This is a genomic window from Blastopirellula sp. SH421 (genome assembly GCF_057808535.1).
The window spans coordinates 3,055,114-3,164,948 of sequence record NZ_CM173712.1 but is presented as its reverse complement, the minus strand read 5'-3'; the positions used below and the strand labels follow the sequence as shown (position 1 = coordinate 3,164,948).

The 109,835-nt window shown below is 55.9% G+C and carries 133 protein-coding genes, 2 tRNA genes and 1 pseudogene (2 of these 136 only partly in view); 78 read left to right on the top strand and 58 right to left on the bottom strand.

Annotated features, from left to right (window positions below; translation table 11 throughout):
• Positions 1-717, bottom strand: partial view of an alpha/beta fold hydrolase gene (locus SH421x_RS13275; RefSeq protein WP_488856210.1) — the 5' portion only. The gene continues 81 nt to the left of window position 1, outside the view; 717 of the gene's 798 nt are visible here — the first part of the coding sequence; the start codon lies at positions 715-717; its stop codon lies beyond the left edge, outside the window.
• A 41-nt stretch (positions 718-758) separates the two neighbouring features.
• Positions 759-2,141, bottom strand: a complete 1,383-nt coding sequence (locus tag SH421x_RS13270; RefSeq protein WP_488856209.1) for an MFS transporter — start codon at positions 2,139-2,141, stop codon at positions 759-761.
• 248 nt (positions 2,142-2,389) lie between these two features.
• Here SH421x_RS13270 and SH421x_RS13265 point away from each other — a divergent pair, with 248 nt between their 5' ends.
• From SH421x_RS13265 to SH421x_RS13235, 7 genes are all read left to right on the top strand, one after another.
• The gene (locus SH421x_RS13265; RefSeq protein WP_488856207.1) at positions 2,390-2,941 is read left to right on the top strand and encodes a DUF2760 domain-containing protein; all 552 of its coding nucleotides are present in this window, start codon (positions 2,390-2,392) and stop codon (positions 2,939-2,941) included.
• Positions 2,942-2,984: 43 nt separating this feature from the next.
• The gene (locus SH421x_RS13260; RefSeq protein ID WP_488856205.1) at positions 2,985-4,763 is read left to right on the top strand and encodes an Hsp70 family protein; all 1,779 of its coding nucleotides are present in this window, start codon (positions 2,985-2,987) and stop codon (positions 4,761-4,763) included.
• A 12-nt stretch (positions 4,764-4,775) separates the two neighbouring features.
• Positions 4,776-7,619, top strand: coding sequence for a hsp70 family protein (locus tag SH421x_RS13255; protein WP_488856203.1), 2,844 nt, complete (start codon positions 4,776-4,778; stop codon positions 7,617-7,619).
• 251 nt (positions 7,620-7,870) lie between these two features.
• Positions 7,871-10,993, top strand: coding sequence for a response regulator (locus tag SH421x_RS13250; RefSeq protein ID WP_488856202.1), 3,123 nt, complete (start codon positions 7,871-7,873; stop codon positions 10,991-10,993).
• A complete protein-coding gene (locus SH421x_RS13245) occupies positions 10,990-11,817 on the top strand; it encodes a CheR family methyltransferase (RefSeq protein ID WP_488856201.1) in 828 nt (275 codons plus the stop codon). Before SH421x_RS13250 ends, SH421x_RS13245 begins: the two co-directional genes overlap by 4 nt.
• A complete protein-coding gene (locus SH421x_RS13240; protein ID WP_488856199.1) occupies positions 11,814-12,398 on the top strand; it encodes a chemotaxis protein CheB in 585 nt (194 codons plus the stop codon). Before SH421x_RS13245 ends, SH421x_RS13240 begins: the two co-directional genes overlap by 4 nt.
• Positions 12,391-13,620 carry a hybrid sensor histidine kinase/response regulator gene (locus SH421x_RS13235; RefSeq protein ID WP_488856198.1) on the top strand — a complete coding sequence of 410 codons (1,230 nt, stop codon included), beginning with the start codon at positions 12,391-12,393 and terminating at the stop codon, positions 13,618-13,620. The genes SH421x_RS13240 and SH421x_RS13235 overlap by 8 nt, the downstream gene beginning before the upstream one ends.
• Before the next feature lie 4 nt (positions 13,621-13,624).
• Here SH421x_RS13235 and SH421x_RS13230 read toward each other — a convergent pair whose 3' ends face one another.
• Positions 13,625-14,488: a phytanoyl-CoA dioxygenase family protein gene (locus tag SH421x_RS13230; protein WP_488856196.1), complete on the bottom strand. Its 864-nt coding sequence runs from the start codon at positions 14,486-14,488 to the stop codon at positions 13,625-13,627.
• Positions 14,489-14,679: 191 nt separating this feature from the next.
• On the opposite strand from SH421x_RS13230, the gene SH421x_RS13225 reads away from it, so the two are divergent.
• Together SH421x_RS13225 and SH421x_RS13220 are read left to right on the top strand one after the other, a co-directional pair.
• Positions 14,680-15,579, top strand: coding sequence for an alpha/beta hydrolase (locus SH421x_RS13225; protein WP_488856194.1), 900 nt, complete (start codon positions 14,680-14,682; stop codon positions 15,577-15,579).
• A 257-nt stretch (positions 15,580-15,836) separates the two neighbouring features.
• On the top strand, positions 15,837-16,673 hold the full coding sequence (locus SH421x_RS13220) for a CBS domain-containing protein (protein WP_488856192.1): 837 nt from the start codon (positions 15,837-15,839) through the stop codon (positions 16,671-16,673).
• 14 nt (positions 16,674-16,687) lie between these two features.
• Here SH421x_RS13220 and SH421x_RS13215 read toward each other — a convergent pair whose 3' ends face one another.
• Positions 16,688-17,977, bottom strand: a complete 1,290-nt coding sequence (locus SH421x_RS13215) for a hypothetical protein (protein ID WP_488856191.1) — start codon at positions 17,975-17,977, stop codon at positions 16,688-16,690.
• Between the two features lie 927 nt (positions 17,978-18,904).
• Here SH421x_RS13215 and SH421x_RS13210 point away from each other — a divergent pair.
• Positions 18,905-25,192, top strand: coding sequence for a cadherin-like domain-containing protein (locus SH421x_RS13210; RefSeq protein ID WP_488856189.1), 6,288 nt, complete (start codon positions 18,905-18,907; stop codon positions 25,190-25,192).
• Between the two features lie 335 nt (positions 25,193-25,527).
• Here the strand turns inward: SH421x_RS13210 and SH421x_RS13205 are convergent, their stop codons facing one another.
• Both SH421x_RS13205 and SH421x_RS13200 read right to left on the bottom strand, forming a co-directional pair.
• Positions 25,528-26,289 (bottom strand): nucleotidyltransferase domain-containing protein, encoded by a 762-nt coding sequence (locus SH421x_RS13205; protein ID WP_488856188.1) that lies wholly within the window; start codon positions 26,287-26,289, stop codon positions 25,528-25,530.
• The gene (locus tag SH421x_RS13200; protein ID WP_488856186.1) at positions 26,286-27,233 is read right to left on the bottom strand and encodes a nucleotidyltransferase domain-containing protein; all 948 of its coding nucleotides are present in this window, start codon (positions 27,231-27,233) and stop codon (positions 26,286-26,288) included. The genes SH421x_RS13205 and SH421x_RS13200 overlap by 4 nt, the downstream gene beginning before the upstream one ends.
• 267 nt (positions 27,234-27,500) lie before the next feature.
• Between SH421x_RS13200 and SH421x_RS13195 the strand changes: the two genes are divergently transcribed.
• Positions 27,501-28,172: a hypothetical protein gene (locus SH421x_RS13195; protein WP_488856184.1), complete on the top strand. Its 672-nt coding sequence runs from the start codon at positions 27,501-27,503 to the stop codon at positions 28,170-28,172.
• A gap of 156 nt (positions 28,173-28,328) precedes the next feature.
• Here the strand turns inward: SH421x_RS13195 and SH421x_RS13190 are convergent, their stop codons facing one another.
• Positions 28,329-29,057: a carbonic anhydrase family protein gene (locus SH421x_RS13190; RefSeq protein ID WP_488856183.1), complete on the bottom strand. Its 729-nt coding sequence runs from the start codon at positions 29,055-29,057 to the stop codon at positions 28,329-28,331.
• Between the two features lie 146 nt (positions 29,058-29,203).
• Positions 29,204-29,380: a hypothetical protein gene (locus tag SH421x_RS13185; protein ID WP_488856182.1), complete on the bottom strand. Its 177-nt coding sequence runs from the start codon at positions 29,378-29,380 to the stop codon at positions 29,204-29,206.
• 397 nt (positions 29,381-29,777) lie between these two features.
• Between SH421x_RS13185 and SH421x_RS13180 the strand changes: the two genes are divergently transcribed.
• From SH421x_RS13180 to SH421x_RS13165, 4 genes and pseudogenes are all read left to right on the top strand, one after another.
• Positions 29,778-30,398, top strand: coding sequence for a hypothetical protein (locus SH421x_RS13180; RefSeq protein WP_488856180.1), 621 nt, complete (start codon positions 29,778-29,780; stop codon positions 30,396-30,398).
• 132 nt (positions 30,399-30,530) lie between these two features.
• A pseudogene (locus tag SH421x_RS13175) lies at positions 30,531-30,776 on the top strand (IS66 family transposase); the annotation flags it as partial.
• A gap of 556 nt (positions 30,777-31,332) precedes the next feature.
• Complete coding sequence (locus SH421x_RS13170) at positions 31,333-31,620, top strand: hypothetical protein (protein ID WP_488856178.1); 288 nt, start codon at positions 31,333-31,335, stop codon at positions 31,618-31,620.
• Between the two features lie 483 nt (positions 31,621-32,103).
• Positions 32,104-32,778 carry a hypothetical protein gene (locus SH421x_RS13165; RefSeq protein ID WP_488856177.1) on the top strand — a complete coding sequence of 225 codons (675 nt, stop codon included), beginning with the start codon at positions 32,104-32,106 and terminating at the stop codon, positions 32,776-32,778.
• Positions 32,779-33,055: 277 nt separating this feature from the next.
• Here the strand turns inward: SH421x_RS13165 and SH421x_RS13160 are convergent, their stop codons facing one another.
• Entirely contained in the window at positions 33,056-33,697 is a 642-nt protein-coding gene (locus SH421x_RS13160) for a DUF2726 domain-containing protein (protein WP_488856176.1), read from the bottom strand.
• Positions 33,698-34,402: 705 nt separating this feature from the next.
• Here SH421x_RS13160 and SH421x_RS13155 point away from each other — a divergent pair.
• The 3 genes from SH421x_RS13155 (at position 34,403) to SH421x_RS13145 (ending at position 38,393) form a co-directional block, all read left to right on the top strand.
• Complete coding sequence (locus tag SH421x_RS13155) at positions 34,403-35,707, top strand: IS1182 family transposase (RefSeq protein WP_488856174.1); 1,305 nt, start codon at positions 34,403-34,405, stop codon at positions 35,705-35,707.
• A 910-nt stretch (positions 35,708-36,617) separates the two neighbouring features.
• Positions 36,618-37,493 carry a tyrosine-type recombinase/integrase gene (locus SH421x_RS13150; protein WP_488856172.1) on the top strand — a complete coding sequence of 292 codons (876 nt, stop codon included), beginning with the start codon at positions 36,618-36,620 and terminating at the stop codon, positions 37,491-37,493.
• A 432-nt stretch (positions 37,494-37,925) separates the two neighbouring features.
• Complete coding sequence (locus SH421x_RS13145; protein ID WP_488856171.1) at positions 37,926-38,393, top strand: hypothetical protein; 468 nt, start codon at positions 37,926-37,928, stop codon at positions 38,391-38,393.
• 174 nt (positions 38,394-38,567) lie between these two features.
• On the opposite strand, the gene SH421x_RS13140 is transcribed toward SH421x_RS13145, so the two are convergent.
• The 3 genes from SH421x_RS13140 to SH421x_RS13130 form a co-directional block, all read right to left on the bottom strand.
• Positions 38,568-39,227, bottom strand: coding sequence for a hypothetical protein (locus SH421x_RS13140; protein WP_488856169.1), 660 nt, complete (start codon positions 39,225-39,227; stop codon positions 38,568-38,570).
• Between the two features lie 10 nt (positions 39,228-39,237).
• Entirely contained in the window at positions 39,238-42,378 is a 3,141-nt protein-coding gene (locus SH421x_RS13135; RefSeq protein ID WP_488856167.1) for an HsdM family class I SAM-dependent methyltransferase, read from the bottom strand.
• Between the two features lie 356 nt (positions 42,379-42,734).
• On the bottom strand, positions 42,735-43,493 hold the full coding sequence (locus SH421x_RS13130; protein ID WP_488856165.1) for a DNA-methyltransferase: 759 nt from the start codon (positions 43,491-43,493) through the stop codon (positions 42,735-42,737).
• 170 nt (positions 43,494-43,663) lie between these two features.
• On the opposite strand from SH421x_RS13130, the gene SH421x_RS13125 reads away from it, so the two are divergent.
• A complete protein-coding gene (locus SH421x_RS13125) occupies positions 43,664-44,413 on the top strand; it encodes an Abi-alpha family protein (protein ID WP_488856163.1) in 750 nt (249 codons plus the stop codon).
• Positions 44,414-44,423: 10 nt separating this feature from the next.
• On the opposite strand, the gene SH421x_RS13120 is transcribed toward SH421x_RS13125, so the two are convergent.
• The 24 genes from SH421x_RS13120 to SH421x_RS13005 form a co-directional block, all read right to left on the bottom strand.
• Positions 44,424-44,783 (bottom strand): hypothetical protein, encoded by a 360-nt coding sequence (locus SH421x_RS13120; RefSeq protein WP_488856161.1) that lies wholly within the window; start codon positions 44,781-44,783, stop codon positions 44,424-44,426.
• Entirely contained in the window at positions 44,758-45,108 is a 351-nt protein-coding gene (locus SH421x_RS13115; protein ID WP_488856160.1) for a hypothetical protein, read from the bottom strand. The genes SH421x_RS13120 and SH421x_RS13115 overlap by 26 nt, the downstream gene beginning before the upstream one ends.
• Positions 45,109-45,112: 4 nt before the next feature.
• Complete coding sequence (locus SH421x_RS13110) at positions 45,113-47,320, bottom strand: hypothetical protein (protein WP_488856159.1); 2,208 nt, start codon at positions 47,318-47,320, stop codon at positions 45,113-45,115.
• Entirely contained in the window at positions 47,320-47,829 is a 510-nt protein-coding gene (locus SH421x_RS13105) for a hypothetical protein (RefSeq protein ID WP_488856158.1), read from the bottom strand. The genes SH421x_RS13110 and SH421x_RS13105 overlap by 1 nt, the downstream gene beginning before the upstream one ends.
• Complete coding sequence (locus SH421x_RS13100) at positions 47,829-48,746, bottom strand: hypothetical protein (protein ID WP_488856157.1); 918 nt, start codon at positions 48,744-48,746, stop codon at positions 47,829-47,831. The genes SH421x_RS13105 and SH421x_RS13100 overlap by 1 nt, the downstream gene beginning before the upstream one ends.
• A gap of 16 nt (positions 48,747-48,762) precedes the next feature.
• Complete coding sequence (locus SH421x_RS13095) at positions 48,763-49,464, bottom strand: hypothetical protein (RefSeq protein WP_488856156.1); 702 nt, start codon at positions 49,462-49,464, stop codon at positions 48,763-48,765.
• A gap of 202 nt (positions 49,465-49,666) precedes the next feature.
• Positions 49,667-50,314 carry a hypothetical protein gene (locus SH421x_RS13090; RefSeq protein WP_488856154.1) on the bottom strand — a complete coding sequence of 216 codons (648 nt, stop codon included), beginning with the start codon at positions 50,312-50,314 and terminating at the stop codon, positions 49,667-49,669.
• 8 nt (positions 50,315-50,322) lie between these two features.
• A complete protein-coding gene (locus SH421x_RS13085) occupies positions 50,323-51,612 on the bottom strand; it encodes a hypothetical protein (protein ID WP_488856152.1) in 1,290 nt (429 codons plus the stop codon).
• Position 51,613: 1 nt separating this feature from the next.
• Complete coding sequence (locus SH421x_RS13080) at positions 51,614-52,474, bottom strand: hypothetical protein (protein WP_488856150.1); 861 nt, start codon at positions 52,472-52,474, stop codon at positions 51,614-51,616.
• A 20-nt stretch (positions 52,475-52,494) separates the two neighbouring features.
• The gene (locus SH421x_RS13075) at positions 52,495-54,534 is read right to left on the bottom strand and encodes a phage tail tape measure protein (protein ID WP_488856149.1); all 2,040 of its coding nucleotides are present in this window, start codon (positions 54,532-54,534) and stop codon (positions 52,495-52,497) included.
• Positions 54,534-55,079 (bottom strand): hypothetical protein, encoded by a 546-nt coding sequence (locus SH421x_RS13070; protein WP_488856148.1) that lies wholly within the window; start codon positions 55,077-55,079, stop codon positions 54,534-54,536. Before SH421x_RS13070 ends, SH421x_RS13075 begins: the two co-directional genes overlap by 1 nt.
• Before the next feature lie 2 nt (positions 55,080-55,081).
• Positions 55,082-55,291: a hypothetical protein gene (locus tag SH421x_RS13065; protein WP_488856147.1), complete on the bottom strand. Its 210-nt coding sequence runs from the start codon at positions 55,289-55,291 to the stop codon at positions 55,082-55,084.
• A gap of 53 nt (positions 55,292-55,344) precedes the next feature.
• On the bottom strand, positions 55,345-55,851 hold the full coding sequence (locus tag SH421x_RS13060; RefSeq protein WP_488856145.1) for a hypothetical protein: 507 nt from the start codon (positions 55,849-55,851) through the stop codon (positions 55,345-55,347).
• Between the two features lie 39 nt (positions 55,852-55,890).
• A complete protein-coding gene (locus SH421x_RS13055; RefSeq protein ID WP_488856144.1) occupies positions 55,891-56,064 on the bottom strand; it encodes a hypothetical protein in 174 nt (57 codons plus the stop codon).
• Positions 56,065-56,132: 68 nt separating this feature from the next.
• Positions 56,133-56,606, bottom strand: a complete 474-nt coding sequence (locus SH421x_RS13050; RefSeq protein ID WP_488856143.1) for a hypothetical protein — start codon at positions 56,604-56,606, stop codon at positions 56,133-56,135.
• Between the two features lie 18 nt (positions 56,607-56,624).
• Entirely contained in the window at positions 56,625-57,092 is a 468-nt protein-coding gene (locus tag SH421x_RS13045; RefSeq protein WP_488856142.1) for a hypothetical protein, read from the bottom strand.
• Entirely contained in the window at positions 57,092-57,484 is a 393-nt protein-coding gene (locus SH421x_RS13040) for a hypothetical protein (RefSeq protein ID WP_488856141.1), read from the bottom strand. The genes SH421x_RS13045 and SH421x_RS13040 overlap by 1 nt, the downstream gene beginning before the upstream one ends.
• Before the next feature lie 101 nt (positions 57,485-57,585).
• The gene (locus tag SH421x_RS13035) at positions 57,586-57,948 is read right to left on the bottom strand and encodes a capsid cement protein (RefSeq protein ID WP_488856140.1); all 363 of its coding nucleotides are present in this window, start codon (positions 57,946-57,948) and stop codon (positions 57,586-57,588) included.
• Positions 57,949-58,053: 105 nt separating this feature from the next.
• Positions 58,054-60,390, bottom strand: a complete 2,337-nt coding sequence (locus tag SH421x_RS13030) for a phage major capsid protein (RefSeq protein ID WP_488856138.1) — start codon at positions 60,388-60,390, stop codon at positions 58,054-58,056.
• Positions 60,383-61,885, bottom strand: coding sequence for a phage portal protein (locus tag SH421x_RS13025; protein ID WP_488856136.1), 1,503 nt, complete (start codon positions 61,883-61,885; stop codon positions 60,383-60,385). Before SH421x_RS13025 ends, SH421x_RS13030 begins: the two co-directional genes overlap by 8 nt.
• Positions 61,886-61,908: 23 nt before the next feature.
• Positions 61,909-62,112, bottom strand: coding sequence for a hypothetical protein (locus SH421x_RS13020; protein ID WP_488856135.1), 204 nt, complete (start codon positions 62,110-62,112; stop codon positions 61,909-61,911).
• A gap of 1,292 nt (positions 62,113-63,404) precedes the next feature.
• Positions 63,405-65,696, bottom strand: coding sequence for a terminase gpA endonuclease subunit (locus SH421x_RS13015; RefSeq protein ID WP_488856134.1), 2,292 nt, complete (start codon positions 65,694-65,696; stop codon positions 63,405-63,407).
• 81 nt (positions 65,697-65,777) lie between these two features.
• A complete protein-coding gene (locus SH421x_RS13010) occupies positions 65,778-66,425 on the bottom strand; it encodes a hypothetical protein (protein WP_488856133.1) in 648 nt (215 codons plus the stop codon).
• A gap of 13 nt (positions 66,426-66,438) precedes the next feature.
• The gene (locus SH421x_RS13005) at positions 66,439-66,594 is read right to left on the bottom strand and encodes a hypothetical protein (protein ID WP_488856132.1); all 156 of its coding nucleotides are present in this window, start codon (positions 66,592-66,594) and stop codon (positions 66,439-66,441) included.
• A gap of 360 nt (positions 66,595-66,954) precedes the next feature.
• Between SH421x_RS13005 and SH421x_RS13000 the strand changes: the two genes are divergently transcribed.
• Entirely contained in the window at positions 66,955-67,176 is a 222-nt protein-coding gene (locus tag SH421x_RS13000; protein WP_488856130.1) for a hypothetical protein, read from the top strand.
• A gap of 23 nt (positions 67,177-67,199) precedes the next feature.
• Here the strand turns inward: SH421x_RS13000 and SH421x_RS12995 are convergent, their stop codons facing one another.
• From SH421x_RS12995 to SH421x_RS12930, 14 genes are all read right to left on the bottom strand, one after another.
• A complete protein-coding gene (locus SH421x_RS12995; protein WP_488856129.1) occupies positions 67,200-68,348 on the bottom strand; it encodes a hypothetical protein in 1,149 nt (382 codons plus the stop codon).
• Positions 68,345-69,931 carry a hypothetical protein gene (locus tag SH421x_RS12990; protein WP_488856128.1) on the bottom strand — a complete coding sequence of 529 codons (1,587 nt, stop codon included), beginning with the start codon at positions 69,929-69,931 and terminating at the stop codon, positions 68,345-68,347. The genes SH421x_RS12995 and SH421x_RS12990 overlap by 4 nt, the downstream gene beginning before the upstream one ends.
• Entirely contained in the window at positions 69,931-70,998 is a 1,068-nt protein-coding gene (locus SH421x_RS12985) for a S8 family peptidase (protein ID WP_488856127.1), read from the bottom strand. Before SH421x_RS12985 ends, SH421x_RS12990 begins: the two co-directional genes overlap by 1 nt.
• Positions 70,995-71,192, bottom strand: coding sequence for a hypothetical protein (locus SH421x_RS12980; RefSeq protein ID WP_488856126.1), 198 nt, complete (start codon positions 71,190-71,192; stop codon positions 70,995-70,997). The genes SH421x_RS12985 and SH421x_RS12980 overlap by 4 nt, the downstream gene beginning before the upstream one ends.
• A gap of 58 nt (positions 71,193-71,250) precedes the next feature.
• Positions 71,251-71,607 (bottom strand): hypothetical protein, encoded by a 357-nt coding sequence (locus SH421x_RS12975; RefSeq protein ID WP_488856125.1) that lies wholly within the window; start codon positions 71,605-71,607, stop codon positions 71,251-71,253.
• A gap of 50 nt (positions 71,608-71,657) precedes the next feature.
• Positions 71,658-72,155 (bottom strand): hypothetical protein, encoded by a 498-nt coding sequence (locus tag SH421x_RS12970; protein WP_488856124.1) that lies wholly within the window; start codon positions 72,153-72,155, stop codon positions 71,658-71,660.
• Positions 72,156-72,371: 216 nt separating this feature from the next.
• Positions 72,372-72,641, bottom strand: coding sequence for a hypothetical protein (locus SH421x_RS12965; protein WP_488856123.1), 270 nt, complete (start codon positions 72,639-72,641; stop codon positions 72,372-72,374).
• A gap of 147 nt (positions 72,642-72,788) precedes the next feature.
• Positions 72,789-73,136 (bottom strand): hypothetical protein, encoded by a 348-nt coding sequence (locus SH421x_RS12960; protein WP_488856122.1) that lies wholly within the window; start codon positions 73,134-73,136, stop codon positions 72,789-72,791.
• Positions 73,137-73,199: 63 nt separating this feature from the next.
• On the bottom strand, positions 73,200-73,667 hold the full coding sequence (locus tag SH421x_RS12955) for a helix-turn-helix domain-containing protein (RefSeq protein WP_488856120.1): 468 nt from the start codon (positions 73,665-73,667) through the stop codon (positions 73,200-73,202).
• 8 nt (positions 73,668-73,675) lie between these two features.
• Complete coding sequence (locus SH421x_RS12950; protein WP_488856119.1) at positions 73,676-73,951, bottom strand: hypothetical protein; 276 nt, start codon at positions 73,949-73,951, stop codon at positions 73,676-73,678.
• Positions 73,926-74,162, bottom strand: coding sequence for a hypothetical protein (locus SH421x_RS12945; protein ID WP_488856118.1), 237 nt, complete (start codon positions 74,160-74,162; stop codon positions 73,926-73,928). The genes SH421x_RS12950 and SH421x_RS12945 overlap by 26 nt, the downstream gene beginning before the upstream one ends.
• 2 nt (positions 74,163-74,164) lie before the next feature.
• Positions 74,165-74,764: a hypothetical protein gene (locus SH421x_RS12940; protein ID WP_488856117.1), complete on the bottom strand. Its 600-nt coding sequence runs from the start codon at positions 74,762-74,764 to the stop codon at positions 74,165-74,167.
• Between the two features lie 188 nt (positions 74,765-74,952).
• Positions 74,953-76,101: a hypothetical protein gene (locus SH421x_RS12935; protein WP_488856116.1), complete on the bottom strand. Its 1,149-nt coding sequence runs from the start codon at positions 76,099-76,101 to the stop codon at positions 74,953-74,955.
• A gap of 53 nt (positions 76,102-76,154) precedes the next feature.
• Entirely contained in the window at positions 76,155-76,547 is a 393-nt protein-coding gene (locus SH421x_RS12930) for a carbon storage regulator (protein WP_488856115.1), read from the bottom strand.
• Between the two features lie 233 nt (positions 76,548-76,780).
• Here SH421x_RS12930 and SH421x_RS12925 point away from each other — a divergent pair, with 233 nt between their 5' ends.
• Positions 76,781-76,969 carry a hypothetical protein gene (locus SH421x_RS12925; RefSeq protein WP_488856114.1) on the top strand — a complete coding sequence of 63 codons (189 nt, stop codon included), beginning with the start codon at positions 76,781-76,783 and terminating at the stop codon, positions 76,967-76,969.
• An 83-nt stretch (positions 76,970-77,052) separates the two neighbouring features.
• Here SH421x_RS12925 and SH421x_RS12920 read toward each other — a convergent pair whose 3' ends face one another.
• Positions 77,053-77,490, bottom strand: coding sequence for a hypothetical protein (locus SH421x_RS12920; RefSeq protein WP_488856112.1), 438 nt, complete (start codon positions 77,488-77,490; stop codon positions 77,053-77,055).
• Positions 77,491-77,551: 61 nt separating this feature from the next.
• Positions 77,552-77,983 carry a hypothetical protein gene (locus SH421x_RS12915; protein WP_488856110.1) on the bottom strand — a complete coding sequence of 144 codons (432 nt, stop codon included), beginning with the start codon at positions 77,981-77,983 and terminating at the stop codon, positions 77,552-77,554.
• A gap of 10 nt (positions 77,984-77,993) precedes the next feature.
• Between SH421x_RS12915 and SH421x_RS12910 the strand changes: the two genes are divergently transcribed.
• On the top strand, positions 77,994-78,167 hold the full coding sequence (locus tag SH421x_RS12910; RefSeq protein WP_488856108.1) for a hypothetical protein: 174 nt from the start codon (positions 77,994-77,996) through the stop codon (positions 78,165-78,167).
• Here SH421x_RS12910 and SH421x_RS12905 read toward each other — a convergent pair.
• The 6 genes from SH421x_RS12905 to SH421x_RS12880 all read right to left on the bottom strand — a co-directional run bounded on the left by SH421x_RS12905 (position 78,164) and on the right by SH421x_RS12880 (position 81,240).
• The gene (locus SH421x_RS12905; protein ID WP_488856107.1) at positions 78,164-79,126 is read right to left on the bottom strand and encodes a tyrosine-type recombinase/integrase; all 963 of its coding nucleotides are present in this window, start codon (positions 79,124-79,126) and stop codon (positions 78,164-78,166) included. The two genes, SH421x_RS12910 and SH421x_RS12905, sit on opposite strands and share 4 nt — an antisense overlap.
• Positions 79,127-79,186: 60 nt before the next feature.
• Positions 79,187-79,354, bottom strand: coding sequence for a hypothetical protein (locus tag SH421x_RS12900; protein WP_488856105.1), 168 nt, complete (start codon positions 79,352-79,354; stop codon positions 79,187-79,189).
• Positions 79,355-79,379: 25 nt separating this feature from the next.
• Positions 79,380-79,442 (bottom strand) — tRNA-Ser (locus tag SH421x_RS12895).
• 103 nt (positions 79,443-79,545) lie between these two features.
• Positions 79,546-79,983, bottom strand: a complete 438-nt coding sequence (locus SH421x_RS12890) for a tellurite resistance TerB family protein (RefSeq protein ID WP_488856103.1) — start codon at positions 79,981-79,983, stop codon at positions 79,546-79,548.
• Between the two features lie 392 nt (positions 79,984-80,375).
• A complete protein-coding gene (locus SH421x_RS12885) occupies positions 80,376-80,582 on the bottom strand; it encodes a helix-turn-helix domain-containing protein (RefSeq protein WP_488856102.1) in 207 nt (68 codons plus the stop codon).
• 367 nt (positions 80,583-80,949) lie between these two features.
• Entirely contained in the window at positions 80,950-81,240 is a 291-nt protein-coding gene (locus SH421x_RS12880; RefSeq protein WP_488856101.1) for a hypothetical protein, read from the bottom strand.
• A gap of 186 nt (positions 81,241-81,426) precedes the next feature.
• On the opposite strand from SH421x_RS12880, the gene SH421x_RS12875 reads away from it, so the two are divergent.
• The 56 genes from SH421x_RS12875 to SH421x_RS12600 all read left to right on the top strand — a co-directional run.
• Positions 81,427-81,759: a hypothetical protein gene (locus SH421x_RS12875; RefSeq protein ID WP_488856100.1), complete on the top strand. Its 333-nt coding sequence runs from the start codon at positions 81,427-81,429 to the stop codon at positions 81,757-81,759.
• A gap of 33 nt (positions 81,760-81,792) precedes the next feature.
• The gene (locus SH421x_RS12870) at positions 81,793-82,584 is read left to right on the top strand and encodes a hypothetical protein (RefSeq protein ID WP_488856098.1); all 792 of its coding nucleotides are present in this window, start codon (positions 81,793-81,795) and stop codon (positions 82,582-82,584) included.
• An 8-nt stretch (positions 82,585-82,592) separates the two neighbouring features.
• Complete coding sequence (locus tag SH421x_RS12865) at positions 82,593-82,748, top strand: hypothetical protein (RefSeq protein ID WP_488856096.1); 156 nt, start codon at positions 82,593-82,595, stop codon at positions 82,746-82,748.
• A gap of 277 nt (positions 82,749-83,025) precedes the next feature.
• On the top strand, positions 83,026-83,211 hold the full coding sequence (locus SH421x_RS12860; protein WP_488856095.1) for a carbon storage regulator: 186 nt from the start codon (positions 83,026-83,028) through the stop codon (positions 83,209-83,211).
• Positions 83,212-83,247: 36 nt separating this feature from the next.
• On the top strand, positions 83,248-83,406 hold the full coding sequence (locus tag SH421x_RS12855) for a hypothetical protein (RefSeq protein ID WP_488856094.1): 159 nt from the start codon (positions 83,248-83,250) through the stop codon (positions 83,404-83,406).
• 96 nt (positions 83,407-83,502) lie between these two features.
• Complete coding sequence (locus SH421x_RS12850) at positions 83,503-84,138, top strand: HNH endonuclease (protein ID WP_488856092.1); 636 nt, start codon at positions 83,503-83,505, stop codon at positions 84,136-84,138.
• 1 nt (position 84,139) lies between these two features.
• Positions 84,140-84,775, top strand: a complete 636-nt coding sequence (locus tag SH421x_RS12845; RefSeq protein WP_488856090.1) for a hypothetical protein — start codon at positions 84,140-84,142, stop codon at positions 84,773-84,775.
• 23 nt (positions 84,776-84,798) lie between these two features.
• Positions 84,799-85,116, top strand: coding sequence for a hypothetical protein (locus SH421x_RS12840; protein WP_488856088.1), 318 nt, complete (start codon positions 84,799-84,801; stop codon positions 85,114-85,116).
• 53 nt (positions 85,117-85,169) lie between these two features.
• Positions 85,170-85,240: transfer RNA gene (locus SH421x_RS12835), tRNA-Phe, on the top strand.
• A 113-nt stretch (positions 85,241-85,353) separates the two neighbouring features.
• Positions 85,354-85,677, top strand: a complete 324-nt coding sequence (locus SH421x_RS12830; protein ID WP_488856086.1) for a hypothetical protein — start codon at positions 85,354-85,356, stop codon at positions 85,675-85,677.
• An 11-nt stretch (positions 85,678-85,688) separates the two neighbouring features.
• Positions 85,689-85,964, top strand: coding sequence for a hypothetical protein (locus SH421x_RS12825; protein ID WP_488856085.1), 276 nt, complete (start codon positions 85,689-85,691; stop codon positions 85,962-85,964).
• A complete protein-coding gene (locus SH421x_RS12820) occupies positions 85,961-86,230 on the top strand; it encodes a hypothetical protein (protein ID WP_488856084.1) in 270 nt (89 codons plus the stop codon). Before SH421x_RS12825 ends, SH421x_RS12820 begins: the two co-directional genes overlap by 4 nt.
• 64 nt (positions 86,231-86,294) lie before the next feature.
• A complete protein-coding gene (locus tag SH421x_RS12815; RefSeq protein WP_488856082.1) occupies positions 86,295-86,453 on the top strand; it encodes a hypothetical protein in 159 nt (52 codons plus the stop codon).
• Positions 86,453-87,322 carry a PD-(D/E)XK nuclease-like domain-containing protein gene (locus SH421x_RS12810; RefSeq protein WP_488856081.1) on the top strand — a complete coding sequence of 290 codons (870 nt, stop codon included), beginning with the start codon at positions 86,453-86,455 and terminating at the stop codon, positions 87,320-87,322. The genes SH421x_RS12815 and SH421x_RS12810 overlap by 1 nt, the downstream gene beginning before the upstream one ends.
• Positions 87,319-87,699, top strand: coding sequence for a hypothetical protein (locus SH421x_RS12805; protein WP_488856079.1), 381 nt, complete (start codon positions 87,319-87,321; stop codon positions 87,697-87,699). The genes SH421x_RS12810 and SH421x_RS12805 overlap by 4 nt, the downstream gene beginning before the upstream one ends.
• Before the next feature lie 112 nt (positions 87,700-87,811).
• A complete protein-coding gene (locus tag SH421x_RS12800) occupies positions 87,812-88,411 on the top strand; it encodes a hypothetical protein (RefSeq protein WP_488856078.1) in 600 nt (199 codons plus the stop codon).
• A 90-nt stretch (positions 88,412-88,501) separates the two neighbouring features.
• Positions 88,502-88,681: a hypothetical protein gene (locus SH421x_RS12795; RefSeq protein ID WP_488856076.1), complete on the top strand. Its 180-nt coding sequence runs from the start codon at positions 88,502-88,504 to the stop codon at positions 88,679-88,681.
• Positions 88,674-88,973: a hypothetical protein gene (locus tag SH421x_RS12790; RefSeq protein ID WP_488856075.1), complete on the top strand. Its 300-nt coding sequence runs from the start codon at positions 88,674-88,676 to the stop codon at positions 88,971-88,973. The genes SH421x_RS12795 and SH421x_RS12790 overlap by 8 nt, the downstream gene beginning before the upstream one ends.
• Positions 88,974-89,198 (top strand): hypothetical protein, encoded by a 225-nt coding sequence (locus tag SH421x_RS12785; protein WP_488856073.1) that lies wholly within the window; start codon positions 88,974-88,976, stop codon positions 89,196-89,198.
• On the top strand, positions 89,199-89,453 hold the full coding sequence (locus tag SH421x_RS12780) for a hypothetical protein (protein WP_488856071.1): 255 nt from the start codon (positions 89,199-89,201) through the stop codon (positions 89,451-89,453).
• A complete protein-coding gene (locus SH421x_RS12775) occupies positions 89,450-89,740 on the top strand; it encodes an HNH endonuclease (protein ID WP_488856070.1) in 291 nt (96 codons plus the stop codon). Before SH421x_RS12780 ends, SH421x_RS12775 begins: the two co-directional genes overlap by 4 nt.
• Entirely contained in the window at positions 89,731-89,904 is a 174-nt protein-coding gene (locus tag SH421x_RS12770; protein ID WP_488856069.1) for a hypothetical protein, read from the top strand. Before SH421x_RS12775 ends, SH421x_RS12770 begins: the two co-directional genes overlap by 10 nt.
• Positions 89,905-89,983: 79 nt before the next feature.
• Positions 89,984-90,205 carry a hypothetical protein gene (locus tag SH421x_RS12765; RefSeq protein WP_488856068.1) on the top strand — a complete coding sequence of 74 codons (222 nt, stop codon included), beginning with the start codon at positions 89,984-89,986 and terminating at the stop codon, positions 90,203-90,205.
• Positions 90,206-90,244: 39 nt separating this feature from the next.
• On the top strand, positions 90,245-91,084 hold the full coding sequence (locus tag SH421x_RS12760) for a DNA adenine methylase (protein WP_488856066.1): 840 nt from the start codon (positions 90,245-90,247) through the stop codon (positions 91,082-91,084).
• Complete coding sequence (locus SH421x_RS12755) at positions 91,081-91,254, top strand: hypothetical protein (RefSeq protein WP_488856065.1); 174 nt, start codon at positions 91,081-91,083, stop codon at positions 91,252-91,254. The genes SH421x_RS12760 and SH421x_RS12755 overlap by 4 nt, the downstream gene beginning before the upstream one ends.
• A 27-nt stretch (positions 91,255-91,281) precedes the next feature.
• On the top strand, positions 91,282-91,977 hold the full coding sequence (locus tag SH421x_RS12750) for a hypothetical protein (protein WP_488856063.1): 696 nt from the start codon (positions 91,282-91,284) through the stop codon (positions 91,975-91,977).
• Positions 91,974-93,059, top strand: coding sequence for a hypothetical protein (locus SH421x_RS12745; protein WP_488856062.1), 1,086 nt, complete (start codon positions 91,974-91,976; stop codon positions 93,057-93,059). The genes SH421x_RS12750 and SH421x_RS12745 overlap by 4 nt, the downstream gene beginning before the upstream one ends.
• Positions 93,056-93,331, top strand: a complete 276-nt coding sequence (locus SH421x_RS12740; RefSeq protein ID WP_488856061.1) for a hypothetical protein — start codon at positions 93,056-93,058, stop codon at positions 93,329-93,331. The genes SH421x_RS12745 and SH421x_RS12740 overlap by 4 nt, the downstream gene beginning before the upstream one ends.
• Positions 93,328-93,534 (top strand): DUF551 domain-containing protein, encoded by a 207-nt coding sequence (locus SH421x_RS12735; RefSeq protein WP_488856060.1) that lies wholly within the window; start codon positions 93,328-93,330, stop codon positions 93,532-93,534. The genes SH421x_RS12740 and SH421x_RS12735 overlap by 4 nt, the downstream gene beginning before the upstream one ends.
• 297 nt (positions 93,535-93,831) lie before the next feature.
• Positions 93,832-94,404, top strand: a complete 573-nt coding sequence (locus SH421x_RS12730) for a PDDEXK family nuclease (RefSeq protein WP_488856059.1) — start codon at positions 93,832-93,834, stop codon at positions 94,402-94,404.
• Positions 94,401-94,628: a hypothetical protein gene (locus tag SH421x_RS12725; RefSeq protein ID WP_488856058.1), complete on the top strand. Its 228-nt coding sequence runs from the start codon at positions 94,401-94,403 to the stop codon at positions 94,626-94,628. Before SH421x_RS12730 ends, SH421x_RS12725 begins: the two co-directional genes overlap by 4 nt.
• A 23-nt stretch (positions 94,629-94,651) precedes the next feature.
• Positions 94,652-95,479 carry a hypothetical protein gene (locus SH421x_RS12720; RefSeq protein WP_488856057.1) on the top strand — a complete coding sequence of 276 codons (828 nt, stop codon included), beginning with the start codon at positions 94,652-94,654 and terminating at the stop codon, positions 95,477-95,479.
• Positions 95,460-96,884 (top strand): replicative DNA helicase, encoded by a 1,425-nt coding sequence (locus SH421x_RS12715; RefSeq protein WP_488856055.1) that lies wholly within the window; start codon positions 95,460-95,462, stop codon positions 96,882-96,884. Before SH421x_RS12720 ends, SH421x_RS12715 begins: the two co-directional genes overlap by 20 nt.
• Positions 96,884-97,141 (top strand): hypothetical protein, encoded by a 258-nt coding sequence (locus SH421x_RS12710; RefSeq protein ID WP_488856053.1) that lies wholly within the window; start codon positions 96,884-96,886, stop codon positions 97,139-97,141. Before SH421x_RS12715 ends, SH421x_RS12710 begins: the two co-directional genes overlap by 1 nt.
• Before the next feature lie 91 nt (positions 97,142-97,232).
• Positions 97,233-97,559 (top strand): hypothetical protein, encoded by a 327-nt coding sequence (locus tag SH421x_RS12705; RefSeq protein WP_488856051.1) that lies wholly within the window; start codon positions 97,233-97,235, stop codon positions 97,557-97,559.
• Positions 97,556-98,056 carry a RuvC family protein gene (locus tag SH421x_RS12700; protein ID WP_488856049.1) on the top strand — a complete coding sequence of 167 codons (501 nt, stop codon included), beginning with the start codon at positions 97,556-97,558 and terminating at the stop codon, positions 98,054-98,056. Before SH421x_RS12705 ends, SH421x_RS12700 begins: the two co-directional genes overlap by 4 nt.
• 297 nt (positions 98,057-98,353) lie before the next feature.
• Positions 98,354-98,662 (top strand): hypothetical protein, encoded by a 309-nt coding sequence (locus tag SH421x_RS12695; protein WP_488856047.1) that lies wholly within the window; start codon positions 98,354-98,356, stop codon positions 98,660-98,662.
• Positions 98,663-99,152: 490 nt separating this feature from the next.
• Positions 99,153-99,536, top strand: a complete 384-nt coding sequence (locus tag SH421x_RS12690) for a hypothetical protein (RefSeq protein ID WP_488856046.1) — start codon at positions 99,153-99,155, stop codon at positions 99,534-99,536.
• Between the two features lie 4 nt (positions 99,537-99,540).
• Complete coding sequence (locus SH421x_RS12685) at positions 99,541-99,816, top strand: hypothetical protein (RefSeq protein ID WP_488856045.1); 276 nt, start codon at positions 99,541-99,543, stop codon at positions 99,814-99,816.
• On the top strand, positions 99,809-100,222 hold the full coding sequence (locus tag SH421x_RS12680; protein WP_488856043.1) for a hypothetical protein: 414 nt from the start codon (positions 99,809-99,811) through the stop codon (positions 100,220-100,222). The genes SH421x_RS12685 and SH421x_RS12680 overlap by 8 nt, the downstream gene beginning before the upstream one ends.
• 200 nt (positions 100,223-100,422) lie before the next feature.
• Positions 100,423-101,019, top strand: coding sequence for a hypothetical protein (locus SH421x_RS12675; protein WP_488856042.1), 597 nt, complete (start codon positions 100,423-100,425; stop codon positions 101,017-101,019).
• A 10-nt stretch (positions 101,020-101,029) separates the two neighbouring features.
• The gene (locus SH421x_RS12670; protein WP_488856041.1) at positions 101,030-101,578 is read left to right on the top strand and encodes a thioredoxin family protein; all 549 of its coding nucleotides are present in this window, start codon (positions 101,030-101,032) and stop codon (positions 101,576-101,578) included.
• The gene (locus SH421x_RS12665) at positions 101,578-101,886 is read left to right on the top strand and encodes a hypothetical protein (protein WP_488856040.1); all 309 of its coding nucleotides are present in this window, start codon (positions 101,578-101,580) and stop codon (positions 101,884-101,886) included. The genes SH421x_RS12670 and SH421x_RS12665 overlap by 1 nt, the downstream gene beginning before the upstream one ends.
• A complete protein-coding gene (locus tag SH421x_RS12660; RefSeq protein WP_488856039.1) occupies positions 101,883-102,242 on the top strand; it encodes a hypothetical protein in 360 nt (119 codons plus the stop codon). Before SH421x_RS12665 ends, SH421x_RS12660 begins: the two co-directional genes overlap by 4 nt.
• Positions 102,243-102,443 carry a hypothetical protein gene (locus SH421x_RS12655; protein ID WP_488856038.1) on the top strand — a complete coding sequence of 67 codons (201 nt, stop codon included), beginning with the start codon at positions 102,243-102,245 and terminating at the stop codon, positions 102,441-102,443. It abuts the gene before it with no gap.
• Between the two features lie 338 nt (positions 102,444-102,781).
• Positions 102,782-103,003 (top strand): hypothetical protein, encoded by a 222-nt coding sequence (locus SH421x_RS12650; RefSeq protein ID WP_488856036.1) that lies wholly within the window; start codon positions 102,782-102,784, stop codon positions 103,001-103,003.
• Positions 103,000-103,371: a hypothetical protein gene (locus SH421x_RS12645; protein WP_488856035.1), complete on the top strand. Its 372-nt coding sequence runs from the start codon at positions 103,000-103,002 to the stop codon at positions 103,369-103,371. Before SH421x_RS12650 ends, SH421x_RS12645 begins: the two co-directional genes overlap by 4 nt.
• Positions 103,353-103,790, top strand: a complete 438-nt coding sequence (locus SH421x_RS12640) for a hypothetical protein (protein WP_488856033.1) — start codon at positions 103,353-103,355, stop codon at positions 103,788-103,790. Before SH421x_RS12645 ends, SH421x_RS12640 begins: the two co-directional genes overlap by 19 nt.
• Complete coding sequence (locus SH421x_RS12635; protein WP_488856032.1) at positions 103,790-106,567, top strand: hypothetical protein; 2,778 nt, start codon at positions 103,790-103,792, stop codon at positions 106,565-106,567. The genes SH421x_RS12640 and SH421x_RS12635 overlap by 1 nt, the downstream gene beginning before the upstream one ends.
• 7 nt (positions 106,568-106,574) lie before the next feature.
• On the top strand, positions 106,575-106,826 hold the full coding sequence (locus SH421x_RS12630; RefSeq protein ID WP_488856031.1) for a hypothetical protein: 252 nt from the start codon (positions 106,575-106,577) through the stop codon (positions 106,824-106,826).
• 3 nt (positions 106,827-106,829) lie between these two features.
• Entirely contained in the window at positions 106,830-107,156 is a 327-nt protein-coding gene (locus tag SH421x_RS12625; RefSeq protein WP_488856029.1) for a hypothetical protein, read from the top strand.
• The gene (locus SH421x_RS12620) at positions 107,153-107,536 is read left to right on the top strand and encodes a hypothetical protein (protein WP_488856028.1); all 384 of its coding nucleotides are present in this window, start codon (positions 107,153-107,155) and stop codon (positions 107,534-107,536) included. Before SH421x_RS12625 ends, SH421x_RS12620 begins: the two co-directional genes overlap by 4 nt.
• The gene (locus SH421x_RS12615) at positions 107,533-107,718 is read left to right on the top strand and encodes a hypothetical protein (protein ID WP_488856027.1); all 186 of its coding nucleotides are present in this window, start codon (positions 107,533-107,535) and stop codon (positions 107,716-107,718) included. The genes SH421x_RS12620 and SH421x_RS12615 overlap by 4 nt, the downstream gene beginning before the upstream one ends.
• Positions 107,708-108,040, top strand: coding sequence for an HNH endonuclease (locus SH421x_RS12610; protein ID WP_488856026.1), 333 nt, complete (start codon positions 107,708-107,710; stop codon positions 108,038-108,040). Before SH421x_RS12615 ends, SH421x_RS12610 begins: the two co-directional genes overlap by 11 nt.
• A 135-nt stretch (positions 108,041-108,175) precedes the next feature.
• Positions 108,176-108,607, top strand: a complete 432-nt coding sequence (locus tag SH421x_RS12605) for a hypothetical protein (protein ID WP_488856025.1) — start codon at positions 108,176-108,178, stop codon at positions 108,605-108,607.
• Positions 108,600-109,835 carry the 5' portion of a terminase large subunit gene (locus SH421x_RS12600; protein ID WP_488856024.1) on the top strand. Its footprint extends 435 nt past the window's final position, so the window shows 1,236 of its 1,671 coding nt (coding positions 1-1,236); the start codon lies at positions 108,600-108,602; the stop codon falls past the right edge of the window. Before SH421x_RS12605 ends, SH421x_RS12600 begins: the two co-directional genes overlap by 8 nt.

Below are 109,835 nucleotides of genomic sequence, written 5' to 3'. Positions count from 1 at the left end.
AACTTCGATGCAAGTCGCATGTGGAGCGTCGCGTAATAGGCGATCGGCGTCACCACGAGCGGCGGCGTCTTCTTCGCCGATGATGACCTGCAGGGGAGTCTTGATCGAGGCGACTTCTTCTGGAGTCACGCCAAGCTGGGAATAACCTTTGGCGACGCCGGCCAAGGCCAACGGATCGTTGCCGTCCATCATATTGGCGTTCATCGCACTCAATTGTCGCTCGCTGGGCGGTTTGCGGTTGGACCACAACACTTTCATCAAGGGATGCAGTTGGCCGCTGGTTTCCAGCGACTCGCGCAAATCATCCCACAACTGGCGGCCATCTTCTGCGCGACCCGCGCCAGCGGCTAACAGCAGTGTCGAGCGAACGCGTTGCGGAAACTCGATTGTGGTCTTCAGCGATAACCGGCCTCCCATTGAATAGCCAACCAGATGGACAGACTCCAACTTCAAATGGTCCAGCAGACGAATAATGTCAACGTACATCTGCTGGCCGTAGACGTCGCCATGCGGCTTGTCGCTTTTGCCATGACCGCGAACATCGAGTGCAATAACGCGGAAGAATTCGCTGAGCCGGTCGAAGAGCCGAACGTCGACCCAACCTCGTTCGATATTGCGAGTGAAGCCATGCAAGAGCAAGATCGGCTCGCCGTATCCTTGTTCTAGATAACGCAGCTGTAAGCCGTCGCTATCAAAATATTTATCTACGGCATTCATGCATCGTCATCCTTGGCCAACAGCAGCAAACAAATAGGAGATCAGAATTCAGGCTGCGGATAACTGACCCGCGGAGGCGTACAAAACAGGCACGCGATCGCGAGCAACGCAAAGCAGGCCGTAAATAACCACAGCACCTCTTCGTAACCGCCAAACCAAGCGACCCCACGATTCAGCAAATAGGGGCCGGCCGCGCTGCCTGCAACGATCATCGTCATCGAGCTTCCCTTGATCTTACCGAGATGAGCTCTGCCAAAATACCGGGCCCAAGCCGAGCTCGCACCCGAGACGGCGACTCCTTGTGCGGCGCCAAAGACCAAACCAAAGAGGGCGCACCCATAGACCGAGTTGATGTGACTATAACAAATGACCGAGAGCGCCAGCGCTGCGGCCCCGGTCGACATCAACCAGTGCAGACGAACATGGTCGGCCAGCCAACCTCCAATAAATTGACAAATCGCCATGGTCAACGCAGTGCACAGAAAAATCAGCGGCGCCTGATCGGCTGTCAGTCCGCGGCTTTGCAAAAAGCTGACCATCACAAAGGTCAGCGCCGTCGCAATCATCGCCCATGATGACATCAATGTTACCAAGATCCAATAAGACCGGGTCAGCAGCGCCTCTCCCAAAGTGAACTGCGGCAACAGCAAATCGGCCGAAATTTCTTCGGCTTCGAGTTCCAGACTGGGATCGATCGGTCGGCGTCTTACGCCGTCGGGCAGTTGACCGATCTCCTCAGGACGATTCCGGAAAAAGAGAAACAACAGTGGGAACATCGCTCCCCAGACTCCCAAGCCCAGTAGCGTATAGGTAAAGCGCCAACCGACGTTGTCAATCAGCACTTGCGAAATCAGCGGAAACAACGCTAGTGCGAGCGGCATCGACAAATTGCGAATACCAACCGCGAAACCAAGTCGTTGGCGAAACCACATGTCGACCGAGTTGGTTGCGAGCAACGTCAGCGCCCCTTGGCCGAACATTCGAATCAACAGAAACCCCAGAAACAGCGTCCAGATACCGCTGATCTGCGACATAAAAACGCAGGCGCCGCCAAAGATCAGCACCACACCGGCCATCGAGCGGCGTAAACCGATTCGATCGGCAACGCCGCCGATCAGCGACATCGGCAGCGATGCGATGATCGTGCCCCACATGTAGGCGAACGAGACGTCGAGACTAGTCAGTTGCAAATCTGTCGTGAAGTGCGTGTTGAACAGTGACACGCCGTAGGTCTGACCAGGGCTAGTGCAAAATTGAGCAACCATCGAGATCGGCAGGATCATCCAGCCGTAGAAGAACGGAACCGCTCGCACAACCCAATCCGGCTTGCCTGCAAGCAGCACAGGCTGCGAGGTTGATTTGGGGGGCTTCGGGAGACCTTCTTCCTGCGGAAGCTTCGACTCCAACGATGCGACGGCGGTCATTGCGCTCTCAGTAAAAGGTTTGCCAATAAAGTTCCTATCCTAACGGTCCTCGCCAGCGCCAGAAACGTCACTTTGGCTGCGGGTTGGCGTGATTTGGGCCGGCTGTGCATCGTGTTTCCCTAATCGCTGCTTTACGTTGCGGCGATTCCCCTTCGTCGGCCGGTAATTGCGGGCAACGGCGACTCTCGATAGGTTGGACAGTCTGCCGTCGCCGTTTTATCCCGCATTAGATGGAGATCCGAACTTCCATGGGTCGCTTGGGCACTGCAATATCGTTGTTCTTTAAGATCTTGTTTAACCGCGAAACAGCGGAGAAGGCACAAGCGGTGCTGTTGCTATCGGCCGCGAGCGAAACTCCTACTGCTGCAACAAAGTCCGAGCCCCCCAAGCCGGCAGCACCTCCACAGGCTGCCGCTTCGCGCGGTGTCGACGCACTGATTCTGTTGGCGGCGTTGCAGCGAGAAGCGCGTTTCCTCGATCTGTTTCAGGAAGACCTCAGTAGTTTTGCAGACGCCCAAATCGGCGCCGCGGTTCGCGATGTTCACCGCGATACCAAAGCGACGCTTGACCGAATTTTTGGCATCGAGCGCCTGCGAGACGAAGAAGAGGGCGCCAGCATCTCCGTGCCGGCCGACTTCAATCCGCTCGAATTACGTCTGGTCGGTTCGGTCGGCGCGACTCCTCCTGACACCGCTCGCCTGGTGCATGCAGGCTGGCGAGCAACCAAATGCGAATTGCCCAAGTGGAACGGCCAGGCGGAAGCGGCCAAGATTCTTGCCCCGGCTGAAGCCGAGGTTTAGTCTTTCCCAGACGGCGATCACACTCTCAAAAAGGATTTGCAAGATGCCTGCTAGCTATGTCGTGGGGATTGATCTCGGCACGACCAATAGCGTCGTCGCTTACGCTCCGCTCGAAACCGAGCAAGCCGCAGTCGAACTGCTAGAACTGCCGCAACTGATCGCCCCCAACACGGTCGACAACCGCCTTTCACTGCCGTCGTTCGTATATCTGGGAGGCGAAGCCGAACAGTCGCAGCAAGCGCTCGACTTGCCGTGGGCGAGTGATCGAGACTATGCGGTGGGCGAAATCGCGCGCAAGCAATCGGCCGATGCGCCCGACCGCACGGTCGGCGGCGCCAAAAGCTGGCTCTCGAATCACAAGGTCGATCGCCAACAAGACATCTTGCCCTGGAATGCGCCCCAAGGACTGCCACAGATTTCGCCGGTCGAAGCAACGCGCCGCTACCTGGCGCATCTGGCCGCGGCTTGGAATGCTAAATTTCCTGACGCGCCGCTCGCCGAGCAAACAGTCGTGTTGACGGTGCCAGCGTCGTTTGACGCCAGCGCTCGCGAGCTAACGCGAGAAGCGGCCCTTGCCGCTGGCCTGCCAGAAACGCTGGTCTTGCTCGAAGAGCCGCAGGCCGCCGTCTATGCATGGCTAAACCATTGGGGCGACAAATGGCGCAAGCAGTTGAAGGTCAATGATCGATTGTTGGTCTGCGATGTCGGCGGCGGCACCACCGATCTGACGCTGGTCGAAGTCGACGAAGAAGGGGGCGAGCTCTCCTTACGCCGCGTCGCGGTTGGCAATCACTTGCTAGTCGGAGGCGACAACATGGATCTGGCGCTGGCGTTTGACGTCTCGACCCTGTTTGCTGAAAAAGGGGTCAACCTCGATCCCTGGCAGTCCATTTCTCTGTGGCATTCGTGCCGCGCCGCCAAAGAAACGCTGCTGCAAGATGAAAACGCCGCCGCCCAACCGATCTCGGTCTTGGGACGCGGCAGCAAGCTGATCGGCGGTACGGTGACAGTCGACGTGCCGCGTGATCGCGCGTTGAGTTTGCTGCTGGATGGTTTCTTCCCCAAGTGCGGGGCCGATGCGCATCCCGAGCGCGGACTAGCCTCTGGTTTTCAAGAGCTGGGGCTGCCCTACGAATCCGATCCAGCGATCACGCGCCATCTGGCGGCGTTTTTACAGGCACATCGCGACCAGGCCGAGAAGCCGGTCACGCATGTTCTTTTTAACGGCGGCGTTTTCAAAAGCGACGCGTTTCAAGATCGCTTGATGGAAGTTTTGGCCGATTGGAACAGCCAAGCGCCGCAGCGATTAGCAGGCCCGCATGATCTTGACTACGCCGTCGCCCGCGGCGCTGCGTTTTATGGCTGGTCAAAAAAGCAGGGAGGCATTCGTATCCGCGGCGGCACGGCTCGCGCTTATTATATCGGCGTCGAACGGGCCGGCCTGGCGATCCCGGGCGCACCGCGTCCGCTAAATCTAGTCAACGTGGTTCCGATCGGAATGGAAGAAGGGACATCGATTCATGTTCCCTCGCAAGAGGTCGGGCTGATCGTGGGCGAGACCGCCAAGTTCCGCTTTTTCTCGTCGCCTATTCGCAAAGAGGATCAACCAGGGCAGTCCCTCAGCCGCTGGGATGAAGAGGAAATCTCTGAGACCGATCCACTAGAAACGTTGCTGCCCAAAGATGACGCGATTCAAGAAACTTCGGTCCCTGTCACCTTTGAATCGAAGATCACCGAGTTGGGTCAGTTAGAACTGTGGTGCGTAAGTCCTCGGACCGGCGGACGCTGGAAGTTAGAGTTCAACGTTCGCGAAGATGACTAGGCGGTTGACGTCATGGTGAAACAATCGTTGAAACAGCAGACAGCGGCGACGAACACCGACGAAGATGCGCCGAGTCGCTACGTCGTAGGAATCGATCTCGGTACGACCAACTCGGCGGTCGCGTTTGTCGATACCGAAGCGGAGCCGGGACGACTGCAATCGTTTTCGATTCCGCAGATTGTCGCGCCGCAGCAAGTCGAATCTCGTTCGACGCTTCCTTCGTTCCATTACGAAGCGGCGGCCTCCGAATTTCCTCCCGACGCGCTCCAGCTACCTTGGAGCCAGCAGCACGCTAATTATTGCGTCGGAATGTTTGCCCGCGATCATGGCATCACGGTTCCCTCGCGTGTGATCAACTCGGCCAAAAGCTGGCTCTCGCATACCGGCGTAGATCGTACTGCGGCGTTGCTTCCTTGGCACGGCGCCAGTGATTTAGAAAAACTGTCGCCGCTAACTGTCAGCGCGCGCTTGCTCGCTCACATTCGCGCCGCGTGGGATGACGCCTATCCGCAACATCCGCTCGCGGCGCAAGATATCGTACTGACGTTGCCCGCTTCGTTTGACGAGATTGCCCGCGAGTTAACCATCGCCGCCGCCGCGGCGGCCGGGCTCAAGCGGGTTGTTTTGATCGAAGAGCCGCAAGCTGCGTTTTACGCTTGGCTTGACAAGCACAAAGCAAACTGGGAGTCGCTGGTTTCGCCGGGACAAACCATCTTGGTCTGCGATATCGGCGGCGGCACCTCTGACTTTACCTTGATCCGCGTGCGGCAGGGAGAAGATGACAAAGTTCAGTTCCATCGCGTCGCGGTTGGCGAACATTTGATCCTTGGGGGAGACAATCTCGACCTCACCCTCGCAACCTATCTTGAACAACAACTCACCAACGGCGGCAAGCTCTCGCCCAGTGATTGGTCAACGCTGGTCAGGCGCTGTCGTGTCGCCAAAGAAGAGATGCTGACCGACAATGCGCCCAACGAAATAACGATCAACTTGCCCAGCGGCGGCTCGAAGCTGATCGGCGGCGGTCGACAAGTGACGCTCACCAAGCGAGAGGTCGAGCAAGTCTTGGTCGACGGTTTTTTGCCGAGCGGTTTGCTGGAAACGCCGTTAGAAAAACGAAGCTCGGGGTTTCAAGAGTTCGGACTACCCTTTGCCAACGATCCGGCGATCACGCGTCATCTGGCCGCGTTTCTCCGCAATCATCAGCATGTGGTGGAAGCGGAAACAGAAGGGGCTGCGGTGACGGCGGTTCGCCCTGACATTGTGTTGTTTAACGGTGGATTTTTTGAATCGGCTCGTCTGCGGCAGAAACTTATCGACGAAATCACCGCCTGGTTTCGTCCGACCGATCCGCAATTTGCACTACAGATTCTTGATAATGATCGGCTCGATCTGGCGGTTGCCCGCGGCGCGGCTTATTACGGTTTGGTGCGGCGCGGCGAAGGAGTTCGTATCGCCGCTAATTTGGCCCGCACGTATTACATCGGCGTGGGCCAAGACGAACAAGGCCACCCGCAGGCTCTGTGCATTTTGCCGGCGACCACCCAGCCCGGCGAAGAAATCGACCTGCAAGCTCGGACGTTTCGCTTACGCATTTCGGAACCGGTCGAGTTCCCGCTGTTTGTTTCTAGCATCCGCCTGATCGACAACGCAGGCGAGATCGTCAGCGTCGATCTCGAGCAGATTCGCGCGCTTCCGCCGATCCGCACCGTGCTGCGGGCCAAACGTCGCAGTGAAGCGACCGAGGTTGCAGTGAAGCTGCATGCTCGACTCACGGAGATTGGCACGATCGAACTGTGGTGCGACGAGTTGGAGAGTGAGCGACGTTGGCGACTTCAATTTGACGTGCGCAGCGCCACGCAAACCGATGTTGCAGCGCATATCTCGGATCGCGAAGCGGAAGGAGTGTTGGACGAAGCTGCTTGGACGGCGCTGCAATCCCAATTGGCGGCGACCTTTGGCGAGCATGCGACCCACAAGCCGCAGCGACTGTTGACAGAGCTAGAGTCGGCCAGTGAGATGTCTCGCGACGCGTGGCCAGCTTCGCTACTGCGGCGAATTTGGGGCGAGTTGCTTGATCTAGAAGCTGGTCGTCGCCGCAGCAGCAGTCATGAAATCCGCTGGCTCAATCTCGCCGGCTTTGCCCTCCGTCCCGGTTATGGCCTGGCGCTGGATGACTGGCGCGTCTCAGAAACCTGGAAGGCGCTGCAAGGCAAAGTGGCGCATCACGACGCCAATTGTCGCGTTCAATCATGGATTCTCTGGCGACGGATCGCCGGCGGACTCAATCGCGGACAACAAATCGCAGTCGCCGAGCCGCTGATTCAAGCGCTCCGCGCCTTGCATCGGCGGATCATGACAGGGCAGGGGACCGCCACTTTCACGCCGCCAGAATCGCTGGAAGCCTGGCGTTTGCTGGGGAGCCTAGAACTGCTCGACGTTTCAGCCAAACTAGAAATCGGCGGCTGGATCCTTGACCTGCTGGGCAAGCCCAAGATGGCTGCCGCCCGTTCAGCAATGTCGTGGGCGCTGGGGCGACTCGGAAGTCGCACGCCGGTCTATGGACCGCTGAACTGCGTGATCTCGCCCGACATCGCGACGCGTTGGCTGGATGCGATCTATCGCGACCGGAATCGTGATCCGATGGATCTGCTGGCGGTGCTGCAAATCGCGCGACTGACCAACGATCGCTATCGCGACTTGGCGACGGCTGATCGAACAGCCGCGGCTGATTGGTTAGCAGCAGAGCTTGCTCCCAGCCATTTTGTGCGAATCGTCCGTGTAGGGGGGAACCTTGATAACGAAGAACGAGATCAAGTATTTGGCGAGTCGCTTCCCATTGGACTGAACCTTTAATCCAAAAATTCAGATTATCCTGTCGCAGAACAAGTGAAAAACGGCCTTTGTCGGATAGGGCAAAGGGTCCGAATTCGTTACAACCAAGCATAGTAATAGAGCAGCTCACCCGAAGAGCTTCTGAGCAGTCAATCACGATCGCAGTGGATGCGATCCGCCTGAGTGACGAAATGTATTCGTTCATTCATCCAACGCCAGACACGGCGGATGCTCTCCCTAAATCCACTCCCCTCCTCACAGGGATCCATCCCTTGCAAAATTCTCGGACTCTCGCATTACACACCGCGATTGCCGTTTCAATGGCAGGCGTACTGCTGGCTGACCTTTACACAGCGCTCGGCGTAGCGGTTTGGGTGATGTACCTCATCCCGATTGCGCTGACCTTGTTGACTTGGCGCCCTCAGATTCCGCTGGTGGTCGCTGGGGTAGCGACGGTCCTGATGTTCGCTACCTTCTTCACCGATGACGCTGGCTTCGACCGCAACATCGCCCAGATCAATCGTGGTTGCGGAATTTTTACGATCTGGGTCATGGCCATCGTTGCTGCTTTCTTTGTAAAGAACAAGCTGGAGATCGAATTCGAGCGCTGGCTGCAAAAGGGGCAAACAACTCTAAGCAAAGCGATGATCGGCGATCCGACCTTGGAGAACCTAGGGGATCGGGTGCTCAAAATGCTGTCCGAATACCTGGGCGCCCAAGTCGGAATTTTCTTTACGCGCGATGGCAAAGAGTTTCGCCGCATCGCCAGCTATGGGGTCCCCAGCGACGCCAACACGTACAACGAATTTACGCTCGATGATGGCCTGTTAGGTCGTGCGGTCAAAGACAATCGAATCTTCGTCCTGAACGAGACGCCGGACGGCTATCTAACCATGGGAAGTGCGCTGGGAGAGGGAAAGCCGCGCCATCTGGTGATTTGCCCGATGGCGGCCGAGAATATCACGTATTGCGTGTTAGAAATCGGCGCTTTGCTCCCGCTTGGAGAGCGCGCACGCATATTGCTAGAGCGGGTCTCTGAATCGGTCGCCATCGCGGTCCGCTCAGCCAATTACCGTGCCCATTTACAAACGCTGCTAGAAGAAACCCAGCGTCAATCCGAAGAGCTGCAAGCCCAAAGTGAAGAGCTGCGCGTCGCCAACGAAGAGTTGGAAGAGCAGGGGAACGCGCTCAAAGAAACCGCAACGCGTTTAGAACTGCAACAAGCCGAGCTGGAGCAGACCAATACGCAATTGGAAGAACAAACGCAGTTGCTAGCAGGGCAACGCGATGATTTGGGGAGAACCAAGCTTTCGCTGCAACAGCAAGCGGCCGACTTAGAACGAGCCAGCCGTTACAAATCCGACTTCCTCGCCAATATGTCGCACGAGCTGCGCACGCCATTAAATTCGTCGCTGATCCTGGCAAAACTACTCGCCGATAATCCCCATGGCAATCTGACCGATGAGCAGGTCAAGTTCGCGAAAACGATCCAAGCAGCCGGCAATGACTTGCTTACGCTGATCAGCGACATCTTGGATTTGTCTAAGATCGAAGCTGGCCAGATGGAGCTGCGTCTCGAAGAATCGCGCGTGCAGAAGATCATTGAGGAAGTCACGCGTACGATGCACCCGCTCGCCCAGCAAAAAAATCTGCAGTTTGTGACAGAGATCGCCGCGGATTGCCCCAAAGTGATCTCTACCGATCGTCAGCGATTGGAGCAGGTGCTCAAAAATCTGCTATCCAACGCCATCAAATTTACAGAGCAGGGAGAGGTGAAGCTTTCGGTCACAGCACTTCCTCATCAGCGTCTTGCGCTCGCGGTATCCGATACCGGGATCGGTATTTCGACCGAGCAACAACAGATGGTCTTTGAGGCGTTTCGGCAGGCCGATAGTTCTTCGCATCGCAAACATGGCGGAACTGGACTTGGCCTCTCGATCTCCAAAGAATTTGCGCGGCTGCTCGGGGGCGAACTGCAACTAACTAGTGAAACCGGCAAAGGCAGCACGTTTACCGTAATCATTCCTGCGGTTTACGACCCCGCGACGGTATCACCACAAGCGGCGAGTCCTGCTGCCGGAGAATCTGCACCGACGCCGCTTCCCGCATCGCAGCAATCCGCCCAGCCCGCCACAAGACCGCCTGTTGCGCCTCGCATTGTTGCAGACGATCGCGAGGATCTGACCGGCCAGGATCGGGTGATTTTGGTGGTGGAAGACGACGCCAATTTTGCGCGGATCCTGTATGGTCTGGCGCACGACACCGACTTTCAATGCGTGATCGCCAACACGGCGGAAGAAGCCTACGCTGCGGCTCTAGAGTACAAGCCTAGCGCCGTGATCCTCGACATTGGGTTGCCTGATCATTCGGGGCTGTCGGTGCTGGATCGATTGAAAAATGATCCTCGGGTACGGCACATTCCGGTCCATGTCATCTCAGGCAGCGACTACACCGATTCGGCGATCTCTTTGGGCGCCGTCGGCTTTATGTTGAAGCCGGTCAAACGCGAAGAGATCATTGAGGTCTTACAAGGGCTAGAGCAACGACTCTCCCAGCGAATGCGCCGCGTCTTGGTGGTCGAAGACGATCAGGTTCAGCTCGATAGCCTGCACGCGCTGCTGGGATCAAGCGAAGTCGAGACCGTCGGCGTCCAGAGCGCTGCCGAGTGCCTGGACAAGCTGAAGAGCGAGACGTTTGACTGCATGGTGCTCGACCTGACATTGCCCGACGCTTCCGGCTACTCGTTGCTAGAAACGCTGAGTCAGGAAGAAGCGTATTCCTTTCCTCCAGTGATTGTCTACACCGGCCGGGACTTGTCGATCGAGCAAGAGCAACGGCTGCGAAAATATTCAAAGTCAATCATCATCAAAGGCGCCAAATCTCCCGAGCGACTACTGGACGAGGTGACCTTGTTTTTGCATCAGGTCGTTTCAGAACTACCGCAAGAACAACAGCGGATGATCGAAAAAGCGCGTCGCCGTGACGCAGCGCTGGAGAATCGCCATATCCTGATTGTGGAAGATGACGTCCGGAACGTGTTCGCATTGACCAGCATCTTGGAGCCGTGCGGCGTCCACTTGCAAGTTGCGCGTAACGGTTTAGAAGCGGTCGCGGCGATTGACGCTTCGCTCGCCGATCCCACCCTGAAGATCGACCTGGTTCTGATGGATGTAATGATGCCCGAAATGGACGGCATCTCAGCGACCCAAGAAATTCGCAAACGGCCCAAGTGCCAGCGATTGCCGATTATCATGCTGACCGCCAAAGCGATGAAAGACGACCAACAGTCTTGTCTGGCAGCTGGAGCCAACGACTATTTGGCCAAGCCGCTGGATGTCGAGAAGCTACTCTCGTTGATACGCGTTTGGATGCCGCGACAGGGAGCCGCCCAATGAGCGGCAAGGTCGAAGATATCGAATTAAAATTGCTGTTGCAGGCAATTTACGAACACTACCACTATGACTTTCGGGGTTACTCGATGGCGTCGATCAAACGGCGTCTGGGGCAAGCGAAGGCGCGATTTCAGGTCGACACGTTTTCGCAACTTCAAGGGCGGGTCTTGTACGAAGCCGATCTCTTCGCCGAGCTACTGTCGTACCTGACCGTTCAAGTCAGTGAGCTGTTTCGAGATCCTCACTACTTTCGAGTCTTGCGCGAAGAGGTCTTTCCTCATTTGCGGACCTATCCGTCGCTGAAGATCTGGGTTGCTGGTTGCAGTGATGGTGAAGAAGTCTATTCGCTGGCGATTATGCTGCGTGAAGAAGGTCTCGACGATCGGACCATGATCTACGGAACTGACGTCAACCCCAAGGCGCTGCAAAAAGCAGAGGCCGGGGTCTATGACCTAGAGCGACTGCCGCTATTTACCAAAAACCATCAGGCTTCCGGCGGCAAGTCTTCTCTCTCGGACTATTATACGGCCGCCTATGGAGCGGCCAAGTTTGATAAGAGCCTTCGTAAAAATATTGTGTTCTCGGATCATAGCCTGGTCTCGGACGCTGTCTTCGCTGAGGTTCACCTGGTTTCGTGCCGCAACGTGCTGATCTATTTTGATCGCGAGTTGCAAAACCGCGCGATCGGCTTGATGCAAGACTCGCTGATCCGCCGCGGATTTTTGGGTTTAGGGGCCAAAGAAACGCTGCGATTTACGAGTCACGTGGATGCGTTTGACGAATTCTCGCGCCAAGCCAGAATCTATCAAAAGCGGAGTGAACCATGATAAACTCCTCGGTCGAAGCGATTGTAATTGGCGCATCAAGCGGTGCAGTCGAAGCAATCAGCGCCATCTTGACGCGACTTCCCCAAGATTTTCCGCTGCCGATTTTTGTGGTGGTCCATGTGCCGGCCGATCGCGCCAGTGCGCTAGTCGACGTATTTCAGGCCAAATGTCCCCTCCAAATACGAGAAGCGGAAGACAAAGAGCCCATTGAGCCCTCCTGCGTTTACCTGGCTCCGCCCGACTATCATTTGATGATTGAAACCGACAAACAAAGGGTCTCACTTTCCAGCGAAGAGCCTGTCCATTATTCTCGACCAGCGATCGACGTGCTATTTGAAACGGCGGCCGACGCATACGGTCCGGCCCTTGTAGGAATTGTCCTGACCGGAGCCAATAATGATGGCTCTGCTGGACTACGCTGCATCTCGGATTGTGGCGGCGTCGCGATTGTGCAATCCCCGCAGGAGGCGACGTCTCCTTACATGCCCACTTCAGCCAAGTCCGCCTGCCCGGATGCGAGTACGATGAAGCTCGACGAAATTGCCGACTACCTTATCATTCAAGGGAGGTCCAATGATTGAGACTCCCAACTCGCCGGTTTATTGCTTGATAGTTGACGATCGAGAAGAAAACCTGATCGCGCTAGACGCTGTGTTGCGCTGCGAAGGCTTAGAAGTGATCAAAGCCCGTTCCGGTCCTCAAGCGCTAGAAGCGTTGCTGGAGTACGAGATGGCGTTGGCGCTGATTGATGTGCAAATGCCGGTCATGGACGGGTTCGAGCTGGCTGAATTCATGCGCGGCACCGAACGCACTAAACGGGTCCCGATTATCTTTCTGACTGCCGGGACCGAGGATTATCAGCGTCGTTTTCGCGGCTACGAAGCGGGCGCCGTCGACTTTCTGCACAAGCCGATTGAGTCCGATATCCTCAAAAGTAAAGCCGAAGTTTTTTTTGAGTTGTTTCGCCAACGCCAAGAAGTCGCGCGGCAACGAGACGAACTGAAAACGTTGCTGGACGAAAACTCGCGTCTGCTGCAACAAAGTCGCGAACAATCTGAATCGCTGCAAAACTCAGACCGCCGCAAGAATGAATTTCTCGCAACGCTGGCCCACGAACTTCGAAATCCGCTCGCGCCCATTCTGAGCGCCGTCGAGGTGGTTCGACTAGGCGAACTGAGCAAAGCTGAAGAAATCGAAGTCTATGACATCGTAAAACGACAAGTACAGCACATGGTTCGCTTGATCGACGATCTGTTAGACATCAGTCGCATCTCGCGCGACAAGATCCAACTGCGACGCGCGGTCTTTCTGCTTGGCGATGTCGTGAAGAACGCCGTCGAAACCAGCGCCCCTTTGATTGCTGACGCACGCCACAAACTTTCGGTCCAACAACCGGCGACTCCGATCGAGATTGACGGAGACGCGGTTCGAATTTCGCAGATCATCGCCAACCTGCTTAACAACGCCGCCAAATATACGCCCGACGGAGGTCAAATCTGTCTCTCGGTCGCCTTAGAAGATCCCTTGGTCGCGATCAGCGTCAAAGACAACGGCATCGGCATCCCGCCTGAATTACTCTCTGACATCTTTGGCATGTTTAACCAGATCGACAAGCATCTAGAACTCTCCAAAGGGGGACTCGGCATCGGGCTCACTCTGGTCAAACGTTTGGTAGAGATGCATGATGGCGAAATCGAAGTCAAAAGTGCAGGAGAAAACCAAGGCAGCGAGTTCATCGTCCGACTGCCGCTGGCAAAAATCCCGGCTGGTCACGCCCAACCATCCGGCGAGAGTTCGACGTAGCGATTTACTTGGCTGACAACAGCGGGAAAAATCGTCCCTGCATCTTTTCTCCCTGAGCGATCGGGGGAATGCCGTGCAGCAAGACCTCGTTACTATCGCTGCAAACGCCATCACGGAAAGCATTGATCACCGTTGCTCGCCGAGGGCGATCCGTGTGATTCGCGAACGATCCGTGCACGGTCAGCGGATGATGGAACGTCGCTTCTCCCTTCTTCAGTTCCGCCGCCACCGGATGCTGAAACTGCTCCCATTGCTCGTCGTTCAGCACATCGCGAATTGCATTCATATCGCCGGCCAATCCGGTGATCGGCAGCAAATCCCATTTGTGGCTTCCCGGCACGTACTGCACGCAGCCGTTGTCACGATCGGCGTCGTCCAGGCCGATCCAGCAGGTCAGATGCGCCATTGGCTTGGTGCGCGTCCAATACGAGTAATCTTGATGCCAGGCGACTACTCCGCCATGATTGGCCGGCTTGCAAAACAGCTGGTCATGCCAAAAGCGGACTTTGCCGTCAAGCAACTGTTCGGCCGCCGCAACAAAAGCCGGCGACCAGAGCACATCATGAAACCCAGCACCCACGCGCCAAGCGCCCAGCGCATGAAACAGCACCGTGTCTGGAGTGGCCGATTCGTTGGTGTGGTACTCATACCACAAGTCACGCCCGTCATGCTCCGATTGAAAGAACGTTTCCAGTTCTTCCCGCAGCATGTCGACCTGTTCATCCTCCAAAATCTTGACGCCGGTCAGATAACCATGCTCATGAAAAAAAGCGACTTGCTCTGCTGACAGCCGGAAGTCGCCGCTGCTGAATTTGCTGGTAAACGCGGGGGAGATCGGAGCATGCTGGTGCGAAAGATCGGCGGCCATGGGCAAAATCCAAGGGGGCGAGAAGGTTTAGGGTGAGTCACTCGTTTTCACCTTTGGACAGTCAAAAATCAAGTCCGTAAGCTCCCCCCAGATTGATTCCTTCGCCGGTCAGGTTACCCTAAGAACTTGGTCAGCCCTGGATTTTCAGCCCCCATCGACCGCCTGCCGTCCCTTCAACGCGAGCTTACCCCATGTCAAAAATCGTCTCGACTTGCTTCCTTGTCGGCATTCTCCCCTTGATCGCGCTTAGCGCCGAACCCAAGCGTGAATTACTTTGGCCAGCCGGAGCGCCCGACGCCAAAGGGGACGCCGACAATGACAAACCAACCATCACCCTCTATCTGGCCGAAGGCGCCAACAAGACCGACTGCGGCGTCGTGGTCCTGCCAGGAGGCGGCTACGGACATCTCGCCACGGGGCACGAAGGGGTCGAAATCGCCAAGTGGTACAACTCGTTTGGCGTTTCGGCGTTTGTAGTCGAGTATCGCCATCGCGGTCGTGGTTACTCGCATCCGGCGCCAATTCAGGATGCCCAGCGAGCCCTACGAACCGTCCGAGCCCAAGCCGCCAAATTTGGGGTTTCGCCCCACAAAATCGGCGTGATGGGCTTCTCGGCCGGTGGCCATTTGGCTTCGACGGCGGCAACCCACTTTGACGCCGGTGACGCCCAAGCGGCCGATCCGATCGATCGCGTCTCGTGCCGTCCTGACTTCGCGATCTTGTGCTATCCGGTGATTGCTTTTGACCAACCGTTTACCCACTATGGATCGCAGAAGAATTTGCTGGGCGAGAACCCTGACAAGGACCTTGTGAAGAGCCTCTCGAACGAAACGCAAGTGACGTCAGAAACTCCTCCCACCTTTTTATTCCACACCAGCGAAGACACCGGCGTGCCGCCGCAAAACAGCATCGTCTTCTACGAAGCGTTGCAAAAAGCGAAGGTCCCAGCCGAAATGCACATTTTCGCCAAAGGTCGCCACGGCGTTGGACTGGCCGCTAGTATCCCCGGCACCTCAGCGTGGCCAAAACTGTGCGAAGCTTGGCTCGACGGGCTAGGCATGCTCTCCACCAAACCGACAGCCGGCAAGTAAGTTACGACTGATCTTGGAGGGGGCGATTGCTTGCCGATCGCCCCCCCCTCGTTTTGACTAGTACGGCACTCTACAGCGACAGCGGTTCGGCTGGATCTCACCACCGACATAACCGTACTCTTCGCGCCAATGCTTTAAAATGGCGTTTGAAATCTGCCGTTTTCTGCTGACAAGCTTCCCATTAGCAAGCGCCGCGAACTAGATTTCACGCACCCGCCAATTTTAACTTCCTTGCGCTGGACGGCAGTAGAAATCGCATGGCGACCGCCAAGCTCATTCTTGACCAATCGCTAAGCTCCATCGTGACTTACAATCCGATGAGCGCTTCGCTGGATACCACGCTAGAAGAGCTGCTTGAGCAGGTTTACATGGTAGGGTTCCACCATTGGCCGGTCATCGATGACGATCGACATGTGGTCGGAATCGTCTCGGACGAAGATGTCGTTCGCACCGCAGCAATGTTTCAAGCGGCCAACATGTCCAATCGCTTCCGCGATGAAAGTGGGCCAATTTGCATTACAGAGTTCATGTCGCACAAGGTCTACTCGATCTCGTACGACACCACCGTTGCGACGGCGCTGCGGATGCTGCTTGACAAAGGAGTCAACTCCTTGCCGGTGACCGAAGATGAGCGTCTATCGGCCATGGTAACTTCGACCGACTTTCTGCGCGAATTTTCGTACTCGGACGACGGCGTATGCAACGCCGAGGTGAAGACCTATCTCGACCTTACGCCGGTGCTGGTCCCGTTCAACTCCAGCATTGAAGAAGTCAAGATGATCTGCGAAGCGGAAGGTGCGATTTACGCCGTCGTCATGAACGGCGATTTCCCGCTCGGCGTTATTTCACGCCGCGATATCCGTCGCGCCAAAAGTCGCGATCTGGCTCGCGTCATGTATTTGTCCGAAGACCCGAAGTCGATCCGAGCAACCGACATTATTCGCGAATCGCACTCGATTCTGCCTACCGACACCATGCATAGCGCCGCTCAGACAATGCTCAACATGCAGTTGCAAGCGCTGGTCGTCGTAAATCGCAACAACGATCTAGTTGGCGTGATTTCGCAAGAACACATCTTGCATGCGATGCTGTAGGCGATTGTTAAACCTCACGGCTTGGTGGTCAATAATTTGTGTCGCTCTAGTTCAAGCGGAAAATCGGCGTAGGTTCGCAAGCTGCTCGCTTTGGCGCTAATCACGCGGACGCGCGGAGTGTTTCCCTTGGCGGGACGATTGACTCGCTTCTCTTCCAGATCGGTTCGCTTTTCACGCCGGGCAAGGTTCGCTTTCAGATCTTGCATCTCTTTGATGTCTGACTCAAAGCGGCGGGTCGTTTCGGCGCGACTTGCGCGAACCGCGTCACGACGCTGCGTCAAGCGATTTCCTTCTCCAAGAATCACTTGATTATCGCGCTGATATTGCCCCAGCAAGATCTCGGCTCGCGCGATTTCGCGCAGCAAGCTGTCTCTCCGCCGCGGGTCTTTCGTTTGGTCGTAATCTGCTTGTAAGCGAAACAGATTATCGTTCAGACTAAGCATCTCGCGGCGCACCACCGAAAGCTGCACCTCAAGCCGTGAGATCGCATCGCTCAGCGGCGCTTCCATCCGATTAAACGCTTCTAATTCTTTGGTTAGCTCGCTGCGGAGCATGTCCATCCGCTCTTGAGCTTCGGCTTGGTCAATCTCCAGGCGCAGACGCAGATCAGAGAGCTCTTGCTTCTCTTGTTCCTTCGCCATCTTTTGATCTTCCACCGCCTGATCGCGAGCCTGATCCCCTTGGTTGGTCAAAGAATCAAACTCATTCGTCACTTCGTCATAGTTGGTTTTAAAGTCCGTCGCCCGAGCTCCGACCATCAACCGGTCAATCTTTTGTCGAACCAGCTTGCGGACTCCTTGCGAAACCTCTCCTTCGGCAGGTCCATCCAAGTAGGCGAACACGCGTCCCAAAAAACAAGCAGTAGCGCGCGTCTCGACTTCGCTTGCGTCATCCGCTTCGTCGGGTCGAATCGTGTCCGACATTTGATCGACCTTCAGCAGGCCCGACTCCGATTTTTTTTGCAGCACATAAAGCCAAATCAACCCCCTCCAGGCCACTTGATTGTCTTCATGATTGGTCGTTAGACTTTCAAACAGCGTAGTCGCTTCTTCGTACTTGTGATGCTTGATTAGCACTAGACCAAACGCCATATCCAGCGCCTCTTGATCTTCGACCGAACCGATAAACGCCGCGCGAGCTTTACGCGCCTTCTCTAACGAATCAGGCCCAATCGACCAACCTTCCTCCAAAATATCGGCGACACCGGTCGACGCGGCGGTTGCGTGATCAGGCAACGCAACCGTCGAAAGCAAAACGGCAATCACGCTTGTGAGGGCGATCTGAGGCGAAATTCGAGCGAGCACTGGCGCCGCTCCTTGTGCAAAGTAACTCTGGACATAGGAAACAATCATGGTAGAGAAACAATCAGAAACAGGCAACAAATTGCCATGAATCTTCGCTTGGATAGGCTCGCCCGACCGCTGGTGGCGCTCGGCGGCGCTTTCTTTGATAAGCGGACACATAGGCAAGATCCAATGCATTCTGATCTCTACGACCGCTGAAAATAAGAGTCTTCGAAGACTTCCAATCGTTGCGGCTGCTCGCTAGCAATGGATCCTTCAATCTTTCTGTTCCGCCGCCGAACCTCTGCCCGTGATGAGGCGTATCGTACAGCAATCCTCACCACACTTCGCCATGCGAACCTTGTGTAAACGCAATGCGAACGCCGTGCGAACTCCAGCAGCCGCTCTCCCCAGGAACACCCACCCAAGGAGCGGACCCAACAACGGCGACACATATTTGCATGTCATACAGATGTCATATTATGAAAAAAATCGGAACACGGGGCATTGCAAACCTCATGTCGGACAGATTAACTTAATGCTCGTCGCAAGTAGTCGATCCCAGGACGACAGGGCAAGCGACGATTAGATTGCCAGCGCCAGCTTACTTGACCCAAAGCCCAGCCGATCGCAATGGATGCACAAAGATCGTTCTGACGCTTTTATCGCCGCGCCGAACTGACGAGAGTAGAAGGAGCTCCCCCCGTTAATTTCAGTTCAAAGCGCACCCTCGCGAATGATTGCAACGCGTGCGTTTCTTTGCCGACGAATGATTTGCTTTGAGCGTGGATGATCCGTCTGAAGCATTTCTATTCTCTGCCCATTCGCCATTGCTTCCCAGCTTGAACTTCGCATGTTGCGAAGTCGCGATCGGGAGGACTCTCTGCGCGAAGGGCATCTTATACCAACTTTCTTTTGCCATATCTATTTGAAGGATTCGATATGACGATGAAGAATCAATCTCGCATGCGACGTAATGCTTTTAGTATGGGATCCGAACGCCTGGAAGAGCGCCGCGTGATGGATGCGTCGGCTCCCAACTTTGATCTTTCGGGCGTCGAAGCCGAAACTGCCTACGTGGGCGATCAATATTCGCTCGATCTCATGGCCGCCGGCGGCACGATCACCGAGGGACAGTTCAGCTTTGTCCTAGATCCGGATCCCGACCAAACCCCTGCTGGAGCCACAATTTCGCCCGAAGGCGTCATCCATTGGACTCCGTCGATGGATCAGGTCGGCTCGCACACGTTTCGCATCATTGCGATGAACAACGATTCGCCGCAAAGAGGTGATTTTGAGTCGATCACTATCGAAGTTTCGCTCGGCGAGCCCACGGTCGATCTCAACGGCGAAGATGCCGATGGCGGCGACTTCGCCACGACGCACCAATTTGGCCAAGGCCCGGTCAGCGTCGCCGATAGTGATATGACGGTCTCCGATCCCAACAACGGAAACCTGATGTCGGCCACGGTCAGCATCACCAATCTCGCAGATGGCGCCGCCGAATCACTGCTGGTCAACACCGACGGGACAAGTATTACCGCCGCCTATGCCGATGGCGTGCTGCAGTTGTCAGGCGAAGCCTCAGCGGCTGAGTACCAACAGGTGCTGCGAACCGTTCGCTACAGTAACACCAGCGCCACGGCCGATGTCACGCCGCGTTTGATTGAGTTTACCGTCAATGATGGCGCATCCGATAGCGCGGTCGCAACCAGTACCGTCAACGTCAATCTTCCCCCCAACCTGGCCCCGATCGCTGATCAGCAGTTGGACGCCGGAAGCGAGTTGATGTTCGAGATCTCGGCCACCGATCCCAATTCGGCGGACGAACTCTCGTTCATGATCGATCCCGAATCCCCCAGCTTCGTTTCGCTGGTCCAAGAGGTTGGATCGCGAACTGCCCAGTTGCTGCTAACGCCGGGGGTGACCGTTCCACCAGGACTGTTTGAGATTTCGATCCTCGTCTTCGACAATGCAGGCCTGGCCGATGTCGAAAGCTTCTTTGTCGAAGTCTTGGCCAACGAAGCGCCGGTCTCCCTCGACGACGCCTACGAAACCCCAGAAGATACCGCCCTCACCATCGCCGCCCCCGGCGTGCTGGACAATGATACCGATCCCGATGGCGATGCGATCAACGTATCAGAGGTCAACGGTGAAGCAGCCAATGTCGGTACGCAGATCACGCTCGACTCGGGCGCGTTGCTCACGCTGAACGCCGATGGCAGCTTTGATTATGATCCCAACGGCGTATTCGCCGCGCTGGCCGAAGGCGAAACGGCTGAAGATAGCTTCACCTACACCGCCGCCGACAGCAGCGGGCTGGTTAGCACTTCGACCGTCGTGATCACCATTGCCGGCGTGAACAATGCCCCGGTCAGCAGTGACGATACCTATGAAACGACCGAAGATACGGCACTCACCATCGCCGCCCCCGGCGTGCTGGACAATGATACCGACGCCGATGGCGACAGCCTGACCGTTGTGGACATCAACGGCGAAGCAGCCAACGTCGGTACGCAGATCACGCTCGACTCGGGCGCCCTGCTCACGCTGAACGCCGACGGCAGCTTTGATTATGATCCCAACGGCGTATTCGCCGCGCTGGCCGAAGGCGAAACCGCTGAAGAAACCTTCACCTACACCGCAGCCGACAGCAGCGGGCTGGTTAGCACTTCGACCGTCGTGATCACCATTGCCGGCGTGAACAACGCTCCGGTCAGTAGTGATGACGCCTACGAAACGACCGAAGATACGGCACTCACCATCGCCGCCCCCGGCGTACTCGACAATGACACCGACGCCGATGGCGACAGCCTGACCGTTGTGGACATCAACGGCGAAGCAGCCAACGTCGGTACGCAGATCACGCTCGACTCGGGCGCCCTGCTCACGCTGAACGCCGACGGCAGCTTTGATTATGATCCCAACGGCGTATTCGCCGCGCTGGCCGAAGGCGAAACCGCTGAAGAAACCTTCACCTACACCGCAGCCGACAGCAGCGGGCTGGTTAGCACTTCGACCGTCGTGATCACCATTGCCGGCGTGAACAACGCTCCGGTCAGTAGTGATGACGCCTACGAAACGACCGAAGATACGGCCCTCAACATCGCCGCCCCCGGCGTGCTGGACAATGATACCGACGCCGATGGCGATAGCCTGACCGTCGTGGACATCAACGGCGAAGCAGCTAACGTCGGTACGCAGATCACGCTCGACTCGGGCGCTTTGCTCACGATGAACGCCGATGGCAGCTTTGATTATGATCCCAATGGCGTATTCGCATCACTGGCCGAAGGCGAAACCGCTGAAGAAAGCTTCACCTACACCGCAGCCGATGGCAGTGGGCTGGTAAGCACTTCGACCGTCGTGATCACCATCACCGGCGTGAACAATGCCCCGGTCAGCAGTGATGACGCCTACGAAACGGCGGAGGACACGGCCCTCAACATCGCCGCGCCAGGCGTGCTCGACAATGACACCGACGCCGATGGCGACAGCCTGACGGTCGTTGACATCAACGGCGAAGCAGCCAACGTCGGTACGCAGATCACGCTTGACTCGGGCGCCCTGCTCACGATGAACGCCGATGGCAGCTTTGATTATGACCCGAATGGCGTATTCGCATCACTGGCCGAAGGCGAAACGGCGGAAGAAAGCTTCACCTACACCGCAGCCGATGGCAGTGGGCTGGTAAGCACTTCGACCGTCGTGATCACCATTGCCGGCGTGAACAACGCTCCGGTCAGCAGTGATGATAACTATGAAACGGCGGAGGACGAGGTTCTCACCATCACCGCCCCCGGCGTGTTGGAGAATGATACCGACGCTGATGGTGATAGCTTGACGGTCGTTCAGGTCAACGGCGAGACGGTCAATGTAGGGACTCCGATTATGCTCGGGTCTGGCGCGTTACTGACCCTCAATGCCGATGGCAGCTTTGCCTACGATCCCAACGGCGTATTCGATTCGATGTCCGATGGACAAGTCTCGATGGAAAGCTTCATGTACACTGCCGCCGACAGCAGTGGTCTCACGAGCTCTTCCCGAGTCCTGATCATTATCAACGGCGTCAACAGCACCCCGTTCAGCAGCGATGACGCCTACGAAACAGCGGAGGACACGGCCCTCAACATCGCAGCACCAGGCGTGCTCGATAATGATACCGACGCTGATGGCGATGTGTTAAACGTGCTTGATGTGAACGGCGAGCCGGCCAACATCGGTACGCAGATCACGCTCGCTTCCGGCGCGTTGCTCACGATGAACGCCGATGGCAGCTTTGATTATGACCCGAATGGCGCCTTCAATGCGTTGGTTGATGGTGAAACGGCGGAAGATAGCTTCACTTATACCGCTGCCGATGGCACCGGGCTGGTAAGCACTTCGACCGTGGTCATCACCATCACCGGCGTCAACAATGCTCCGGTCAGCAGTGATGACGCCTATGAAACGGCTGAAGATCTGCTGTTGAACGTGGGATTGCCAGGCGTGCTGGACAATGACACCGACGCCGATGGCGATAGCCTGACGGTCGTGGACATCAACGGCGAAGCAGCCAACGTCGGTACGCAGATCACGCTCGACTCGGGCGCGTTGCTCACGATGAACGCCGACGGCAGCTTTGATTATGATCCCAACGGCGCTTTCGCCGCGCTGGCCGAAGGAGAGACTGCCGAAGAAAGCTTCACCTACACCGCTGCCGATGGCACCGGGCTGGTAAGCACTTCGACCGTGGTCATCACCATCACCGGCGTCAACAATGCTCCGGTCAGCAGTGACGACGCCTATGAAACGGCTGAAGATCTGCTGTTGAACGTGGGATTGCCAGGCGTGCTCGACAATGACACCGACGCTGATGGCGATAGCCTGACCGTCGTTGACATCAACGGCGAAGCAGCCAACGTGGGTACGCAGATCACGCTCGACTCGGGCGCCCTGCTCACGATGAACGCCGACGGCAGCTTTGATTATGATCCCAACGGCGCTTTCGCCGCGCTGGCCGAAGGCGAAACCGCGGAAGAAAGCTTCACCTACACCGCAGCCGATGGCAGCGGGCTGGTTAGCACTTCGACCGTCGTGATCACCATCACCGGCGTGAACAATGCCCCGGTCAGTAGTGACGACGCTTACGAAACGGCGGAGGACACGGCCCTCAACATCGCCGCGCCAGGCGTGCTGGACAATGACACCGACGCCGATGGCGATAGCCTGACCATCGTTGACATCAACGGCGAAGCGGCCAACGTGGGTACGCAGATCACGCTCGACTCGGGCGCTTTGCTCACGCTGAACGCCGACGGCAGCTTTGATTATGATCCCAACGGCGTATACGCATCACTGGCCGAAGGCGAAACCGCGGAAGAAAGCTTCACCTACACCGCCGCCGATGGCAGTGGGCTGGTAAGCACTTCGACGGTGGTGATCACCATCACCGGCGTGAACAATGCCCCGGTCAGTAGTGATGACGCTTACGAAACGGCGGAGGACACGGCCCTCAACATCGCCGCCCCCGGCGTGCTGGACAATGACACCGACGCTGATGGCGACAGCCTGACGGTCGTTGACATCAACGGCGAAGCGGCCAACGTGGGTACGCAGATCACGCTCGACTCGGGCGCTTTGCTCACGCTGAACGCCGACGGCAGCTTTGATTATGATCCCAACGGCGTATTCGCATCACTGGCCGAAGGCGAAACGGCCGAAGAAACCTTCACCTACACCGCCGCCGACAGCAGCGGGCTGGTTAGCACTTCGACCGTCGTGATCACCATCACCGGCGTGAACAATGCCCCGGTCAGCAGTGATGACGCTTACGAAACGGCGGAGGACACGGCCCTCAACATCGCCGCGCCAGGCGTGCTGGACAATGACACCGACGCTGATGGCGATAGCCTGACCGTCGTCGATGTTAACGGCGAAGCAGCCAACGTCGGTACGCAGATCACGCTCGACTCGGGCGCTTTGCTCACGCTGAACGCCGACGGCAGCTTTGATTATGATCCCAACGGCGTGTTCAATGCGTTGGTTGATGGTGAAACGGCGGAAGATAGCTTCACTTATACCGCTGCCGATGGCACCGGTTTGATGAGCACTTCGACCGTCGTCATCACCATTCAAGGGGTGACCAATCTGATCGTCGAAAATGATGAGTATGTCACCGACGAGGACACGTCGCTCTCGATCTCGGCGCCTGGCTTGCTGGGCAACGATACTGACGCCGCGACGATTGTTTCAATCAATGGTGAAGCGGTCAACGTAGGCTCGCAGATCACCTTGGACTCCGGCGCGCTGCTGACGGTCAACGCCGATGGCAGTTTCGACTATGACCCCAACGGATCGTTTGAAACGCTCTCGGACGGTGAGTCGACCATCGAGTCCTTTACCTATACCGCCGATAACGGAAGCGGTACAACGGCCGATGGAACAGTGACAATCGTCATCAACGGTGTAAACGACGCACCGGTGGCCAGCGATGACAGCTTCTCGACCGATGAAGCGACCGCTTTGTCGATCGTACCGGTTGGCGTGATGTTTAATGATGTCGATACCGAAGGGTCCGCGCTGGCGATCACCGCCGTCAACGACTCTCCGGCCGACGTTGGCACGCCGATCACCTTGGCCTCCGGAGCCTTCTTGACGCTCAATGCCGATGGAAGTTTTGCCTACGATCCTAACGGCGTGTTCGACAGTCTAGCCAACGGCGAGACCGCGACCGACAGCTTTACCTACACGGTAAGCGACGGCGATGGTGGGTCAGATACCGCAACCGTAACGCTGACCATCAATGGTCTGGATACGGATAACGGAACCAATCTGCCTCCATTGAATCAGGTCCCAGGCACGCAGTCGATTACTTCGGGACAATCTCTGTCCTTTGGGCCAGAGACTGGCAACGCGATTTCGGTCAGCGACCCTGACGCTAACGGCGCCTTTGTGCAAGTGACGATTTCGGTTCAATATGGCACGCTGCAATTGGCTTCGCTCAATGCCCAGCGGATCATGTTGGTCGGTTCGTTCGAGCAGATTTCCAATCTGCTCAACAGCCTGGTCTATACGGCCGGCGACACCTTTGTCGGCACCGACACGTTCACGATCAACTCCAATGATCGAGGAGCAACCGGAACCGGCAGCCCGCGTACCGATATCGACACGTTTGACATCGTCGTCTCCCCCTCTGAATCGCTCGAAGAATTCTTCGCCGACTCTGAAATGCTAGACGACATGCTGTTCAGCTAATCGCGAAGCAGCAGTAAAAAGTAATCGAAGAGGAGCAAGTCGCCGGGACTTGCTCCTCTTTTTTTGTTCTTCCTCTTTTGAAGTTGAGCTCTATGGCACTGCTTGAAGAATGCAACACGGGCTCTACAGAAAGTGAGACAGAAAACACGGGAAGCAAGCAGCGCTGGGATAGAAAAAAATCCGACAAGGTAAAATTTTGATCTAATTGAAAACAGATCGCTCAACGCTCTTGGATCTTTGCTTTCTTCCCGTGTGGTCCGCGATTTATCCGTGGCATCCGCGTTCCATTCTTTACGAACCACCAAATAGCAAAGCCTCAAAACAGGCGCCTCGCGCTACGACGCAAGCTCATTCAACCGCACGCGCACCAACAAATCATTCAACCCCGCCGCCGCCGTCGCTTGTTCCGGCAATCGGCTCTCTTGGTGTGCTTGTTCCAACTCCGCTGTCAGCCGCTCGTACTCGCTTTGATAAAGCGTCAAGTCCGATTGCTCCAACGTTCCCTTCTCGGGCCCTTCTACCTTACGAGCAATCAGCTCTGGCAGATACGGCAACCGAAACTCTTCGTTCAACCTCCCCAAGTTCGCTTCGATCCGCCCGGTGCGCATCAAATAGATGCCGGTTAGCAAAACGCGATAAACGTACAGCAGCGGTTTGACCCGCGGGCAATCTTCTTTTTGAAACAGCTTCCACTGCGTCGCGGCGAAGCCAAGATAGTGATGCGCATGATGTCGCGTGATGCAGGCCGGCGCCAGCGAGATCAACTCTGCATGCTCTGGTGACGATTGCACCACCAGCGGCGACAGCAATTGCTCCAGCACATAGCCGTTTTTCTTTAGCATCAGCAGGAAAAACTTTTTGGCGTCGTGCGTCACCAAATCGATTTCCAGGCCATCATCCATGCCCGACTTTTCGACCGTTTCCTCCACGTCCCGCAATCCCACCACTGCGGCCAGCGGCAACCGATGTACGCCGCGCAGGTCGAAGTCAGAATCAGGCGAAGGGAATCCATACAAATGCGCGCCGCTGATCGTCGCAAACAGCAGCGGGTACGGATGCTTGGCGACTTGGTTGTATAAACGTGGATCAATGTTCATGGCAATTCTGGGGCCAGCGCGGCGCGGCGTGCTTGAATCAAAAAGTCGTTTGCTTGTTCATAGTTCGGTCGTTCTGGCAATTGAGTCGCTTGCAGCGCCGCGTCAAACTCGGCGTGCAGTTGACGGCGCCATTGTTCGGTCTCGGCCCACGCGACTTCTCCCCGCTTAATCGCCAGCAGGCGATCGCGATGCGGACCCACATCAACCGGCACTTCCTCTTCTCGTAACACGCGAATCCCGCTAATCAACAGGCGCATCAAGTGCATCACATGCTTCCACTTCACCTGACCTTGGGTTCGCAAGTCGGTCTGCATCTTCTTAAACTGCGACATCGCGTAGCCGTTGTAGGTCTGATAAACCAGCCGCGACAAAAAGATCGACCGCATCGCCAACAGCTGTTGCGCCAACGGAGTCGCCTTCTCCACCAACGGAGAATAGAGACACTCCAACACGTTGGGGTTCGCTTTCAGCGCCAGCACAATAAACTTTTGCAGCTCCCAATAGGCTTCTTGCGACTGGTCAAGCTCCAACTGCTCAGGCACGCCATACAGCGACCACTGCAAATCGGCCGGCGGCAGATAAATGCCGCGGCGGTCAATGTCCGAATTGTCATCCGCCAGCCCATACGCCTGAGATCCGACGATGCACTGCAAGATCACCCGCTGCAGCAATTCACCCGGATCCACCCCGCGCCGATCGCCGATCAGCCCCTCTTTGTGCTTGGCCAACAGGGCCAACTCGCTGGGCAATAGCGATTCTTCATACCCATCCAAAAAGCGAATCCGATAACTCCCCTGCAGATCGGCCGGCGCTTTCACGACCACTCCCACCGCGCCGCGCGGATGCAGCGTTCGCTGATGAGGCCCCACAATCTCACGTAGCGCCACCACTTGCGTGCCCGGCGAGAAAATCAAGTTGGGATGATAATGAACAGGGTCAGACACAACGATTGTTCCAAGCAAAAGAAATCAGGCGCCAATAGAAACCAGAACGCCAAACAATTTGAGCAAGACCCCAATCAACGGCCAAACGTTCGCATCGGCGGGCCTCGGCGCTCTGATTCGTCTCTGCAAACCATCCACAGCACGCAAACCTACCAATTTTCACCACCTGCGTCATCGACCGAGCTGCTGCTCGATATATTGAAAGGCGTCACCCCTTTGCCCCAGTCGGCCGCCCGCCGATAACGGTTCGCCCTGCAGGAACCCCCGATGAATCTCCCGTTCGCATCACCGCATGAAGCCGCCAAGCAGTTGAAGCAGCAGCATTTCACGCGGCTGCATGTGCTGCCTTACAATCGCTTTCGCGTCACCGACTCGACCCATTGGTGGCTCTCCCCCACCAGCGCCAAAGCCGGCTTCAAGCATGGCAAGCTGATGCTCACCCAGACAGACTGCCTGGTCCAGTCTGGCGAACTCTTCTGCGGGTGGAATGTCGAAAAAGGGTTGCTCCACCCCGGCAGTTGGCAGGCCAGCAACATCATGGACCGCAGCTGGTTTTGGCACACCTTTTTGACCTTCTCCGGCAGCGAACTAGAGAACGCAATCGACGAAGCCAGCGAAGCGACCCAGCAAAACCTGCAGCTGTACGTCGCCGCCGCGATCCCCGGCCAATCACCCGCCACGGTCGTGCTCAACGTCAACGGAACGCGTCTCACGCCTGCCGCTTACCAACCCGGCGACGGGATCCTGATCGAAGTCGCCCGCAGCAGCACGCTAGATGACTTCTTGACCGCACTTCGCAAACTCGATGGGCCCGCAACCGCTTGGCACTGGATCGACGTCGTCATCGGCCAAGCCTTCACGCTTAACAAAACAGGCGCCGACGAAACTCACCGCTGCGCCAAAATGCTAAGAGCCTTCATGCCGTGGGTACGCGCCTAACAGGGAAGTAACCTAGTGCGGTTGGAGAAAACCGGAGTTTGCTCCAACCGTTCTTGAAGACGGTGAAGCGTACAGCCTCCCAGCAGATCGGTCAGAAACAATCGCATCGCAAGCCGTTACTTCTTCCCACCCCTGCAGCTAGGCATCGCCCCACGCTCAAAAGCTTCGCCAAACTTCTCGCCCGTTGATCGGCTGAATCGCTCGTGGCGACTCGTTGCAATGCCTCTTTAAAAACTCCACGTCTTCAGGCTTCACTTCTACCAGCTGCGGAAACACGATCCAGCATTTTCCTTCTTGATTGGGATCATCCGGCGGCGTTACCCCTTTGGACGGCGTCGTCAGCGAACCGTCATACCGATAATACCGGGCACAGTCCGGCGGCAAAAACTCATGCACGTTCATCGGAACGTCCTCCTCTGCAGCGCCGTCCTGCTGCTTCTCCATTCTCTTCTGAATCGCTTTGTTCAGCCGAATGATCGACAGCGGCGTTTTGGCCTCTTCGTTCTCTTGAAAGAAGACGGCGACCAGCAGGTGAGTCGCATCGTCCGTGGGATGGTCAAACGGGTTCACGAAATGAATTTCAAACGGAAACGCTTCTCCCTCCAACTGATGCTCGCTTCCGCCCAACTGCCGCTCGCCCAGGGCCGAATGAATGTGAATCCGCTGCAACGTCGCACTCCTTCCATTCAGCGACGACGCTGGAGGCTCATTAAAATAGAAATTGTGCTCATCCTCGCCATCCGATTTTCGCCCCAGATGCCCGTATATTTCCCCAGTCGGATAGTCAAGCTTCAGATAATCGGGCGGAAATCCCCTCGGCATCGTGTCAGCATACTTAATATTGATCGGAGACTGCTGCGGCAACGACAAAGCATCTTTCGACATAGCAAGATTTCTCCGTAACTTTGTAGAAGCAAGACTGGCCACCAGCCCTCAGCATATCGGCAACCATAGCAGCGGGGCAACTATTTCCCCCGGTCAGTCGCCATGCTCAGACCCCCGCCCCCAGCCGGCCAAGCCGTATCCAAGCCTCACTCCATTCCCAAAATCGCCGCCAGCAAAACAGCAATCGACGCCACGACACAAACAACCAAATAGATCCAACCAATCACCCGCCACCGCGGCGCCGTCCGCAGCTTCAGCCATATCCAGACCGCCCAGGTCAAGCAGACCAGCAGAAAGACGCTGACGCACACGAGATCAGACAAGCGGGCTCCTCTTTCAGGTTTTCAGTTCAAAGCGCGGACGCGATGGGAGCAGCTAATGGTGAGATGCTCTTACGACGTCTTCGTCGAAAGAGCATGTCTTTGATTGGTATCGTCTTATTGTTGGATTGGGCCCGGTTTGAAGACATGCTCTTCTCGCGAAGACGCGGTAAGAACATGGCACCTGTGCTCGATTCGAAATCGTCGGCTGGGGCAGGAAATACGCCAAGGCAGCGGACAGGTTATCCGTTGATTCGACGCAATGGTGGGGTCGTCGTGGGTGAAAAGGGTGGTGCGGCCTATCCAGCAGGCACTTCGATCCCACCGACCAAAGTGCAAATTATACGACCAAACGACTTACCAGAATGCCCCTAGTGGCATGGGATCAAAGATGAGTAACATGTTGCCATTATTGTTGTTTGACGCAGTTGGAGCCGAATTGAAACTCTTCGGCTTCAAGGCGATGAAGAGCAAAAAACGCTTTGTCCGACGTGTGGGAAAACGAATAGAAGTATTTGGCCTTCCAGTTGTCCATTACTCACCCACGTATTACGTTCGTCCGTGGGCGGGGATTCGATTTGACGAAGTGGAGGAGATCTTTCATCAGACTTCAGGATTCGAGCGTGCATTCCAATCAGACACGCATACCGTTGGCATTGATTTTTGGCGTATTTTTGGGACAGACGGATATGACATCCCGCTGCAAGGAGATGCCGACGTGACGGCGGTGTCCTCGCGATTGCTCACGATCTTCCAAGAGAGATCCCTGCCATATTATGAGCAGTTCCACGATTTGCCTTCCGTTGATGCTGCCCTTAACGACCAACCGAACGAGCCATCTGTTCATGGTGGTATGCCGTCGAATCGTTGCTCAAAGGGGATTATCGTCGCCAAGCTGACTGGCCGCACAAATTACGATGAATTAGTGTCCATTTACCGTGCGAAATTGAAATTGGACAACAACGGCTATTACCTGCCAGCATTTGAACTACTGTTAGACGGGCTGGAAGGAATATCGTAACCCTCCGGCCAACCACATCTTCCCACCCATGATAGCCTGGATTTCATCACAGGCGATTCATGGTTCAGCGGGAGAATTAACATGGCGAAAGGGCCGCGGTGGGATGTTTTGAAGGAGCGGCGGTGGCGGGAGCGGAGAAATTGGTTCGAGGCGCGAAAAACCGATCCAGTGCGGGCTCATCATGCGCTGGCGCTGATTCAAAAGTTCTACCGCGTCGACCGCGATTGTCGCCGTGCGAGCGATGAGGAACGACATTCTGCGCACGAGAAAAAATTGCTGCCGATCCTGCAAGAATTCAAAACGTGGCTAGACGCCGGGCTCAAGAAGCTGTTGCCGAAAAGCCCGATCAGGCAAGTTGCGACCTATACCTTCAATCAATCAATGGGCCGCCCTAAATCGATAATGCGAATCGGGCGTTTGGTGCCATGCTCTTACGACGTCTTCGTCGAAAGAGCATGTCTTTGATTGGTATCGTCTAATTGTTGGATTGGGCCCGGTTTGAAGACATGCTCTTCTCGCGAAGACGCGGTAAGAACATGGCACCTGTGCACCTGTGCCTTGAATCAATCGCACGTTGCCGCCGCTGTAAACCGTTCGCATTTCGAAATCCTTCTCGCTGTAGAGTACTGGTGCGAAGGGAATCGTCGCTCGATTAAAGACGGAATGCGAGTCGTCGCCGCTTGCTTTGTAAGAATCGATCTAGATCTGGAATTACCTTGTCGCCAAGCGCGACTATACGACTACTTATCGGTAAAAATTGCTAAGCAGATAGAACTGCTTCGTTAACGCTTGACATGACAATTCATTACGCTCAAATAGGGAACACAAGGCCACCCCGTATTGACCATTGCTCGATCTCAAGAGGCCGAACAATTGGCGCACCGAGTCTACGGTCAGTTAATATGGCCATCCCTATAAGAAAGAAACCATCACTATGGCAGTCAAGAAAGTTCGAGTTGCAAACGGTACGGACGACGTAGATGTTCTTCGTGCCTATATCACTCACTTTGCGTCCGGTGTTCAGCTGCAGGTTGATGTCCCCAAAGGAAATTTTGCCCAAAACAACCACATGCAGACTGGAGATCGCGGTGTGGTGATTTACGAAGACTTCAATGAGAAAATAATCCTTGTGGACAAATTCGAGCTAGAGAACGACAACATTCGGGTCGATGTCAGAGGCGATGCCACCAACGGATATACCGTCTCGTACGCAATATTCTAATTCAGGACCGCGCCGGTGTGGGACTGACCTTCAGCCAGTGTCTTCGCTGGAAGCAGCAAACAAATCTGGTCCTATCTTGTTGAGCAATTTTGATTGACTCAAAAGTAAGAGCACTGGCTCTGGCCAGTGCCACACCATTCGTCACACTACAGCTCATCTCACACCACCACGTCACAAACTTCTCGACAGCTCGGATAGTTCCCACAGCCCCAAAAAAACCTTTCCCGCCTTCGCCTAGGTGCCTTGAGTCAATCGCACGTTGCCGCCGCTATAAACCGTTCGCATAATCGAAATCCTTCGCTTTGATGAGCACTGGCGCGAAGGAAAACGTCTCTCGATTGACGTGCGAACGCAAGTCACTGCCGATCAATTTGCGTGAATCGTTCTAGCTCTGGAACTATTCAAGCAACCTTGGTGCATCTACCATGTTCTTCAGTGTTTCTTTCACCGGATCGGTAACCCTTGTATAAGCATGAAACTCAGATGAGCAAGGCATTTGACGCATGGGCGATGGTTACTGATAGCGACAAAGAATTGATCGATGCAATCTTAGAAGGCCTTAAAGCGCCTCTTCACGATCTCGCGTCACGGCTCTTTTTAGAGTCGGATCGAGGCTGCCTAATCTTGGCACAAACAACCATGGACTTAATTTTGGCACATATGCTCGGCATGGTATTTGACTCGCAGTGTGACCCCCCGATGACAAAGAAAGAGCGAAATGAGATTTTCAGTGGTGTGCATGCCCCGCTTCAAGGCTTCTCGTCTCGTGTAAAAGTCGCCAGAGGACTTGGAGTAATATCAAAAGAAGAAGCTGCAATTTTATCGAAGTTTAATAAAATGCGAGTTACTGCTGCGCACAGCTCCGAAGTGATCAAAATCCTAGAAGAGGAGTTAAATCTGCTCCTGCAGACAGCTGGAAATGGAATAGTGTTCCGCGTCGCATTTGTTTTAGGCTTGGCGAAAGGGGCTGTCGAAGTGGCGAGAAATCACCGAGGCAATGAGGGAGTACAGGATCTACTTCGGGACTGGAAACTCCCGACCGGGTGTTTTGATTCTCAAGAGAGAATGTTTTTTGTTGGATCGGCAGTGGCATTCGTCGGCCTCCTTGAAATTCGCAAGTCGATCATGCAAAACCGGTTGATCACTTCGGAGTCCTAAGCTTTAAGCTTACCTAATTATCCAATGATCGAAATCTCAATTTCGGCATCTAGATCCTGCGCTTCGTTCGTCTCGAACGGAATCGAAATCAGATACTTGCCCACGCTCGATTTGCCACCAACGAAGGCGGTGTAGCACCGGCCTTCAGCCAGTGTCTTCACTGGAAGCAACAAACGGATCTGGCCCTATCTTGGTGTGCAATTTTGCTTGACTCAAAAGAAAGAGCACTGGCTCTGGCCAGTGCCACACCATTCGTCACTTCACAGCGCATCTCACCTCACCTCACGTCACAAACTTCCCGGCACTTCGGATAGTTCACACAGCCCCAAAACACCTTTCCCGCGTTCGCTCCGCGGGTTGCTTTGCGCTCGATCATAGGGATGTTGCACTTGGGGCAGATTGGTGTTCTGGCAGGCGGTTGCGGTGGCTGCTTGGCGACTGCTCCGCCGCTTACTAACTGCCGAAGCTCTGTCGGCGAATAGCCTCGGCTGGCGGGGATGCGTAGGAGTCGTAGGCCGGCGGCTGTGCAGGCGGCGTCGACCAATTGGTCTCGCTGTTGTCGATCGGCGCGGCGGTGGCTGCGGTCGTCCAGCTCGACGGCGCATTGGGGGCGCATCGTCGCTGGATCGCACAGGACGAAGTCGACATGCTTGCGGTCGATCTTGTTGCGATAGGCGACGCTCCCCTGACCAGGCACAAACAACAGATCGGCCAGATTGACCTTGGCCAGGATCGTAACGTCGCCGCCGACCGCTTGCCGCAGGACGTGATAGAACGACAGTTCGGCCGGCGAGAGAAAATCATCGCGCACGCGATACGGCAACGGATGGCCTGCATCGACCGGCTCGGCCATCGCGGCGAGATCGATTCCGAACAGCCGCAGAATCATCGTCAGGCAACCAACGGGACGTTCGCTCATGGGGCAATTCGCGGTGACCTGCGTCGCGTAAAAAGTTGGCTGCTGAAATTCGCTGCGGTGGCCGTGCCGTGCTGGCTCACCGGGTCCCCGGCCAAGGTAGCCGCTGCAAACCACAATTGCGAGGGGATTCTTTCAAGGAGGACCAAATCCCAGCAGCAGCGTCGTCCGGCAGCCGACGTGCCGCGGGTCCAGCACTTGAGGCCAGAAAGAGCATCGCGATGGATGCTGCCAGGGTTGCTCCCCCAAGTCCCCGGATCAATTGACATCGTTCTCTGGAGATCCGGGCGGCGGGGCTTTTATTTCGCCTTGAATAAGTACCAGTCTTTGCTTACAATATGCTCACACTTAACTGCGAAGTTCAAGCCAGAAAGCAGAGATCGCGGCGAGGGATTAATCATCGGGGGGTTTGGTAGGTTCAACGTGCACGCTGAAAATGGACGGGGGCGACATTTCGCCTGGGTCGCAGCCATATCACCCAAATTAACATCTAGACAACAGGAGGGAATTTCGACGAAATAGGAGCGCGGCCCAGTCCACCCGACCGCTTAGAAAAAAACACGATGGTCCAGTCCACCCGACCGCTTAGAAAAAAACACGATGGTCCAGTCCACTCAGCCGCTTGGAAAAAAACACAGTGGTCCAGTGAGGCTGTGATTTTTTCCAACCCGGCTTGGCGACACAAAATCGCGGCGCTAAAACGGGGGGATGGATAATTCAAACTCACAACCAGACGTTTCTCGGGTGCGCGTGAAGCGGCCGGAGCGGTTTCAAGTTCAGTTTCGGGATGCTTCGTTGGATCAGATGATTCCGCGGGATCATCGCGTCCGGGCGGTTTGGGCGTATGTCGATTCGCTCGATCTGACGCCGTTGTATCAGAAGATTCGCGTCGTCGAAGGATCGGCCGGACGCGATGCCGTTGATCCAAAAATCTTGATGGCGTTGTGGATGTTCGCCATTATTGAAGGGATCAGCAGCGCTCGACATGTGGCTCGACTGTGTACGCGCGACTTGGCTTACTTGTGGATTTGCGGCGATGTCGGCGTCAATTATCACCTGCTGGCAGACTTTCGTACGATGCATGGCGAGTTCCTCGATGAATTGCTGACTGACACGATTGCGACGCTGCTGCACCAGAATATTGTCACGCTGGAAACGGTTGCTCAAGACGGCATGCGAGTGCGGGCCAGCGCCGGCACCAGCTCGTTCTTTCGTCAGCAGACGCTGGAAAAATGCCGTGAGGAAGCGGCGGCGCAAGTGCAAAAGCTGCGTGACGAAAGCGACGACAATTCGGATAACGGCGTTAGCGACGCTCGCCGCAAGGCGGCGCAAGAGCGGGCGGCGCGCGAACTTTTGGACCGGGTGAACAAAGCCTTGGAAGAATTGCCGGAACTGCAGAAACAAAAAGATCAGCAGAATAAAAAGAAGCGCAAAGAGGCGCGCTGCAGTACGACCGACCCGGAAGCACGCAACATGAAGATGGCCGGGGGCGGATTTCGTCCGGCCTATAACGTGCAATTCGCGACCGATGCCGAGACGCGTCTGATCGTTGGCGTGGACGTTAGCAACAACGGCAGCGATGGTCATCAGATGCAGCCGATGCATGAAAACCTCTGCGAGCGTTATGACAAAACTCCCCAGCATTACATCGTTGACGGCGGGTTCGCGACCCGGGGAGGAATCACGGCGGTCGAGCAAGCCGGCAGTCAAGTGACGGCTCCGATGACTTATGTCGAGCAGATCGAAAAGCGAGGGGGCGACCCGTACGCACGCCGCAAAGAGGACAACAACGAAATGGCCGCGTTCCGCAAACGAATGAAAACGGAAGAGGCCCAGGCCCGGCTAAAACAACGCCCCTCGATCGCTGAATTCCCCAACGCCGAATGCCGCAACCGGGGCCTGCAGCAGTTTCGAGTTCGCGGCCGAGAAAAAGTCCAAGCGGCGACGCTATGGTACGTCATCACCTACAACTTCATGAGGATGCTGAGTCTGGGAATCCTAAAACCGGCCTAAAAAGGAGCACCAAGCAGAGCGGAACCAAGCGACCCGCCCCCGAACGGACCGCCGCGATCCACTCCAGAAAATAGCGACCGAAAATCGAGCGACCAACCAGCCGCTAAAAAACGAAAAACGCCCGCGCGGCGAAAGGCGATGGTGACGGCGTTGGATAAACTCACAATCTCAGTCCACCCGACCGGTTAGAAAAAAACAGAGTGGCCCAGTCCGCTCGGCCGCTTGGGGAAAATAACGGTGCGGTCCGGGACGAGGGTTCAAGAGGTAATCGTTTTGCTACAAACGACTTCTGACGTTTAGTGACCAAGTTTATGGCAGCGCAAGGCCGTTGCTCGTGGCGCCCGAAGCTCGAAACGCATTCTCCAAATTAACACCCAGGCAAAATGAGAGGTTTGCCAGAAAAAACAGCGTGGGCGGTCCGGTCCACTTGGAGAAGCCAATGATGAATGTCTCCTGCGAAGAGATTTACCCGCGAGGTGGTTCGTTATTCGTGCCTCGTCATTCATTCGACATTCTGGTTTCGACATTCGTGATTGACTCGCAACCAAATTTCCCTCGCTCGCGCATTCGGGCTACGAAGAAAACTCACAACGCAAAAAAAACGGTCCGGTCCAGTCCAGTCGAAAGCTGAAATCACGAACCAAGAAAAGAGCAGCAATCCGGCGCTCTTTCCGGTAGATATATGACATTCTGCCCCCACCCGGACAGCGAACAAAGGCGCACAAAAAAAGCGGCCTACGATTGCTCGCAAGCCGCCATTTTGGAGTGGGCGATATCCCATTCGACAGGCTTATGCGGCTTGTTTCGGATGTATCACCTAAGGATCGGCAGGAAGGCCGTTTTTTTGACGGACCGCCAACGTGGGCTAAGAAGATTTAGCCCCGAATTAGCTCCCTGCAGAGGTATCCCGATGACACTCCGAAAGATCTACACCGACCGCTACCTTCCTCAGAATCTGCGTATCAATTCGCCCAGCACCGAAAAGCATTACCGCATCATGTTGGACCAGCTCGACGCCATGCTTGGCCGGCCGTGCGGCGTCCAAGACTTAAGCGACGACTTGGCGATGCGGTTTGCACGTTGGATGCTTTCACGGCCGCTGAAGCCGCCAACGGTCAATCAGCGTCTTGGCTATTTGCGAGCAATCTGGAGCTGGTGCGCTCGCAAGCGTATCGTCGAAGATTGGCCAACGTTTCGAAGCGTTCCCGAGCCAAAGCAAACCCCACGCGCCTGGACAATCGAGCAACTCGAAAAGCTGCTCACATCGTGCGCGAAAGAGCAGGGGGAGCTCGCCGGCATCCCTGCACCCGCCTGGTGGCAAAACCTGCATTTCTTTCTTTGGGAAACCGGCGAGCGAATTGGCGCAACGCGGAAGGCGGCGTGGAAGGACGTCGAACAGACGTCTCGAATCATAAGCGTCCCGGCCGAGGTCCGCAAAGGAAAGCACCAAGACATGCTCTACGTCCTATCGCCAGAGCTGATGAGCCTACTTATCCAGCAGAAGCGACCGATCCACAAAGAGATCTTTCCCTGGCCGTATCACGAAAGCACGTTTTACAACCACTACGATCGAATTTTGGTTCGCGCCGGCTTGCCAAGTGACGCCAAGAGCAAGCCTCATCGCATGCGAAAATCGTTCGCCTCTCACCTGAAAGCCGCCGGCGGCGACGCTACCTACGCTTTGCGTCATTCTTCGGCAAAGCTGACGCAGCAGAGCTATCTCGACCCGTCAATCGTCGAGCATACGCCGAGCCACATTCTCTTGCCACGACTTCGCGGCGCCTAACGGCCGCAGGCCACGCAAAAAATCCGGGCAGGACCGGAGGCTGGCGTTGGCGCGTGAGGTCCAATGGTTGGACCGAATGTGCAACTTCGGAAGCACTGGCGCAAACGCGTCGACGCCGGCTTTTTACTTGTTAGGTCGTTAGGCGAATGGCCTAACCGCCTTGATTTTCTTGCCGAATTGGGCCGGAGTGAGGACTATGTCATAAACTCCTAAACTGAGAAACCTTGCGAAAATGCCGGCTACCGGAGTGGCACTCCGGTAGCCAAATTGGAGTCGTGTTTTCCCGAGTGGGCGTTTTGGGCGAAACTCTGGAGCGATCGGCCGGAATTGAGAACTTTTGCGGGCGTTGCGCGAAACTATTGCGTCGGAGCCGAAATGAGATAGAACGTTTTGCGTTGACCTACAAACCGACTGCAAATCGGCGAGATGACGATGAACTATTACACGATGAACCTCGGCCTGGAGCAGTACTGCCCCCGGAATGAGATACGAGACGAGATGGTCGACGCGCTACGGCCGATCTTGTTCGACGATGGTTGGCATGATGTGCCCTCTTTTCCTGACTACTCCGTCGATATCAACCGGCCGAACTTTGGGCTGATCGCTACCATCGCGCGTGATGATGACAACGTCCGACGCTGTGTGTCGAAAATCGTCACTGCCGACAATGAGACAGACGGCCGTAAACTGTGGCAGTTCATCGAAAGGGATTTCCTACGGCTTGGCGATCAGCCCGGTTATCGCGCAGACGACCTGCCCCTTCCGCGAATGCCAAACTCCGTTCCCTGGTGCGCCGTCATGCGGTACATTCCTATCGACGAATCGACGCTCTGGCTGCCTGGCGTTGAACGCGGCCTTGCTTGGACTTGGGTCGAATGGAGAAATCGGCATGAGCTATGAGCACCAATACAAAGCGGCGCATATTCCGAGGCAGCGGACGGCAAGACGATCAGGTGGCTCAGGAGGATCGCGAATCTGGCGTGAGATCTCGTAGCGATTGAGTGTGACGCGGAACATGCGACAGTCGGATCGACCGTCCAATACTTTGGTGATCTAGAGGGCTGAACTAAGAATTCAGCAAAACATCAGCAAGGTGTGAAGTACCGCAACCGACGGAAGTGAATTCTTTCGAGAATGTTCGGTGACATAGGTCGTTAATTGATTCGATAAATTGATCGATTTCCACTCATTTGAAATCACACCGTATAAATCGGGTGCATTAGAAAGGGTGCTCGAAATCGTGCCCGCATGGTCCGAAATGTTTCCTAGCTGGATATAGCCCAGCATTCCGACTGTCTTTGCATCCGATGCATACCGTCCGTCAAGAAAGCAACCTAACCCTTCCGCGCCCAGGTAAACCGAGATATCGTGGTTAGTTCGAAGTCGCTTGGCTTCAAATTGCAAATATGGCCGCTTGCCTATTCTACATTGAATAATTTCGATATCGACTCGTTTTCGACGCTTACCCATTCGGCCGGATGAAGAAATTCTCTTTTCGTCAGTAACCCAGAAATGACCAAACCAATTTGGGGCATCGTCTTTTTGCAACGCGTCTTGCATACAACGCGTCAATTCACCTGTTATGTCTTCCTCCTCGCTCTGAGCGAAGTCGGCCGGGACAAGCAAACCATAACCTTGCTCTAGGATTATGTGTGCTTTGCGCAAGAAACTTACCGCGAATACATCGCGATTGCCAGGCAGGCCGTTTGAAGAAGGAAGCGATGATATGGCCACAACTGACATCCTATGAAAGCGTTTCGGCGATGATTGTGCTTGCGTCCTTCAGGGCTTGGCTTTCCGTCCAGTGAAGCCTTGACAATGGCTTAAACAGATATATCGTCCGGCCATCGTAGATTCGAAGATTCCGGTCAAAGTAAATCCACTGTCGGTGATTTTCAGTTAGGTGATTCCGAATTTGTCTGAATTCCCAGGCGAGGGGACCATCGGCTTCCAGGATAAGTGGCGGCATCGCACGATGTGTGTTTTTCAGAAGCCTAATTTCAATCATTGCGCTACGATCATCGTTTGCGACGACGATCTTATGTCGCAAGCCTTTTTGGTCTGCCAAGAAATCATCAAGCTCATCGCGAAGCATTTTGCTATATGACGAAATTTCCGATTGGCTCGGCTTACGAATTACGTCCTCTGTAACTTTTCCCTTTAAAAGTTGCATGCGAATGTGCACGAAGTCGGAGATCAAGCATCGCTCATGTTTGCGAAGTCCCAGCAGTCGGCCCACTCGATCGTTTATTTCCGCAATTAACTCATCTCGAATAGTCAATTTGGGAGTCTTCGACATTGGCTCCTGGACTTTGGAGTCTATTGCAATGAGTTGATCTTGAATATTCTCCCATTCTTTCAGATCTTGTTCTTCCAGGTCATCAAGCGGTGCCGGAATTTGTTTAAGCGTATTGAGAGTTGAGATCGAAGTAGAAACACCCCATTCAGGCGTCAGGAAGAACTGGTGATACACCGCAAAATCGGAAACCAAAAACAACGCAATTGCCTTTAAAAGTTTTCGATCTTTCGCGGTGCCAGACAATCCAATCTGTCGAGGTGGAACTGCGATAAACCGATCCTCATAGACTGCAAATCGGCGTGCCTTGTCAACGATGACGTGCGGCGGTTTACAAATGGAAAGAGGAATTGCGCCTCGACCTTTGCGAACAAACGCCTCTGCTTTTGAGATAATTGCAAGCGACTTTCGCGGTAGTGCGAAGATCTTCCCACAGTTTTTCAGGTTACTCATCTCGAGCTTAAGTTGCCCGGCGACTTCAGGTATCGGATCAACCTCTTCTCCGTCATTAACAGTTCGAAGTTCAATTCCTTGAGTCAGCGACAACGCGTGTCGTTGGCATAGATTGCTAAATGTTTTGCTAGAGTACTTTCTCTCCATCCGATTCAGAAATTGCAAATCGTGCTCGCTTCCCCACATTGCAACCTTCCAAGGCAACGCATCACCTTTTGTGGCCCTTTCGTGATCGACATAGCTAATTCTCGATCGATCAACAATCATATTCCATGCGTCTTTTCGCCGATTGGATTGTCGTGATCTACTAGATTCATGATCGACAACAAAAGGTGAATAGACCGGAATGACATCACTGTCTTTTGGAAGCGGGCTATAGAAAATCGCGGCCGCTGGCCGTCTTGGTCGTACAATTTCCTTTCGATGTCCCCGGACGTAGCGATGGCCAGGGAATAAAACGTCCGCGAAATTGGAGAAATTGGCGACGCTAATGAGTTGATGAGACTGTAAAAATGTCGATCGAAATGCACTCGATTCAGACTTGAACAGCGTCATTGCCGGCAGCAATAGAGCGATCACCCCAAAATCGTGACACCAGTTTACAACCTCCCATGCGAAAGCTTCTGCGACTTGATTTCCCCCTGTAGGCCGTCCAGTTTCGTTTGCAGTGCAAATCCATTTCCAAGCATGGCTATCTTCCGGTTTCAATCTGCTAGTCGTCAGTTCCACCCACGGCGGATTGCCCACAATTCGATCAAAGCGTGTTCCGGTGAGTTTTGCGCGCCAGTCAGATTCTAGATCAAAAAAATCTCCACAGAAAATGTTCTGACCATGAAGGCAAGGAAGCTGAAAGGTTGAATATCGCATCAGATCAGGCGGATCGACATAGTCAAGCAGCGTTAGGCACAAACTGAGTTCAGCAACGCGACAGGCCTGGGGATCGCGGTCAATTCCAAAAATGTGCTTTTCCAGAAGCGATCTCAACCGCTTCGGGCGCATAGGTTGGCCGGGTATGAATTCACTATCCTGCTCGATAATCCTACGGTAGCACTGAACCAAAAATGCTCCGGATCCGCACGCCGGGTCAAGAGTCGTCATGCCTTCTTTCAACGGCGCGATTGCATCGAGTTCCTCAAGCATGAAGTTTACGACGGGAATTGGCGTATAGTATGCGCCTTCTTGACGTCCTTTGGTCGGCTTCCCATTACCGTTCGGAGAGTGCAGAAATTGCTCGTAAATAACAGAAAGCGTTTCAATCGGGATAAAGGAGAAATCGTACGCTTCAAAGCTAAGAGAGAGCTGACGAGATTGAGGATCATCTCCGGAAAACGTTCCAGCTACTTTCTGGACGTGTTGTAGTTCGGGTTGAGATTCTTTTTCCGTTGGAAGCGGAAAAACTGATCCGTTCAGCCACCGATCCACTTCATCCGTGACGCGATTAAACGCTCTCAATGATGCGTTTCGGCTGAAAATTTCATTATGGCGTAGTCCCCATTCGGCAAGTCGGCGATCCGAAAGGATATCGCGATCACGCAAATATCGGAGATAGACGTATTTTCCAATTAAGGAGTGAGAAGCGTCTGACGTAAGACTTCCCTCGAACTGCAACCACCGATCTAAGTCATTCAGATGACTTAGCAGCTTCCAGTCGACCCGTGTTTCTGGCGTAACATTTTTGCCCCACTCCTCCCATATTGTTCCATCATCGATCTTCGTTGCTTGAAACGAAGATAGCACCGCGAGTGCCGAATTTAGGTCGCGAGCTATACGAAGGACCCCCCCATTGGTCGAGGAGTCATTTCCATCGTAGCGAAATCCGGAATAGAGTCGCATGCCAGCGGGAGAAACCAGAATCAGAAAAGGAACAATGTTCTGATTCCAAACCTGTTTGTGAATTCGACTAGCTTCCGCTTCGCTCGACGTCTCGCAGACATATACGACTGGAACAACGCTGTCGCAAAAATTGCCTTCGGATTGGCGAAGCGTATATACCCCCCTTAGATTCAGGCTATCTTTTGCACGTCTAAGAACATGAGAATAGTCCGCGACGTCGCTAAAACCTTCAAGATTTTCGCCATCAATAAAATTGGGGGAAGTCGGATACTGCAAACCCTGAAGCAGTTCCGTTACGTTCATAACTTGCCTAGGAGATAGAAGTAAGAGCGATTCGGAAAGGGGCGGCGGGGAGCATCAGTCCAGTAGTTTAACAGCTCTTTTTTGAGCCGCGATACTGAGTAGGTCCAGTTTGCGATTTTCGCGGTCACGTTTGGTCACGCGTAACGCATTGCGCAATTTTTATTGAATAAATTGGGAATGGTGCCGGCCGGCCACAGAAAGAAACAGACTTCAATTTTTCGACTGTTCCCGCGGGGGTCGCGCGTTCGCTCGCCTGGGAAGAACCTAAGACCGGGGGGCGCCCCCGGTCGGCGATACCCCACCCCGCAGGTGGTGGTTGCCTGACGACCACCACCCGCTGGCCTCGACTCGGCCGCTTATGCGGTCGCTTGGGCCGCTGGCTCGCTGCGTAAGCGATCGGCGGCGATCGTGGCGATCTCTGGGCTCTGCTCGATGCCGACCGCCTCAATGCCGCGATTGCGTGCGGCGATCAATGTCGTCGCACTTCCGGCGAACGGATCCAGCACACGCGGTCGCTCGTGATGCAGCGCAACTCGGCAGATCTCTTCGATCAGCTCGACTGGCTTTTGCGCCGCGTGCACCCGCTTGGCGCCGCTCACTAGCGACACGCGGAACGAGCCTGGCAAGCACTGGCCCACACCGGCCGATTTACCTTTGGTCCCCCAGACAATGAATTCGCATTGCTGCCGCAAGCCGCCCATCTTCGGCCGAGCGTTGACCTTGTCCCAGCTGGCCACCCCTTGCCAGATGAAACCGGCGCCTTGCAGCGCATCGCTCACGGTGGGCAATTGACGCCAATCGCTAAACAGGCAGATCACGCCCCGATCGACCAACAAGTCATAGCAGTGCGAAAGCCACATCGTTGACCAGGCCAGGTAAGACCGCTGATCGCGATTGTCGCCGAGAAAGTTTGGATGGACCTTCTTCGCGTCGCTCGATTGATACTTCTTGCTGGTCGAGGCCGACTTGGTCGACATGTGCAAGCCGCCGCTGGAGTAGGGCGGATCGGTGATGATCGCATGAAACTTTTCCCCCTTCTGCGCGAGCTTGGGCAGGACCGCCAAGCAATCGCCTTGCATCAATCGCACATTGCCGCCGCTGTAAACCGTTCGCATAATCGAAATCCTTCTCGCTGTAGAACACTGGCGCGAAGGGAAACGTCGCTCGATTGCGTGGCGGATGCAAGTTGCCAAAGGCGACTTTCAAATAATCGTTCCAGATCTGGAATCGGGCGAATATAATTGGCCCTGGCGAACCGTTCCCCACTGAAGAATTGGAGATTGCGATGGCAGGAAATTATCCTTACGAGGGTGCGGTCGAAAAAGGCGCCGATGCTCTGGCTCCCGCCATTAAAACCATTTCGGAATTTGCGAGCAAAGCTCTTGGTCCGGTATTTGAGCACGGCGGTCAGATGCTAGGTGACTTCGCCTATCACTACAGAATTCGAAATTTAGTAAGACTAGTCGAAAGAACGCAGGAGATTCTTTTAGCTGGGAAAGTCGAGTCCGAAGCCATTTCACCCAGAATCTGCTACGAGGTAATGGAAAAGGGATCCTGGATTGAAGATCACGTCCTGCAAGACATGTGGTCTGGGCTGCTTGCCTCGTCGTTCAGCGAAAGCGGCAACGATGACAGCAACACTCTCTACATCCATTTCGTATCGCAATTGACAACTGTGCAAGCTAGATTACTTAAGTTGTTTGGTGAGAACATTTCGAGCGTTAGCATTGTGAACGGTCTGGTCGTTGGCACCGAAATGAGTTGGGCACAATCTATCGACGACATCTATCACTTCACCTATCAAACGTTAGCCGTTACAGCAGAATGCGAGCCGGAGCGCGTCGTCCTCGAGCTAAACCATCTAGTCACTCTTGAATTGGCTAATACGAGCGGCATGAGCTTCGAGCAAGATAAGTTTCGATTTTCATTGACGCCTCTAGGATTTGAACTTTACCGTAGGTCCATAGGTGATCGTTCTCAGCTTGACGTGTATATCCAGCGCCACGGGATCAAACGCCACTATCCATCTTATTGAGTTATCGCCCCTATTGAATTGTCAACTCGATTTCCGCGTCCAAATCCTGCCCTTCGCTCGTCTCAAACGGAATCGAAATCAGATACTTCCCTACGCTTGCCTTGCCGGCGACGAAGAACCCGACGATCCCTTCCCCGATCAGCACCTTCTGTTTGCCGTTGCGGCAGATCTCGGCATCATTGACGACAATGCCCTGGAAGCTGATCTTGTCGGCTTCGTCGATCTCGCCGCCGGCGGCATCGGTCTGCGTGATGTTTTCGCTATCGATCGCGGCGATCGTTTCGCCAACATCCATCACGCCGCGGCAATTGACGACGAACGATTTCACCTCGCGTTCGTTCTTGCTATAGCTCTCCAGCGCTTTGGTCATCGGTCGATTCCTTTTTGTGAACTCGCATGCAATCGCAGAAGATCATCGGCGGTGGCGGCTGATGCCAGGCGACATTGGTCAACTTTTTAAAAATCTCGGCGTTTTGCTCGGCCAGAGTCTTGATCATCTTTGTCTGCAGATCAATGAACGCGAGCGGAGTTTGCTGATCAGCCTCCAGCGATCGCCAATAATTCCAGAAGCTCGCAATCAGCGGATTCGTCTGGTACGCGTATTCGAGCTCCTGGGGCGGCCAAGCATCGCGACCAGTGCCACGCGGTGAATTTCGACGCGAATAATCTTCCATCGAATTGGGCAATCGAACCATCGTGCTACTCTGGCAATTCGAACCACGGAAAACGGTCAAGCAGCTCGAAGTAGATCAAATCGCTAGGCAGCTCGTACAGCCCAAACCGATCCAGCAGCTCGAATTGAATCAAATCGCTCGGCAGCTCGTACCAGCCAAGTCGATCGAGCATCTCGTAAGTGATCAGGTCATCACGCAGCGTATAGTAAAGTTCCGGAGGCGCAATCAACAGCGCCCCGATTCTTGCCTGGGCGAGTCGCATCGATTGGAATTGCCGAGCTGCTTGCGCCGTCACGCCGTAGCGGTAGAGAGGATTGGTGATCGTGCTCGAGTAACCGAGCGGCGCGACAAATCGCCGGCAGCCGGCGTCGAAGTTGATACGCTGCAGCTCTACCAGATGGGCGAGCGATTGTGGCAAGCGACGAAAGCCGCTGTGAGCCGTCGAGCGCGTGAAGTACTCGCCGACAAATTGAGCGGCAGCCGCTGAAACGCCAAAGCGAAAAATCGAACCGGACAACGATCTCGAGAACGACAACGACTGGACGTCTCGCGTCGATCCGGACCGATATTGGCTCTCCTGGTGGTCCACCAGCTGGGCCAGCTGCAGCGGAACGATGAGCGAGCCGCTGCGAGCCATCGACGTCGTGAAATACTCGCCCGCTAATCGCAACGCAGCGGGCGAAATGCCGAAGCGAAATATCGATCCTGGCAACGATTCAAACCAGCGGAGTTCCTGGACCAATCGCGTTGATCCAACCTGAAAAACGTCCACCTGGTGGGCAACCAGCTGGGCCAGCTGCTGCGGCGCAATTCCTGAGCCGCTGCGAGCCGTCGACGCCGAGAAGTACTCGCCCGCTAACGGAGCGGCAGCCGCCGAAACTCCAAAGCGAAAAATCGAACTGGACAACGATCTCGAGAACGACAACGACTGGACGTCTCGCGTCGATCCGGACCGATATTGGCCCATCTGGCGGCCGACCAGGTGGGCCAGCCGCAGCGGCGCCACTTCGACGCCGCTGCGAGTGATCGACCGCACCGATTGGGCCGCCGCGATCGCAGCTCGCAGCGGCGACGCGCCATAGCGGCCGAGCCGTTGCTGCTGCTGAGCGGCGATCGCCAATTGCGTACTCGAGTAAATCGAGCCGGCCGACCAGTTCGCCAAAGCGAATCGCATTTCGGCCGACCAGGCGACGCGCGACCTCGCGCCGGTTTGCGGCGTAATTTGTCGCTGATCGTGAATTTGGCTCAGGCCCAGGCCTCGGGCGATCGCTGCTCCGGCTAGCTCGAGGTAAATGGCCTGCTCGGCCGTCAGCGGCCGTCGTTCCCAATCCAGCCCGTTGCGTACACTTCCAGGAAGTGTTTCGGCTTGCAGATCGAACCGGGGCGAAAGCCCGCCGCCGGCGACCACATCCACGAAACTCGCAGCGGCTGCCTGCAGCTGCGGCCAATAGATCGGCCGAATCGTGCTGATCCCATCAGGTTTCGCCGACAGCCGGCCGCACAATGCCAACCAGGCCGCATCGCGTTCGATTTCCCAGCGCAGCGGCAGTCGATCGAACAATAGGTAGATTTGCGTCGGCAAAACGCCTGCTCCGGCAGCATAGGCCGCCGCGATCAGGCTGTTCGAATAAGCAATGGGCGCCGGCGAACGTCGAACGCCTGCAGTTCGCTCCGTCGCCGCCAAGTGGATCCAGTCGACCAGCTCGCCGGCGACGATCGCCGAACCAATCGTGACCTGGCCCGGGCTAGACGCTGCGTCGATCGACCACCGCAGCAACAAGCTCTTACCGTGGTCGATCGACGCAGCCGCAATCGCCTGGTGGAGTGATTGCTGCACGGCCGCGGCCGTTGCTCCGGATCGTGGCGCCCATCGCGCAGCAGCTTGCCAGGCTTGCGACCAGGCGGCGATCTCGGCCGCGGCGTCCACATGATTCGATCGCAGCTGCACGCAGCTGGCTCGTTGCAAGGATAATTGCCTGCCGCCGGCAATCGTCCATCGGCCAGCGACATTCACCGCCTGGTGGACGGGAAAAAAATTTCGCTCGATCTGGCTGCTTGCGGGCGTGTGTGTGATCGCCGTCTCGATCGGCGGCCGCTCAACGTCCTGGCCTATCTTCGGCCGAGCTTCACCGACTCGCCCGTGCAGCTCCAGTCGCGGACCTGGCCTGGTAGTTGTTTGCCCCACCAGGTCCATCAAAGCGGCGCCCATTAGCGTGCCAGAGAGGAGGGCCATTAGTCACCCTCGATCGGCTGACCAGGCGTGAAATCGTAGAAACCCTGAGCGACGAGCGTTTCGTATTCGAATTTGCTCGACAGCAATCCGCGGACGTAGATAAACCCTGCCTTCAGCACTGCAATCGAGTCGGCGACCGTGAGAAAATGGACGCCGCCTTCTTGATCTTTTAGCGCGTCCCACGCCAAAAGTTGCTCGGCTGGCGAATAGACCGCTTGTAGCCCCGTGAGATTGTCCATCAGGTAACGTTGGTCGTTTTCGCTGATGGCCATCACGTAGCCCAGACCGGTATCGTATCCGGCGGCGATGGTCGTTTCGTACCAGGCGGCGATCTCTAGCAGCTTGGATTGACGCGGCGTGACTGCCGCGGCGTACGAATCGGCATAGATGAGACCATCTGGCAACGGATCCGGAATCGCGGCCGCGCCAAAGAACGCAGGGCATTTGTCGCCATGGATTTTCGCCCAGCGGACCGCGACTCCGTTCTCGATTTTGGCGATTCCCGACATTAGTCAATACTCACCTTATGGGCCGTGAAAACGGGCTCGAGCCCGGCAGTGGCAATGGTGCTGCCAGACACGGCAGCGGTCGAAAACCATGCCTCGACATAATCGCCCACGTCCAAAAAGACGATGTCGCTCGTGTGCCCATCGGCGTTGGCATTGGTCGTATTGTTGGTGACAGTGCGTGATTTCGAACCTACGACCTCGCTCCCGTTGACGGCCAGCGATAGATCGACCCGGCTGGCGATGTTCGTAAACACGGAGATTGCACAAGCGTAGTAGCCCGCCGACAAAGCCGTGAATCGATGATTCGTCAGGTCAGCCGTCAGCCCAACGGCAAAACTCGCGGCGCTGAACTGCAGCTTGACATCTTCGCCCCCCAGGTCAGTTTGTGAGGTCGTGTTAATCATGCGGCCGAATGCCGGCGTAAACGTCGCCGCCCAATCCGCCTCGTCCACATCCACCATCACCAGCGATTGCCCCACAGACCCAGGCGTTGCCGGCAGCTGCACGCCGCCGATCGTTGCGTCATCAATCACCGCCACTTCGGCGGCGATCGATTCGGTGTCGACATCGGTGATCGTGATCGTGTCGGTCACGTGGTCGTAAATGTTGACGATCTCGAGCGCATCGGGCCCGACATCGCCGACGGCGATCGTCGCACCGCTCGTCACATTCAACAGCGAGCCGGTCGTGCTGCGGATCAATCCGCGGCTCACGTTGAATTGCAGCTCCGAAAAGCCAAGCGTCCCCAGGCCGACTTCGACGTTGTTGCCGTGCTTGATGACGTAGTACATATCTTTGCCGATGTTGTCCGAACGCGGCAAGAAATAGCCGGTCAGCGCCGACAACGGCAGCACCGCCGGCCCGGTCCCAATCGCCCCAATCGGGGCGAAAACAAGTGCGTCGAATCCTAGTGCCATTTTTTGCCTCGCGTTCTCACGCGTTAAAAATGCCCTTTTGCGCCAGCGTGATCAGTCCGGTTGCCGGCATCACGATGTTGACCGGGCCATTCTGCAGCACGGCAATGACATCCATGCCGGGGATCGGCAAGATCGCCGTCGTCTTCACGCCGGTCGCCACATCGCCGGCGTCCGCATCGGCGGCGAGCGCGGTCACCGCCAACGAACGAGCACCACGCATTGCCGGCGCCGACAAAGCACAAGTCGCGCCGCCCCCAAAGTCGAGCTCTGCGCCGCTGTTGAGCCCCGCATCCAAGGGCTCGATCCAAATCAAGGTCGCGGTCTCCACCGCATCGGCCGCCAAGCGAACATCGATCTTGCCGTCGTCGTAAGCGATCAAGATATCGTCCTCCGGCGTCGTATCATCGCCGCCGACCTGCGCATATAGCAGCTGCGCCTTGACGAATTGTCCCGCTTCCAGATTTCCGAACGCCACATCGGCCGCGTCGTACTCCACCTGGTCAAGCGTATCGTTGACCGACTTGGCCGCGCTCCCCAAGGTTTGCCGAGCGTAGCTCGCCGCCGAACATTCGACGCCGCCCCCGCCAGTAAACGCCGTCAAAAAGTCGTGATCGCGGTTCGGCGCGTAGGTCGACGTATCGCGCTCGAGCATCAGCCGCAGCACGGCCGAAGCCCAGTTAATTTGATGCAGTCCGTTCGTGTAGAGAATCGCGCTCATTTTTCTTGCCTTGGCGAATTAGTGGTGATTGGTGATGGTTGAATCGTTTGCGCCGTAACGCCGGTGAGCGGAGGAAGAAATCGAACACGGTTCGGAAACACGGCTGGAAGATCGCGGTAAGAAACACGGTTCAGAAAGATATTGGTTTCTTTTCACCGTGTAATCCGTGCTCTTAAGAGCCGTGCCCTCCGTGTTCCATTCTTCATCCGCTTTCCGCTTTCAGCTCTCCGCTTTTCTCAATCCGGCTTGCTTGGGTTTCTAGGCAGATCTTCGTCGCCTCTTCTAGCGCCAGAGCGTGGAACTGCGGCGCATCGTCCATATACTGATGATCGCGCCGCAGTAGTTCCGGCGGGTGAATGATGGCGCCATTGGTTCGCGAGGCGCTGATTAGTTTGTGACCACTCGGCCGGTTTTGGATTTGCTGAAACCAGTGGACCTCGCGCACGTTGTCCGGCACCCGAATCAGCGGCTCGCCGAAGATCGGCCAGTACCAATTACAGAGCGAACGCCACAGAAAAACCGGATGCCGATAGACCGGATCGCTCAGCACCATCACGCGGACCTTGAGGCCACGTCGACGCAACTGCGACGCCAGCTGCATGGCGCCCCAGCCGCCTCCCCAGCTGTAGGCGTACACCAAAATAATCGGATCGGTCCGATACTTTTCGGCCAGGGCCAGGTGATAGTTGGCGATCGCGGCCCAGTCGTCCCGCCACGTGTAGTAATGGACCCGGCTGCGCACCCCATCGCAGTGTGTCTCGCGCAGCTTTTCGGCCAGCTCGAGCACGCCGTTCCAGCTCGCCGGCGACTGACGAAACCCGCTGATCGCGTTGTGTATGAGGAGAGACATAGAGGCTCCTAGCCAGTGAACAGGCGGCCTGTTTCGAAACTTTGAAAGGTCAAATCAAAACTGGAGAACAGCGGTTCTCCCGACCCGCCACTGCCTGAGCTCGGATGCAAATTGAAAATAGTCCCGTCGGCGATATTCTCCAAGATTCCGGTGTGATGAAAACGGACGCGATGATCTTGGTTAACCGCTGTTTGCCGGAACCCCGCGAAATTAGTAGTGCCTAGCCTCAGGCTAAAACTAAAATCGACATTGGTCTGCGGCGTGTTGGCAGGCTTCACGTTGAATGAGATTGAGTAGCGGAAGTGCCCTTTCGGCAGCCGCGGCCCTTGCGAAGTAGCCTCCCCTGAAGGGTTCCAGTTAACGCTGCTGGCGAAGGGAGTGGGAGGATGGTACCAGGTGCTCGCAAAATTCCCCTCCGAGCTACCCCAGGTGTTTCGCCATGAAGCGTACGTACCGATCTGGATCGCATAGCAGGCGTTGTCAGGACCGAAGCCGGTGTAATGCAGCCCACCAGTTCGGATGCCCCAACCATTCCCGGCGTTCACGTCTGCACCGCCCGCTTTCGCGGTCGCAAAAAAGTTAAGCGGATCCTTCACGGTGATTGGTACGCCCTCAATGCCTTGGTGGATATAGGTAGCGGACGCCTGATTCGGCGTCGTCGCTCCCATGTCCTCGGTCAGCCGAAACTGGATCAGCTGCGGCTCTTGCGAGCAGCCGAGATCTAGCAGGGCCAGGTCATAACCTGGATCAGGGTTTTCCTCGTCGTCGTCGAAAGTACCTTCCCCCACCACGCCCAGAATTTTGGCGAACCCAAAACCAGCGCGAATCACTGCTGTACGATCGCTGCCGTCGCTGACGTCAGGCGCTGCGAAGCGATGATCGGCAGGCAATGTCAGACTCTCCCCAATGCGGCGCAATCTCGCCACACACAGCCCTCGCAGTACAACCTTTCCGACTTTGCCGTTGGGGATTTTTTCGGTGGTGATGACATAGGTAAATTCTCGACCTGGTTGCGGCCGCTGCAATCGCAGCCACGGCTGGCTTCGAATCTGATCCGACCGCGTGTAGAGTGAGGCGAGGTTCTGCGGGTAAACAATCCCCATCGGCGCGCCGGCCAACGCATCTGTCCCCGACATGTTTTTGGCGTAACATTCGATCCGGCCGTTGAGCTGCGTCATGTCGAGCGGACCGCCGCCCGTTTGCTTGCCGTTGCTATCGCGGAGCAGCTTCCGCACCCCGTTCCATTCTCGCGCCGAAATGTTGCCACGCAGCGGCTGGCCTTTGCTTACATCGCCCATGTTACGTCCCAATTCCTAAGCCGGCGAAGTCGCCGGGCTTGTAAATTCGTTCGACGATCGCGGCGTCGGCCGTACTTACCAGCCAACCGTCCGTTTCTTTTTTGTTGAACCAAAACCAGAGATAGTCGTGCGCCTGCTTGGGCAACGGTCCACCCCCTTCTTCGACATTTTCCATAAACGCCGGTAGTTCCAGTTCGTCGACGTTTTCGCCCGCCAAAAAATAGAACGTGGCCGTTGCCTTGCCGGCTGTCGTCTGTCTCCCATTGCCCCCCAAAAACAAGAGTTCCCCCGCAGGCCAGCCGTGGAACTCCGCGTCATTCGTCTTGCCGGTCAGGCCTTGGACCGTGCGAATATAGCCCTTCGTGATGGCCGCCTGCTCGAACGTCCATTCGACCTGCAATTTCAGCCCCGACGAAACAATCTCGACCCCGTCGACGCTGTCTCCGTTGACGCCGATCGCCTGCATGAAGTCAGGCGGCGGATCGACTAGTGGGAATTTTGCTTTTCCCATCGTCTCCAGCGACACGGTGATGTGCTCGGTGTTGCCCGTCGTGTCCCAACTGAAAATCCCTTCACCAGGCGGCTTTTCCTCTTCTTCGTCTTTTTTCTCCAGCGTGATGTAGTCGACGCCGATCATCCACATCTCGGGCCCCAAGTAGCGCGGCGTCACATCGCCGATCACCAGCGTCTTGGTTGCGGTCGCGTAGGTCGCCGGCGCGAGCGAGCCGACCGCGGCGATCGCGGCGTTCTCGCTGTTGGTGCCGGTCACCATCCAGTCGAGCTTGCGCGAAGTCGCTTTGCCGTCGCCGGCGGCATTTTTGCCGCCACGGCTGTCAGGTACTTCCCAAGCGCTAATTGCCATCGCTTCCTTACTCCAGTCCGTTACGCGCCAAAACCTAGACCTTCTTGATCTTCTGCGATCTCGCGCATCCGCTGCATGTCGTCGGCCATGCCGCCAAGCTTGTCGTCGATTCCGCCCAACTTGTCATCGATCTTTTCCAGCGGTCGCGCCTGTCGCCCAATCAGGCCAGCGACATCGGCGCTAAACGTGCCGGTCGAAAAAGCAAGCGACTTATTTAGCTCGCCCCCTACGCCTGAGAGGTTCGGTATGTCCGCAGCTACGTCTCCTTGCTCTAACGCCTCCCGTAATATTTTCTGCATCTCCGCGCGCGTCGCAGCAGCCTGCTCGGCTTGCTTCGCCGCTTCAATCGCCAGCTTTTCTTCGGCAGTCAACGGCGCCGTCGGGGCCTCAGCATTGGACTTCTCTTTTTCGCGTCTCTTCTTTTCCTGGCGATCGTAGGCCTCGATACCTTTCAACCGCTTTTCCAGATCCGCCTTAGCCCAGGCGACCCCCGAGCTATCGCCGCTGATCGCCGCCAGCCCTTCGGCGAACGCCAATCGCAGATGGCTCCAGAAGATCTTGGCGGCCGCGACGACGGCGCCGTTTTGCAGGGCTTTCACAATTCCCTCGAGCGCCGGCGCAAAGCCGTCGCTGAGTGACGAGAATTTCTCTTTGAGCCAGTCGATCGTGTCTCCCATCACACCACTGTGATAGAGCACCGCTGTGGCGACCGCGGCGATCGCTACCACCGCCAGGCCCAGGGGGGAAAAGATCACCGCAAAGATGGCGGCCGTCGCGCCGCCAACGATCCCTAAGAATCCCATCAATCCCGTGATGATCGAGACTACCCCACCGATGATCATGCCGACGCCGGTGAAGATCGCTCCGAATAAGATCAAGCCGGCTCCGGTCACGGCAACCACGCCGGCCAGCTTGGTGATGGTCACTACTAGACCCTGGTTCTCCCCAATCCACTTTTTTGTTTTGCCCGCCAGCTCGGTGATCCAGTTGCTTCCCTCACGCAGGCCGCCGCTCAGCGCTTTACCGATCGCGATGTTGACCGCCTCGATCGCCGACGCCAAAATTCGAAACGAGCCGCCGAGGTTATCGTCCATCTTCTTGGCGAGTTTATCGGACAGGCCAGACGACTCCTGGATCTTGGTCAGCATGTCGTCCAGATTGGACGTCGGATCGGCCAGGTTGAGCGCTGACGCCTGGCCGCGGCCGAACAGCGCGTCGAAGGCCGCCAGACGTTCGGCCGAGCCCATCGACTTCGTGGCGACGTCCAGCTCGGCCAAAATCGTCGAGAGCGGTCGCAAGTTGCCTTGCGCGCCGACCGCATCGACGCCGAGCTGTTTTAACTTTTTCTGGCCCAGATTCGTGGAGAGGTTTTTGTAAGCGCGGGCCAGTGCATTGCCCGCCAAGCTCCCCTTGATGCCGTTGTTCGCCAGCACAGCCAAAGAGGCGACAGTTTCCTCGATCGAGGCCCCGGCCGCTTTCGCCAGCGGCGCAACTGGCTTCAAGCCTTCGCCGAGATCCTCCAGCGTTTGGGCCGAGTTATTGGCGCCCGCCGCCAGCACATCCGAAACCCGTCCCATCTCGGACGATTCCAAGCGAAACGACCGCAGAGCCGCGGCGCCGATCTCGGTCGCCCGCGGCAATTCCGACGCCGTCGCCCGAGCGAGGTTCAGCATCGCCCCGGTCGAGTCTTGAATCTCTTGCGGATTAAAACCAGCTCGTGCCAGCTCCACCTGAGCCCCGGCCACTTCCTTGGCCATAAAGCTGGTCGTCGCCCCCAGATCTTCCGCTTGTTTTTCTAGGGCGGCGAACTCCGACGCAGTCGCGCCGCTCACAGCGCCGACGATCGACATCTGATCGGCGAAGTTGGCGTAGGTCATCGCCGCCGGCGCCAGTGCAGCGCCAACGCCCAGACCAGCCCCGAGCATTTTTCGACCGAGCGATTGGACCGAATTTCCGAACGCCGTTACGCGCTGCTGAGCAGCTCGCAGCGGTCGATCGATATTGCCGACGACGCCCAGCGCCACATAAGCGCGTCCCGCAAGAATTCCACCAGCGGCCATTAGACGGACCTCCGAATGGGACGGACGCTATTGGCCCACCGCTGCGCCATATAGGGGCGGCTCTTTTCCTCGGCCGGCCGCATGAAAGGCCGCGCCTTGATCGTCGCGTGACGAACCAGCCGCCGCTTGCTGCGACGGCCTGAATAGATTGGGACGCGGCCGCCATGCTCTAGCGTCTCGACCGCGTTGAATTTTGTATTGAACCGGACCGGGCCGACCACGGCCGTTTCATTGCGCGGTTCGTACGCGTACAAGATCTTTTTGGGATTCATGTTGCCACTGGAATGAATCTTCGGCGGATGACCGGGCTGGCTGACGGTGGGATCACGAAACGTTTGACCACGGCGCCAAGCATCTTTGGCTTTCTTGGCGGCTCGCTTCGAGGCTGATTTGCTGACTCGCTTCAGCGATCGCCGCGCGATCTTACGGACTAGACCAGCGTGGTAGCTGAGATTGCGCTTGTTCGCGCGAGCAACCGCGTCGATCACATGCTTGCGATCGAAGAAGTTTTTCGTCACGTTCATCGTCAGCCCAAAGTCGGCCATCGCTAGTCCTTTAGCAATTTCCGCAAGATCTCCCGATTCGCTCGACAGATCCGGATCCCCGAGCGATGGCGAGCTCGCCGCTCGACCATCGGGTTAAAATCATCCGGCGAATAAGGCCGACTCCGCTTCTTGGGATCGCGGTTAATATTCGCCTGCAGCGCCAACAGCGCCGCCGTCTGCGCCCAACTCTGCTTGGCCCGCTCGTTGGCCATCCAAACCAATTCGCGGAGCGTAAACGTCGCCGGATCGACGCCGGCCGCCGCCGCTAACCGGTAGGTTTGTTCCCAGCGGTCCGGATTGCGATCTGACGATCGATCTCCGCGTCCAAGTCCGCTTCCGCCTGATTGGCCAGGGCGTCGAAAAGCTGGCTGATCTTCAGCGAATTCAGCCGCTCGATCCCCGTCGCCAACATCCTCGCCTCCGCTTCGTCCGACTTCGCCAGCAGCTCCCGCATCAGCGCCCGCTGGCTCCGCGGGAAAAAATCGATCAGCGCCTGTAAAAACGCGTCGGTCGCCCGCTCGATCGCGTCCCCTCCCAAGCCGCGGCCAAACTCCTCGTCACTGATCCCTTGGCCGTCGCAGTCTTCTTGGCAAAGCAAATAGAGGGCATTGACGAACTTGATCGGATGGCTGACCAACTGCGTCAGCGGCTTGTTATCGCCGTCCAACAGCACTAGCAGATCAATGCCGACCTTCTTCTTAATCTCTTTGAGAGATTCGACGTTCACCCGCAGGCAAAACGTCCTATCTCGATCATCTTGAAAAGTGCACACGCGCCGCTCCTTGGCTACTGTTGGGTGGACCTGTGCGAATTACTTCTTTTCCGGCACGATCGCCGCGGTCGCGATCGGGGCGGGGTTGGCTTTTTTCGCCAACTCGCACAGCGTTTGGATGTCGCCCATTTTCACAGTGCAGAGCGCCTGCGGATTCTTGCCGGCGGTCGCCTGATCGAGCGTTTCGAGGACTAGCTTTTGAGCTTCGTTCATCGTTCATTCCTTGAAAGTAAGTTGGATCCGCAACGCGGAACGCCCTAACCGCGTAGAAACGCGGGCTATTAAGCTTCGGGGACGGTGTAGTAGTCGGGCTCGACGATTTCGCTTGCTTCGACGGTGCGCGTGATGTCGCACGAGACGTCGAACATGATGGTCCCTTCGAGCTCTTGCTTCTCGGGGATCTCGAAGACTTCAAAGACGCCCCGCCAGCCTTCGGTGCCTGGCGTCGCGACCGGTCCATCGGCGGCGAAAAATTCGATCGGCGTGCCGTTGACTGCCGAGTCGAGCAGGACGATGTAGTCGGCCAGGCTGACCGAGTACTTGTCCATGCTGAAGTTCAGGCCGATCTCGACGAACGAGCCGCGCTTGAAATTGAATTTGCTATTGCGGTCTTTCGCCTCGACCTTCGCCTTGGAGAAGGGGACTTCGACGTCTTTGGCCGCTTTCATGTGCACCCAGACCGGCGTGGCGTGCGTGCCGGTGTTGCGATAGAGGTAGCACTCCATTCCGAGTTCGATATCGGATTCAAATGGCATCGTCGGGTTCCTTCCCTGTTAGTTGGCGCCGCGATAGGCGACGACCGTTTGTGCGATGTATAGGCCGTTGGTGTTGAGCTGCTCTGGTTCGAACAACGGATTGTTGACTAGGCGGCCCGTCCACTTGGCGCCGCCGATCGGCTCATGTCTAAGTGCGCCAACGTGCGGATGTTCTTCAGTGTCAGACGGCCGATCGTAAAGGCGTTTGATGCCTCCCATCACCGCCGCCGCGGCGTCGATCTCCGTCACGTCTTCGACATTGTCGATCTTGCGCGAAACGAAGATTCGCAGTTCAATATCGTGATAGTTGCCGACGCGATCGCGTACCGATTGTTCATGCGCCGCCGGAACAACGCAGATTTGAGCCGTTCCCAAATCTTCGGCGTCATAGAACGGCAGCCAGGCCCGCTCGGCCGGATAGCCGTACTCGGTCAATTTGGCCGCCAGCAGCTCGGCCAATTCGGCGGCATGTTCGTTCGCGCACATCAACTGTTACTCGGGCTGGTCCGCGTCGAATGAACGCGGAGCAGTTTGCGAAATTGACTTTCCCACTCGTATTCCGGCACGCCGGCGTCGCCGCTGACCTTGTAGGTGTCGGTCACCTCGCCAGCGTCGTCGAGCTCCTCAATCACATCCGACCGTTTTGGTAATGTCTGCGAACCGTTCAAAATCAGTTGCGCCGGATCGATCAACCAATCGATCGAGCGAATATTGACCCGCATTTCTTCCGAATCGGCCGTCTCAAAATCACTTCCCCCCTTAACCGCGTCCGCGATCACGACGAAAAGCTCCCCACGCCGATACCGGATCGGCGAAGGCGAAGACTGGCGAACCGTCTTGGCCAACCAGTCCGTCGCATTCCTAAGGAAGTTTCCCATCGCGTTGCCTCGCGAAGCGTGGTGGTTAAATCAAACGGCGGAAGTGTGAAAAATCACGGACCAGCGCAGCTCCCGCTTCGCACGGAAGTGCGCCCCCAAAATTAAGTCGCGTCAGGGCCGTAGACGGCTGGGTGGTGTTTGATCAGCGTATGGGTGTCGGCGTCGACGGAGGCGACGACGGTGTAGCCGATCATCTTGTGCGTGCTGGCGGTCGTAGTGACGCGGCTATTGGCGGCGTCCCAGTAGACTTTCAGGCCATCGCCGATCGCGGTGGATCCACCAGCCGCTTTGGCGACGCGGTAGACCGCGCCTTCGCAGGCGAGTGCGCCCAATTCGCCGGCGGCGATGTCACGATGCGCGATGCGGACCGTATCACCAATGACGACGACGTCGCCGGCAGCTACGGCCGAAACCGGCGAGTAGTCGACCATGGTCGGCTTGCCATGTACTAGTTCAGCATCCATGCTTCTTCACTCCTCGTTGTGCGGCCGAGGCCGCGTGATGTTTCGTTTGACTAGCAACCCAAGGGCCGACCGCGGCGTCTGGCGCCGCCGGAAGGCCAGGTAAAATTAGCCGGGGTCGGCGACGCCGGTGACTTTCACGGCGCCTTCGGGGGCCTGTTGGCCGAACCCGAAATCGTCGTAGGCTCGCCACTGCATGCCGAGGGTTTGGAAATCGGTCTCATCCGATTCAATGTGCGGCAGCATCTGGCCGTTGAGGGTCGCCATCACAAACGCGGCCAAGACGGCAGGGTTGCTGAAGAGATACCAGGCGGTATCGCTCTGTCCGGTCAGCGTCTTGCCGTCGACATCGGTGATGTCGGTGTTGTTGCAGTACGGCGAGATATTCGGCTTGTAGAGCCCCTTGTGCGCGTTGCGGGCGACCATCGGCTTGTTGGCCGTGGTCGTCACTTCGACCGTCTCGCCCGCGTACAAGTTGTTAGCGGTCGTCTCTAAGGTCGTCGGAGCCAGCATCCGATCAGCGCCGACCAAGATCGGCTTGCCATTCGGATTGACGCGATTGCGGAATTTTTCTCGCGCCTTTTCGAGGCCAGCCAGGCCGAGCACGTAGTCGGTTCCGTGGAGGATATTGCCGTTGGCGTTGCTGAATGTCGCGGCGGCGAGCAACAGTTTGAAGAAGACTTCTTCGCGCTTCTGTGGCGACATCGTGCCGAGCATCGTCGGAATCGCCTCGAAGGCGCCGAGATCGTCGTCGATGAAGTCTTGGCGAGTGATCGCCATGATCGTCCCGTGAGTCTCCAGCTTGTTGGTGAAGGGAGTTTCGGTTAGCGACGAATGTTTCAATTCGCCGTCACGGCCAACCTTCTTGTATCCACCTTTAGAATCCAACCGATAGCTGGTATGGAGCTTGAAGTCGTTGTGATTGGAGAGTTTCACCAGCTGCGGATGAACAACTTCCTGTGCCTCGAAGGCGGCGACCATCAATTTGTTGGCGACGTTCCCCAAGATCCCGGCGAGAGAGAAGGTGGTGAAGCCACTCGACGCATTAAGCGAGCTATACCCGTCCCCCATCAGCTGGCGATCGGCACGCAATGCGGCGCGAATGAATTCATTGCTCTTACGGTTGCCGCTGAAGTAGCCGCCGGACGCTTGGATCGTGAGATCCATGAGCGAGTGAAGCGACGTATAGCGATGGCGCACCGCGGTCGATTTGTCCATCTCTTCGGCGCTAACGCCGCGGGCGATGACCGCTTCCGGAATGCTGCCGAACGTATGGCAAAGCGAAGCGATCAGGACGCCAGGCGTCGGGGTGTTCTGTCCGCCGCGGCCGGCATGGATGGCGAACTCGCCGCCGCTGGGGCGTTCTTTCCGCATGATTTCCAATTCGGCTCGATCGGTCGACCAGCCTTCCCGCGTGGCGTTGGCTTGGATCGTCAAACGATCTTCCGGCTTCAGGTTCGCGGCGGCCAGCAACGTCTGGATCTTGCCTTCGCGTTCCAGGTCGGCGGCGCGAGCAGCTCGCAGCGTCTGCAGTTCTTGCTCTTGGCTGACTTGCAGATTACCGCCGCCAGCCGGAGGCACGATCGGCGGAGGCGTTCCGCTTCCATGGCCGCTCGCCTTGAGCGCCTGCTCAAAGTCATCTTCGGCGTCGACGTGTTCTGCTTGCCAGGCAGCTCGCAGCGGCTTGACTTGTTCGGCGGTCAACTGCTCGATTTTGAACTTGGCCTTCAGTAGCCATTCGCTGAATTTCATCTGTAAAATTCCTTCCTTGGATTGCCCGCCTTGGGCCGTTACTTTGGCGCTGGTCCGGTCATCGCCGGCGAGCGTCACAAACGAAATTTCCATCAACGTGGCCTCGCTCACGACATAGAGCGGACCTTTGAACGATTTCCCGTTAACCTGGGCTTTTTCGCCTTCAGGCACGTATTGAATTTTTTTGTAGGGCGCCCCGATCGAAGCTCGCCACGGAAACCCGTTGGCGCTCGATGCGATCACTTCGTCGACATGCTCGTTGACTGCCGAGAACACCCCTTCGGCTGTGATCTTCGTATCGATTTTGATCTGACCTGCTTCGGAATGACCGAGCGGCTTCAATGGCTCATGCTGTAGGAATATGGGCCGCGGACCGGCGCCGACCTTGGTGGTCGAGAGATCGAGAACGACGTCGGTTCCAAATCCACTCGGACGCATGACGCCGCCGGTATAGGCGACCAGCTTGAATTTTTTCAGCTTCGGCGCATCTGCGTTGTCGCCGGCAGCCGCTTCGACTATCTCGACGCTGGCGTCCGCCTCGATCCAAAGCTGCTCGGGGATGTCGCCGGCGCCAATCAGCGAATCGGGCGTAACTGACTCTGAGGCGCTCGCTCGGATCGTGGATGGCAAGCCGAGCGATTGGGCGATTCTGCCCAGTAGCGTCGACCGGTACGCTTCGAATTCGCTAGGCATTGACCGGCTCCTCTTCTTCTTGCGTTTGCTGCTTGATCAGATCGCGGGTCACTTCCGGCTGCAGCGGGTTTTCGCCCGGCATCGGCAGCTTGAGTTTCTTGCGGCGTTTTTGTTGCCGCGCGAGCGATTCGTAATGCTCCTCGGGATCGAGATCGTTCTCGAGGCAATACTCCTCGTCCGACAGAAAGCCGATATCCCACAGCAGCTTGTCAGCCATCGCCTGCTTCAGCGGGTCGATCGACCGATGCCGCGGCCAACGCCACGAGTGGGTCATGTCGGCGATCGGCCCCATGTCATCGGGCAGCACGCCCGGAACGAGTACCGCTTCGTCGAGCCACCAAGCAAAGATGGTATCGAGGACGATCTCTTCGAGATTTTGGCGTTCGACCGAGATCGCCTCGTAGTAGGTTTGATGATCGAGCCGGCCCGAGGCGTAGTTGTAACCACTGCTATTGCCGGCAGCTTTGTTAAACGGCATGTTCAAGCAGCGAGCGATCTCGTTGAGGATCGCGTTGCGGAACATGTCGTAGGTGGTAGTCGGCTGCTCGGCCTTGAGCTGCGACAACTTCCAGCCGGCAGGCAAGGTGAGCATCGAGCGCATCTCGAACTCGATCGCGTCCATCGGATCGACTTCGTCCGGTTCGATCGTGTTCGAATCGGTCTGCATCACGCCGGCGAAATGAGCGGCGCTTTCGGCCGCGGCGATGACCGCCAGCGTGAACCGCCGCAAATGAGCGAACAGCGGAAGCGCGGGGGTCACCCAAGGAATTCCGCGTCCCTGGCCAGGTCGATCCTCCCGAAAATAGTGAATGACCTGGTCCGCCGGCAGCGGCGTCGCCTTCAGCTCGAAATAGCCGCGATCACTCCCCGGATGATTTTTGAGAAAGTCATATTCGCGGGGGTTGCCGTCGGCGTCGAAGCGGACGCCGTCGATCGCCAGCGGATCGCCGACACCCAGATCGGGCGTCGTGCAATAATCGGCCTCGAGAACTTTTAGCGCCAGCTTGACCGGATGACGCTGGCGCAAGTTGGTGGTCGGTACGCAGAAAACTTCGCCGTCGACCGGCGTCGACGTCGCCATGGTGCGCAGCTTGCGGCTAAGACCAGCTGCTCGCGCCCACTTTTGAAATTGGCGTTCGATCTGCTTGTTGGCTGACGCGCTCCCCGATCCGACTTGCACCTGCAGCGTGGGGCCTTTGCCGACCAGGTCATTGGCCAGCGTAAGAATAATGCCCTTGGCGAATGAATTGCTCTCGTGGCATTCGTAGCGGGCTCGCGAGCGAAGCCGTTTGCGGACTTCCGGCCGAGCGGCCGCCTCGGGCGAAAGATTATCGGCGTTGCCCCAATGCTTGCGATTTTCGTCATTGGTCGCAGCGGCGTCGTACTTCGCCTGCAGCTGGTTGTACCGCTCGCGATAGAACGATTTTATTTTCTCCTCACGCTGCCCGCGCGAAGACAAAATATCGCCGAATTCGTTGACCAGTTGTTTAACCATGGACATCCTTGTCCGCGTGAAAACTACGCCGTCCCTGGCGGAATCATCTTCGTGATGCGAAAGCCGCGGCGGCCGTTTTTGGTCGCCGCGTTTTTCTTCAAGTGCTCATCCGCCGCGATCAAATCTTTCAGCGAGTGGGCGTCAGCCGACACGCCGTCGACCGAAACTCGTAGCGGATTGGCCGCGGCTTCGGCGATTGCGTCCGTTAAATCGGGTTCATCTGGCATCGAGTTACGCTAGAATTTCGAGATTCATTTTTTGCGGGTCTTACTCCTGCGTGCTTCGGAATCATCGCCTCTCGATGCGCGATTGCCAGCGAGAAAAGAGGCTCACTGGAGAGAATGCCCGACTACGTTCCAGATATGGAAAAAGTGGCTGCTTATTGGATCGTTCAAATTGATTCCAAACTCAACCCACGCCACCCCAGTGACCCATTTTTCCATCTGCGGAAAAGATCGCTGCGCAACGCTTAGGCAGTTTTCGTATGGGAAGCGAAAAACGCGCGCAGTATCGAAATCTGTAATATGTGTTGGAACGAAGGGCGCTTCGCTCACACTTTTCTCAAAGTGTTAGGCACCAAATAGTAACGCCCGCCGTACGGGAACCCGTAAACAGTTTGGCATAGATTTCGCCTTTGCTATTTACGAAAAGATGCTTTCCTCTAACCAGCCTTAATGGCCAATTATTTAACCCATCTACTTTCCTGAACGTAAAAGAGCGCTTCACGTTCAACATCCTTGTTTCTTTTCATCTTCTAGTTACTCTATCCCTGAAAAATAAAGCTTTTCATCGCGTCTGCGATTCAATGCAGCGCGAAAAGGAGATACTTCGCGCACTTCCACATTACATATACGTGGGCGAATTGAGGGATCGATTCCCTTTCTAATTGGCACTAATTCATGGCGTAGATAGGAATCGCCAAGAATACAACGAAGAAAGGAGGCGTCGATGATCAAGCTATTACTCGGCTTAGGCCTAGCGGCACTATATGCCAGCTTAGCGGCTCATCACGTCTATGAGGCGTTTACAAAGCACTAAAGGATTTAGTCAAGGCCCAAGTCGAGTTGCGGGGACGCTCCATCCCGAATGAACACCTGAGATGGCCTCATCTCAGGTGTTTTCGCTATTTACAAATCTAGCATTGGTAGTGCTCGTGTCAAATGAATCCATCCTTGGGCAAATTCGGGTATCGTTTCATAGTCAAAATTCGCATGAACCAATAACTTTCTCGACAGTTACGAAACCGCGACCACAGTTTCGACAAGTTCGCGATCTTATCCTACGTTTCAGGCGTTTTCGCGTGTAGTAAACTGGGCAGTGCCCGCAGCCGCAGCTCGGGCAGCGGACGCCCACCTGGTCGTCGTCTTCCTCCGGTTCAACCGGCTGTACCGGCCGCGGTTTTTTGATGACCGCCGGCAGCTCCAGATCCAGCTTCGATCCCTTTGCCCGCTTGGCGATCTTCCGCTTCGGCCGGGAAGGCGCAGGCGACGCCGCTTTGGCAATACGCTTCTTCGCCATATCAAAAACCTCCGAGACGTTTGCGGTTGCGGAGTTCGGACATTTTCACGCCACCGCGTCGTTTCTGGCGTCCTTGCGGTTTCGGGCCTGGATCCCGTTCTTCGATCGCCGCCCCTTCGATCGAACCGCCGACCAGGGCCATGTTGCAGGCGTCACCCAGGTGGTTGTCGCGATTTGGCTTCGCCTTCCAGAGATCTTTCTTGCGTCCCGATTTCTCGGCTTTCATCCGGACGCGATATTCGGCCGCCAAATGTTCGGCCACCATCTTGTGATGGACCGGCTTCGCCTTGTGGAGCGTCATCGCGCCCGGCTCGCCGATCGGCGTCGACAATCGATCTTGGGCAAACGTCTTCCAATGATTGGTGTCAAAGTGGACATAGCGGACGGAGCGTTTCCCGTCCGCTTTAGGGATGATCCATTCCTCGCCGATCCGTTCCCCTGGTTTTGGCTTGGCCTCGCTGATCAGCTTTTGCTCGGGGCCGAGCCCCATCCCCTTCGCGGGATAGAGTCGCGCCTTATGGGTCGACTCGCGGACAAATCGAAAGACGACGTTCTTGTAATAGCCGTAGTCGATCAGGCAGCGGCAGATCTCCAGCTCGGAGCCGTCGTCTCGCTCAAACTTGCGAAGCATTAAATCGTTGTTGACCAGGGCCTCCAGCGCGTAACGGATCCGGGACTCGGGCTTGCGCCGGGCGAGCGGAACGCCATCGACCTTAATCTGATCGAGCCGGATCGGGATTGACGTGTAGGTGTAGTAGCGGGTCGGCTGTTTAGGCCAGGCGCCGTAGTCGACCACCGAAGGCGTGAAATCGCTGGAGATCGCCAACACGAAAAAGTACAGAGCATGCAACTGGACGTCGACGCCGGCGACGACGTACTCGGTATCGGGCGGGATCTCGTTCTGCAAAAAGCCGTTGATCTTCTCGCAGATCTGGTCGACCGTGAGCATCTGCCCGTCGTCCGCCATCTCATCCGGCGGATCGTTTTGGTACTCAGCCAAAAACGCATATTCGTTTTTGTGCCGCAAATGCATCGCGTGCTGGATCGCCGAGATTTCCCCCTTGGCGACGTCGAAGCGCACCAGCCAGGCGGGCAAGGCGCCGGCGTCCAACTGCTTGCGGTGCTTCTTGTAGAAGGCGTTCGCCCGGTCGCGGCCGCGGTCGAGCCGCAAATCCTCGTCCAGGATCTCGAAGTATTTTTCCCAGAGAGAAAGATCGGTCGGCAGCGCGTACATCAGCTGCGTTCGGATGCCGCGCCATTCCGGATTCTTTTCGCGATCGAGCAGCCGGTGCGCCAAGTCGTTGTGAGCGATGATCGTGCAGAGCATCACCGCCGCAATCGATTTGCCCGGGCCAGCCAGCCCCAGCACGGCGCCGGCGATCGTGCGTTCCCGCTTGTTGGTTTGCTCCAGAGAAAACGCCGATTCGTCGGTCTGCGGGTCGTCGAGAATCGCGAAGTCAGGCCGCAGTGATTCTCCTTCGGCCGTGATATGTTTCATGCCGCGGATCCGCCCCGTCAGCCCGCGAACCTTCATCACGGCGCCGGACGCGGCCGATCCGGGGATCGTGGGAAACACCACCTGGTTGGTCTGCCACTTGATTGCGGTCGACTGGCCGTTGAACAGCTGGCCTTTGCAGCGATGCGTAATTCCCTCGAGGGCCCGGATCGGATGGCAGACCTCCGGGAAATCTTCGTAGAGCGTTTCGTTGTGTTCGCACTGCGTCTTGATCGATTCGAGCAGCTCGCCAGCCGCCTCAGCGTCGGAGCCGATGATCACGACGAAACGGCGGTGACCGTAGAAAATCGCCCAGATCGCGGCGCCTTCGGTCAACGAAGTTTTTCCCGAGCCGCGGGGCATCGCCAGGGCGAACTGCGCCCCGGTTAAAATCGTTTCCTGCATGGCCGCGATCACCTTTAGATGATCGTCCGACCAATCCTGGACAAAGACGTCGGCCAGGTACGTTTCCAGAAAAAGCTTTAGATCGTGGCGGCAAGCTTCCTTGCGCTCTGGATCCAGAACTTCAGGCAGCGGGCCGCAATCGCGTCCCTCAAACGAAACCCGCTGCGAGCGATCGCGAGCCGCCTCTTTTTTCGCTTCGTAAGTCGACGCAGCGGCCGCCTCTTTTTTCTTTTGAAACCGTTCCGTCAGGTGAGCTAGATAGAGCCCGACGTCGATATCAGACGCAGATTCACCTAGCTCCTGCCGATGCCGGCGGAGCGTGCGCTCACTGATCACTTTTCCCAGCGGCGTCGAATTGACGCGCGCCAAGAATTCCCCCGGAGCGATTTTCAAATTGGCTTCCTTGCCATTTTTTGAATTGGCGGATCCTGCTGATCGGCGTGGGACGCTTCCTGCGCCGTCACGCCGCTGTCCCTAGCGACGCAGAAATCTCTCCGCGTCCGAGATCGCCTCAAACGCCACAAAGCCACTGGGGCGCGCTAACCCCGAAAGGCTATGTGACAACAGTCTCAGCTTTTGCTTGCGACTTGCCTCTTCTGCCACCGAATCCGGATTGCCTACGGAGCTGTCCGCGAAGACAGCGTCTGGACGGATTTCGAGCCCAAGTTCCGTTCGAGACCTCAGCCCGCGGAAACTCCCCAGGATGCTCCGGCAAAGGATTGCAACTTCGTCGTCGACACTACGGATCCAGCCATGCTTAAATCGCGGAAACTCAGCCACGGCCAAGTTCGGAAAGTCGCTCCGAATTCGTTGGTTCGTCTGCAGCTGGCGAATGATCGTATCGCGAAAATTGTCGGCGTCGGCAGGGTCAAAGTGCAGCGTCACGAGAAAACTACGATGCCGATAAGCTAGGCACCAGATAGCACCGCCCCAGAGCAGCGACGTTGCTCCTTCGCCGCGTTCCAACAGCTCTCCATGTTGCGTACGATCGAGCGCCGCACCTTCAATCGCCTTCACGGCCGCGGCGCGATTGCCGTCAAACCGTTGATGAAATACGTCTGGAAAGTAGGCCTGCAGAAACATCTGCAGATCAAGCCGGCAAAAATCACGACATCGCGACATCCAAACCTCCTTGTTAAGACCCGCTCGTCTGCAAAATCAACCAGGCCGAAAACTCAAAAAGATCAATCTTGCCGCTGCTCCCCCGCGGCGCCCCTTCGTCGAGCAGCCACTTCACCGTGGCGACATCGGTATTCATCAGCTCGGCGAGTTTTTTTTGAGTGACTTTCAACCGAGCCTCCAGGATGAAAAAAGAGGCGGCCGCGTCTTGCCTACTGGATTTGCTGCTTGGACTGAAACAACAAAAATATTTGTGGCCGCCTCAGGAAAGCCCCCGGAGTCGAACCGGGATCAGCCCTTGCCGATCATGCGACGGTACGATCGCTGATCGACACGCTGGAGCCGTCGAAAAAGCGTCACCACTCGAAGCGGAAACTTCGCGTGGCAACGCGGGTCAGAATTAAAAAACGCGGACTAGTCGGCCGTTCACGAAAATGAACTGCGGACGCTGCGAGTTGAATTGCCTCGCCGCGGAGAATCGGGAAACCGGCCTCGGGGCGAAGCCCACAAAGCCCGCTCGGCGGAACTGCGGATGAACGCCGCCGAACGCGACCGGATTGCCGAACGCGTCAAACGCCACCGACTGGCCGCCAAACTCGCCGCAGTGCTGCGCTTGGACAGCACTGACGCTAAACAAGCTGATCGCGATCAAAGCCGCAACCGCCAGCGCGAACTTCGCCACATTTCGGCGAGCTCGCAAAATTCCTTCGTACATCACATCCTCCTTGATGGATCCAAAAACAAAAAACAGTGAATTTGCACGCTGGCCCCTAGGGGCTACGGCGCAGATATTTCTTGGATTTCGGCCGAAATCTGGACCGACTCGGCTGGAGTGACCGTTTGGCCGCTCGACGCCGGCGGCATCGCCTTCGTCACGCCATGCTTGGCCGCCTCCTCGGGCGAGATCTCGCCGCGCCCCAACATCATCGCGACGTGCGACTTCATTTGGTCGTCAAAAGAGAGCCGCTGCGTGCCGTCGAGAGCTAAGTCCTTGGGCGCCGCGTCGCCGCTATGGCAGCTGGCGCATTTTTGCGTTGTCAGCGCCAGGGACGATTTTTGAAACGTCGTTTGGCTACCGGCCGCCGACTGCGCCGGCGCCTGGCCATACTGCTCGATCCGCTCTTCAGTCCGAACGTGCGGCGATTTCGACGCCGTCACTACGTTGGCAGCGCCAACCATCGCTGTTTCGAGCGCGGCGACCGCCTTGTCCCGATCGGCGATGATCGCCGCCACTCTTTCCTGTGTCGCCATCTCCGTCTTATAGAGATCTTTCATCGATTCGGTCGACTTCCCCGCAAGCTCATACGCGTGGTTCGTCGTGTTGCCGAACTGATTCAGCAGCTCGTTACGGTCGGCCTGGTTGTAGGCGTCCGAAATTTTCGAGTACGAATAACCGTAGAGCGAATTGCCGCCGTAGGCTGGCGTCTGCGTCACGACTCCCTGGCTGGCGAAACCGCCGCCGATCGGCATGCCGTAGCCAACCGCTTGGCCGTAGCCGTCGACGTGAAAATTTCCTCCCAGCCCCAGCGCATCGACCGCCTTCAGAAAATATTGCTGCTCGAGCGCGGAGCGGCGTTCGCTCAAAATGTACTGGTCGCGTTTCCCCGCCAGGTCAATCAGCTTTTCAATCGCCCCCGGCGTTTTGTAGTTGAGGACCGTGGCGTCGGCCGAAGGGGGATAGGCGCCGCTGCGGCTGTAGGGATTCGGCAGCCGCGTGTAACTCCACCGATAGTACTGCCGTCCGCAGCTCCAGAAGTACTCTTTGGTGCGCGTGTAGGCGTTGCCGCCGGCCCACCAATAGCCATCGCGATAGGTGTAGGCGCCATGCGTCTGGCCATACGAATAATCATCGGCGATCGCCGCCGGCGGAGAGCTGACGGCGATCATCACCAGCAGCAACAGCCCAATCGAAAGTAAACGGATCATGTCGGGTTCCCTCCCTGGGCGGCGTCTTCGGCCCTATAGAGCCTCCGCCGCATTTCCAAAACGATTTGCAAAAAGTTAGAGCGAGGAATCGCCCGCCCATCCATGAGCGTGGCGATGTAGATGTCTTCGGGAAGTACTCCCGGCAAAAGCTCGACCGGCAATGGAGGACAACGCTCGCGCAGCAGCTCGGCCGCGGCCGCATTATCAAAATCTCTGCCATCGGCCGGTGGATCCATCCCCAGCTCGGCGCAGGCCTGCAGGGGCGTCACGCCCGCATCTTCGTATTGCACGAAAAATTGTCGCGTCATTTCGCCGATATCTTCCGGCTGCAGCGTGCCGGTGCAGCGGATGCAAAAATCGCTATAGTCGTCGCGAGCTCGTTCAACCATCTTGCGCGGATCCCAGTGATACTGGCCGACCGTTCGCGACGCCTGGTCTTGCTCCTGGCCCAGCAAGATCCCGCGTTCTCCCACCTGGTCGACCGGGCCCGAAGTAAGCGTGCGGTCGACATCCTTGGCGAAGGTCCGGAGCCCGCGCGATTGTTCGATCGCATGGCAAACGACGCAGCTCTTGGCCGGCTGCAGCCGCGGATCCAAGAAGTGCAGATCGCTGGCTATCTTGTCGGGCGCCGAATCTTGCCGTTTGCCGTCTTTGTCGTGCAGATAGTACCAGTGACCGCCGTTGGCCCGATCGCCTACCAATTCTCCGGCGTCCCGTTTTTTGCCTTGGAGATTGCGAGCCGGATCGACCTCGGGCGCCAGTTCGCCTTTCGCAAAGTCTTCGGTCAGCCAGACCAAGCCCTGGTTTTCGCTCGGGCGGCTGCTGCTGGATCGCAGCACGATAATCCGTCGTGGTGCGTAGGTCACGCCTGAGCGAACGGTGACCGCCTTGATGTCGGCCCGCTGCGCCTCGGCACGCGCCCGCTCAGCGCCGACCAGCTTTAGTAATTCATCGAGCGTCGTCGGCAAGCCGAGAAAATCGTAATACAAGCCGCCGTCGACGGTTGTCATCGCGGCCCGGGTAAACTCCGGCAGCGAGACCATCGGCGTATTCGTGAGACAAAAAGCCTGCAGCTGCGAGCCCCAGGGTTCGAACTGTTCACTGGTCGTCGTCGATCTGGAGACAATCCGGAAATTGTAAATCTTGCCATCGCTCGCTTTATAAGGCGCCGTCGCGACTTTGATTTTGAGGGGCTCGATCAGCTTCACCTGCAGGTGAGGATCGAACATTCGATCCCAGACTTCCATCAAGCGAAACACGTCGCTCGATCCGTCTGGATTGATCCGCGGCGCCAAGTCCAGCAGATTCCAGCGCAGCACCTGGCCGCCGGCCAGCACCGTCGGCCGCACGATCATCGGGTTATCAATCGCCGACACGCATTCGTTGGCGACCTGCGTGTGCCATTTGATCGTCGCTTCGTCCGGTACCGGGTTCCAGACGTAGCGCACAAAGATCGCCCGCGGGCCCAATGCTTGCGCATCGGCCGCCGCCGCCGCAAAGGCAACGCGCGGATCCCCCCAAGCCGCCGGCTTTTCTTGGCCTGCGGCTGCAGATAGGACAATTAGTAGCAGGGCGGCTTGCACTAGAAGGGGATATCCGGATCCTGATTGTCGTTAGGCACGAAGCGGAACGAATCGCAGACGTAAGTGCCCTTTACGCCGCCTTGAAAGCCGTCGATAAAGAATTTCCCACCAGGGACCGGCGACGGCTCAGCCGGCTGGCCAGGTTCTGTCGCCTGCGGCAGGTCGGCCAGAATGACCTTTTCTGCGGTAGGAAAACCCCACCCAAAGCGATCGTCGCGGCCGACGGCGCCCAGGTCGACCGTGTAGGGCTCGTAATCTTTCAGCTGCGATAACGTCGTCGTGCGGATCGCGCCGAAATATTTCAGCTCGGTCGAGAGTCGATCGGCCGCCAGTCCGCAGGCGTTCGGGCAGGCCATCGAAGTGCCGCTCATCGACTGATACTGACCATCTGGAATCGCCGCGTAGACGTCGACGCCGTAGTGGACCAGATCGACGTTGATTCCGCGGTTGGAGAAACGCGCCAAGTTCAACTGGCGATCGACGGCGCCGACCGAAACGCAATAGGCGTCGTAGGCGGCCGGATAGCCGCTCCGCGTCGCTCCTTCGTTGCCGCTCGCGCAAAACACCAAGATCCCTTGCGAGTGGGCGATCTGGCAAGCCTCTTCGATCAACGGTGATGGTGATGGAGAGCCGAGCGAAAGGTTGATAATGTCGACTCGCTGGTCGACCAGCCAGAGGATGGCGTTGGCGACCGAGCGATCGGAGCCGCTGCCGTTATCACCCAGCGCCTTGGCAATGTAGAGTTTGGCTCGCGGCGCGATGCCAACACGTCTGCCGGCGATCGTGCTGGCGACATGCGTCCCATGGCCGTCGCTGTCGAACGGACCGGTGCGGCTGCCAGAAAAATCGTGGATATCGGCCAGCGCGTCACGGACCTCGGGGTGATTGCTGTCGATCCCAGTATCGACAACGCCCACCTTGATCCCTTCGCCGGCGCCGGATCGCAACCGGATGTTGGCGTAGTCCGGATCCGCAATATGGTACGGCAGCTCGTCCGACGATTTGCGGATTGAAAACGGATTCCGACAGACCGGCGGCAACGCGAAAAATTTTCCATCTGCGATCATTGCGGGATCTCACTAGAGAGCGGTGGTTCGAGGGACTGGGGTTCGAGCGATTCGATGTACGTTTCGTGCCGATCGCGGCAGTAAGCGTTGAGGCTCACCAGCGACCTGCCGATGGCAATCACCAACGCGAACATGAACGCGATTGTGATCACAAGGCCGAAAGTGAATGCGGCGGATTCGAGAAACATACGCATGGAAACTCTCCCGCCGCCACGGTCATCGATGAGCGCGGCGGCGACCATTTTGGTGGGCTTACTTGATCAGCTGCAGCAGTGGCAACAGCGGGCCGATCGCGTCGAAGAGCTTGCGCAGTCGCGAGCCGTCCCAGGTTCGTGAATTGGTCATGGACGACGTATTGAGGACGGACGTCATCTCCACTTCGAAGATTGCCTCTTCCTCTGCTTCCGACACCCCTTCAACACCCGTGGTGGTCATGATCCGATCCTGAGTCGCGGCGATCCGCGGGACCAGAAGATCGCCGATTTGCTTGTCGACGTTCCAGCGAGCTTGGATGCCGCTGACGGTCTGGCGATGTTCGATCAGTTCGACCAGGTGCGGAACAATGTTGACGTTTTCGGCAACCAGCTGCAGGAATTGGAAATAAGTCATCGGGAAAACCTTTTGCGAAAAAACACAGGGAAACCGCGTAGGAACGCGGGTTAAGAAGGCGGGGTTACAGTAATAGCGCCAGCGACCGGTTTACGCCCCTTGATCGTGTAACGAGCGATGATCCGCTTGGCGGCGTCTTTCGACTTTTGCTCGGTCGCGTCGGCTACTTCCAGATGGAGCGTTCGCGTTGGCTCGCCCTCTTTGAGCGTTTTGTTTTTTCGCTTCGCCTTGGCTTCATGCTTTTTGGCTTCGTCTTCGAGCCGCTGCTCGATCTTGGCGGCCAATTCGCTGCCAACGTTTTGCAGTAGCCAAGCGAGATATTGCTCGGCCGAGAGATTTTGGTTGTCGGCCTTGGTCGTACCGACGGCGACCGAGAACGTCGCCTTGATCGGTTCGTCGACTTCCTGGCCATCGATCGTGCCAACGACGCGCAGCTGCACGTCGTGCTTTTTCGCCTCTTTCAGGTCGTCGCGGACGGCTTTCGACTTGCCGAATTTTTCGAGAGCCGACCAAAGAATCGCGGTGAGCAGTTTCTGGGCAATCGCCATGGGGGAAGATTCCTTTCTTCGTATCGGCGCTTCAGCGACATGGAAAAACCGGAGACGACGCCTGGTACGGATTCAACCAGGCGTCGTTCCGGCCTCACGCAGAGACGCGGCAATCCCTGCCATTGCGTGCGCTTCCTTGCGCTTGCGTCTCTGGTTTGGTTTGGTTTGGACGTTGAGCCGCGGCCGAATCAGCGCATACGTGCGTCAGGGATTCGGTTAGACGGCTGGTGGAGTTACGGACGCCGCGCTGGGGGCGTCAGATTCGGACTGCGAGCGGCGGTCCGGAGAAGGAAAGGGTGCACTGTCTACCGCGAAATCCGAGCTTTCGGGGAGACAGAGGAGACGAATCTTCTTCTTCGTGAGATTCACGAAGCGTCGGCCGCCGATGATGAGCGACTGGCGATGCGCCAGCGTGATCACCGTTTCCGCCATTAGACTCGCCTCTTGCCCTGGGAATAACGCATCCTTGCGGTACACGATACGCATGACTTATCGGTTTCGGCAAGGGATTTCGCCTGCAAAATACAAAAGTTTCCTCATGCAAGGCCGCACAATCGGACGGAAAGAGGGAAGAATGGAACACGGAGGACACAGATGAAGAGCACGGATAACACGGTGAAGTGACACGTTTGGTCACGGCGTCGCGGCTTTGATCTTTTCGAGTAGAGCCTCCAATCGATCGAAATCTTCGCCCGCTGCGCTGGCAGCTCCGATTCGGTACGCGACGGCGCAGACCAGATTCTCCAATTCGTCGTGGCTCAACATCAGGTAGACGCCGCTACGTGTGGCGATAACTTCCTCCGTCTCCCAGTGGCAATCCCAGGAGAGATGTATTTTGAGGTCGGGTTTCGCGTGGACCGCCTGCTCCAATCGTTTGAAATTTTCCCACGACTCTTGCGTCATCTCTGCGCACAGCGCTTGCTGACGCATCCAGATCTTTTCCACGATCTCTTTCAGCGTCATCGTTTTTTCGTCGCTCAAACTCGTCTCCTTACCGTGTTTCCCACCGTGTTCTTCATCCGCGGCATCCGTGTTCGATTCTTCCTACTCCACTGCCTCTTTGCATTTCGGCAGCCAGTTGTAAATCGTCTTCAGCGCCACGCCGAGCTGCTTGGCCGCTTTCGGTTTGTCGCCGCCGCAGCGGAGCAGCGCCTCGTCGACGGCGCGGCGTTGGATTTGCTCCAAGGTCGCCGGCGGAAACGAGGGCTCGGGAAACTCCAGCCCTTGCTTGGCCGCTTCCTTCCAAACGCCTTCGAGCGTTTTTTGAGCGACGGCGATTTCATGCGTCAGCCGCTCCGCCAAGTCGACCAGCTCGTCCAGCCCCCAAATATGCAGTCGATTGACGAGGACTACTTTGCGGTCGAGCGCTGTGCGGATATTCGTCTCTACCGAGTAGGCGAAATGCTTGGGATCGCTCGCGGCAGCGATCTTGCCGCGAGCAATTCCCCTGCGCGTCAAAAAATAAACCGCGGCCCCACGCGCGAGCGGAGGCAAGTTTTTGCGTTGTTTCATTTCTTGGCTCACGCTCCCGCGTGGTTAGGGCGTTCCGCACTGCGGATTTTTGCCAGGGTTTGACGTAGGTCTTGGACGTAGTTCGGAAGTCGCTGAAGGGCGGCTTCGTTGCCATCGCACAGTACGGCGTCCACATGCATTTGCACGCCATGCATCTGACTATGCAGCGCGTGCACCTGGGCCCCAGGCTGCACCCGCTTCGCTTCGCGAATCGCGGAGCGGGCGTCGTCGAGGATCGCCTTGGTTGCCGCCGGCAGTTCAGGCGTCGGAATTGTCGCTGACATTTTTTTCTCCCTTCGGTTTGCCTCGTAAATTCAGAAGTTGGATCGCTTCGCCGATCGCCTGCAGGTGAGCGGCGCTGCCGCGCTCCTTGAGAAAGAGCTTCCAGATGCGATCGCGTAGACCGCTCGGCAGCTTGAACCAGTGATGGGGACAAACTACGTGATCTTCATGCTTGGCGTTCTCGCACCGCTCAATCGGACAAATCATGGACATGGCTAAACTCCCGTGCCTCGCATGACGCTCCGTTCCAGTTCGGTCAGATCCCACTCGGCGACGATCGCGTAAAGCGAGCCGCCGCAGTGCAGCAGCAAGTAGGGATCGACCGGCGGTTCGAGCGGGTTGCGGTCGAACCATTTTTCGACTTCCCACAGGACGTGATATTTTTGGAGCTGGACGCTCAGCCCGCGCTCGCGGAGCGATTGTTTGACGTCGGCCGGGACCATCGGAATCATCGTGTAGCGGTACGATCCATATCGCGAGCCCGCCGGCGCCGGCAGTGGCAAAGTGATCAACAACGATTCGCTCCAGGTGTTGTACTTCCCCGCGTAGAATTCGCAGCTCTGCCAATTCTGGCGAAACTGCACCACCTTCCGATCGGCGCGAGCGATTGCTAAGCAAGGTGCTCCATCGTCAAATCGCCCAGCCGCGGCAATTGCTTGCGTGACATCGAGCAGCTTGAAACCGCGGCCGAGCAGCTCGTACCCCTTCGCCGCCGCTTCGTAGTTGGCGTCCGCCTTGCGGTGCAGCTCGGCGCGATACACGCGCAGTTTTTTGCGGGCCTCGGCCGGATCCATTTCGATTGTCGGAACATTCATCGCGTGGTTCTCCGTTGGTGTTTGGACTTCTTCGGCCGTTGCGGCCGGCGAGCCGTCGTCTGCAAAAACATCCACCGCACAAACTGCGATGCGCTTCGCAAATTCCGCGCGTGCATCATCCGCAGATGCCAGTGCATCACCTTCGGATCGTCGTCACAAAAGTCGCAGAATTTGCATTTCGACATCGCTTAAAACTCCGTGGATTCCGACCAGACGCCGCCCGCTTTGGCGACGATCGAGCCGATCGAGGTGTTCAGGTAGGCGCCCGGTTTTTTGAGCGTCTTTTCGCGGCCGAGCTGGTCGATCCGCCGGAGCACTTTTTCAAACTGCGTCGCGATCGCCCGCCGGTCGTGATCGTCGCGGACCGGATCGGATTCGAGCTCGTGCCACCAGGTCGCCGCCTTATCGGCCACGCTCCGATCCATCACGTGATCGAGTTGCGTCCCGCAAAGATCCTCGGCAGTCCGGATAGACCTGAGAATCTTCGTCGCCAAAGCCGCAATCCGCAGCTCGCGTTGCCGCTCGATCTTCGCCGGGTCTTCCAGCTGCGCCGCAAATTTCGCGATCGACGCGGCCAGCGGCTTGGCGTCGCCAAAATCGCTCCAGTCGTCGCCAGCTTTCGCGATCGGCGGTGATGGCGGAGGAGCAGCGCGCTGCGGTTTTGAATCTTGAAGTTGGTTTGACTTGGTTCTTGAGTTTGAGATTGAACTTAGAGTTAGGTTCTTGTTCTCTTGTTCTTGTTTGTCACAAGGGGGGGCTTTTGCTCGGCTTGGAGCTGCGCTCGCGCCGGGTGGATCTGGCGGGGGCGGCGTGGCGCAAATCGCGTGCCGTTCTTGGTTTGCGCCACCCGCTGGAGGCAGCGCCGAAAGTGGCGCTGAAACCGAATTCGGCGCGAGCGCCACTTTCGGCGCTGAATCCGATTTCGAAATCGGATCCGAATTCGGCGCTGGAGCCGATATCGGCGCTCGCGCCACTTTCGGCGCGGCAGACTGCACAGCCTGCGTCGTCTCGACTTCGGCCGGAGCAACTCTCGACCGCTCGCGCAGCGCCAACGCGTCATGCACGGCGTAGCGAATCTGCTTGACGCCAAACTCGTCTTCGAAAGCCAGCTCGCGCCGGACTAGGCCGATCGATTCGAGCCGCGCGATCGCCCGCCGCAAGCTTTGCGGCGTCAGGTGGTATTTGCCCGCGTCGTTGGTGATCGCGATATCGATCGAACCTGGTTCGGCGTCGAGAGCGTCCCATAGCCGGCGATAAACCGTCAGCGCCGGCAGGTTCATCTGCGGCCACGCTTCCAGCGTGACAAGCAAACGTTTGTAGTTGTCCAAATCTTCCATTTCTTGCCCTGGCGAATCCTTGCTGTCCCTGATGGTTGCTCTAGTTCGCCTTCCTAGGCGGTTGCTTTTTTCTGCGGCTCGGCGACTGGTAGCCGGTCGATGATTTCGGTCCGCATCACAATGGTCTCGTCCGGCGCGTCGATCGAGAGCAGCACGCGGACGGCGCCGATTCGCTCGACCTTCACCACCACATCCGCGCCGATCTGGATCGATTGGTTCTCGCGGCGCAGAACAACCAGCCGTGTACTGGCGGCCTTGATCGTGGTCGGCCGACACGCTTCTGTTGCCGGTCGGGCGGCAATCTCACTCCGCCGCAGCGGTGTCGTCTGCGGTGCGACAACAATCATTCGCACCTGAGTACTACGAATCCGGACGACCGTTACCACGACATCCGCGCCGATCTGAATCGACTGCTCCGATTCGCGCGTCAGAAGTAAAAATCCCATCGCAACTCCTTCGCAGGGGGAAAAATTAAAACAGGGTCCGCTGATCCCGCAGCCTCTTGTCTTTTCTTGGCTTGGCGGCTGTGCGTGTTTGGGTGGCCGAGCTGTTTGCGCCTTTCGGCCGTAGTTCGGCGGGAATAATTTCGGGTGATTTGGTTATTAAATGGGGCGATTCGGGCATAAACTCCGCTCGCTCACGCGGCCGCGGCGCCTCCATCCGTCTCCGTTCGCACGGAATGCAAGGGCCTCCTTTGCTATTGCGGCCGCTGCCACCGCAACAATGGCAAACGCTGGAAGGCGCAAGCGACACAGCCACCGCCGCCGGCTCTTTCGCCAGGTCAACAACGCCGGAAGGCGCAGGCAACTCGGCCATCACGTTGGGCGCAGTCGCCAAGTCAAGATCAGCGATTCGCCAGCAGGCGTAGTTGCAATAGCGGCCGTAAGCCGGCTGGCCGCACACTTGGCAAGGTCGCTCGCGTGGCAAGGTCGCTCGCGTGGCTGCATGGGGTTAGTTCCGTTGCTTGACGTTCTCGATGTGCCGCTTGCGAGACGCTCGTCCCTCGCGCATCAGCTCGCCGGCCATCGTCCGAAAGCCTTGAATGAGATCGCCCGTTTGACGTTCCATGTGATTGACCAGCGACTCGGCCGGAGCGGGCTTGTCGTTATGCCCACGCTCTTGTAGGTAGGCTGCCACATCGTCGCGTGTAAATTCTTGGTGATGGCTTTCAGCCAACGCTTGCAGCATTTCGTCGCACAGCTCGGCCGCGACATCACAGAATCCGACTGAGCAAAACAGACGCAGCATCGCCTGATGGACGTCAACTGTCGCTTGGGCCGCTTCCGCAATCCGCATGTGATCTTGATCCGATTTCGCCCGCGCTAAGTGACGCGAGCGAATCTCGGAGAGTCTCTGCCTGAGCTGCTCGCTCCATTGATCCAAGCCCATATTAAGTCTCCGTGAGGGGAAAAACGCGGCGTGCTGATCGCCGCCGCGATCGTGGTTAAAACTAAGTGGTTGAAGCTTCGGTTTCCGCCGCGCGTTTCTCCTCGTGCATCGCTTTAACAATCTCGCACATGTCGCGCAAGCAACCTTTCATCTCGCCGCTTAATACTTCCGTTAGATCGCCGATGCGGTGAAGGACCGCGACTTCCATGCGACGCTCGGGCGTTGCGTCATCGGCCGCCGTTTCAGCCCGCATCGCATCAATAGCCGCTGCGAACATTTCGCCAATCACATCATCGAGTGGATGATTGGGGTCACCCGCCAGCAGCAAATCACTGATCGATTTCGTCAGCCTCATGACCCCAGTCGACGCCTCGATTAAGCCGCGGTGAGCAGCCTTTGCTTGGCGAAACGGCAAGGCGTCCGCCGCTTCCAGGTGACGTATCAGGACCGGCGAAATATTCGCCGCTAAACGCTTCGGAAAATCTTCCGTCATCAAACTCTCCATGAAAAACGAAACGGCGAACGTGCACGGCCACACCAAAACGGCCGCAATCGCCAAACCAAAAAAAACCGGCGCGAGGTGGGAACAGGCTACGCCGCCTGGCCTCGCGCCGGCGGGAGCGTTGCTCTTGCATGTCGCTGACGCGCCGATTCTCGCTGCGCGGCTTGCGACCTAGTTGGTGCTGCTGGCGGTGATGCGGTCGAAGATGGGTAGTTGATCGACGGCGCCGCGGAGGATTCGAAAATCCTGGTAGATTTGCGTGGTCTTGTAGGACGAATGGCCGGCGGCTAATTGAGCGGCTGCCGGCGAGATCTCGCTGATCGCCGTGATCACGTGCCGCCTGATCGCATGGAAGCCGAATCGGGGTACCGCGGCGATTCGTTGCAGCCGATGCAACTCGTCGTAGATCGTCGACTTCGCGTGCGGCGCCGGGAAAAACGGCAACAGCAATTCGCGGCGGTGCGCCTTGCACGTCAGCAGCGCCCGAATCGCCGACTCGTGCAGCGGCTTCGGTTCGTCGCTCTTGCTCTTGCGGCAGATCGCGGCCGGCGCAAGTAGCATCTGATCGGACCAGTCGACCGCCGCCGACGGCAGCTGCACGCATTGGCCAATTCGCAAGCTGGTCGAACACATCACTAGCAAGAGAGCCCGCCAGAGATCGCCCGGCCGGACGCCGTCGACCTGCGGAAACTTGGCCGCATCGAGAACGGCAATCAGCGCCGCGACATCTTTTTCCTTGGCCTCGCTTTGATACGATCTTTTCAGCGGCGGCAGCCGCGTAAACGGCACGTCTTTCAACAGGCCAATCGCCGTCCGAGCGGAGCCACGATTCGACCGCGGCCCGGCTTGATTGAGGATCCAGCCGATATGCGACAAGTGCTTGTAGACCGTATTGCTGGCGATCGGCTTGCCCCGAAATTCCAACTTCTGCAGCTGCCCTTTGAACCAGGCGAGATCTTCGGACCGGATCTTTTTCAGCGGCCAATTCGGCGTCAGTTGCTCCCACAGAGCCATCGCCCGCAGATAACCTTCGACATTCCGCGACGACGGATCGGCGATGCAGACGGGGAAAAAGTGCAAGTCCCACAGCTCGCGCAGTCGGGAAGAAGGAGAAAGCTTGCTCGGCCGATCCATGGCGCCTTACCCCAAAGATGTTCATGCAAAAAGCCTCCATTGCTTGAGGGATGGGATCGATTAGGGATGTGCCGCCATATAGACCGTGAGTGAGATGCAGTTGAAGAGGCATGCAATTCCCAGCAACATTGCGACCACAAACATCCAGCGAATGGCTCCCCAGATCGCTCGCAGTTCCGGCGATAAGGGCCGCTTTGGATTGGGTTCGGGAGCAATTTTCAGTGACATGATTTCCTCCATGAGTCAGCAAAAAAGACGCGGTGCGGGATTCGAACCCGCGACTCGCCGGTCAAGCCGGCTAGCGCCATGCCGCATCCGCCGGTGTGCGATCCGGCCAACGCCCGCGCTTATTCGCGCGGGAGAATCGGGTTTAGAGTCCCGACGGACTACACTTCAAAAAACGAGATCTCCTCGCTCGCCTACAGGCCGTAGGCGGCGGGGGTGAGACTCATGCGCAGGCAGAGCTGGCGGACGATTCCTTTTTCGGTGTCGTCGAAATCGCCGTCGGCGGCGCCGATGTAGCAGGCGGCCCGAATGATCGACTCCGCCGCTTCGCCGGTCGCCTTGCCAATCTCGTCCAGCAGCTCCTGCTGCCCCAAGGTGGCGTCGAAGTTCATTTTTTCTTCCGCCTTGCCGATCGCCGCCAAGATGTCGTCGATCGTGTATTGCGGCAGCTGCCGCTGGATCAACTTGGCCGTCGCTGTCTTTTCGCTGGCGTCAAAAGTCCCATCGGCCCGGCCGATCAAGAAGCAGGCCCACACCAGGCGATTGAACGTGGTCCGATCCTTAATGCGGGAGAAAACTTCCGCCCCTTTGTCTTGGACCGATTTCAAAAAATCCGTGAACTGAGCAAACATGCAAACCTCCTTGAAGTTGAAAAAATCCAAGCAGCGACCGCCAACGCGGTTCAAGGCGTTCGAACGATCAGTGCAAGAAAAAACCCTCGCGTCGTCCTGGGCAAAACGACGCGAGGGCAAACGAAGAGTCGCAGCTCATGCCATCACGAGCAGACGGATCCTCGGTGTCCTGACGAATGGTCTTTAGGCCCAGCGGTGAGAAGAAAAACCAACCAAGCGCAGCCGATCACGGCATGCGGTTTAGGGTTTCGCTCTCAAAAAAAATTTGGAGAGCATCGGGCCTGAGAATCAGGCGAGATGCCGGCGTTTTTTGGTTTGCCGGCTTTTTTTATTTTTGCCGGCGGATTAAATGACGCCGGTTAGTATACACACCTAGCAATACTTAGCAACCGCTAGTTACGATTTCTCTGGTGACCTGCTGCGCCAGACGGCCGATCGATTCTCGCAAACTCTTTCACAGATGAGACTTCGATGTGCCAATCGCCGTCTTGCTTTACGGCGGTCAGGCGACCATCACGACACCATTTGCAGATTAGGCTTTTGGTTACGCCGAGAATTTCCGCAGCACGCCGCGGCCGAACGGTATTTTCCAATTGCATGATCATAACTCCAAGTATACTCGACACAGGACACTTGAAAATGCATAAAAGGCTGCATCGCTAGGTTGTCATTCAATCCGCCGGAGCGTTTGACCTAGCGACGCAGCCATTAGCAGTTCCGAAGAACTGCAACTTGGTTCGAGATCGGCGTGACGCGAAATCTCGAACTATCTTTCTAGGAGACCCGGTTTTCTCGGTGAAAACCGGGTCTCATCAGGAGTGGGCGATATTGGACTCGAACCAACGACCTCCGCCGTGTGAATAAGCGTGTCGGGGTTAGCGATTAAGTAGGCAAGCCGTTGCTGTGTATTGACTTAGGCAAAAACTCTAAGCTTCCCAGGATTACGTTTTATTGTGCGTAAGTTCTTTAATTATTGGTACCGTGCACATCCTCTACATCTACGTGTGCACCGGGTTTGATCTTGCGTATCGATTCAGGAAGCTGCTGAATTTGCGCGTTCTTGCAGGCGGCAGCAAAGTTGGCCGCAAACTTCATTGCGTCAGCCTTCTGCGATGAATTCTTGATCATCAGTGATTCGCACGATAACGCGTCCATGCCTCCAGCAATTGACTCGATCGTCGATGCTGCGCCGAACAGGGCGTTAGCGACGTCATGAAGCTCTTTTGCGGATGTTGGTTTCGGTTCTCGCGTGGCCATAGCGTTTCGCAACGTCTCCTAGGGTTACCTGACAAAAGAATTTTGCTCTCGCAAACCCTGTCTGGCAATACACATAGGCATGATAGCGTGCGAGATTTTACGTTCCGTGACTTTTTCTGACTTTACGTAACGTCTCGGGACGTTAAACTAAATCACAGAACGTCAGGGAAAGCACGGAGCAAAGACATGGCTATCGCACAAGAAGAACGAATTTCGATGGATGAGGCGGCGGAGGAATTGGGCGTCAACAAAGCAACTGTTGTTCGCTACTGCAAATCAGGTCTCAACGGAATTCGCCTGGAGTGGATCCCGCGACCACGCAATCAAGAGACGAGCCGGGAGGCTGTAGAGAGGTTTCTCACTGAAATCCAAATCCAAGCGAACGCCACCGCAACACCAAAATCTAAACCGCCCATAGAAGACCGTAAGCGCGCGCTTCGCAATGAAGTTGTTGGCTACAAACAAAAGTCCGCGAAGAAGTCTCCACCAAAGAAGACGACTTCGCGCCGCTCGAAATAAACCAAAACACAGCCGCGCAAATGAAGGTGTTTTATGTCGGCTTCTCTGTTTCAAACAGCACTTAGGCCATCCATGAGAGCAAGCAACAACAAGTGGCTTGCTGAGGTCGACGTGAAGCTTGTTGAACAGGCAAAGCGCTTTGGACTACCAGACACAAATTTCACTGATGGTCCTATTCGCTGTCACACGAGAGCACCACAGGTGGAAACAAGTCGTCGCCCACATTTATGCAGAAAGGATGGGAGGAAGTTTTGGTTCGCGTGCTTTGATAGCAAGAGATATGTCTTTGGCTACGACGCAGGACTAAATCTTTCCCCGGTGTGCCGGAGAATTAATCAAATCGACGTCTGCTCACTTCGCTGGTCGAACACCCTTGCTGCAAGACGCTTGGGACAGAAAGGCGTAATTCAGGATCCAAACAACACAGAGATTCTTTTACAGAAGAAATCGTTGGAGATTGTTCGCGTTAAGTCGTGGCAACAGTTCGTTTGCTTTAACGATCAATTGCCTTGTGAAGTTTGCGGAAAACTGGCTACGCCAAAAACGTTTCGAGATTGGATGAAGCCGCAATGGAATGTTGGCTTTTTTAATGGCGCACAGGAGGTGCCAGTTCAATGCTGCACGGCGGAATGCATGGAAGCTGTGCAGATTAAATCTAGGGAGAACTTTGAATGGTTCAAGCAACAGCGAATGGAAAAGCAAGTAGTGTACGAAGCCAAAATCGCAATGGCCGCGATCAAGCAGCACTGCAACACGAAGGTCCGCGAAGCCTCAAGTTCGCGCAAGAAGGCGTCACGACGGGATCGCAGTTCGCAGGCTTCATGAGCGCCCTCATGTCTGACCTGATCGAAGGCAAGGTTACACCACAAGTCGGCAACGCAGCTGTGAACGCCGGCGGCAAACTGCTTAAGGTCGTCGAGATGCGATTGAAGTACGGCACGACCAGCGAGCAACAGCAACGCAACATTCAACTGACCGACGAGAGCTAAGTCGCGATCAGGTAGCCATGTCGCAATTGGGCCTCATGGCAGGCAGTTGGACAGAATCGACTATTTCGGAACACCACCCCAATAACCAAAACACGGACTGTGACCCGCAAACGGAATACGGGTTCCACGGATGACGCCGCCCGCGGCATGAGTCGTAAGCGACATGGACCACGAACGGAGGCCCGACATGGCAGGAATGTCGGCAGATCGATGCACGAAAAGTCGGGCCTCCGTTGGGCTCGGCAACAAGTAAGACGCTTTTGTTGGAGCAAAGAAGATGCTGTGCCTAGGACGCCGAATCGGCGAATCAATCAAGATCGGTGAAAACATCACCATCACTATCAATCGTTTACGTGGTGGATCTGTCCAAATCGGAATTGATGCGCCGCAAGATGTGCCGATCAAACGTGGCGAATTGCCAGACGAGCCGAAGCCGCCACGGGTTATCAACTACGCGGCCTAATCGCTTTCCTGCTTCAAACCCTTACCAGAGATAGCCATGAGCGCAAAAACAGTCCACGGCGTTGACGTCCACGAAGATTCCAAACGCTGCAAGCAATGCGGCATGCGGGTACGTGGTCCGAATCATGCGGACGGCAGTCATCACCAAAGCCGTGTCTTGAAGCCACGGAATTACGTGAAGCCGAAAGCGGCCTAGCACATCACTGACAATCCGAATCGCATGGGACGCGAATTTATATGGCCTCCCATGCAACTTGTGCGGGAGGTTTTTTTGTAACTGGAGGGAATCAGGATGAGCAAGTTCACCCGAGTCTATTCGGCTGCACCATTGTCGCCGGTCCAAGCAGTAGAAGCAGCGGCGTGCATTCTGGATCTCGTTTCCGGCGGGACCATGCACCTAATCTACTACCAGGGATTTAAGCCGCAGTCGGTTCCAAGTCATATTTTACTAATCTGCATTCAGGAAACTCTTGCCGGAAGAAACGGCAAACGGGCAATGACTCAGTTTGTCACTATGCGACGCGCTTTCGCGTGCGGTGACGTCGCAGAGATCATGCAAGTAGACGGAGATGATTGCTTCTGGTCACTGCGAGACGTTTTCACAGAAGAAGAGTGCGATGCCATTAAAGCCGCCGCTTCGTCGGCAGCAATACGGAAGCACTACGAAGAGCGACGCAAAGAAGCTAACGCCGCCATCACAAATAAACTTTTTCGCGACCATGTTTTTGAGCGGCATGGCGAAGCGTGCCTGAAGTGCGGCTCAACCGAAGAACTATGTCTTGACCACATTGTTCCAGTGGCACTTGGCGGAGACGACGAAATCGAAAACATCCAAGTGCTTTGCCGGGCATGTAATTCATCAAAAGGCGACAAGCTGGATAGGCCGTTATCAGTGAAGTTCCGTCGCATTTCTAGCGGGGGAAATTAGCATGACCACCACCTTATCAATGACCCGCGATCAAGCCCAGTCATGCGTCGACAGCATCAAGGCCGGCATCAGCGACGTCGGCTATCACTTGGCCCAGCTGCACGATAGCAACGGCTGGGAAGTGCTCGGCTACAAATCATGGCGAGAGTGCGTCAAGGCTGAATTCGGATTCGGCCAATCACAAGCCTATCGATTGCTCGCAGAAGCCAAGGTGATTACGAACCTGAAAAATTCCCCCATGGGCGAAAACCTGACGATCGAGCCAAACGAACGACAAGCCCGCGAGCTAGCCAAACTCCCACCCGACCAACAAGCCGAAGCCTGGGAAACAGCCCAAGAGGAAGCCGATGCCAACGACGAACCGCTCACCGCAAAAACCGTTGCCGCTGTTGTATCGCGTCGCCTACCGGATCGACCTACTACTAATGTCAACGACATTTCGCCTGATCGAGAAGAAGCGGCCACAGAAGAGATTCCTGAGGCTGATACGAGTGAAGCCGCCAACGTCCTGACCTTCTGGCGCCCAATCCGCGAACAGATCAAAGCGTTTTACGACGGTGCGAACGCTAACGATCGCGCCACGCTGGGTGCTTCGTTGGTTGATGTTGGCGACATGATTTTGAAGAACCAATTTTAAGGGACACGAAAGAAAGGGCTGCGATGCGCGAAGGAATGACACTTGGCGATGCGTGCCAGTTTTTGCGACAAAACAATAAACGAAAGGTCGCCGCTTCGACGCTTGGTGATCGGCTCGTCTGGTCGGATGAATTGGGCGTTGTATGGCAATCCACTGGCAAGACTCCGCAGATTGGATTGACGTTGCTTTCATCCACTTGGCATGTCGTCGAAACCGAGGCTGAGCGGCTCAAGCGGGAGCATGGGGTACTGCTTTCAGCAATGGAAGAATTGCGCGACGGCAAAGGAAGCTGTTGCTGTATCGCATTCGCCGAAAAGACGCTCAAAAACATCAAGACGTAAACCTGAAGGATGGCGTCACCTGCCATGTCGGTATAGCCGGCGAAGTGGTGAGGCGAACTGTAGAGCAGTGGTAGCTTGCTGAGGAAACTCAGTCGGTCGCGTGGTTCGATTCCCGCCAGTTCGCTCTCTGGCTTGTCGCCAGAACCGGGGAGCTTTTAAAGCAGGGCTTCTCACCAGTGGATATGGAGGCGGCTGGTTGGTCCCGGTCGCCTCCTTTTAAGACTTGGAGAAAACGCGATGAATGAACCTATCTACAAAAACGATCCAACCACCGCAATGGCTCAAGATGTAAAGCTCCATGTCTATAGCGTAGAAGCTGGCGCCGGTCATTGGGTGGCAGCAGAGAACGCCGAAGAAGCCATTCGAATGGTCGCTGATGAATACGAATGGACGACAGCAGAACTTATCGAAGAGTGCGGCAATCCAAAAGTGAAGCAGCTTGACGACTATTCAAGCCTGCGAGTTAGGCAGATCGATGAAGATGGACAGCCGGCTATCACTAAGACTTGCCGCGAATGGTGTGCGTTCGGTCCGTGTGTCTTTGCTTGCACTGAATGGTAGGGAGCGGCACCATGCCACGCGATGAACTCGATGAGGCGATAGACCGCTACGGACTAGAAGAAATCAAGAAGCTCGTGCAAGGCTGTGGCCAGTACGTCGGCAGCGACATCTTGCTACTTCGCAAATATCCAGCCGAAACCCTCCGCCGCTGTCGTGAGCGCGAACTGGCGGGCGAGGCGTTTGCGTTGTTAGAGGAAGCATATTACGCGATGCCAGAACTGTCAGACAACGAAAGAACTGTTGCCAGTCAGATTCAAGCACTGCTCGCCAAAAGGAACGCGGAATGAACATCGAATGGAAAGAGGAAATCGACGAGTACGGCAACACGATGTGGGTCGCGCATGGACCGTATGACGAAGATTTTCAGTGGCGCATTCGTCAGCTGCTAATCAGCAACAAGATTGTGTACGCCGACTTCAGCGACTCGGAACTGATCGGCGACGACGAAGGCGATCACTGGGCAACTCTCGATGAAGCCAAGGCGGCGATGCAAAAGGGTCACGACGCTGTTTGCAAATTCAATGCTGACTGGGTTACCCCATGCGAACCCTAGCCGCCGTCCTAACCCCCTAGATCGCGTTTATGGCCGTTGTTTGTTTTCGGATTTGGAGATTGATGTGAAGTTCTGCATCGCAAACTGGGAACTGCTAATGGTCACCGGACTGTATCTGTGCCGGTCGATTCGCTACGGCGTTGAACTGGATCCGCTGGCGTTGGTTCTCGCTGGTTACGTGCTGGCGAATGTTGGATTGATTCTTTGTGCGGGGAGAGAGTGATGACCGCTGAGCATTGGAAGTGCACGATCGACGAATATCACAAATCAGACGGTACGAGTAATTCTCGACTCGGACTGCTCGACGACCCGCAGCACTACAAAGCGGTCGTGATCGACAAGCAGTTGCCGGAGAAAAAGAAGGCGTATTTCGAGAAAGGCAAGGCCGCGCATGTCCTCATTCTCGAACGCATGATGGGAAATATCGAAGTGATTCCGAAGGAAGTGTTGGCGTCCAACGGTGCTAAATCTGGCAATGAATGGGCCGACTGGGAAGCGGCGCACGCTGACAAGATTTGCCTCAAGGAAAGTGAACTCAACCAAGTCTTGCGGATGGAGCAAGTTGTGCGGGAGAACCCCGAATCACGGCAACTACTTGACCGAGTTGCCGAAGCAGGACAAGCCGAATTCAATCTTCGCTGGATCGACCCAGAGACCGGATTGCTTTGCAGAATTCGAGAGGATGGACACGCGCCAGAATTTGTACTCGACCTTAAGTCATGTGGCAAAGGAAACAGCGAGGAGCAATTCTCGAAAGCAATTTTCGACTACCGATATGACCGCCAGGGCGTGATGTACTCGACCGGTAATGAGATCTATCGCAACGGTGAAATTGTCCCGTTCTACTTCCTTGCCTGCACGCAATGGAGCTGCGCCGTCTACGAGCTAAGCGACTGGTTTCGCTCACGCGGTGAGGACGACTACCGCAGACGTCTGCGGCGATTGAAAGAGCACCAGGATTCGGACGACTGGCGTGATACTGCAAAGCATGAGATACGGACCGTACATCCACTGCACTGGATGGTGAATCGAGAAGACGAATCAAACCAATCAATTGAAATTACTATTGGAGGCGCAGCAGTAACGCTATGAACATTTTGACCGCATTCCCCACTAAGTACGTTGCCGCCGCTGATCTAGGCGGATTCGATGTCCCAGTTCAGATGGCTCGCGTTGTGATGGAGGATATCGAGGACGGCAAGGAGCTGCCAGTGCTCTACTTTGTCGGCATGGAAAAGGGGCTCGTACTCAACAAAACTAACGCCAAATCTATCTCGGATTGGTTCGGCCCAGAAACCGATGCGTGGATGGGGCACGAGGTTATTCTCTACTCCGTAAAAGTCCAGTACGGCAAAGAGATGGTCGATGGCATTCGGGTCAAGCGAAACTTTCAAGCCGCTGCTGCTGTCCAGGCCCAGTCTGTTGCAGCCGCCATCGATCCCAAGCCTGCCGGACCCGTCAAGTTCTAACCCAAGCAATCCGACTTGCTCGATCGTGGTCAGCAGCCGGAGTAATCACACGGAAGCACCCGCGGCCAAGGAAGGCCAGATTTTACGCAGCATCAAAAACAAGGACATGCCCATGACGCTCAAAATCAAAGTAACCCTACCCGAAGCGCCAAAGCCGGAGATCGTGTTTCCGTGCGTGATGAAATCAAACCTGCCTGGAGCGTACTGCGTTTGGTTTTCGGAAGAGATCGGATTCTGGTCAGATGGCAAGCCGTCTCGATCACCTCTTAGCAGTAATTTGGGGCTAACAGTCGCCCCTCCCGGCACCGAAGCCGAACTGCAACTGGTCGCCGAAGATGGCACGGAGTTTCCTCGTGTGATTACGAGTGAAGTTTGCAGGATGGACTTTCTAGCACTAAGTGGAACAAGCAAAACCGCGACTGTCGTTTCTCTAGACGATGGAAGTGTCGGTAATTGGCTGACAAGTGCGGACTGTGCGGCAAAGCCTCTCACCCCCGGCACCACCACAACAATCACGATCTGCGACGGCCAAATCACCTGCAAGTTTGAGCCGCCGAAAGACTGGCTGCCAGTGACGCTGGAGAATCAGACAGTAGTTGAGCGATACAGTGATGGGATCAAGATCAAGCCGCATTCCTCTTACATTTCTCTGCTGCAAGACGCCGTTGAATTGCGCGAAGTTCTAACTCGTTGGATCGCAGAACAACAATGAAAACCCACATCCTAATCGCAATCTTCGTCCTATTCCAAAGCCTATCGATGGCGGGACTAATTGTGTTCGCTGTCATTACGGGAGTTACCAATGTGTGCCCATGAGATCATCAACGACATCGCAGACGAGCTTTTCGAGCTGCGAAAGCTAGTCGTCAAAAGCAAAGACGTTTACCTGACTGGCATGCCGCTCATTCACAAGGCGGAGTCATTGCTGGCGACCTTGGAAAAGGAATTGACACCTGTTGAAAGCGAGGCCGGCGATGATTGAGTTTACGAAAGGCGACTGGCACTTAGGCGAGAGCGGTTTTGAAAACGGCTACTGCAATATCTGGGCGAACGATGAAGAGGTTTTTATCGGAACGGTTTCAGCGGAAGACGCCGGGCTAGATGTCGCTGAAGCTAACGCCCGGTTGATCATTCAAGGCGGGGCCATGTTCGCGGCGATCAAAAAGCGAGTCGCCGCAATTCAACACATGGCGTTTGCAGGCATGGCTAATTGCGACGAGCGAGCCGAACTAGCCGAACTAGAAGCGATCATCGCCAGTGTGGAGGGGGAGTAAATGAGCTTCTTTCGAAACTGCAAAGCCTGTGAAAGCACGTTCTCGCCATCGCAACGCAAGAGTCAACTCGAAGATCGCGGCGACGTTGCCGGCGAGAAAGAGCTGGACTACTGCCTTTGCTGTGCGGACGAGCTGTTTCGCGACAAGATTACGCCACAACAGCCACGGCTTTTTTCCGCGAACTGGCATGCAGATGACTATCCCGACGAAAACGAGGGCAACTAAATGATCCACCGCCACCCAACCCCAGGCCACACGCCACACAACACCGAGCGCCCAGCCGCACACTATTTCGAGAGCCACGAAACAGGCGTCGGCAACTACACATGGACGGCGTTATTCGAGGGAGACGATTACCTCGACAGCGTGTTGATTGATGGACCTTTGCGGCTTGATGGTGATGAACTGGTTGCGGTCACGCGTGCGGCTGAGTTGCGGTTGTTGATTGGGATTTCGGAAGACTACTGGGAATCGCGATGAAAGAGGAACGCAGGAAGCGAATTCGCAAGCGTCTATTTGCCAAGCAGGACGGCAAGTGTATTTGGTGCGGCCGGAAAATGACCAGGATTGCAGCACCACTTATTGACAACTTCGCGACTATCGAACACTTGATTCCGCAGTCACAAGGCGGATCGCACGATGACTCAAATTTAGCGCTCGCGTGCAAGTCATGCAACAACATGCGAGGCAATGCGGACGCGGAAGAGTTTGGAATGATTTACGACATCACAGCAGCACGATTAAAGGACAAACCCCAATGCCAATGAAACCGGAAGACGTAACGGGACGAATGCACAGCCTTTTATTCTCACCGCACCCAGTAGAGCTTCAGCGCAAGTTGGCAATGTTTGATGGTGACGAACAGAAGGCCATCATCGCCGCCGCCTACAACGCCGTGACCGCTGAAACTGTTGACCAGTCCGAACACTAACCAAACACCGCACGGATGTGAATTGTGGGCATGGATGCCCTTGGGGACCTTTTAAACGATTTAGCTCAAGGAAGAAACAATGCGAAACAAGTCAAAGAAAAAGATGGTTGTCGCTCTTATCAATCTCGCATGGGCAATGCTAATCACTTATCCATTGTGGTTCGTGATGCTCTACGGCCTGCTCTCTACGGTTGGCGACGCGCTGCCGGCTTATGCGATGTTTGCGTTTTGGCTCTATGTCCCGGCGTCGTTCATCAACGGGATGGTTTCCGAGGGAATCAAGTTTGCGTTTGAGGATTAGTCGGTCACGGAATCTAACGCGTCAGGAGGTTTACGCACTATGAACACGACAGCAATACCAAGCCCGCTCAAGTGGCACGGCGGAAAATCCTATCTAGCCAAGTGGATTATCAGCCACTTTCCCCGGCACACGCGATACGTTGAACCATTCTTCGGGGGCGGTTCAGTCCTGTTCGCAAAAGACCCGGAAGGGGTGAGCGAGTTTGCCAACGACATCTATTCGCGGCTGACAAACTTTTGGAACGTGTTGCGCCGTCCAGATTTATTCGAGCAATTCTCGCGACTCATTGAGGCAACGCCATTATCAGAGATGTCATGGGGAGGATCGGACGAAAACGACATCACTGGCAGCTACTATCCAGCGGTAAAGCAGGCGGCGTCGTTCTTTATCCAAAACCGCATGTCTCGCCAGGGACTCGGCAAAAGCTATTGCAATCCGACCAAGCGAACACGGCGAGGGATGAATGAAAACGTCTCGGCTTGGTTGTCTGCGGTTGACGGATTACCAGAAATTCACGCGCGATTGCGTCGCGTCGAGGTCTGGAACCGTGACGTTCTGGAGTGTATCGAAAAGCTCGATTCACCCGACACGTTGTTCTATCTCGATCCGCCCTATCTGCACGAAACGCGCCAAGCTAAAGACGCCTACACGCACGAAATGGGACACGACAACCATTTGGCGCTACTCGACGCACTGTCCAACATTCAGGGCAAGTTTGTCTTGAGCGGCTATCCGTCAGCGATCTACGACAACGCAGCTCTTTTGTATGGCTGGCGAGTGTCAGACAAAAACACTCCGCTGCATTCGAGCGGGAAAGCGGTCAAGGAAGTGAAGGCTGAACGGTTGTGGATGAATTTTGATGCGGAGCCAATCACATGAGATCCCGCCGCGACATAAACCTAACCATCACCGCCCTAACGACCGCGATCAAGCACAACGTCGACGCATCACGGGTTGAACCGAATCGAATTATTGCGGCGGCGCTGTGGCGTGAGGCGGTGAATATGCGGGTGTTGAAGATGAAGTTGTTGAAGGTGTTGGCGAAATAGAACGGACGAATCGAAGGGAATAACCAAATGAGAATCAAAAAGAAAATCCTGCGTGCTGCGGCTCGTTTCGCCAATGCGGCATACGAAAAATATCGGCGAATCTTGTTTCGTCGCACTGTCGAATCTGGGCAAGATTCAACGCTCATAGTTGCTACAGATGGATGTGAGATTATCGCGATCCGCAATAGTCTTCGCGCCAATAGCGACGCCGTTGACAAGAGCACGCAATTCCTCATGTGTGCCGATGACGCCAAGTTGATCTCCAGCCTAGCGATCGACGATGGCGCCATAAACATTGATGACGTTGCCTGTGATTCAGGAAGTCGAGTCGCCGAAGTGCCTATGAGGTTCGGCAAAAAGATTGCCTATGAAGTCAAGCCAGCGGACGAGGGGAAGTATGTTGATTTTGAAGATGCGTTCAATCGGATCGAATCGACGCCGCGAAGATGGATGGCATTAGACGCAAAGAGGCTTGGTCGCGTTCTGCTGCGGATAACTGATATCGCAGATGATGATGGCGATGACGCGCACGTTTTTATCGGCGTATCAGAGCAGTCTGGCAATGGCCTAGAGTATTCAATCCTTATCCGGTATCGCGGCTTCACGGAAGTTGTCTCTGCGCTGATGCCGCTTTATTACTCCGATGAGCATCGCTCGTTTCTAGGAACGCCGTTCTTTGCCGCTGCAACCGAGCAGGTCGAGAAAGAAGAGGTGTCACAATGAAACTCTACGATCAAAAGTTCCAACCGTGGAAAGTCAAAGACAACCAGCGGATTGTTGCGGCTGAGGCGGCTTGGAAGCGGGTTGAGATCATCAATCGGCATGCGGCTGACTGCGGCGTTATTTGCCGTGCTGGCAGTGTCGACGAGATCACCTGCCCACCAGATTCGTGCGACATCGAAGACGAGGTTCGTGAGTATCATAGCCCCCGTGTCCTCATCGACTGCGAGTTGTTCGAGGGCAGTATCGATCCCATGTATCGCGGCAGTCTCGGCCAAATGATAGTCAAGCCGTACCTGCAAAGCGAATGGGGCCCAGAGAACTGGCTAGAGGAGTGGGAGGAAGGTTTCGATAGCGACCCACAGGGATGGCAGCGGCTGACTATCGACGACGTTCGCAACCGCGCCTTCACCACAATCGACAACTGCCCGAATCTCGATTTCATCATCCGCACGCGAGAGTTGGGGAACGTGCTGGCGAATTGGCCAGTTGAAACGATATACGAGGCCGATTCTTTACCTCACGATCGAGAGCGGTCATTCAAAAACGTCACCCTATTCGCCACCATCCACACTCAGGTCGAAGCGGACGCGATGATTCCGCAACTGCTCAAGCTGAGTGAGCTTTGCCGGGTTGGGGTGCATGTTTTGCCGCATGGTCACATCAATCTCGAAGTGCTTTACGTCGACCCGACAACCTCATTCGACTGCCTGCAAGGAATTATTTCTTACGCAGGTCGAGGCGGTAGTGGTGGTCGTGAATCACATAAGAACCGTGCGATTCAGCAAATCACCATCGCCCCCGACGACAAACCGCTAGACGTTGACTGGGTGCGTGATCTGATTCGGCAGGGTGCGGATGCTGGGGTTCCGGTTTGGGTTGAACGGTTAAACCAATACGTTCGCGGTGATTGGAAAGAGTTTGAGTTTCTTCCAAATTGTCCAAGCGGAAAGCAGCTTACGGCGTCAGGTGACTTTGGCGATGGAATTGGATTCCGTGACGAGATTCGATTAGTCGACAAACACGGAGCCGACAGTTCGGAATGGCCAGAAGAGTTTCGCGTTTTTCAATGGGGGACGGTATGAGCAGGATCAATAAAGAGAATCTAATCGCAGCGAAACTGGCTATCCATAAAGAGATGTCAGGCGCATGTGGAACCTTAAAGGCTTTTTCGCAGAACATTGCGGCTAAGCATGGAGTTTCTACGAGCGATACCCACTACTTCATGGGCAGAGACTTAGTCAAACAAGGGCTTGTGTCCATCGCTCAAGGGCGAGGAATGCAGCAAACAGAAGGCGTTGAGTTCTGCATGGAAATCGAAAGGTTCATTGACGAACTGCTGAGGAAGCAATCATGACCTGGATCAAAACGAGCGAGCGACTGCCAGAGGTTGGAAAAATAGTTCACGTTGGAGCGACTGGATACGTTTCAGTGGCGCGACTTTTGAAGATCGCACCAAACAACTTTGCTTGGTCAGACATGCTGCAGCGACAGGAATATCAAGTTTTCAATGTCACCCATTGGCAGCCGTTGCCTGAACCGCCGGAGCCAACCGAATGACCGACCTCCTAACATGGCTCCGCACAAACTGGCGACAGGACGGGCGGCGGATGAAGCTGCGGTTTTATCGGTGGGATAATCGGGATGGGTGGGAGGTTGATCTTGGGGTTTATCGGATGGATGAGGAGTAATTGAGAGATTATGCACCCCGAATAAGTTGCGGGGAAGCGTTTGGCTGTAAAGGGTTACGAGGTGGCTTTGTCGTTGAGCGGCTACCTGTTGTTGTTGGGGGCGTTTTCATTGTTATGTTGTGCGTTATTAGGAATTTGACATCTCATTTTGCAAGGACGCGTTCGCATGAAAGCGATACCGACAGAGTTTATGGGCTGCATGTTTCGCAGCCGTCTAGAGTCGCGGTGGGCCGCATTCTTTGAGCGGCTCGGGTGGCCGTGGGAGTATGAGCCGTTTGATCTAAATGGATGGGCGCCTGATTTTCAGCTTGGCAAGAACTTGCTTGTTGAGGTGAAGCCGTACACGACGATTGAGGAGTTTCGCGATCGAGGTGTCACAGAGCAGATCCACGATGCATTGATTGATGACGGCATGCACGAGGTTCTCTTTCTTGGTGTTGCGCCGTTTGTGCATGACTACAACGCATTTATTGGATGGCTTGGGGAAAGAAGTGACTCTAGCCCAGGATCGATTGAGAAGTTTGAGGCAGGGACAGTAATTGATTGGATACAAAGATCACCAATCGGCGTTTGCCAACAAAATAAGAAGTTCGACATTTGCCACGAGGATGGATCTTTTCATTGTCGCGTGTTTGGTGGCTACGACGGAGGAAGTTGGCCATACCTAGAAAACAGTGAAGACATTCTGGCCATCTGGCGACAAGCGTGCTCTGACGTTCAATGGAGGCCGAACCGATGATTGCATCACATCAACTCGGATCTCATCTTCGCCTCTTGGTCCATCATGTTCGGCGCCAAAACGACACAGGCGTCGCTCGCTTTCGACTGGATGACCTGCAGGCGTTGCTGCACCTGGACGGCGAAGACTTTGACCATTTGATTGAAGTCGCCATCAAGGGCGATGTCGTGACAGTGAAGAAGCAAGAAGGTCTGCCAGGATTGGTTTTTATCGCGCACTCATAGCGCAGGGACACAGGGAAGTTGAAATGGCGCGCATAAGAACCATCAAACCAGAGTTCTGGACCAGTGAGCAAATCATGGATTGCTCACGAGATGCCCGATTGCTGTTCATCGGCATCTGGAACTTCTGCGACGACGGAGGGGTGGCATCTGGTCGTGCAAAGACTCTCAAGGCCCAAGTTTTCCCAGGCGATGATGACATCAAAACTTCGGATGTTTCAAGCATGGTCGATCAACTCGTAGAGCATGGCTTGGTAACGCCGTATTCTGTTGATGGGCAAGAGTTTGTATACGTCACAGGATGGGATAAACACCAGCGTATTGACAAGCCGAATTACAAATTCCCGGGACCGCTAAACAAGAGCAACCAAATCTCAATCGACGATCATTCGACGAACGATCGTCGAACGCTCGACGAGCAATCGACCCCGGAAAGGAAGGGATCTAACCTAACGGGAGCGGAAGCGGATTCGACGAATGATCGCCCCGAGGCCGCGAAACAGGCCAAGCCTAAAAAAGCTCACTCCCCCCCAGCCCCAGACTTCGGTTACGCCAAGGACATCGACCGCCCCGAGGTGCGGCGAATCCATGAAGGGCTGGTCCGCGTCCTGAGAGTCCCTGAGTCTGAACGGTGGTGGCGGCGAATCGCGATCGCCTGCACGCTCAACGCGAATCTCAAGCAGGCGGTATCGGATCACTGCCGAACTGTGAGCGATCCCAAGTCGACGCTCAAGGATCGCGGCCCTTACGTCCGCAAGCAAATCACCGACGAGTTTAGCGGCTACCTCGAAAGCGTTTTAGAAAAAATACCCTTCGGCATCGTGAGCGAGCTTTATGATAACCCACAAAACTAATCATTCCGAACTACCGCCACCGTCAGCGACCGAGGAAGAGCAATCGCTGGTCGGAGCTTTGATCCTTGATCCGCGAATTATCGACGACGTCGTGATGCAGATTCAGGCCGGCGACTTCCTTGAGCACGGCTATCGCGAACTGTTCGCGGCGATGACAAGCATTCGTGACCGCGGCGGAAAAATCGATGTCGTGACAACGACCGGCGAACTCAAGGCGAAAGGGGCCTACGAAGCGATTGGCGGTGCCGCTTTCCTAGCCAAGACTTTCAGCGCCGTCCCTAACGCCTCTCACTGGCCGTTCTACGCGTCCAAAGTAAAGGAGGCGGCAAGGAGGCGTGCATGGGTCAGTGCCGCATCAGAGATTGCGAGAGGGGCCTACGATGGCACACTGGCAATTGCAGAACTTGACGCCAGGGCGAACCAATTGACAGCGAATGCGCTCGGCTCTGGAGTGCGAAGTCAGGCGGTCAAGATTGGCGACCGACTGGAAGGCGTTGCGAACCTCGTGATGCAGAGCGGTTATCTGGTGCGTGATGGGCAGTCGACAGGATTCGGCACAATCGACAACCGGCTTGGCGGATTAGGAAAAGGCCAGTTGATTGTGATGGGTGCGCGTCCCGGCATCGGCAAGAGCGCGTTTGCGCTGCAGGTGGCTATCCATGCGGCGGTCGACGAATGCAAAGCGGTTGCGTTTTTCTCGATGGAGATGACGGTTGATGAACTTTGCGAGCGAACATTATCGCAGATTGGGAGAGTAGACAGCCGGCGATTCGGAAAGCTGAATGCGGACGACCGCCGTGGAATCTCGGAAGCGTTTATCAAAGCCCAGGATTGCCAGCTTTTTATCGACGATACGGCGAGCATGAAGGCGGTCGAGATTGCGGCTAAGGTCCGCGCGCTACACCGTCAACAAAGCCTGTCGCTTGTCGTGATTGATTACCTGCAACTGATTGAGCCCGATGACCACAAGCAATCGCGACAAGTCCAGGTTGGGCGAATTAGCCGTGCATTAAAGCAGATTGCCCAAGAGCTTGGAGTTCCCGTCCTAGTTCTTTCTCAGCTTAACCGAGACGCCGATGGACAGCGGCCGAGCCTACGTCATTTGCGCGAGGCCGGCGACATCGAGCAAGACGCAAACGTCGTTATGTTCCTCTGGCCACAGGATGGCGAATCTTCTGGCGACTTAGATTTTCTGTCTGGCAAATCGTCACAAGTCTCGACCACTAAAGTCTCTGAGCAAATCAACCTGACAGTCGCCAAAAACCGAAGTGGACCAAAGGGGTTTGATGTGCCGCTTTGGTTTTTCAAACAACATTGCCGCTTTGGCGAGCAAGCGGACGTTGAATTTGAAGAGCGATGCGGAGGTTTTGATAGCTTCAATAATCGAAGTGGAGATGGATTCTAATGACACTAACCGAGAAACAGCGGGCGATTTTGGAACGGATGCGGGATGGCTTGAAAATAACCAAGCTTCCGTCAATTCGTTCTAGTGGATCGGATCAATACGTGTTCTGGCTGCCAGACCACAACCGGGAGAAGGTCAACTATGGATCGCTCCGTCCACTGATCAATAAGAAGCTAGTGTTCTATTCTCTGGTCGGCTGGCGAGAGTCTGAAATTTCCATCACCCCCGCCGGCATCGCAGCACTGGAGGCGAAATGAAAACGCTCCGACTAAGCAGGGCTGAGCGTGAACTTGTCCACGAAGCAATCGAAGCGATGATTACCAGTCAAATGAAGCAGGTTGACGAGTTGTGCAATGGACTAATTGCGGTCGAAAAAGAGGCCCTGAAATCGATGTGGAGGAAGCTTCACAGGGCTTCTTCATTGCGGGAAAAAGTCAAATCGAGTTTAGTTGCACTGGAGGCGAAATGACAACCCGACTAACCAAAGCAGATCGAAAGCTGATCCATGATGCCCTTGGATACGCAATCAGAGATCAGCGCGAGTTTATCGAAGCCGTGCGCCCTACTTACGCTGAATTCACCACCGAGGACAGCAAAGAGGCAATCGAAAAAGCAGAGCAGTTCATTTTAGAATCATCGGAATTGAAGCAGCGCCTTCGGGAGGATATTAAATGATAATCGGACTAGACCTAAGCCTAGCCAGCACCGGAATCGCAATGGCCGACACGGTTGACGACATCCGCGTGATGAAGCGAACCAGCGATTCAGTTGGATCTCTGCCGATAGATCGAACAATACGCAGCCGAAACCTCGTAGACGACATCATGGCGGAGATAAGAGTCCATCACCGTAAACATGTATTCGTAGAGGGCTACAGTTTCGGCCGATTTGATTCATCGGCGGCTGAGTTTCGTGGCCACCTTTACGATAGACTAATCAGCGCCGGCTGCGAGCACATCTACGAGGTTCCGCCGTCGACGCTCAAGCAGTTTGTGACCGGAAAGGGTAGCAGCCAGAAGGACACGATGCGGCTCGAAACCTTTAAGCGGTGGGGCGTTGATTTCCCGACCAACGATGAAGTTGACGCTTATGGGCTGCTTCGCTTAGGGATGTGCGTCGTTGGAATCGATGCGCCGACCTGTGAAGCCCAGCGAAAAGCGGTCGCCAGGTGATTGAGATCGCGAAGGGCGTGAAGAAACCGAGAAAAAAGAAGGGCGAAAGGGTGGCGTCATGAGTATCAAAGGTTGGCGCGAAGTAGCCAAAGTCGGAGAGCCGAAAACTAACATAGACGTGATTTTTGCCAGGAAATCCGGCAGGTGTAGAGAAGGGTATTTTGACGGTACTTATTGGCGATACCAGAACTCCTGTGTAATCGATGACCAGACCTCAATCACTCATTGGCGCCCAATGCCGAAGAATCCAAATGAGAATAAATGTACACAGTCAACCTAATGACCGGAGAATGTGAGATGGATAATGATCGATTTGCGGCGGTGGTGGAGAAAGTAAGAGAAGCGAAAAGTATCTGCACGAAAAGCGGGGCATTGGCGCGTGAGATATATCCCGACGTCACCGCCATGCACGAGGCGTTGAAGGCTGCGGAAAAGACAGTTCAAGAGCAAGACGCACTGCTTGTCGAAAGCACAAAACACGTAAGGAAACTGGCCTCCAAAGTTTACGCGCAAGAATCGGCTATTAACGCCAAGGATGCCGAGATTGAGCGGTTGAAAGCTCGTGTTGACGAACTTAGTGAAGCGGTGATTAAGTTTTTTCCGTAACCGCGCATAAAAAAGCCCTGGACGGGTCGAAACGTCCAGGGTGATGGAATCTGCACTGCCGAGTGCTCCGGTATCTTAGCGAATTCTTACGCATTGGAGCAAGCATGCGCGGCAGGAAGCTATCGAAAGAAATCGTTGCGGAAGTCTGGTCACGGTTTCAACAAGGTGCGTCGGTTCGGTCTGTCACGAAGGAATTTGATATCGGATGGCAGACGGCGGCTAGTATCCGCGATGGCGTGCATTACCATCAGCAATCGCCCCAGGTCTTTGAGCGGTGCAAGCAGTGTGGCGCGAAAGTGGTGCTGCCGTGCGTTGGGTGCGGGCTAAAGAAATGACCGTGCGCACTATGTTTGTCGGCAGGTCGTAGGTTATATAGCGCTAACCCAACCTAATGGCCGAGTGATGGTTCGCGGCTCCGAAATGGCTCTTGGCTGAACGCTAAGGCCAGTGTGCGCGGCATTGCGGCTATTCTTTTCCGTGGAGCATGCCGATGCCGTCAATGCTAAATCTCAACGCCTCTGATTTCAAAGCGGTCAATATCAACGAAGCCTGTATCGTCGATGCGATTGACGCGATGGTCACGACCATTGTGGATGCTCGATTGGATGGGGTGATTAGCTACTGGGAACAGGGCGAAATTGCAGTCAAAGCCGTGTCGGTAGTTCGCGCCGCCATCAACGACATGCAAGATCCAGCGGCCAACAAAGAGCACTTGATCGAGGACGCAAAGACACTCTTTCGCAAGTTCATTGTGCCGATCGATATCCCGAGAATCCCCGAAACTTTCGAGGTTCCGATTGAGTCGGGGATTATGACGTTTGTGATTCCCGCTCTCGTTTCTGCCGCCATCGACCAAGCGACCAAAACGGAGTAGGTCAATGGATATCTTTTCTTACATCACGGCACAAAACGGTATCGCCATTGGCATTGCCGTCTTGCTGGCCATTCGCTTCATCGGCCCAGAAAAGCTAGGGGAATTGTTCTCTGGCCTGAAGTGGCCCAGCAAAACATCCGCCTCTCCCGATCGTCGAACCGCCCAAGACAACTTTGACGCGGTCCTACTCTACGCCAGCAAGGTTAAGCCGGCCTGCGTTGAGCATCTGAACGAATGCGGTCAGCACCTTTTCTACGGCGTGGAGAAGCCTGTTGAATAAGCTCATCGACACGGCGTTGATCCTGCTGATTGGCCTGTATCTGTACGGGCTGGCGGGTGGTTCGCTGATTGGGGATCCGCCAATGACCGGCAACGGCGTGGAGGTTCTCGCTGTCTACGAGACGGGCGATTTGGCCAGCATGTCGAAAGAGCAGGTTGCGATTATAACCGACGCCAAGGTTCGGGCATGGCTCAAGGCGAACACGCTCGATGGCAACAGCTTCCGATTCTTTGATCCCGATGTGGACCTGTCCAACGAAGAGCCGCGATGGGCAGAGGCGATGAAGTTACCGCGCGAGTCATTGCCGTGGCTCATCATCAGTAACAAGCATGGCGGCTACGAGGGCCCTTTGTCGAAGGATTCGGCTGCCATGCTTACGTTGCTCGATAAATACAAAGGGGGCTAGCCGTGGCATTCATATCGAAAATCTCGAAGCGCTGCCCGCTTATTGATGACTCCAATGCGCATCGATACGTCACGCCACCGAAGGGCTTGAGCACTGGCTACTCGGGCCGAGACTGGTCTGCGGATCCATTCGGCGCCTTTGCCGAGCCGTTCTCACCAACACTGATTCCACGCAGTGAGTGGTCTGATCGAATTGAAGAGATGGAGACGAATCGCGACCGCCTGTCTGATTTGATGCAAGACGCCAAGATTCCGGTAAAGGACCAAAACGGAACTTCTTATTGCTGGATCAACGCGCCGGTTTGGTGTGCCCAGGTCATTCGGGAAGTTCAGGGACAAAAGTACGTCAGCCTGTCGCCGGCGAGCTGTGGCGCCATCATTAAGGGCTATCGCAATGTAGGCGGATGGGGAACTGAGGGCCTGCGATGGTTGGCCGAACATGGGATTGCCCCTTCTAGCATGTGGCCAGACGCCAAGATTTCCCGCTCTCTCGATACCGCCGAAGTCAAAGCCGAACGCAAAAAATACCGCGTAACAGAGTGGTGGGATATTCGTCCGCGAAACTTCGACCTGCTCATGACCTGCCTTTTCCTGCGTATCCCAGTGGCGATTGGTCTGAATTGGTGGGGACACGAAGTCACCGCAATGGATCCGGTTAAGACTGGATCCAATTCTTACGGGGTCCGCATCGCCAATAGTTGGGGTACTCGATGGGGCGAAAACGGTTATGGAATTCTCTCAGAATCAAAAGCCACTCCAGATGACGCGATTGCTCCGCGCGTGGCTATGGCCTCATAAGGAAACCAAAATGCGAAATCTCATTTCCGTTATCATCTGCGCTCTCTCCGGTCTATGGCTCATGAAGCCGGCGCCGAGTGAAGTCGAATCCGCCACCGCCCCAGCCTGCATCTGCATCGACTGCAGCGCCGGCAAGTGCGACCCGAATTGCCCGTGTGGTGGGTGCAAGGTCACGCCAGTGTCGACCGGCTGGGAAGGCGAGCGTCTGCAATACTTCGGCGCCACCTGGTGCACTTACTGCCCAGAGGCGCACGCGATCGCGAAACAACTACAAGCAAGCGGGATGAGTGTTTACCTCGACGACTATGACCAGCGCAGTGACCTAGTCCGCGCGTTTAAACCGGGCAACACGCTGCCTGTCTTGCTTGTTTTATACGACGGCAAAGAAGTCGAGCGGCATGTGGGCGTTGGTGAGATCAGAGCCTATGCGGCGTCCAAGGGCGTTTCGCTTCCTGCTGCTCAGCCCGCCATGCGATCACCAAGCACGCCGGTCTATCGCTCGCAGCGGTCGGGCTGGTTTCGCGGGCGAAGTGCTTGTGGGCCGGGAGGGTGTGGGTAGTGAACCGACTCGACATCTTCGACCGCAACGCCGCCGCGATAGTAGACCGCAAGGTCCGCTGGTCATCGGTCGCTGATCGGCCGTTACGTAACAAGCTGACCAACGTGTTGATTGATCGATTCCCAATGCGGGAAACTGACCGCAACGCCGCGCGTGAAAAGCTGCTCAACAACCTATCGGTCAAGCGGTTCGTGCGTAACGAGTTCGGCTTTATCTGGCAACTGCTTGCATGGGCGCTCGTCAAAGTCATTGTCGAGATCCTAGTTGATTATTGGTTTTCGGCGGAAGTGCAAGGGGCTGGGGAATGAACGACTTGTTTTGGTGGTCACTCATCTGGGCTTCTGGCGTCGGCGCTGTTGCGACATCACGACTCGTTGCGCTGATCTCTCAGGCCGGTGGACTATCCAACGACGTCTGGATCAAGCTAGCCGATAGCGTCCCTTCGCTTGTGATTTTCGCCGTGATCTTTTTTACATGCTGTGGGCTGTGCGCGTTGCTGATTCGCTTTGGTTATGTCGCACTCAAGGAGGGACTGAAAGCCTTCTACTCGTTTATCGAGGCGATTAATGCCAACACGACAGCGACGACGCGCGTTGCGGATGAGATGCGGACGGTTTGCAAGGCTGGGGAGGCACGCTGTCACAACTTTAAGCAGGATGAATAAATGAAAGAGATGATTTTTGCGGGCATTTGCATCACTGCATTATGCCTGGGGTTGGCGTGCAGAAACGATTCAACGCCGACTGTCGACACAGCGGAAGAACATGTTGAGATCGAACCGCTAACCGAGTTTGAATTCACAACCATGCAAGAGATCATCAAGCTTGATCGGCGTGTTCGGGCATTAGAAGAGAAGTCGCAATGACCATGATTGACAAGGTTGGTTTTGTGATGTCACGCAATATGGTTCGATCGTGTCAGACTTGCAGGTGAGACTATGAGCCCAGAAATGCGAGTTGCAATAGTTTCCGTGCTGGTCGCCATGCCTTTTTTCGCGATGGGCATTTGGTGCTTTTTCATGTGGGTCAAGGTCGATGCGATTCAACGATTGCTGCTAAGAGAACGAGAGACCGAATCGAGAACTGCTCACTCATGCCGCAGAACCCTTGACAATGTGAGTAATGCAAAAGAGGCGGTGCGTAACCTGCAAGGCGTTGCTGGATCGAGAAGAAACAACCAGAAGGCAGCGGAGGTCATTCGGAAATGCTCGCAACCCTCCTAATCCTAGCCGCCTGCGTTATGGGACTAGCTCTATGGTGCTGGCGACTGCATAGCGAACTCGGACTAATGGCGGACGCGTTGCGAATTTCGATCCGCAATAGCAACTACATGAAGGAGTGGATTCGCGCACTCGAAGACGGCAAAGGCGGCCCGATGACGATGGAAGAATGGGCGGAATCGCAATGGGAATGGAGGGAGCGATGATGTTGATTGCCTTGCTTTTACTTTGCGCCTGCCCCATAGACCACGCAACAATCGACCGCGTTGACCTAATCGAGATCAACCACCTACACGACGCCGAAGGTCGTCACGTATTCACGCAAGCGATCTTTTACGACTGGTCGCAACGAGATGCACGGTTCAACGTTCGGGCGTGGCGACTAATCAAAGCGACATCACAACTACCGCAGCGTGATTGGAGACGAGATTACTTCGTGACTCGGTTTCGTGATGTGGATGTGTTTCGAGAGGTATCGGCTGGGCGAGTGTGGGAGAGCTGGACGGGGTTTGATCCAGAGGTTTCAGAGCGGGAAGTTTTGCCGGTTGAGTTTCGATGGGAGTTGAGCAACTAATGCCGGGCGGAAGCGTAAAGCCAGTAATCGTTGGTCGGATGACAAATACAGCCGCACAAACAAACTTGGGCGGCGAAGATGTTGTCATGCAATTTGACACCGCCAACATAGCGGTAGGGATAACAGCAGACACGACCAATAATCGGTTCGTTGCTTTGAAGCCGGGATATTACCGTGTTTATGCGTCCGCACTGACGAACATCGCAAACCGTGTTGACCTTTCGTTTGCAGTCAACGGAACGGAAATCGATGGCTCAAAGTCTCGCGTTTCAACTGCCGTGGATGTGTCGTCTCAAGATGTCGTGTATTTGGATACCAGCGATTACGTAGAGGCCTGGTTGTCTACTGCGGCTGGCTCTGGGAGTACAGTTGCGGCGGCGAATCTACAGGCCGTATTCACTATCGAGAGGGTTGGATAATGGCAGCTACGCCTTTTTACTTCAACGGAACTCCAGGTGGTGATTGCTCGCTAATCTGCTACGGACCCACAGGTGAAGTGCTCGACGTCACAGGCACACCAGCACTCGTTACGTTCGTTGATGCGGACATCGCGGATTACACCAAGGCAATGACTGAGCTAGGTACAGCGTCAGGCAAGTTTTACGCGAGTGTTGATCTGCCCGATATAGTGGGCGAGCGCGGTTTTTGGCACGTCGCTTTTTACGACAAAGCGGCGCCGACCCTAGCAGATATCCCGGCCGATACCGATGATTTCAACACGATCGTTTTCGACCATATCGAAAATGACGTAGCCGCCAACTTGGTAGATAACGCGATACGACCGGCGACGATTCAAGATGCGGCTTTCACGGCTGCCAAGTTTGCATCTGGGGCAATCACCTCTTCTAAGTTCGCCACTGGCGCGATTGACAACAATGCCATTGCTTCCAACGCGGTAACGGAGATCCAGGACGGATTAGCGACTTCTTCGGCGGTGAGCACGCTGCAAAGCACCGCCAATGACATCCTGACCGATACTGGCACGACAATTCCAGGCCTATTATCCGCGATCGATACAGTAGTAGACGCAATCAAAGCGGTCATTGACAACCTGCCCGATAGCGGAGCACTGACGAGCCTAGCCAAGGCCACCAAGCTACTCAAATACGTCCAACTAATGTGCCGCAAGGACGACAGCCTGGAAACGACTTGGCTCACGACGGAACTGGACGAAATCAACCAGGACTATGGCTCTGGAGCGGGCGCTTATTCAAGCATTGATGATTCTCAGCAAGGAATGCGTGATTACATCGTGCCAGTTGCGGTTAGCGTTTACTCGACTGAATCGCTTTCGTCGTCGATCTTTGCGGCGGTCGATGCGACTATCCCGGCATTGATTGGTGACATTCCAACGGTCTCTGAATTCAACGCACGGACCAAGCCAACCGCTGACTATTTCGACTGGTCAACCGATCAAGTGATTGTAGCGACCAATAACGACAAGACTGGCTATTCGATCAGTGGGACGAAAACGACGCTCGATGCACTCAACGATTTGAGTCAAGCGAATGTGCGAACGGCGGTTGGCCTAGCTTCTGCGGATCTCGACACGCAACTAGCTGCATTGCCAACCGCTACCGAAAACTCGACACAGTTGCAGTCAGACATTGCAACCGAGTTGGGATATATCGATGCTGCCATTAGCTCTCGACTGGCGACTGGCGCTGATGGAGACACGGGAGAAACCCTAAGCGATCAGATTGACGCAGTTTCGACCGCAGTGGGTGCGATCCCAACGAGTAATCCCAGCGCCTCCGCGATTGCCGACGAGGTCCGTGTTGAGTTGGCGACCGAGCTTGCCAGAATCGATGTAGCGACCAGCACACGAGCGAGCCAAGCCAGCGTCGACGGACTTAACGACCTGTCCGCTAGTGACGTTGCGGGCGAGCTTGCCACTTACGACGCACCCACCAAAACAGAGATGGATGCCGCTTTCGCTGCCCTGAATGATCTCGATTCTACCGAGGTTCAGACGGCTGCCGCTGCTGCTTTGACTGCGTATGATCCACCGACGCGAACCGAGGCTACCAGTGATAAAGACGCGATCATTGCAGATATTGCCGCGCTAAATGACTACGATGGCAGCGATACAAGCGGGGTGACTGCCTTGCTTTCGCGACTGACTGACCCTCGCGCTGGCTACCTCGATAATCTTTCAGCCGGTGCTGTGGCGCTAGAGGCAACTGCCGATTCGATCGAAGCCAAGGTTGACGCGGTTGACCTGGTGGTTGACGCCAATGCGGTTATTCTGGCCAAACTTGATGACACGCTGGAACTTGACAGCACTGTTTACCGATTCAGCGCCAACGCACTCGAAGAAGCTCCGACTGGAAGTGGTGGTGGCGGGGATGCGACTGAGGCTAAACAGGATGCGATTATTGCGGCCATTGGTACACCTGTGGTTACGATCGCGGACGATATTGCTAGCCGGGCTAGTCAATCGAGCGTTGATGCGCTGAACGACGTGTCGACGACTGATTTGGCCACTGCGCTGACGAACTATGATTCCCCGACGAGAGCGGAGTTGACGACGGACATTAATTCGGTGTTGTCGGCGATTGGTGATCTCGAGAACCTGTCTGCTGCTCAGGTGAACGCTCAGGTTGATATCGCGCTGGTTGATTACGATGGGCCGACTAAGGCTGAACAGGATGCGGCGTTTGCTGCTCTTCAGTCGCATGGCGATGGTGAGTGGTCAACGGCTGTGCTGACTGGACTGGCGACTGCTACGAATGTGACCGATGCACGCGATGCAATCTTGGCTGAGGGGGCGAATTGGGAAACGGCTGATGTTAGCGGGATTGCGCTGACCAGTGATGTCACTTCTGCACAAGCAGCGATTATTGCTCATGGCGATATCAATTGGCCGACTGCAATCGGATTTAGCACGCTCGATGAAGCAGGTGTTCGCGCAGCACTCGGTGTTTCGGCCGCTAACCTTGATTCACAGATTGCCACTCTGCCCACCGCAGCCGAGAACGCAGGCGAAGTTTGGTCAACTCTGATCGAATCGGGCGATACCGACATTGACGCTATGCAGTCGCTGCAAATCATGTTGGCCATCTTGGCTGGTGAAAGCAGCGGAGCAAATACAGATATCGAGGTCTATAAAGCTGGTGGAGATGGCGCGACGACTCGCGTTATCTCGAATGCTGATGAACTTGGAAACAGAACTTCAATCACCCTATCTATCTAGGAAAACAATGAGCACTTCACAGATTTTGCAAGCGGAAATGAGCATCCGAAACGCCAAGTTGCAGGTTTCGATTCGCAAGCAGCAGTTGGCCAACCTGCCCGAAGAAGCGGCGGTTGCTGAGTTGACCTACATGGCGGCGGTGGCTCGCGTCAAAGAGCGCACGGCGCAGATGTCGGCACAGGTCGAAGCGGATGAAAAGGCGATTGCTGAGGCTGAGGCCAAGCTGGAATTGTTGAAGAATCCGCCACAGGAAGGCTAAGCGTTGGTCACTTCCACGAAACGACTGTTTAGATCGCGGCTGTTTGGTGGGCGGGTTTTTGCGCCGCGGGTGTTTCGTGGACCGTTGGCTGTTATTGATGTTGAGAAAGGCCCGTTTTGCTTTGTTGCCAATCAACAGTATTTCGCTGGTCAAGATGCTGGGGTTCAGTTTATGTGCGGGATTGAATCAGAGCAGGTTTTTCAAGCTGGTTTCATAGCTGCACAGGCTTACGTTCCAGCCATCGAAGCCGCTCAAGCGTATCAGCCAAAAGCGGAAGAAACGCAGGAATTTAAACCCGGCTTTGTCGCCGCCCAAGGAGCATGTAAATGAGCGTGGGACTAATTGATGTGACGACTAATGAGGACTGTGGTTTTTGGGCATTGGGCCGCGCAAATGCGAACAATGACGGCCTTCCGTTTCAACAGGCGGATGTTTTGTCGATCTCTTACACGGTACATAAGGATGGCGAACAGACAACAGAAGCTACTCCATTGACAGTTGCCGATGTGGTGCTGGATTCACTCGTCACCAATGATGCGCGATGGGACTACGTCACTGATGCCGGTGGCTACAACTTTATCTGGGACGCGCCTGATAGCCTGTTTCCTAACCCGGGAACGTACAATGTCGTCATCACGTTTACGCCTGTGAGCGGCAACAAATCGAAGCTGAAGTATCGGGTCAATGTTGAAGGGGATTTGAGTTCATGATTAAGCAAGTCGGCGAACTCTTTGGAATGCCAATCTACCGTGAAGATGATGGACCTCTAAAGGTCACCTTGAACATATCAACCGATGAGGCATGTGTTACCTACATTGCAGGCCGCATTAAAGATGGAGCCATTCCAATTGACGAGATCCGCGTAATGGAAGGCGTTTCAGGTGACCCGTAAGCGAGCCTGCCCACAATGCGGCTATGCACACAGTGAGGCAAAGTGTCCCCGATGCGTGAAGCGATACGACACGACAGAGCGTAACCAAGATGCAGCGAAGTTCTATCACTCGAAGCAATGGCGATCACTGAGGGCGGCGTGTGGGCAGCGAGACAAGTACATCTGTCGAGCATGTGGAAAACCAGCGGGTAAGTCGTTCCATGCTGACCATGTGATTGATAGAGAGAAGGGCGGAAGTGATGAGCTTGAGAACTTGCAATGCTTATGCATGGCTTGTCATTCGAGGAAGACGATGGTTGATATGCGAACTGTCTCAGGTTGAGATGGTTGACATGCGAACCAATCCAGTGGGGGGAGGGGTGGGTCGAATCATCGGAGGGGTGCGGCCTTGCACCGCGTGTTAAGCGCGCACGTTTTTTGGCGAAATTCGATAGGGGGGTCATAGGAGCTAGGCATCATGACACGCGGCAGGCCACCAAAAACGACGGCAGAGCACCACGAGGACGGCACGTTTCGCGCTGATCGGCATTCCGGTCGTCTCGATGACGCGGTTGATTCTGGGCTACCTACGCCGCCTTTCAAGCTAACCGACAACGAGCGGTGGGCATGGAATCTGGCGTGCAATAACTTGCCGCCGGCCGCGATTGCGGAGATGGATTCACTCGCACTCTATGGCCTCGTAAAGTTTTACGGCCGTTGGTTGAAGCTCATGGACTACGCCGAGGCGAACCCTGACGATTTACAGGGGGCGGCGATGGCGATAGGCGCTTGGAAGCAAGTAAGCCAAATGCTTGGTCGATTCGGGATGACGCCGGCGGATCGTGCGAAGATCAAATTCGGCCCAGGTGGAGACGAGGAAGATTCATTCGAAGAAAGCCTGAATGGTTAAGCACGCGTTAGCCCAGATTTACATTGACGCCCAGCGGGAAGGGTGGGCGCAGTACATTCGCCAAGGCCCAGGCCAAGAGGCGGACGAACGCGCGATGCTGAATGGTTGCCGCATCGACATGACCGCGGCGAATCGCTGGGTTAATCTCTATGAAAAAGGGCTCTCGAAGCCTGACGGATCACCGTTTGAGCTAATGGACTGGCAGCGCAATGAGGTTGTAATTCCGCTATTCGGCTGGAAGCGTGGCAACGGCAGTCGACGCTTTCGCAAGGGAGCTATCTGGACGGGAAAGAAGAATGGCAAGACAACGACGATCGCTGGACTGGTCAACGGGTTTCTCTACGAGTCGCCGCCGAATTCGCACCTGTACGCGACCGCCTACAGTCGTGAGCAAGCGAAGACCCTATACGACCAGACGGCCGCCATCACGCGCGAGTCGCGACTGAAGAAGTTTTTCAAGATCAACGAATCACACTACGTCATCAAGTACCCCAAGAAGCACAGCTCTTTTAAGGTGGTTGCCGGCGAAATGGGCGCGCATGGCCTAGACGGTCTGATTGCCCAACTTGCCATCATTGACGAAATCCACGAACACAAAACACGCGCCGTGTTTGATCGCTTCGACCACTCGATTGCGGCATCACCTGACGGCATGGTCCTTTCGATTTCGACGGTAGGCGTTGAAGACCGCAAGTTGATTTGGTGGGAACAATACGATTATTCGCGACGGATTCTCGAAGGAACCATCTACGACGATTCTTTTTTCGTCTATCTCGCCCAAGCGGATCCGGCTTGCATCACAAACGAAGAAATGCGGCGTGACCCCGAGCAATGGAAGAAGGCAAATCCGTCGCTAGGTATCACGATCAGCCTTGACGATTTCCGCGATGCGCTGCAGCAGGCCGAAAATTCGCCGGCCAAAATGAACAACTTCCTGCGCCGGCGCCTAAATATCCCGACTGCCCAACTGGATAAGTGCGTCAACATCATCGCCTGGAAAGCGTGTCATCTCGAAGATTTCCCCGACCTAGCCAATCGCCCCTGTTTTGGCGGACTCGATCTCGCCAGCGTCGAAGACCTAACCGCCTGGATTCTTTACTTCCCTCCCACTGACGACGACCCACTCGGCTACATCCTCAGTCGCTTCTGGTGCCCCGAGGAAAAGATGCGGGAGCGAGAGGCGAATCAGATGGTGCAATACGTCCAGTGGCGCAACAGCGGCGATCTG

Excerpts from the sequence above, each read along its gene's own strand:
- SH421x_RS13270 (WP_488856209.1), bottom strand. The coding sequence starts at position 2,141 with ATGACCGCCGTCGCATCGTTGGAGTCGAAGCTTCCGCAGGAAGAAGGT.
- SH421x_RS13265 (WP_488856207.1), top strand. The coding sequence starts at position 2,390 with ATGGGTCGCTTGGGCACTGCAATATCGTTGTTCTTTAAGATCTTGTTT.
- SH421x_RS13260 (WP_488856205.1), top strand. The coding sequence starts at position 2,985 with ATGCCTGCTAGCTATGTCGTGGGGATTGATCTCGGCACGACCAATAGC.
- SH421x_RS13255 (WP_488856203.1), top strand. The coding sequence starts at position 4,776 with ATGGTGAAACAATCGTTGAAACAGCAGACAGCGGCGACGAACACCGAC.
- SH421x_RS13245 (WP_488856201.1), top strand. The coding sequence starts at position 10,990 with ATGAGCGGCAAGGTCGAAGATATCGAATTAAAATTGCTGTTGCAGGCA.
- SH421x_RS13240 (WP_488856199.1), top strand. The coding sequence starts at position 11,814 with ATGATAAACTCCTCGGTCGAAGCGATTGTAATTGGCGCATCAAGCGGT.
- SH421x_RS13235 (WP_488856198.1), top strand. The coding sequence starts at position 12,391 with ATGATTGAGACTCCCAACTCGCCGGTTTATTGCTTGATAGTTGACGAT.
- SH421x_RS13230 (WP_488856196.1), bottom strand. The coding sequence starts at position 14,488 with ATGGCCGCCGATCTTTCGCACCAGCATGCTCCGATCTCCCCCGCGTTT.
- SH421x_RS13225 (WP_488856194.1), top strand. The coding sequence starts at position 14,680 with ATGTCAAAAATCGTCTCGACTTGCTTCCTTGTCGGCATTCTCCCCTTG.
- SH421x_RS13220 (WP_488856192.1), top strand. The coding sequence starts at position 15,837 with ATGGCGACCGCCAAGCTCATTCTTGACCAATCGCTAAGCTCCATCGTG.
- SH421x_RS13210 (WP_488856189.1), top strand. The coding sequence starts at position 18,905 with ATGAAGAATCAATCTCGCATGCGACGTAATGCTTTTAGTATGGGATCC.
- SH421x_RS13205 (WP_488856188.1), bottom strand. The coding sequence starts at position 26,289 with ATGAACATTGATCCACGTTTATACAACCAAGTCGCCAAGCATCCGTAC.
- SH421x_RS13195 (WP_488856184.1), top strand. The coding sequence starts at position 27,501 with ATGAATCTCCCGTTCGCATCACCGCATGAAGCCGCCAAGCAGTTGAAG.
- SH421x_RS13190 (WP_488856183.1), bottom strand. The coding sequence starts at position 29,057 with ATGTCGAAAGATGCTTTGTCGTTGCCGCAGCAGTCTCCGATCAATATT.
- SH421x_RS13180 (WP_488856180.1), top strand. The coding sequence starts at position 29,778 with ATGTTGCCATTATTGTTGTTTGACGCAGTTGGAGCCGAATTGAAACTC.
- SH421x_RS13170 (WP_488856178.1), top strand. The coding sequence starts at position 31,333 with ATGGCAGTCAAGAAAGTTCGAGTTGCAAACGGTACGGACGACGTAGAT.
- SH421x_RS13165 (WP_488856177.1), top strand. The coding sequence starts at position 32,104 with ATGAGCAAGGCATTTGACGCATGGGCGATGGTTACTGATAGCGACAAA.
- SH421x_RS13160 (WP_488856176.1), bottom strand. The coding sequence starts at position 33,697 with ATGAGCGAACGTCCCGTTGGTTGCCTGACGATGATTCTGCGGCTGTTC.
- SH421x_RS13155 (WP_488856174.1), top strand. The coding sequence starts at position 34,403 with ATGGATAATTCAAACTCACAACCAGACGTTTCTCGGGTGCGCGTGAAG.
- SH421x_RS13150 (WP_488856172.1), top strand. The coding sequence starts at position 36,618 with ATGACACTCCGAAAGATCTACACCGACCGCTACCTTCCTCAGAATCTG.
- SH421x_RS13145 (WP_488856171.1), top strand. The coding sequence starts at position 37,926 with ATGAACTATTACACGATGAACCTCGGCCTGGAGCAGTACTGCCCCCGG.
- SH421x_RS13135 (WP_488856167.1), bottom strand. The coding sequence starts at position 42,378 with ATGAACGTAACGGAACTGCTTCAGGGTTTGCAGTATCCGACTTCCCCC.
- SH421x_RS13130 (WP_488856165.1), bottom strand. The coding sequence starts at position 43,493 with ATGCGAACGGTTTACAGCGGCGGCAATGTGCGATTGATGCAAGGCGAT.
- SH421x_RS13125 (WP_488856163.1), top strand. The coding sequence starts at position 43,664 with ATGGCAGGAAATTATCCTTACGAGGGTGCGGTCGAAAAAGGCGCCGAT.
- SH421x_RS13120 (WP_488856161.1), bottom strand. The coding sequence starts at position 44,783 with ATGACCAAAGCGCTGGAGAGCTATAGCAAGAACGAACGCGAGGTGAAA.
- SH421x_RS13115 (WP_488856160.1), bottom strand. The coding sequence starts at position 45,108 with ATGGTTCGATTGCCCAATTCGATGGAAGATTATTCGCGTCGAAATTCA.
- SH421x_RS13110 (WP_488856159.1), bottom strand. The coding sequence starts at position 47,320 with ATGGCCCTCCTCTCTGGCACGCTAATGGGCGCCGCTTTGATGGACCTG.
- SH421x_RS13105 (WP_488856158.1), bottom strand. The coding sequence starts at position 47,829 with ATGTCGGGAATCGCCAAAATCGAGAACGGAGTCGCGGTCCGCTGGGCG.
- SH421x_RS13100 (WP_488856157.1), bottom strand. The coding sequence starts at position 48,746 with ATGGCACTAGGATTCGACGCACTTGTTTTCGCCCCGATTGGGGCGATT.
- SH421x_RS13095 (WP_488856156.1), bottom strand. The coding sequence starts at position 49,464 with ATGAGCGCGATTCTCTACACGAACGGACTGCATCAAATTAACTGGGCT.
- SH421x_RS13090 (WP_488856154.1), bottom strand. The coding sequence starts at position 50,314 with ATGTCTCTCCTCATACACAACGCGATCAGCGGGTTTCGTCAGTCGCCG.
- SH421x_RS13085 (WP_488856152.1), bottom strand. The coding sequence starts at position 51,612 with ATGGGCGATGTAAGCAAAGGCCAGCCGCTGCGTGGCAACATTTCGGCG.
- SH421x_RS13080 (WP_488856150.1), bottom strand. The coding sequence starts at position 52,474 with ATGGCAATTAGCGCTTGGGAAGTACCTGACAGCCGTGGCGGCAAAAAT.
- SH421x_RS13075 (WP_488856149.1), bottom strand. The coding sequence starts at position 54,534 with ATGGCCGCTGGTGGAATTCTTGCGGGACGCGCTTATGTGGCGCTGGGC.
- SH421x_RS13070 (WP_488856148.1), bottom strand. The coding sequence starts at position 55,079 with ATGGCCGACTTTGGGCTGACGATGAACGTGACGAAAAACTTCTTCGAT.
- SH421x_RS13065 (WP_488856147.1), bottom strand. The coding sequence starts at position 55,291 with ATGGCCAACGAGCGGGCCAAGCAGAGTTGGGCGCAGACGGCGGCGCTG.
- SH421x_RS13055 (WP_488856144.1), bottom strand. The coding sequence starts at position 56,064 with ATGAACGAAGCTCAAAAGCTAGTCCTCGAAACGCTCGATCAGGCGACC.
- SH421x_RS13050 (WP_488856143.1), bottom strand. The coding sequence starts at position 56,606 with ATGCCATTTGAATCCGATATCGAACTCGGAATGGAGTGCTACCTCTAT.
- SH421x_RS13045 (WP_488856142.1), bottom strand. The coding sequence starts at position 57,092 with ATGTGCGCGAACGAACATGCCGCCGAATTGGCCGAGCTGCTGGCGGCC.
- SH421x_RS13040 (WP_488856141.1), bottom strand. The coding sequence starts at position 57,484 with ATGGGAAACTTCCTTAGGAATGCGACGGACTGGTTGGCCAAGACGGTT.
- SH421x_RS13035 (WP_488856140.1), bottom strand. The coding sequence starts at position 57,948 with ATGGATGCTGAACTAGTACATGGCAAGCCGACCATGGTCGACTACTCG.
- SH421x_RS13030 (WP_488856138.1), bottom strand. The coding sequence starts at position 60,390 with ATGCCTAGCGAATTCGAAGCGTACCGGTCGACGCTACTGGGCAGAATC.
- SH421x_RS13025 (WP_488856136.1), bottom strand. The coding sequence starts at position 61,885 with ATGGTTAAACAACTGGTCAACGAATTCGGCGATATTTTGTCTTCGCGC.
- SH421x_RS13020 (WP_488856135.1), bottom strand. The coding sequence starts at position 62,112 with ATGCCAGATGAACCCGATTTAACGGACGCAATCGCCGAAGCCGCGGCC.
- SH421x_RS13010 (WP_488856133.1), bottom strand. The coding sequence starts at position 66,425 with ATGTCGCGATGTCGTGATTTTTGCCGGCTTGATCTGCAGATGTTTCTG.
- SH421x_RS13000 (WP_488856130.1), top strand. The coding sequence starts at position 66,955 with ATGAACGCCGCCGAACGCGACCGGATTGCCGAACGCGTCAAACGCCAC.
- SH421x_RS12995 (WP_488856129.1), bottom strand. The coding sequence starts at position 68,348 with ATGATCCGTTTACTTTCGATTGGGCTGTTGCTGCTGGTGATGATCGCC.
- SH421x_RS12985 (WP_488856127.1), bottom strand. The coding sequence starts at position 70,998 with ATGATCGCAGATGGAAAATTTTTCGCGTTGCCGCCGGTCTGTCGGAAT.
- SH421x_RS12980 (WP_488856126.1), bottom strand. The coding sequence starts at position 71,192 with ATGCGTATGTTTCTCGAATCCGCCGCATTCACTTTCGGCCTTGTGATC.
- SH421x_RS12975 (WP_488856125.1), bottom strand. The coding sequence starts at position 71,607 with ATGACTTATTTCCAATTCCTGCAGCTGGTTGCCGAAAACGTCAACATT.
- SH421x_RS12970 (WP_488856124.1), bottom strand. The coding sequence starts at position 72,155 with ATGGCGATTGCCCAGAAACTGCTCACCGCGATTCTTTGGTCGGCTCTC.
- SH421x_RS12965 (WP_488856123.1), bottom strand. The coding sequence starts at position 72,641 with ATGCGTATCGTGTACCGCAAGGATGCGTTATTCCCAGGGCAAGAGGCG.
- SH421x_RS12955 (WP_488856120.1), bottom strand. The coding sequence starts at position 73,667 with ATGAAACAACGCAAAAACTTGCCTCCGCTCGCGCGTGGGGCCGCGGTT.
- SH421x_RS12950 (WP_488856119.1), bottom strand. The coding sequence starts at position 73,951 with ATGTCAGCGACAATTCCGACGCCTGAACTGCCGGCGGCAACCAAGGCG.
- SH421x_RS12945 (WP_488856118.1), bottom strand. The coding sequence starts at position 74,162 with ATGTCCATGATTTGTCCGATTGAGCGGTGCGAGAACGCCAAGCATGAA.
- SH421x_RS12940 (WP_488856117.1), bottom strand. The coding sequence starts at position 74,764 with ATGAATGTTCCGACAATCGAAATGGATCCGGCCGAGGCCCGCAAAAAA.
- SH421x_RS12935 (WP_488856116.1), bottom strand. The coding sequence starts at position 76,101 with ATGGAAGATTTGGACAACTACAAACGTTTGCTTGTCACGCTGGAAGCG.
- SH421x_RS12930 (WP_488856115.1), bottom strand. The coding sequence starts at position 76,547 with ATGGGATTTTTACTTCTGACGCGCGAATCGGAGCAGTCGATTCAGATC.
- SH421x_RS12925 (WP_488856114.1), top strand. The coding sequence starts at position 76,781 with ATGCAAGGGCCTCCTTTGCTATTGCGGCCGCTGCCACCGCAACAATGG.
- SH421x_RS12920 (WP_488856112.1), bottom strand. The coding sequence starts at position 77,490 with ATGGGCTTGGATCAATGGAGCGAGCAGCTCAGGCAGAGACTCTCCGAG.
- SH421x_RS12915 (WP_488856110.1), bottom strand. The coding sequence starts at position 77,983 with ATGACGGAAGATTTTCCGAAGCGTTTAGCGGCGAATATTTCGCCGGTC.
- SH421x_RS12910 (WP_488856108.1), top strand. The coding sequence starts at position 77,994 with ATGAAAAACGAAACGGCGAACGTGCACGGCCACACCAAAACGGCCGCA.
- SH421x_RS12905 (WP_488856107.1), bottom strand. The coding sequence starts at position 79,126 with ATGGATCGGCCGAGCAAGCTTTCTCCTTCTTCCCGACTGCGCGAGCTG.
- SH421x_RS12900 (WP_488856105.1), bottom strand. The coding sequence starts at position 79,354 with ATGTCACTGAAAATTGCTCCCGAACCCAATCCAAAGCGGCCCTTATCG.
- SH421x_RS12890 (WP_488856103.1), bottom strand. The coding sequence starts at position 79,983 with ATGTTTGCTCAGTTCACGGATTTTTTGAAATCGGTCCAAGACAAAGGG.
- SH421x_RS12885 (WP_488856102.1), bottom strand. The coding sequence starts at position 80,582 with ATGCAATTGGAAAATACCGTTCGGCCGCGGCGTGCTGCGGAAATTCTC.
- SH421x_RS12880 (WP_488856101.1), bottom strand. The coding sequence starts at position 81,240 with ATGGCCACGCGAGAACCGAAACCAACATCCGCAAAAGAGCTTCATGAC.
- SH421x_RS12875 (WP_488856100.1), top strand. The coding sequence starts at position 81,427 with ATGGCTATCGCACAAGAAGAACGAATTTCGATGGATGAGGCGGCGGAG.
- SH421x_RS12870 (WP_488856098.1), top strand. The coding sequence starts at position 81,793 with ATGTCGGCTTCTCTGTTTCAAACAGCACTTAGGCCATCCATGAGAGCA.
- SH421x_RS12865 (WP_488856096.1), top strand. The coding sequence starts at position 82,593 with ATGTCTGACCTGATCGAAGGCAAGGTTACACCACAAGTCGGCAACGCA.
- SH421x_RS12860 (WP_488856095.1), top strand. The coding sequence starts at position 83,026 with ATGCTGTGCCTAGGACGCCGAATCGGCGAATCAATCAAGATCGGTGAA.
- SH421x_RS12855 (WP_488856094.1), top strand. The coding sequence starts at position 83,248 with ATGAGCGCAAAAACAGTCCACGGCGTTGACGTCCACGAAGATTCCAAA.
- SH421x_RS12850 (WP_488856092.1), top strand. The coding sequence starts at position 83,503 with ATGAGCAAGTTCACCCGAGTCTATTCGGCTGCACCATTGTCGCCGGTC.
- SH421x_RS12845 (WP_488856090.1), top strand. The coding sequence starts at position 84,140 with ATGACCACCACCTTATCAATGACCCGCGATCAAGCCCAGTCATGCGTC.
- SH421x_RS12840 (WP_488856088.1), top strand. The coding sequence starts at position 84,799 with ATGCGCGAAGGAATGACACTTGGCGATGCGTGCCAGTTTTTGCGACAA.
- SH421x_RS12830 (WP_488856086.1), top strand. The coding sequence starts at position 85,354 with ATGAATGAACCTATCTACAAAAACGATCCAACCACCGCAATGGCTCAA.
- SH421x_RS12825 (WP_488856085.1), top strand. The coding sequence starts at position 85,689 with ATGCCACGCGATGAACTCGATGAGGCGATAGACCGCTACGGACTAGAA.
- SH421x_RS12820 (WP_488856084.1), top strand. The coding sequence starts at position 85,961 with ATGAACATCGAATGGAAAGAGGAAATCGACGAGTACGGCAACACGATG.
- SH421x_RS12810 (WP_488856081.1), top strand. The coding sequence starts at position 86,453 with ATGACCGCTGAGCATTGGAAGTGCACGATCGACGAATATCACAAATCA.
- SH421x_RS12805 (WP_488856079.1), top strand. The coding sequence starts at position 87,319 with ATGAACATTTTGACCGCATTCCCCACTAAGTACGTTGCCGCCGCTGAT.
- SH421x_RS12800 (WP_488856078.1), top strand. The coding sequence starts at position 87,812 with ATGACGCTCAAAATCAAAGTAACCCTACCCGAAGCGCCAAAGCCGGAG.
- SH421x_RS12795 (WP_488856076.1), top strand. The coding sequence starts at position 88,502 with ATGTGTGCCCATGAGATCATCAACGACATCGCAGACGAGCTTTTCGAG.
- SH421x_RS12790 (WP_488856075.1), top strand. The coding sequence starts at position 88,674 with ATGATTGAGTTTACGAAAGGCGACTGGCACTTAGGCGAGAGCGGTTTT.
- SH421x_RS12785 (WP_488856073.1), top strand. The coding sequence starts at position 88,974 with ATGAGCTTCTTTCGAAACTGCAAAGCCTGTGAAAGCACGTTCTCGCCA.
- SH421x_RS12780 (WP_488856071.1), top strand. The coding sequence starts at position 89,199 with ATGATCCACCGCCACCCAACCCCAGGCCACACGCCACACAACACCGAG.
- SH421x_RS12775 (WP_488856070.1), top strand. The coding sequence starts at position 89,450 with ATGAAAGAGGAACGCAGGAAGCGAATTCGCAAGCGTCTATTTGCCAAG.
- SH421x_RS12770 (WP_488856069.1), top strand. The coding sequence starts at position 89,731 with ATGCCAATGAAACCGGAAGACGTAACGGGACGAATGCACAGCCTTTTA.
- SH421x_RS12765 (WP_488856068.1), top strand. The coding sequence starts at position 89,984 with ATGCGAAACAAGTCAAAGAAAAAGATGGTTGTCGCTCTTATCAATCTC.
- SH421x_RS12760 (WP_488856066.1), top strand. The coding sequence starts at position 90,245 with ATGAACACGACAGCAATACCAAGCCCGCTCAAGTGGCACGGCGGAAAA.
- SH421x_RS12755 (WP_488856065.1), top strand. The coding sequence starts at position 91,081 with ATGAGATCCCGCCGCGACATAAACCTAACCATCACCGCCCTAACGACC.
- SH421x_RS12750 (WP_488856063.1), top strand. The coding sequence starts at position 91,282 with ATGAGAATCAAAAAGAAAATCCTGCGTGCTGCGGCTCGTTTCGCCAAT.
- SH421x_RS12745 (WP_488856062.1), top strand. The coding sequence starts at position 91,974 with ATGAAACTCTACGATCAAAAGTTCCAACCGTGGAAAGTCAAAGACAAC.
- SH421x_RS12740 (WP_488856061.1), top strand. The coding sequence starts at position 93,056 with ATGAGCAGGATCAATAAAGAGAATCTAATCGCAGCGAAACTGGCTATC.
- SH421x_RS12735 (WP_488856060.1), top strand. The coding sequence starts at position 93,328 with ATGACCTGGATCAAAACGAGCGAGCGACTGCCAGAGGTTGGAAAAATA.
- SH421x_RS12730 (WP_488856059.1), top strand. The coding sequence starts at position 93,832 with ATGAAAGCGATACCGACAGAGTTTATGGGCTGCATGTTTCGCAGCCGT.
- SH421x_RS12725 (WP_488856058.1), top strand. The coding sequence starts at position 94,401 with ATGATTGCATCACATCAACTCGGATCTCATCTTCGCCTCTTGGTCCAT.
- SH421x_RS12720 (WP_488856057.1), top strand. The coding sequence starts at position 94,652 with ATGGCGCGCATAAGAACCATCAAACCAGAGTTCTGGACCAGTGAGCAA.
- SH421x_RS12715 (WP_488856055.1), top strand. The coding sequence starts at position 95,460 with ATGATAACCCACAAAACTAATCATTCCGAACTACCGCCACCGTCAGCG.
- SH421x_RS12710 (WP_488856053.1), top strand. The coding sequence starts at position 96,884 with ATGACACTAACCGAGAAACAGCGGGCGATTTTGGAACGGATGCGGGAT.
- SH421x_RS12700 (WP_488856049.1), top strand. The coding sequence starts at position 97,556 with ATGATAATCGGACTAGACCTAAGCCTAGCCAGCACCGGAATCGCAATG.
- SH421x_RS12695 (WP_488856047.1), top strand. The coding sequence starts at position 98,354 with ATGGATAATGATCGATTTGCGGCGGTGGTGGAGAAAGTAAGAGAAGCG.
- SH421x_RS12690 (WP_488856046.1), top strand. The coding sequence starts at position 99,153 with ATGCCGTCAATGCTAAATCTCAACGCCTCTGATTTCAAAGCGGTCAAT.
- SH421x_RS12685 (WP_488856045.1), top strand. The coding sequence starts at position 99,541 with ATGGATATCTTTTCTTACATCACGGCACAAAACGGTATCGCCATTGGC.
- SH421x_RS12675 (WP_488856042.1), top strand. The coding sequence starts at position 100,423 with ATGGAGACGAATCGCGACCGCCTGTCTGATTTGATGCAAGACGCCAAG.
- SH421x_RS12670 (WP_488856041.1), top strand. The coding sequence starts at position 101,030 with ATGCGAAATCTCATTTCCGTTATCATCTGCGCTCTCTCCGGTCTATGG.
- SH421x_RS12660 (WP_488856039.1), top strand. The coding sequence starts at position 101,883 with ATGAACGACTTGTTTTGGTGGTCACTCATCTGGGCTTCTGGCGTCGGC.
- SH421x_RS12655 (WP_488856038.1), top strand. The coding sequence starts at position 102,243 with ATGAAAGAGATGATTTTTGCGGGCATTTGCATCACTGCATTATGCCTG.
- SH421x_RS12650 (WP_488856036.1), top strand. The coding sequence starts at position 102,782 with ATGCTCGCAACCCTCCTAATCCTAGCCGCCTGCGTTATGGGACTAGCT.
- SH421x_RS12645 (WP_488856035.1), top strand. The coding sequence starts at position 103,000 with ATGATGTTGATTGCCTTGCTTTTACTTTGCGCCTGCCCCATAGACCAC.
- SH421x_RS12640 (WP_488856033.1), top strand. The coding sequence starts at position 103,353 with ATGGGAGTTGAGCAACTAATGCCGGGCGGAAGCGTAAAGCCAGTAATC.
- SH421x_RS12635 (WP_488856032.1), top strand. The coding sequence starts at position 103,790 with ATGGCAGCTACGCCTTTTTACTTCAACGGAACTCCAGGTGGTGATTGC.
- SH421x_RS12630 (WP_488856031.1), top strand. The coding sequence starts at position 106,575 with ATGAGCACTTCACAGATTTTGCAAGCGGAAATGAGCATCCGAAACGCC.
- SH421x_RS12620 (WP_488856028.1), top strand. The coding sequence starts at position 107,153 with ATGAGCGTGGGACTAATTGATGTGACGACTAATGAGGACTGTGGTTTT.
- SH421x_RS12615 (WP_488856027.1), top strand. The coding sequence starts at position 107,533 with ATGATTAAGCAAGTCGGCGAACTCTTTGGAATGCCAATCTACCGTGAA.
- SH421x_RS12605 (WP_488856025.1), top strand. The coding sequence starts at position 108,176 with ATGACACGCGGCAGGCCACCAAAAACGACGGCAGAGCACCACGAGGAC.